General features: G+C 69.4%; 98 protein-coding genes, 1 tRNA gene and 1 pseudogene (1 of these 100 only partly in view). 58 read left to right on the forward strand and 42 right to left on the reverse strand.

The window, feature by feature from the left end; translation table 11 throughout:
- Positions 1 to 420: 420 nt before the first annotated feature.
- The 3 genes and pseudogenes from ABZZ20_RS24250 to ABZZ20_RS24260 form a co-directional block, all read right to left on the reverse strand.
- A complete protein-coding gene (locus tag ABZZ20_RS24250; protein WP_356872843.1) occupies positions 421 to 816 on the reverse strand; it encodes a VOC family protein in 396 nt (131 codons plus the stop codon).
- A 344-nt stretch (positions 817 to 1,160) separates the two neighbouring features.
- Positions 1,161 to 1,244 (reverse strand): annotated as a pseudogene (locus ABZZ20_RS24255) (transposase); the annotation flags it as partial.
- A gap of 33 nt (positions 1,245 to 1,277) precedes the next feature.
- Entirely contained in the window at positions 1,278 to 2,159 is an 882-nt protein-coding gene (locus ABZZ20_RS24260) for a tetratricopeptide repeat protein (protein ID WP_356872845.1), read from the reverse strand.
- 1,110 nt (positions 2,160 to 3,269) lie between these two features.
- On the opposite strand from ABZZ20_RS24260, the gene ABZZ20_RS24265 reads away from it, so the two are divergent.
- Positions 3,270 to 4,256: a DUF5937 family protein gene (locus ABZZ20_RS24265; RefSeq protein ID WP_356872847.1), complete on the forward strand. Its 987-nt coding sequence runs from the start codon at positions 3,270 to 3,272 to the stop codon at positions 4,254 to 4,256.
- A gap of 180 nt (positions 4,257 to 4,436) precedes the next feature.
- On the opposite strand, the gene ABZZ20_RS24270 is transcribed toward ABZZ20_RS24265, so the two are convergent.
- Complete coding sequence (locus tag ABZZ20_RS24270) at positions 4,437 to 4,895, reverse strand: NUDIX domain-containing protein (RefSeq protein ID WP_356872849.1); 459 nt, start codon at positions 4,893 to 4,895, stop codon at positions 4,437 to 4,439.
- Positions 4,896 to 5,273: 378 nt separating this feature from the next.
- On the opposite strand from ABZZ20_RS24270, the gene ABZZ20_RS24275 reads away from it, so the two are divergent.
- The gene (locus ABZZ20_RS24275; RefSeq protein WP_356872851.1) at positions 5,274 to 6,062 is read left to right on the forward strand and encodes a L,D-transpeptidase family protein; all 789 of its coding nucleotides are present in this window, start codon (positions 5,274 to 5,276) and stop codon (positions 6,060 to 6,062) included.
- Positions 6,063 to 6,074: 12 nt separating this feature from the next.
- Here the strand turns inward: ABZZ20_RS24275 and ABZZ20_RS24280 are convergent, their stop codons facing one another.
- A complete protein-coding gene (locus ABZZ20_RS24280; RefSeq protein WP_356873051.1) occupies positions 6,075 to 6,422 on the reverse strand; it encodes a hypothetical protein in 348 nt (115 codons plus the stop codon).
- A 32-nt stretch (positions 6,423 to 6,454) separates the two neighbouring features.
- On the reverse strand, positions 6,455 to 6,712 hold the full coding sequence (locus ABZZ20_RS24285; RefSeq protein ID WP_356872853.1) for a hypothetical protein: 258 nt from the start codon (positions 6,710 to 6,712) through the stop codon (positions 6,455 to 6,457).
- 172 nt (positions 6,713 to 6,884) lie between these two features.
- Here ABZZ20_RS24285 and ABZZ20_RS24290 point away from each other — a divergent pair, with 172 nt between their 5' ends.
- The 5 genes from ABZZ20_RS24290 to ABZZ20_RS24310 all read left to right on the forward strand — a co-directional run bounded on the left by ABZZ20_RS24290 (position 6,885) and on the right by ABZZ20_RS24310 (position 13,309).
- Positions 6,885 to 7,832 carry an LLM class F420-dependent oxidoreductase gene (locus ABZZ20_RS24290; RefSeq protein ID WP_356872855.1) on the forward strand — a complete coding sequence of 316 codons (948 nt, stop codon included), beginning with the start codon at positions 6,885 to 6,887 and terminating at the stop codon, positions 7,830 to 7,832.
- Positions 7,833 to 7,841: 9 nt separating this feature from the next.
- The gene (locus ABZZ20_RS24295; RefSeq protein WP_356872857.1) at positions 7,842 to 8,627 is read left to right on the forward strand and encodes a glucose 1-dehydrogenase; all 786 of its coding nucleotides are present in this window, start codon (positions 7,842 to 7,844) and stop codon (positions 8,625 to 8,627) included.
- 118 nt (positions 8,628 to 8,745) lie between these two features.
- Positions 8,746 to 9,873, forward strand: coding sequence for an LLM class flavin-dependent oxidoreductase (locus ABZZ20_RS24300; RefSeq protein WP_356872859.1), 1,128 nt, complete (start codon positions 8,746 to 8,748; stop codon positions 9,871 to 9,873).
- Between the two features lie 227 nt (positions 9,874 to 10,100).
- The gene (locus tag ABZZ20_RS24305; protein ID WP_356872861.1) at positions 10,101 to 11,840 is read left to right on the forward strand and encodes a D-aminoacylase; all 1,740 of its coding nucleotides are present in this window, start codon (positions 10,101 to 10,103) and stop codon (positions 11,838 to 11,840) included.
- Positions 11,837 to 13,309: an aldehyde dehydrogenase family protein gene (locus ABZZ20_RS24310; protein ID WP_356872863.1), complete on the forward strand. Its 1,473-nt coding sequence runs from the start codon at positions 11,837 to 11,839 to the stop codon at positions 13,307 to 13,309. Before ABZZ20_RS24305 ends, ABZZ20_RS24310 begins: the two co-directional genes overlap by 4 nt.
- A 105-nt stretch (positions 13,310 to 13,414) precedes the next feature.
- Here ABZZ20_RS24310 and ABZZ20_RS24315 read toward each other — a convergent pair whose 3' ends face one another.
- A complete protein-coding gene (locus tag ABZZ20_RS24315; RefSeq protein WP_356872865.1) occupies positions 13,415 to 14,044 on the reverse strand; it encodes a hypothetical protein in 630 nt (209 codons plus the stop codon).
- 291 nt (positions 14,045 to 14,335) lie between these two features.
- Between ABZZ20_RS24315 and ABZZ20_RS24320 the strand changes: the two genes are divergently transcribed.
- The 5 genes from ABZZ20_RS24320 to ABZZ20_RS24340 all read left to right on the forward strand — a co-directional run bounded on the left by ABZZ20_RS24320 (position 14,336) and on the right by ABZZ20_RS24340 (position 18,282).
- Positions 14,336 to 15,907 carry an APC family permease gene (locus ABZZ20_RS24320; RefSeq protein ID WP_356872867.1) on the forward strand — a complete coding sequence of 524 codons (1,572 nt, stop codon included), beginning with the start codon at positions 14,336 to 14,338 and terminating at the stop codon, positions 15,905 to 15,907.
- A 119-nt stretch (positions 15,908 to 16,026) separates the two neighbouring features.
- Complete coding sequence (locus ABZZ20_RS24325; RefSeq protein WP_356872869.1) at positions 16,027 to 16,314, forward strand: hypothetical protein; 288 nt, start codon at positions 16,027 to 16,029, stop codon at positions 16,312 to 16,314.
- Between the two features lie 807 nt (positions 16,315 to 17,121).
- Complete coding sequence (locus ABZZ20_RS24330) at positions 17,122 to 17,559, forward strand: MscL family protein (RefSeq protein ID WP_356872871.1); 438 nt, start codon at positions 17,122 to 17,124, stop codon at positions 17,557 to 17,559.
- Positions 17,560 to 17,638: 79 nt separating this feature from the next.
- On the forward strand, positions 17,639 to 17,881 hold the full coding sequence (locus ABZZ20_RS24335) for a type II toxin-antitoxin system VapB family antitoxin (RefSeq protein WP_356872873.1): 243 nt from the start codon (positions 17,639 to 17,641) through the stop codon (positions 17,879 to 17,881).
- Positions 17,878 to 18,282 carry a PIN domain nuclease gene (locus ABZZ20_RS24340; protein ID WP_356872875.1) on the forward strand — a complete coding sequence of 135 codons (405 nt, stop codon included), beginning with the start codon at positions 17,878 to 17,880 and terminating at the stop codon, positions 18,280 to 18,282. Before ABZZ20_RS24335 ends, ABZZ20_RS24340 begins: the two co-directional genes overlap by 4 nt.
- A gap of 23 nt (positions 18,283 to 18,305) precedes the next feature.
- On the opposite strand, the gene ABZZ20_RS24345 is transcribed toward ABZZ20_RS24340, so the two are convergent.
- From ABZZ20_RS24345 to ABZZ20_RS24355, 3 genes are all read right to left on the reverse strand, one after another.
- Positions 18,306 to 18,554 carry a hypothetical protein gene (locus ABZZ20_RS24345; protein WP_356872877.1) on the reverse strand — a complete coding sequence of 83 codons (249 nt, stop codon included), beginning with the start codon at positions 18,552 to 18,554 and terminating at the stop codon, positions 18,306 to 18,308.
- A 59-nt stretch (positions 18,555 to 18,613) separates the two neighbouring features.
- Positions 18,614 to 19,474, reverse strand: a complete 861-nt coding sequence (locus tag ABZZ20_RS24350) for an LLM class F420-dependent oxidoreductase (RefSeq protein ID WP_356872879.1) — start codon at positions 19,472 to 19,474, stop codon at positions 18,614 to 18,616.
- 130 nt (positions 19,475 to 19,604) lie between these two features.
- Positions 19,605 to 20,882, reverse strand: coding sequence for an ADP-ribosylglycohydrolase family protein (locus tag ABZZ20_RS24355; RefSeq protein ID WP_356872881.1), 1,278 nt, complete (start codon positions 20,880 to 20,882; stop codon positions 19,605 to 19,607).
- Positions 20,883 to 21,170: 288 nt separating this feature from the next.
- Here ABZZ20_RS24355 and ABZZ20_RS24360 point away from each other — a divergent pair, with 288 nt between their 5' ends.
- Positions 21,171 to 22,265 (forward strand): tyrosine-protein phosphatase, encoded by a 1,095-nt coding sequence (locus tag ABZZ20_RS24360; protein ID WP_356872883.1) that lies wholly within the window; start codon positions 21,171 to 21,173, stop codon positions 22,263 to 22,265.
- A gap of 100 nt (positions 22,266 to 22,365) precedes the next feature.
- Here the strand turns inward: ABZZ20_RS24360 and ABZZ20_RS24365 are convergent, their stop codons facing one another.
- Both ABZZ20_RS24365 and ABZZ20_RS24370 read right to left on the reverse strand, forming a co-directional pair.
- The gene (locus ABZZ20_RS24365) at positions 22,366 to 24,942 is read right to left on the reverse strand and encodes a bifunctional FO biosynthesis protein CofGH (RefSeq protein WP_356872885.1); all 2,577 of its coding nucleotides are present in this window, start codon (positions 24,940 to 24,942) and stop codon (positions 22,366 to 22,368) included.
- Between the two features lie 50 nt (positions 24,943 to 24,992).
- A complete protein-coding gene (locus ABZZ20_RS24370; RefSeq protein ID WP_356872887.1) occupies positions 24,993 to 25,778 on the reverse strand; it encodes an SDR family oxidoreductase in 786 nt (261 codons plus the stop codon).
- 314 nt (positions 25,779 to 26,092) lie between these two features.
- On the opposite strand from ABZZ20_RS24370, the gene ABZZ20_RS24375 reads away from it, so the two are divergent.
- Complete coding sequence (locus tag ABZZ20_RS24375) at positions 26,093 to 26,410, forward strand: hypothetical protein (protein ID WP_356872889.1); 318 nt, start codon at positions 26,093 to 26,095, stop codon at positions 26,408 to 26,410.
- A gap of 233 nt (positions 26,411 to 26,643) precedes the next feature.
- Here the strand turns inward: ABZZ20_RS24375 and ABZZ20_RS24380 are convergent, their stop codons facing one another.
- Positions 26,644 to 27,864, reverse strand: a complete 1,221-nt coding sequence (locus ABZZ20_RS24380) for a PLP-dependent aminotransferase family protein (RefSeq protein WP_356872891.1) — start codon at positions 27,862 to 27,864, stop codon at positions 26,644 to 26,646.
- Positions 27,865 to 27,994: 130 nt separating this feature from the next.
- Here ABZZ20_RS24380 and ABZZ20_RS24385 point away from each other — a divergent pair, with 130 nt between their 5' ends.
- Positions 27,995 to 28,861: a hypothetical protein gene (locus ABZZ20_RS24385; protein WP_356872893.1), complete on the forward strand. Its 867-nt coding sequence runs from the start codon at positions 27,995 to 27,997 to the stop codon at positions 28,859 to 28,861.
- A gap of 162 nt (positions 28,862 to 29,023) precedes the next feature.
- On the opposite strand, the gene ABZZ20_RS24390 is transcribed toward ABZZ20_RS24385, so the two are convergent.
- The 3 genes from ABZZ20_RS24390 to ABZZ20_RS24400 form a co-directional block, all read right to left on the reverse strand.
- The gene (locus ABZZ20_RS24390; RefSeq protein WP_356872895.1) at positions 29,024 to 29,236 is read right to left on the reverse strand and encodes a DUF397 domain-containing protein; all 213 of its coding nucleotides are present in this window, start codon (positions 29,234 to 29,236) and stop codon (positions 29,024 to 29,026) included.
- A gap of 210 nt (positions 29,237 to 29,446) precedes the next feature.
- Positions 29,447 to 30,331 (reverse strand): helix-turn-helix transcriptional regulator, encoded by an 885-nt coding sequence (locus ABZZ20_RS24395; protein WP_356872897.1) that lies wholly within the window; start codon positions 30,329 to 30,331, stop codon positions 29,447 to 29,449.
- A gap of 230 nt (positions 30,332 to 30,561) precedes the next feature.
- On the reverse strand, positions 30,562 to 31,302 hold the full coding sequence (locus tag ABZZ20_RS24400; RefSeq protein WP_356872899.1) for a GPP34 family phosphoprotein: 741 nt from the start codon (positions 31,300 to 31,302) through the stop codon (positions 30,562 to 30,564).
- A gap of 163 nt (positions 31,303 to 31,465) precedes the next feature.
- On the opposite strand from ABZZ20_RS24400, the gene ABZZ20_RS24405 reads away from it, so the two are divergent.
- The 4 genes from ABZZ20_RS24405 to ABZZ20_RS24420 all read left to right on the forward strand — a co-directional run bounded on the left by ABZZ20_RS24405 (position 31,466) and on the right by ABZZ20_RS24420 (position 37,838).
- Positions 31,466 to 34,396: a hypothetical protein gene (locus ABZZ20_RS24405; protein WP_356872901.1), complete on the forward strand. Its 2,931-nt coding sequence runs from the start codon at positions 31,466 to 31,468 to the stop codon at positions 34,394 to 34,396.
- Positions 34,397 to 34,630: 234 nt separating this feature from the next.
- Positions 34,631 to 36,439, forward strand: coding sequence for an MFS transporter (locus tag ABZZ20_RS24410; RefSeq protein WP_356873053.1), 1,809 nt, complete (start codon positions 34,631 to 34,633; stop codon positions 36,437 to 36,439).
- A gap of 97 nt (positions 36,440 to 36,536) precedes the next feature.
- Positions 36,537 to 36,740 (forward strand): hypothetical protein, encoded by a 204-nt coding sequence (locus ABZZ20_RS24415; protein WP_356872903.1) that lies wholly within the window; start codon positions 36,537 to 36,539, stop codon positions 36,738 to 36,740.
- Positions 36,741 to 37,139: 399 nt separating this feature from the next.
- A complete protein-coding gene (locus tag ABZZ20_RS24420) occupies positions 37,140 to 37,838 on the forward strand; it encodes a Crp/Fnr family transcriptional regulator (protein ID WP_356872905.1) in 699 nt (232 codons plus the stop codon).
- Between the two features lie 12 nt (positions 37,839 to 37,850).
- On the opposite strand, the gene ABZZ20_RS24425 is transcribed toward ABZZ20_RS24420, so the two are convergent.
- Complete coding sequence (locus ABZZ20_RS24425) at positions 37,851 to 38,567, reverse strand: hypothetical protein (protein ID WP_356872907.1); 717 nt, start codon at positions 38,565 to 38,567, stop codon at positions 37,851 to 37,853.
- A 324-nt stretch (positions 38,568 to 38,891) separates the two neighbouring features.
- Here ABZZ20_RS24425 and ABZZ20_RS24430 point away from each other — a divergent pair, with 324 nt between their 5' ends.
- The 5 genes from ABZZ20_RS24430 to ABZZ20_RS24450 all read left to right on the forward strand — a co-directional run bounded on the left by ABZZ20_RS24430 (position 38,892) and on the right by ABZZ20_RS24450 (position 46,715).
- Positions 38,892 to 39,743, forward strand: coding sequence for a hypothetical protein (locus ABZZ20_RS24430; protein ID WP_356872908.1), 852 nt, complete (start codon positions 38,892 to 38,894; stop codon positions 39,741 to 39,743).
- Positions 39,740 to 42,133 carry a hypothetical protein gene (locus ABZZ20_RS24435; protein WP_356872910.1) on the forward strand — a complete coding sequence of 798 codons (2,394 nt, stop codon included), beginning with the start codon at positions 39,740 to 39,742 and terminating at the stop codon, positions 42,131 to 42,133. The genes ABZZ20_RS24430 and ABZZ20_RS24435 overlap by 4 nt, the downstream gene beginning before the upstream one ends.
- Positions 42,126 to 43,601 carry a hypothetical protein gene (locus tag ABZZ20_RS24440; protein WP_356872912.1) on the forward strand — a complete coding sequence of 492 codons (1,476 nt, stop codon included), beginning with the start codon at positions 42,126 to 42,128 and terminating at the stop codon, positions 43,599 to 43,601. Before ABZZ20_RS24435 ends, ABZZ20_RS24440 begins: the two co-directional genes overlap by 8 nt.
- On the forward strand, positions 43,591 to 44,961 hold the full coding sequence (locus ABZZ20_RS24445; RefSeq protein ID WP_356872914.1) for a DUF4407 domain-containing protein: 1,371 nt from the start codon (positions 43,591 to 43,593) through the stop codon (positions 44,959 to 44,961). The genes ABZZ20_RS24440 and ABZZ20_RS24445 overlap by 11 nt, the downstream gene beginning before the upstream one ends.
- A 1,127-nt stretch (positions 44,962 to 46,088) precedes the next feature.
- Positions 46,089 to 46,715 carry a hypothetical protein gene (locus ABZZ20_RS24450; RefSeq protein ID WP_356872916.1) on the forward strand — a complete coding sequence of 209 codons (627 nt, stop codon included), beginning with the start codon at positions 46,089 to 46,091 and terminating at the stop codon, positions 46,713 to 46,715.
- Between the two features lie 577 nt (positions 46,716 to 47,292).
- On the opposite strand, the gene ABZZ20_RS24455 is transcribed toward ABZZ20_RS24450, so the two are convergent.
- Positions 47,293 to 47,463 (reverse strand): e9imm peptide, encoded by a 171-nt coding sequence (locus tag ABZZ20_RS24455; protein ID WP_356872918.1) that lies wholly within the window; start codon positions 47,461 to 47,463, stop codon positions 47,293 to 47,295.
- A 34-nt stretch (positions 47,464 to 47,497) separates the two neighbouring features.
- Positions 47,498 to 47,962, reverse strand: coding sequence for an NUDIX domain-containing protein (locus ABZZ20_RS24460; RefSeq protein WP_356872920.1), 465 nt, complete (start codon positions 47,960 to 47,962; stop codon positions 47,498 to 47,500).
- A gap of 18 nt (positions 47,963 to 47,980) precedes the next feature.
- Between ABZZ20_RS24460 and ABZZ20_RS24465 the strand changes: the two genes are divergently transcribed.
- From ABZZ20_RS24465 to ABZZ20_RS24525, 13 genes are all read left to right on the forward strand, one after another.
- On the forward strand, positions 47,981 to 48,763 hold the full coding sequence (locus ABZZ20_RS24465) for a GntR family transcriptional regulator (RefSeq protein WP_356872922.1): 783 nt from the start codon (positions 47,981 to 47,983) through the stop codon (positions 48,761 to 48,763).
- 139 nt (positions 48,764 to 48,902) lie between these two features.
- Complete coding sequence (locus ABZZ20_RS24470; protein ID WP_356872924.1) at positions 48,903 to 49,241, forward strand: hypothetical protein; 339 nt, start codon at positions 48,903 to 48,905, stop codon at positions 49,239 to 49,241.
- A 2-nt stretch (positions 49,242 to 49,243) separates the two neighbouring features.
- Positions 49,244 to 50,602 (forward strand): FtsK/SpoIIIE domain-containing protein, encoded by a 1,359-nt coding sequence (locus ABZZ20_RS24475; RefSeq protein WP_356872926.1) that lies wholly within the window; start codon positions 49,244 to 49,246, stop codon positions 50,600 to 50,602.
- A 78-nt stretch (positions 50,603 to 50,680) separates the two neighbouring features.
- On the forward strand, positions 50,681 to 51,352 hold the full coding sequence (locus tag ABZZ20_RS24480) for a DUF2637 domain-containing protein (protein ID WP_356872928.1): 672 nt from the start codon (positions 50,681 to 50,683) through the stop codon (positions 51,350 to 51,352).
- Positions 51,353 to 51,363: 11 nt separating this feature from the next.
- Positions 51,364 to 51,555 (forward strand): mobile element transfer protein, encoded by a 192-nt coding sequence (locus ABZZ20_RS24485; RefSeq protein ID WP_356872930.1) that lies wholly within the window; start codon positions 51,364 to 51,366, stop codon positions 51,553 to 51,555.
- A gap of 17 nt (positions 51,556 to 51,572) precedes the next feature.
- The gene (locus tag ABZZ20_RS24490) at positions 51,573 to 51,731 is read left to right on the forward strand and encodes a hypothetical protein (RefSeq protein ID WP_322870870.1); all 159 of its coding nucleotides are present in this window, start codon (positions 51,573 to 51,575) and stop codon (positions 51,729 to 51,731) included.
- A gap of 23 nt (positions 51,732 to 51,754) precedes the next feature.
- Positions 51,755 to 52,069, forward strand: coding sequence for a SpdD protein (locus ABZZ20_RS24495; RefSeq protein WP_356872932.1), 315 nt, complete (start codon positions 51,755 to 51,757; stop codon positions 52,067 to 52,069).
- A 90-nt stretch (positions 52,070 to 52,159) separates the two neighbouring features.
- Positions 52,160 to 52,717 (forward strand): GGDEF domain-containing protein, encoded by a 558-nt coding sequence (locus ABZZ20_RS24500; protein ID WP_356872934.1) that lies wholly within the window; start codon positions 52,160 to 52,162, stop codon positions 52,715 to 52,717.
- A gap of 89 nt (positions 52,718 to 52,806) precedes the next feature.
- A complete protein-coding gene (locus tag ABZZ20_RS24505; protein WP_356872936.1) occupies positions 52,807 to 52,995 on the forward strand; it encodes a hypothetical protein in 189 nt (62 codons plus the stop codon).
- A 5-nt stretch (positions 52,996 to 53,000) separates the two neighbouring features.
- Positions 53,001 to 53,324, forward strand: coding sequence for a hypothetical protein (locus tag ABZZ20_RS24510; RefSeq protein ID WP_356872938.1), 324 nt, complete (start codon positions 53,001 to 53,003; stop codon positions 53,322 to 53,324).
- Positions 53,321 to 54,721: a replication initiator protein RepSA gene (gene repSA, locus ABZZ20_RS24515; RefSeq protein ID WP_356872940.1), complete on the forward strand. Its 1,401-nt coding sequence runs from the start codon at positions 53,321 to 53,323 to the stop codon at positions 54,719 to 54,721. Before ABZZ20_RS24510 ends, repSA begins: the two co-directional genes overlap by 4 nt.
- A complete protein-coding gene (locus ABZZ20_RS24520) occupies positions 54,718 to 54,906 on the forward strand; it encodes a helix-turn-helix domain-containing protein (protein WP_108148467.1) in 189 nt (62 codons plus the stop codon). Before repSA ends, ABZZ20_RS24520 begins: the two co-directional genes overlap by 4 nt.
- Positions 54,906 to 56,057: a tyrosine-type recombinase/integrase gene (locus ABZZ20_RS24525; RefSeq protein ID WP_356872942.1), complete on the forward strand. Its 1,152-nt coding sequence runs from the start codon at positions 54,906 to 54,908 to the stop codon at positions 56,055 to 56,057. Before ABZZ20_RS24520 ends, ABZZ20_RS24525 begins: the two co-directional genes overlap by 1 nt.
- A gap of 68 nt (positions 56,058 to 56,125) precedes the next feature.
- Here the strand turns inward: ABZZ20_RS24525 and ABZZ20_RS24530 are convergent.
- The 4 genes from ABZZ20_RS24530 to ABZZ20_RS24545 form a co-directional block, all read right to left on the reverse strand.
- A tRNA-Arg gene (locus tag ABZZ20_RS24530) sits at positions 56,126 to 56,201 on the reverse strand.
- 228 nt (positions 56,202 to 56,429) lie between these two features.
- Positions 56,430 to 57,923 carry a hypothetical protein gene (locus ABZZ20_RS24535; protein WP_356872944.1) on the reverse strand — a complete coding sequence of 498 codons (1,494 nt, stop codon included), beginning with the start codon at positions 57,921 to 57,923 and terminating at the stop codon, positions 56,430 to 56,432.
- A 23-nt stretch (positions 57,924 to 57,946) separates the two neighbouring features.
- Complete coding sequence (locus ABZZ20_RS24540) at positions 57,947 to 58,882, reverse strand: hypothetical protein (RefSeq protein WP_356872946.1); 936 nt, start codon at positions 58,880 to 58,882, stop codon at positions 57,947 to 57,949.
- 242 nt (positions 58,883 to 59,124) lie between these two features.
- Positions 59,125 to 60,141, reverse strand: a complete 1,017-nt coding sequence (locus ABZZ20_RS24545) for a hypothetical protein (protein ID WP_356872948.1) — start codon at positions 60,139 to 60,141, stop codon at positions 59,125 to 59,127.
- Positions 60,142 to 60,918: 777 nt separating this feature from the next.
- Between ABZZ20_RS24545 and ABZZ20_RS24550 the strand changes: the two genes are divergently transcribed.
- Positions 60,919 to 61,269, forward strand: coding sequence for a helix-turn-helix transcriptional regulator (locus ABZZ20_RS24550; RefSeq protein WP_356872950.1), 351 nt, complete (start codon positions 60,919 to 60,921; stop codon positions 61,267 to 61,269).
- 273 nt (positions 61,270 to 61,542) lie between these two features.
- Here ABZZ20_RS24550 and haaN read toward each other — a convergent pair whose 3' ends face one another.
- From haaN to haaT, 4 genes are all read right to left on the reverse strand, one after another.
- Positions 61,543 to 62,007 carry a cyclophane-containing RiPP N-acetyltransferase HaaN gene (gene haaN, locus ABZZ20_RS24555; protein WP_356872952.1) on the reverse strand — a complete coding sequence of 155 codons (465 nt, stop codon included), beginning with the start codon at positions 62,005 to 62,007 and terminating at the stop codon, positions 61,543 to 61,545.
- Between the two features lie 78 nt (positions 62,008 to 62,085).
- Positions 62,086 to 63,240, reverse strand: a complete 1,155-nt coding sequence (locus ABZZ20_RS24560; RefSeq protein ID WP_356872954.1) for an FxsB family cyclophane-forming radical SAM/SPASM peptide maturase — start codon at positions 63,238 to 63,240, stop codon at positions 62,086 to 62,088.
- 13 nt (positions 63,241 to 63,253) lie between these two features.
- A complete protein-coding gene (haaA, locus tag ABZZ20_RS24565) occupies positions 63,254 to 63,625 on the reverse strand; it encodes a HaaA family cyclophane-containing RiPP peptide (RefSeq protein ID WP_356872956.1) in 372 nt (123 codons plus the stop codon).
- Positions 63,552 to 66,329 carry a cyclophane-containing RiPP biosynthesis TPR protein HaaT gene (gene haaT, locus ABZZ20_RS24570; RefSeq protein ID WP_356872958.1) on the reverse strand — a complete coding sequence of 926 codons (2,778 nt, stop codon included), beginning with the start codon at positions 66,327 to 66,329 and terminating at the stop codon, positions 63,552 to 63,554. Before haaT ends, haaA begins: the two co-directional genes overlap by 74 nt.
- Positions 66,330 to 66,705: 376 nt before the next feature.
- On the opposite strand from haaT, the gene ABZZ20_RS24575 reads away from it, so the two are divergent.
- The 3 genes from ABZZ20_RS24575 (at position 66,706) to ABZZ20_RS24585 (ending at position 71,702) form a co-directional block, all read left to right on the forward strand.
- Entirely contained in the window at positions 66,706 to 68,316 is a 1,611-nt protein-coding gene (locus tag ABZZ20_RS24575; RefSeq protein WP_356872960.1) for a hypothetical protein, read from the forward strand.
- 423 nt (positions 68,317 to 68,739) lie between these two features.
- Positions 68,740 to 69,966, forward strand: a complete 1,227-nt coding sequence (locus ABZZ20_RS24580; RefSeq protein ID WP_356872962.1) for a hypothetical protein — start codon at positions 68,740 to 68,742, stop codon at positions 69,964 to 69,966.
- Between the two features lie 71 nt (positions 69,967 to 70,037).
- The gene (locus tag ABZZ20_RS24585) at positions 70,038 to 71,702 is read left to right on the forward strand and encodes an Hsp70 family protein (protein ID WP_356872964.1); all 1,665 of its coding nucleotides are present in this window, start codon (positions 70,038 to 70,040) and stop codon (positions 71,700 to 71,702) included.
- 45 nt (positions 71,703 to 71,747) lie between these two features.
- Here the strand turns inward: ABZZ20_RS24585 and ABZZ20_RS24590 are convergent, their stop codons facing one another.
- The 6 genes from ABZZ20_RS24590 to ABZZ20_RS24615 form a co-directional block, all read right to left on the reverse strand.
- Positions 71,748 to 75,317: a helicase-related protein gene (locus ABZZ20_RS24590; RefSeq protein ID WP_356872966.1), complete on the reverse strand. Its 3,570-nt coding sequence runs from the start codon at positions 75,315 to 75,317 to the stop codon at positions 71,748 to 71,750.
- Positions 75,318 to 75,438: 121 nt separating this feature from the next.
- Positions 75,439 to 75,888, reverse strand: a complete 450-nt coding sequence (locus ABZZ20_RS24595; RefSeq protein ID WP_356872968.1) for a hypothetical protein — start codon at positions 75,886 to 75,888, stop codon at positions 75,439 to 75,441.
- Positions 75,889 to 76,063: 175 nt separating this feature from the next.
- Entirely contained in the window at positions 76,064 to 79,324 is a 3,261-nt protein-coding gene (locus ABZZ20_RS24600) for a type I restriction endonuclease subunit R (RefSeq protein WP_356872970.1), read from the reverse strand.
- Complete coding sequence (locus tag ABZZ20_RS24605) at positions 79,321 to 80,481, reverse strand: hypothetical protein (RefSeq protein ID WP_356872972.1); 1,161 nt, start codon at positions 80,479 to 80,481, stop codon at positions 79,321 to 79,323. The genes ABZZ20_RS24600 and ABZZ20_RS24605 overlap by 4 nt, the downstream gene beginning before the upstream one ends.
- Before the next feature lie 19 nt (positions 80,482 to 80,500).
- Positions 80,501 to 82,123, reverse strand: a complete 1,623-nt coding sequence (locus ABZZ20_RS24610) for a class I SAM-dependent DNA methyltransferase (protein ID WP_356872974.1) — start codon at positions 82,121 to 82,123, stop codon at positions 80,501 to 80,503.
- A gap of 17 nt (positions 82,124 to 82,140) precedes the next feature.
- Positions 82,141 to 84,291 (reverse strand): hypothetical protein, encoded by a 2,151-nt coding sequence (locus ABZZ20_RS24615; RefSeq protein ID WP_356872976.1) that lies wholly within the window; start codon positions 84,289 to 84,291, stop codon positions 82,141 to 82,143.
- A gap of 258 nt (positions 84,292 to 84,549) precedes the next feature.
- Between ABZZ20_RS24615 and ABZZ20_RS24620 the strand changes: the two genes are divergently transcribed.
- The 6 genes from ABZZ20_RS24620 (at position 84,550) to ABZZ20_RS24645 (ending at position 90,480) form a co-directional block, all read left to right on the forward strand.
- The gene (locus tag ABZZ20_RS24620; RefSeq protein WP_356872978.1) at positions 84,550 to 85,137 is read left to right on the forward strand and encodes a hypothetical protein; all 588 of its coding nucleotides are present in this window, start codon (positions 84,550 to 84,552) and stop codon (positions 85,135 to 85,137) included.
- A 236-nt stretch (positions 85,138 to 85,373) separates the two neighbouring features.
- The gene (locus tag ABZZ20_RS24625) at positions 85,374 to 85,877 is read left to right on the forward strand and encodes a hypothetical protein (RefSeq protein ID WP_356872980.1); all 504 of its coding nucleotides are present in this window, start codon (positions 85,374 to 85,376) and stop codon (positions 85,875 to 85,877) included.
- A gap of 253 nt (positions 85,878 to 86,130) precedes the next feature.
- Positions 86,131 to 88,560, forward strand: coding sequence for an AAA family ATPase (locus ABZZ20_RS24630; protein ID WP_356872982.1), 2,430 nt, complete (start codon positions 86,131 to 86,133; stop codon positions 88,558 to 88,560).
- Complete coding sequence (locus tag ABZZ20_RS24635; protein WP_356872984.1) at positions 88,557 to 88,931, forward strand: hypothetical protein; 375 nt, start codon at positions 88,557 to 88,559, stop codon at positions 88,929 to 88,931. Before ABZZ20_RS24630 ends, ABZZ20_RS24635 begins: the two co-directional genes overlap by 4 nt.
- A gap of 93 nt (positions 88,932 to 89,024) precedes the next feature.
- Positions 89,025 to 89,315, forward strand: a complete 291-nt coding sequence (locus tag ABZZ20_RS24640) for a hypothetical protein (protein WP_356872986.1) — start codon at positions 89,025 to 89,027, stop codon at positions 89,313 to 89,315.
- Positions 89,316 to 89,466: 151 nt separating this feature from the next.
- Positions 89,467 to 90,480, forward strand: coding sequence for an EcsC family protein (locus ABZZ20_RS24645; RefSeq protein WP_356872988.1), 1,014 nt, complete (start codon positions 89,467 to 89,469; stop codon positions 90,478 to 90,480).
- A gap of 534 nt (positions 90,481 to 91,014) precedes the next feature.
- On the opposite strand, the gene ABZZ20_RS24650 is transcribed toward ABZZ20_RS24645, so the two are convergent.
- From ABZZ20_RS24650 to ABZZ20_RS24660, 3 genes are all read right to left on the reverse strand, one after another.
- Complete coding sequence (locus ABZZ20_RS24650; RefSeq protein WP_356872990.1) at positions 91,015 to 91,485, reverse strand: hypothetical protein; 471 nt, start codon at positions 91,483 to 91,485, stop codon at positions 91,015 to 91,017.
- A 672-nt stretch (positions 91,486 to 92,157) separates the two neighbouring features.
- Positions 92,158 to 92,532: a transposase domain-containing protein gene (locus ABZZ20_RS24655; RefSeq protein WP_356872992.1), complete on the reverse strand. Its 375-nt coding sequence runs from the start codon at positions 92,530 to 92,532 to the stop codon at positions 92,158 to 92,160.
- A 184-nt stretch (positions 92,533 to 92,716) separates the two neighbouring features.
- Positions 92,717 to 93,379 carry a hypothetical protein gene (locus ABZZ20_RS24660; RefSeq protein WP_356872994.1) on the reverse strand — a complete coding sequence of 221 codons (663 nt, stop codon included), beginning with the start codon at positions 93,377 to 93,379 and terminating at the stop codon, positions 92,717 to 92,719.
- A gap of 352 nt (positions 93,380 to 93,731) precedes the next feature.
- Between ABZZ20_RS24660 and ABZZ20_RS24665 the strand changes: the two genes are divergently transcribed.
- Both ABZZ20_RS24665 and ABZZ20_RS24670 read left to right on the forward strand, forming a co-directional pair.
- Positions 93,732 to 95,222, forward strand: coding sequence for an FAD-binding oxidoreductase (locus ABZZ20_RS24665; RefSeq protein WP_356872996.1), 1,491 nt, complete (start codon positions 93,732 to 93,734; stop codon positions 95,220 to 95,222).
- 416 nt (positions 95,223 to 95,638) lie between these two features.
- Positions 95,639 to 97,126 (forward strand): vanadium-dependent haloperoxidase, encoded by a 1,488-nt coding sequence (locus ABZZ20_RS24670; RefSeq protein WP_356872998.1) that lies wholly within the window; start codon positions 95,639 to 95,641, stop codon positions 97,124 to 97,126.
- 209 nt (positions 97,127 to 97,335) lie between these two features.
- Here ABZZ20_RS24670 and ABZZ20_RS24675 read toward each other — a convergent pair whose 3' ends face one another.
- Complete coding sequence (locus ABZZ20_RS24675; protein ID WP_356873000.1) at positions 97,336 to 97,497, reverse strand: hypothetical protein; 162 nt, start codon at positions 97,495 to 97,497, stop codon at positions 97,336 to 97,338.
- 101 nt (positions 97,498 to 97,598) lie between these two features.
- On the opposite strand from ABZZ20_RS24675, the gene ABZZ20_RS24680 reads away from it, so the two are divergent.
- Positions 97,599 to 97,874: a hypothetical protein gene (locus ABZZ20_RS24680; protein ID WP_356873002.1), complete on the forward strand. Its 276-nt coding sequence runs from the start codon at positions 97,599 to 97,601 to the stop codon at positions 97,872 to 97,874.
- Positions 97,875 to 98,707: 833 nt separating this feature from the next.
- Complete coding sequence (locus ABZZ20_RS24685) at positions 98,708 to 99,895, forward strand: acyltransferase (protein WP_356873004.1); 1,188 nt, start codon at positions 98,708 to 98,710, stop codon at positions 99,893 to 99,895.
- Positions 99,896 to 100,028: 133 nt separating this feature from the next.
- Here the strand turns inward: ABZZ20_RS24685 and ABZZ20_RS24690 are convergent, their stop codons facing one another.
- Positions 100,029 to 101,270, reverse strand: a complete 1,242-nt coding sequence (locus tag ABZZ20_RS24690; RefSeq protein WP_356873006.1) for an MFS transporter — start codon at positions 101,268 to 101,270, stop codon at positions 100,029 to 100,031.
- A gap of 31 nt (positions 101,271 to 101,301) precedes the next feature.
- Positions 101,302 to 101,907 (reverse strand): helix-turn-helix domain-containing protein, encoded by a 606-nt coding sequence (locus ABZZ20_RS24695; RefSeq protein ID WP_356873008.1) that lies wholly within the window; start codon positions 101,905 to 101,907, stop codon positions 101,302 to 101,304.
- A 222-nt stretch (positions 101,908 to 102,129) separates the two neighbouring features.
- On the opposite strand from ABZZ20_RS24695, the gene ABZZ20_RS24700 reads away from it, so the two are divergent.
- On the forward strand, positions 102,130 to 103,032 hold the full coding sequence (locus tag ABZZ20_RS24700; protein WP_356873010.1) for an FAD binding domain-containing protein: 903 nt from the start codon (positions 102,130 to 102,132) through the stop codon (positions 103,030 to 103,032).
- Here the strand turns inward: ABZZ20_RS24700 and ABZZ20_RS24705 are convergent.
- Positions 102,998 to 103,477 carry a RidA family protein gene (locus ABZZ20_RS24705; protein ID WP_356873012.1) on the reverse strand — a complete coding sequence of 160 codons (480 nt, stop codon included), beginning with the start codon at positions 103,475 to 103,477 and terminating at the stop codon, positions 102,998 to 103,000. The two genes, ABZZ20_RS24700 and ABZZ20_RS24705, sit on opposite strands and share 35 nt — an antisense overlap.
- A 43-nt stretch (positions 103,478 to 103,520) precedes the next feature.
- Positions 103,521 to 104,798: a M6 family metalloprotease domain-containing protein gene (locus tag ABZZ20_RS24710; RefSeq protein ID WP_356873014.1), complete on the reverse strand. Its 1,278-nt coding sequence runs from the start codon at positions 104,796 to 104,798 to the stop codon at positions 103,521 to 103,523.
- A gap of 245 nt (positions 104,799 to 105,043) precedes the next feature.
- On the opposite strand from ABZZ20_RS24710, the gene ABZZ20_RS24715 reads away from it, so the two are divergent.
- From ABZZ20_RS24715 to ABZZ20_RS24730, 4 genes are all read left to right on the forward strand, one after another.
- Entirely contained in the window at positions 105,044 to 105,751 is a 708-nt protein-coding gene (locus tag ABZZ20_RS24715; RefSeq protein ID WP_356873016.1) for a TetR/AcrR family transcriptional regulator, read from the forward strand.
- Positions 105,752 to 105,878: 127 nt separating this feature from the next.
- Positions 105,879 to 107,426, forward strand: a complete 1,548-nt coding sequence (locus ABZZ20_RS24720) for an MFS transporter (protein WP_356873018.1) — start codon at positions 105,879 to 105,881, stop codon at positions 107,424 to 107,426.
- Between the two features lie 148 nt (positions 107,427 to 107,574).
- Positions 107,575 to 108,342 (forward strand): class III extradiol ring-cleavage dioxygenase, encoded by a 768-nt coding sequence (locus tag ABZZ20_RS24725; RefSeq protein WP_356873055.1) that lies wholly within the window; start codon positions 107,575 to 107,577, stop codon positions 108,340 to 108,342.
- A 523-nt stretch (positions 108,343 to 108,865) separates the two neighbouring features.
- A complete protein-coding gene (locus ABZZ20_RS24730) occupies positions 108,866 to 109,843 on the forward strand; it encodes a sigma-70 family RNA polymerase sigma factor (RefSeq protein WP_356873020.1) in 978 nt (325 codons plus the stop codon).
- Positions 109,844 to 109,993: 150 nt separating this feature from the next.
- Here the strand turns inward: ABZZ20_RS24730 and ABZZ20_RS24735 are convergent, their stop codons facing one another.
- Positions 109,994 to 110,941: a YafY family protein gene (locus ABZZ20_RS24735; RefSeq protein WP_356873022.1), complete on the reverse strand. Its 948-nt coding sequence runs from the start codon at positions 110,939 to 110,941 to the stop codon at positions 109,994 to 109,996.
- Between the two features lie 63 nt (positions 110,942 to 111,004).
- Here ABZZ20_RS24735 and ABZZ20_RS24740 point away from each other — a divergent pair, with 63 nt between their 5' ends.
- On the forward strand, positions 111,005 to 112,573 hold the full coding sequence (locus ABZZ20_RS24740; RefSeq protein WP_356873024.1) for an MFS transporter: 1,569 nt from the start codon (positions 111,005 to 111,007) through the stop codon (positions 112,571 to 112,573).
- 205 nt (positions 112,574 to 112,778) lie between these two features.
- Positions 112,779 to 113,706, forward strand: the 5' portion of a protein-coding gene (gene pfkB, locus ABZZ20_RS24745; protein WP_356873026.1) for a 1-phosphofructokinase. Its footprint extends 53 nt past the window's final position; 928 of the gene's 981 nt are visible here — the first part of the coding sequence; it begins with the start codon at positions 112,779 to 112,781; its stop codon lies off the right edge, out of view.

Below are 113,706 nucleotides of genomic sequence, written 5' to 3' on the forward strand. Positions count from 1 at the left end.
GTACAACGGGTACCGGAGTGGCCGGAGACCCGGGCCCCGCACTGGTGGTGGTGCCGAAGCCTCGTGGAGCCAAGCAGAAGACCCGCACCGCCCGAACCCGCAAGGGGACGGGCACGCGGGCGGCTGGCGCAACACCCCACCAGGGGACGGAAGCGAGAGATCGTCGACAGGACACTAGGCGCGAGCAACTCGCGCTCTGGTGACACCGTCACGAACCTTCCGGGCGGAAACGCCCGGAATACTGAGAGTCGCTGAGACTCGAAGCAACGGCTGCGGGATCGTCCGCGGCGCTGAACCGCTGCTGCGACCCGGGTCACGCAAGGCTCCGGAAACCGTCGGGCGGCGGCACGGAACGGGCCCGGTCGCGTCGCGACGCGCGGACGGGGGCCGAGGGACCGGCGGACCGGGGGGACCCGCACCTCAGGGGCGTTCGCCCAGCACGTCCAGGTAGTGCGCGTTGTACATGAAGCCCAGGACGTTGCCGAAGGGATCGATCACCGAGGCCGTCACGAAACCCGTTCCGTGCTCCGTGGGCGGCTGGTACTGCTTCGCACCCATGGACAGCAACTTCTCCAGCGTCGCGTCCACGTCGTCGACGTGCCAGTACACGACGGCCCCGCCCGGCTCGGCCGGCGCGCCGGCGGGCGCGTAGCGGCTGTCGATGAGCCCCAGTTCGTGCTGGTAGTCGCCGAGCCGGAACTCGGCGTACCCCGGCCGCTCGAAGTACGGCTCGATGCCGAGCACTTCGGTGTACCAGGCCTTGGCCGCGACCAGATCGGCGGCCCAGAAACTGACGGTGGTCAGACCTCGCAACATGGCTGCTCCCTCGCTCGCCGCCGCGGACACCCGTCCGCGTCCCGGTCGTTGCCAGGACTCTAGACACCAAGTAGGTCAGTTCCTGTCCTCATTGGAGTGTTGGCGTGGCGGGGCGTGCTGGCGTGTTGACGTGGCAAACAAACGCAGCCTCCCGGCAAGTAGAAAGGCGCGCACCCGGACAGGACTCGCCAGCGAGACCCGATGATTCTTCCGCCGCCGCCAGCGTCAGCCTCACATCGTCCGCAGCTAACGGGACCCATCGCAGTGGACCGGGCTTCAGGTTTCAGCCCGGTGGTGAAGCGATTCTGAACACTGCTCTGACCGGAAGACTGGAGCGGACGGTTCTGCTGCTCGATGTACTGGCGGACGATCGACAGCGGAGCCCCGCCCACCGACCCGGCGAAGTATGAGCCGGACCATAGGATTCCCGTGACTGGTCAGCTTCCGGCACCGAACGCAGATCAGGTGGAGAGGGTTTGCTCGAGTCCGCGCTGGGCGGCGGCCAGGGTGGGGTGGTCGGGGGTGACACGGGGGGCGAGGATGGCGATGGCCCGGGTGTAGTGCCGGGCCGCCTTGCGGGGGTGGCCGCGTTGGCGGTGGACCGCGGCAAGGTTGACCAGAGTGACGGCCAGGTCGGGGTGGGTGTTGCCGAGAAGACGGGTTTTGAGGGCGAGAGCGTGGGCGTAGCCATCGGTAGCGGCCGTGTGGTCGCCGCGGCGGTGCTGGAGGGCGGCGAGGTTGTGGGTGGTGACGGCCATTTCGTAATGATCCTCTCCATAGGTTTGTCTGAAAATGGTGAGCGCGATGCGGAGTTGGGACTCGGCTTCGGCGAGGCGACCGCATCCGTCCAGCAGGGCGGCCCAGGCGGCTCGGTCGGCTGCGACCAGGAGATGTTCGGGGCCATGCAGGCGAGTGCGGATGTCTACGGAGCGGGCGGCCCAGGGTTCACCCTCGGGGTGGGCACCGCGGGTGTGAGCCAGACCGCCGAGGTTGTGGCAGATGGTGGCAACCGTGTCGTGCTCGCTGCCGTAGGTGCTCTCACAGATGGCCAGAGCCCGCAGGTAGAGACTCTGAGAACGATCGAAGTGACCGGCGTACTTGCCCAGCACCCCCCATTCGTTGCATATTTCCGCTACTTCCGGCGAGTTGGGGCCAAAGGATTGCTCAGCCGCTGACAGGGTCAACGCCAGTAGGATGCCTGCGCGGCGGTAGTCACCGCGCTCGCGCCACAAACGCGCCAGTCGGACCTGGGCTGCCGTTCGCCGGACCGGAACACGGCGGTAGTGAGCGATTGCAGCACGCAGAGCAGGCTCGCTCGGACCGGTAGTCCCCGTCAGGGTCATGACGCTGTGGCTTTCGGTTCGGAAACGGGATGCCAGATATCGCCAATGCGGGCGGGCTGCGTCCGACCGGGGCTTGCAGGATTCGCGCCTGCCGCCCCTGAGGTAGCTCTCGCCCGGGTTGATGGGACCCACCCGCGGCCCGCTTGTTCAGACTCTTGGATCTTGACGATCACTCAGGTGCCACTTGGCGTGACCGCAAGCCGGAGGCACCTCCGCACTGCCGCACCCTGAAGGCTTACGCGAGATCGAACAGGGGTCACGACTTTACGGTGCGATTCGACTTCACTCTGCAATGAGAATCTGATTGTGATTAATGATCGTCATTGGTGGCCGCCGTTCGGAACCGTTATCATTCCAATAGTCATCGCCATCGGGATCCCTGGAGTACCAGACTACTATTCGATACAGGCCTTCGGGGTCACTGTTATCGGTCACAGGGTTCGTGGGCCCTGGGGCTGGGACTGGGGCTGGCGGGGCGGGGTCGGCTTGCGACACCCCAGCCGAGATGGGGATCCCCACAATAGCGGCAAGGACGAGCGCTGCGCCTGCTTTTGCACGTCGATTCTTGGTCTGGCTTGTCACCTTGATCACCTGTTCATCGTCTCGAGTTTCATCATTGTGCCGTATCGCCGATGTGGCAGGTTGGGCGACCGAGACTCCGGTTGCTGAGTTCTGGATTTGAAACGCAGCGCCCCATCCTGTGGCCCCACGGGTGATTTAAGCGACCGCGATCTCATTATGGTTGGAGTGGAGTCGATTTTTGCAGGTGATGAGAATCGCCGCCGGGGCGCAAATATCGAATACGGGGTCAAGGATGACGGCGTCTCTGGGGGGCGCAGGTGCAGGTGCAGGTGCAGGCGTAGGTGCGGGATCAGCGTGTGAGACCCCTGTCAGCAGGGGGGTAGCAGCGATAACAGAAGTTATGAATGCTGCCCCAACTCCGCGGCCGTGAGTCCGAGGCTTTCGACTGTTCAATTTCCCGATCTCCGTTCGGTAAAGAGTGTCGATCTCTGCGGGGTCGGATTCTCCCGTCCCGCGTCATGTCGAAATAATCTCCACGGTGTAGGCTTACGGCCACTGATTCAGGCATAGTCGAATCCTGGAGGGGGCATGCTGGCTGAGCTGACGTTCTCGGCGAGCGATCTGGCGCAGATGCGGTTCGCCATATCGCCGATGTGGCAGGTTGGGCCGAGCTTCCGGTTGCTGAGTTCCGGCTCCGCGCATCCAGTGCACCGGACCTGGGCCGAGCAGGTACGGCCGCGGGTGGCGGCTGCCGGGTTGGACCGGGGCTGGCTCGCCGAGCTGGTCCCGCGCTCGGGCTATGTCCCCGACTTCCTCAACCCGGCGCCGACCGGACCGGCGCCCACCCTCGCAGTAGAGCTGGCCGCGATCCTGGCCAGCTCCGACGACCAGGTTCGCCTGGACCTCGACCGCCTGCAGGGCCAAATGGGTTTCCTCGGACCCCGATTGCGGTCCCTGTACACCGAGCCGCAGGCCCGGCTGGCTCGGATCACGGAAGAAATCCAGACCTACTGGGAGTTGGCGCTCGCCCCGTACTGGGCACGGATACAGACCGTGCTCGACGCCGACATCCAACACCGAACCCGGCAAGTCGCCGAACACGGCGCGGGCTGCCTCCTCAACGATTTGCACACGTCCGTGAGCTGGGACGACAACGCGCTACGGCTGGTCCGCCACCAGCAGACCCTGTCCCGTAGGACGGCCGGTGCCGGGCTACTGCTGGTCCCCTCCGTCTTCACCGGATCGGACCCGTTCACCCGGGTGACGCCGCCGGAGCCGCCGCAGCTCTCCTATCCGGCGCGCGGCGTCGGCTCGCTGTGGCAACCGCGGCCCACAACCGGGACCGCCGCCGTCACTGCCGTACTAGGCCGCTCGCGCACCCTGCTGCTGACCGAACTGGAGTCTCCGGCCTCCACCACCGAGCTGGCCCGCCGTACCGGGCTCTCCGCGTCCGGAGTCTCCCAGTACCTGACCGCACTGCGCGACGCGGGCTTGGTCACCGCTCACCGAGCCGGTCGCTCGGTGCTCTACGCCCGCACCGCCGTCGCTGAATCTCTCCTCGCCGCCGCCATCTGAGTGGTTGGCCCGCAGGCTGATCGTTGGTTCGTTGTAGTGCCCGGGACGGACTCGTCACGGAGGCTGGCGCACCGCTGTATGAGGGTTCCGGTAACCGCCAATCTTTTCGGCGACCACTCCTGTAGTAGCGCACCCCGCCCCTTGTCGTCGGCTCCTGAGCTTGTTCTTCGACGTCTGCCGTCAGGCGTTCCGGCCGGTCGGACCCATCAGCCCCAGGTGGACGGGCTCGGCCGGTGCATCGGCGAGGAGGTCGGCCAGGCGCGGCGGCCACAACGGCTCGCCCAAAGTCGCCAGCGCCTGCGGCGACAGCCAACGCCAGTGCGCGTCGGGCGACTCCGGGACGGGGTCGCGGCGGGGGCCGGTGGTGACGTATATGTGCTCGTGCTGGCGGACCGGGATGCCCTGGTGGGTGAAATCGTGCTCCCAGGTGCACAGCAACCGTTGCGGCACGAGGTCGGTCCACCCCGTCTCCTCGCGCAACTCCCGCCGTACGCACTCCTCCGGGGTCTCGCCGGGATCGATCCCACCGCCGGGCGGCAGCCAGTGGATGCCGACCTCGATGTTGTTCTCGCGGAAGAGGAACACCGAACCGGTGGGGGAGAGTACGACAATGCGGGCTGCCAGCCGGGGAGTTCTCATCCTGCCAGCGTACGGTCAAACGTCCCGTGCCAGCAGTGACGTGCGCCGACTCCCACCCCCGACGCTCCGACGCCCCGGGACCCCGTCCCCCGAGTTCCCGGGGCAGCCCCCCGGGGATTCCCCGGGGGGCTGCCCCGCGCTCCCCACGTCGGCCCCGACCGGGGGACCGGTGCCGACGTCGGCCCGGCATCGGGGCCGGAGCGGGCTTCGGCATCGGTGCCGGGTTCGTCGCGGGCGCCGCGCCGACGCCGCGCCGGTGGCGGAACCGGTGGCGGAACCGGTTCCGGACCCTCGGTCAGGGGAAGGGGATCGCCCAAACGCCCGCGTCGAGCTTGAGCCCTCAAAGGAATCGCAGGTCGGATGTGTACGGTCGGGCGGATGAGCCAGCACGCCCGAGCCCGCTCCCGTTTCGTCCGCCGCCTCGCCCTCGTGGCCACCCTCGGTCTGCTGATCTTCACGGCCATCTGGATCCGCGCCGTCGTGGACGAGCAGGGCGTGCCCGTCGCCGCGCAGGCGAGCGAGTCCGAGAACCGTCCGCCGGTCGAGGACCGCACCGCACGTGCGGCGGAGCGGGACCGCCTCCAGGGCCTGCCCGGCATCAGCGACGAGACCCGGTCCAAGATTCCCGCGGAGTCGCGCCAGCTGATCCTCGTCACCGGCAAGGCGCAGGACTCCTCGCATTCCACCGCGACCCTCTACTCGCGCCCGGCGGCCGGCGCCGACTGGAGGCGGGTGGCCGGCTGGCCCGCCCGCAACGGGGCCAAGGGCTGGTCGACGGAGCGTACGCAAGGCGACCTGACCACCCCCGAGGGCGTGTTCTCGCTGACCGACGCGGGCGGCCTGCTGCCGAAGCCGCCGGGTACGAGGCTCCCGTACAGCCAGAGCCCCTTCTTCGTTCCCGAGGGCCTGGGGGTGAACGGCGAGTCCCTGGCGGGCGCCTTCGACTACGTCGTCGCGATCGACTTCAACCGCCGGCAGGGCTTCTCGCCGCTGGACGACGAGAAGCCGGACGGCGAGGACATGGGCGGCAACATCTGGCTCCACGTGGACCACGACGGCCCCTCACGGGGCTGCATCGGCATCCCGAAGGAGGCCATGGAGAAGATCTTGACCACCCTCGACCCGGCGGCGAAGCCGGTCATCGCGATGGGTCCGGCCGGCTTCTGACCCATCGGTCGGTCAGGGGCTGGGGTTGAGGTCCAGGACTCGGACCGGTTCGTGCTCCCATCGCTCGGGAAGCGTGGTGGCGACGATCGCTCCCTCGGGGCGGTCGGGGCTGGGGCGGGCCGCGTACTCACTGTGGGCTGCGGCCCAGGTTTCCCGTTGTGCGACGGCCAGCGCGGCCGGCAGGTCCAGGTCGAGGAGGATGATGCCCGGGAGTGCGGCCAGGTGCTCCGCCGTACCGGGCCGGGACCGGTCGGCTTCGACGAGTGCGCAGGAGGGGGCGTACAAGAACCAGCCCGCCTCGGCGTGCGCTCGGTGGATGAGCCGGGAAGCCAGGACGTTTCCCTGCCCGGCCGCGACCATCGCCGTCTCGTCCAGCACGATGTGCGTCGCCGTCACCGCCCCCGCGCCTGCGCAAGGCGTCGGTCCAGTTCGCCGTCCAGGTCCTGTTGCTCGGCGGCCGTCGGCGCGTAACCGTTCCACGCCCGCAGTGCTGCGCGGGCCCGCTCGGCCCGCTCAGCCCGCTCGGCGGGGGTCAGCAGCGTTTCGGCGAGACGGGCCAGGTAGGCGCGCAGTGACATGCCTTCGGCGGCCGCTATGGCGGCGAGTCTGTCTTTGGCTTCCTCGGGAATGCGGATGTTGGCGTCGGGCATCGTTGGACTCCTTCCCATCCTCTCATGGTACGGGTACGTACCCGTACCCGCAATTCCATGAACCCGTGAGGTGGGCACCGCCCCCTTGTCTGACGGGCCGTCAGCTACGACGATGGCTCCCGGCGCCGATACGACGAATCGGCCGACGCGGGCGAAGGTGAGGCGGGACGGCATGGCGCGTGTGTTCGCGGAAGGCCGGCTGGCGTACGGGATGCAGCTCCCGATCCAGTCGCAGAGCACCCTCTACGCCGAGCCCTGGGAGGCCTCGGCGACCGCCGTCGATCTCGCCGAGGTGGCGCGGGCGGCCGACCGGGCCGGCTTCGGGTACGTCGCCACCTGTGACCACGTGGCCGTCCCGCGCCGCCTCGCCGGGCCCATGAGCACCGTCTGGTACGACCCGGTGGCCACCCTCGCCTTCCTGGCCGGCGTCACGGAGCGGGTGCGGCTGCTGAGCCACGTCGCGGTCCTGGGCCTGCGCCATCCACTGCTCAGCGCCAAGCAGTACGCGACCGTCGATCACCTCTCGGGCGGTCGGTTGATCCTCGGCGTCGGCGCGGGCCACGTGCAGGAGGAGTTCGAGGTCCTCGGAGTGGACTTCGCCCGCCGCGGGGCCGTGCTCGACGAGACCCTGGACGCGCTGCGGGCCGCCCTCGGGCCCGAGGAGTATCCGGAGTTCGAGGGCGAGCTGTTCTCCTTCAAGGACCTCGGGCAACTGCCCCGCCCCGTGCAGACCCGCATCCCCGTCTGGGTCGGCGGGTCCTCGCCCGCCGCCGTGCGTCGGGCGGCGGTGCGCGGCGACGGCTGGCTGCCGCAGGGCGACCCGCGGGACCGGCTCCCGGCGCAGATCGCCCGGATCAAGGAGCTCCGTGCGGCGGCCGGGATCGCCGAGCCCGTCGAGATCGGTGCGATCACCGAGGCGCTGTACGTCGGCGAGCCCGGCTGGGACACCGGCCGTCGGGCCCTGACCGGGAAGGCGGAGGTACTCGCCGAGTCCTTGCGTGCGTACCGGGCGCTGGGTGTGGACCAGATCCAGGTCCGGTTCCGCAGTCGTGACCGCGCCGAACTGACCGACCAGATCGCCGCTTTCGGGGCCGAGGTGGCTCCGATCCTCAACGATTAGGACTTGATCATGGGCAAGCTGGACGGGCGCGTCGTCGTCATCACGGGTGCGGCGCGCGGGCAGGGCGAGCAGGAGGCCCGGCTGTTCGCCGCCGAGGGCGCCAAGGTGCTCCTCGGTGACGTTCTGGACGAGCAGGGCGCCGCCGTTGCCAAGGAGATAGGCGAGGACCGCGCCCGCTACGTACGGCTGGACGTGAGTCGGGAGGAGGACTGGGCGGCTGCGGTGTCCACCGCGAAGGAGGCCTTCGGCCCGATCGACGGTCTGGTCAACAATGCGGGCATCCTGCGCTTCAACGAGCTGGTTTCGACCCCGCTGGAGGAGTTCCAGCAGGTGGTGCAGGTCAACCAGGTCGGCGCCTTCCTCGGGATCAAGGCCGTGGCCCCCGAGATCGAGGCGGCGGGCGGCGGCACCATCGTCAACACCTCCTCGTACACCGGCCTGACGGGCATGGCGTACGTGGGCTCGTACGCGGCGACCAAGGCGGCGATCGTCGGCCTGACCCGGGTGGCCGCGCTGGAGTTGGCGGCCAAGGGCATCCGGGTCAACGCGATGTGCCCGGGCGCCGTGGACACCCCGATGGCCAATCCGGGCCTGCTGGACCCGGCGAACCTGAGCGACGAGGCCCGGGACGCGATGGCGGAGCTGTACCAGCGGGTCGTGCCGATGGGGCGGGTGGGGCGGCCGGAGGAGATCGCCAAGCTGGCGCTCTTCCTGAGCAGCGAGGACTCCTCGTACATCACCGGTCAGCCGTTCGTCATCGACGGTGGCTGGATGGCGGGCGTCAGCGTCCTCTAGATCCGGCCCCCAATGGATCTGATGGAGCGTCAGGTATTGACGCTCGCGCGTGCGCGGTGGAACAGTCGAACCCATCGAATCTGACGACACGTCAGAAACCAAAGGACGGTGAACCCCCTTGGAATTCGGGCTCTTCGTGCAGGGATACGTGCCTGAGGCGCGGTCCAAGGTCGACCCCGAGGCGGAGCACAAGGCGCTGATCGAGGAGACCGAGTACGTCATCCAGGCCGACCAGTCCGGCTTCAAGTACGCCTGGGCCTCCGAGCACCACTTCCTGGAGGAGTACTCGCACCTGTCGGCGAACGAGGTCTTCCTCGCCTACCTCGCCCACGCCACCGAGCGCATCCACCTCGGCTCCGGCATCTTCAACCCGCTCGCCCCGGTGAACCACCCGGTCAAGGTGGCCGAGAAGGTCACCATGCTCGACCACCTCTCCAAGGGCCGCTTCGAGTTCGGCACCGGGCGCGGCGCGGGCAGCCACGAGATCCTCGGGTTCCTGCCCGGCATCACGGACATGAACCACACCAAGGAGATCTGGGAAGAGACCATCGCCGAGTTCCCCAAGATGTTCCTCCAGGAGGAGTACGAGGGGTTCCAGGGCAAGCACTGGTCCCTGCCACCGCGGAAGATCTTCCCCAAGCCGTACGGCAAGGCCCACCCGGCCATGTGGTACGCCGCGGGCTCCCCCTCCTCGTACGCCATGGCGGCGAAGAAGGGCCTCGGCGTCCTCGGGTTCAGCGTCCAGAAGGTCTCCGACATGGAGTGGGTGCTGGAGCAGTACAAGACGGCCATCCAGGAGGCGAAGGCCATAGGCGCCTTCGTCAACGACAACGTGATGGTCACCTCGACCGCGATCTGTGCCGAGACGCACGACAAGGCGGTGGAGATCGCGGTCAACGCGAACATGAACCGCTTCCAGTCGCTGGTCTTCCGCTACCACGACACCTTCCCGCGGCCCGAGGCCATCCCGCAGTGGCCCGAGACGCTGCCCGAGTACAACGCGGAGATCATCGAGCTGCTGATCGCCGAGGAACTGCTGATCTGCGGCGACCCGTCCGAGGTGCTCGCGCAGTGCAAGCGCTGGGAGCAGGCCGGCGCCGACCAGCTGTCCTTCGGCCTGCCGACCGGCGTCTCGTACGAGGACACGATGACCACCATCAAGCTCATCGGCGAGCACGTGATCCCGAAGATCGACACGGACCCGGTCCACCGCACCACCCGCTTCCGCGAAGCCGCCGGCGCCTGACGGGCGGCACAGAACGGGGACGGCGTCTTCCCGGACCGCCGTCCCGGGGCCCCGGCCCGCTGCGGAGCCGGCCGGGGGTGCGCACGGCAGCGGCCTGCCGCGCACCCCCGGCCGGACCCGTGTCAGGGCCTCCCGGGCAGCGGCTTAGGCCCTGCGGGACGGGCCCCGCGACGGGCCCCGCAGGGCCGAAAGCGGTAGCGGCAACCGTCAACGGAAGAAGGGACGTCATGCTCGACCACCTGATCGAGGGAGCCACCGTCGTGGACGGGACGGGCGCCCCCGCGTACGTCGCCGACGTCGGGCTCCGGGACGGGCGGATCGTCGCCATCGGCGACCCCGGCACCGTCGCGGAAGAGGCCCGCACCAGCGAGGACGCGCGCGGGCTCGTGTTGTGCCCCGGTTTCGTCGACCCGCACACGCACTACGACGCCCAGCTGTTCTGGGACCCGTACGCGACCCCCTCGATGAACCACGGCGTGACCACCGTCGCCGGCGGCAACTGCGGATTCACCCTCGCGCCGCTGCACCCCGACCGCCCGGAGGACGCCGACTACACGCGCCGCATGATGAGCAAGGTCGAGGGCATGGCCCTCAAGGCCCTGGAGGAAGGCGTCGACTGGACCTGGTCCGGATTCGGCGAGTACCTCGACGCCCTCGAAGGGCGGATCGCCGTCAACGCCGGCTTCATGGTCGGGCACTGCGCGCTGCGCCGGCACGTCATGGGCGCGGACGCCGTCGGCGGACAGCCCACGCCCGAGCAGCTGCAGCAGATGATCGACCTCCTCCACGACGCCATGAACGCCGGCGCCTGGGGCCTGTCCACCACCCAGTCCGCCACCCACTCCGACGGCGACGGCGCCCCCGTCGCCTCCCGGCACGCCCGGCCCGCGGAGCTGCTCGCCCTCTCGCGCGCGGTCGCCGAGCACGAGGGCACCCAGCTGGAGGCGATCGTCGCCGGCTGCCTCGACCAGTTCTCCGACGAGGAGATCGACCTCTTCGTCGAGATGAGCGCCGCCGCCGGCCGGCCCCTGAACTGGAACGTCCTCACCATCGACGCCGCCGTCCCCGAACGCGTCCCGCGCCAGCTGGTGCCGAGCGAGCGCGCCCGCAAGGCCGGCGGTCGCATCGTCGCGCTGACCATGCCGATCCTCACCCCCATGAACATGTCCCTCGGTACCTTCTGCGCACTGAACCTGATCCCCGGTTGGGGCGAGGTCCTCGGGCTGCCCGTGCCCGAGCGGATCGCGAAGCTGCGCGACGCCGACGTGCGGGCCGAGATGCTGCGCCGCGCCGACAGCAAGGAGGCCGGGGTCTTCCGCCGGCTCGCCCACTTCGGGCGCTACGTCATCGGGGACACGTACAGCAAGGAGAACGAGGGCCTGTCCGGCCGCGTCGTGAACGACATCGCGGCCGAGCGCGGCCAGGACCCCTTCCAGTGCCTGGTCGAGATCTGCGCCAACGACGACCTGCGTACGGTGCTCTGGCCCATGCCGACCGACAACGACCCGGCGAGCTGGGCGCTGCGCGCCGAGACCTGGCAGCACGAGGACGTCATGCTGGGCGGCTCGGACGCCGGTGCGCACCTGGACCGCATGTGCGGGGCCCCGTACACGACCCGCTTCCTCGGGGACTGCCTGCGCGGCCGCAAACTGGTGCCGCTGGAGCAGGCGGTCAAGATGCTCACCGACGACCCGGCGCAGTTGTTCGGGCTGCGCGAGCGCGGCCGGATAGCCGAGGGCTTCCACGCGGACCTCGTCCTCTTCGACCCGGAACGGATCGAAGCCGGGCCGGCGACGCTCGTGCACGACCTGCCCGGCGACAGCCCGCGACTGGACGCCCGCGCGATCGGCATCGTGTCCGTGCGCGTCAACGGCGTGGAGACGATCCGCGACGACGAGGTGACGGGAGCCGTCCCGGGGATCGTGCTCCGGTCGGGCCGGGACACGAGGACGGTGAGCACGCGTTGAGCGGGCCCCTACGGCAGAAGCTGTACATCGGCGGCGAGTGGGTGGCGCCGGCCGCCGGGCACTACGAGGTGGTCAACCCGGCGGACGAGTCGGTGGTCGGGCTCGCGCCCGAGGCCTCGCGCGGACAGGTCGAGGAGGCGGCGCGAGCGGCGGCGGACGCCTTCGAGAACTGGTCGCGCACCCGGCCCGAGGAGCGGGCGGCGATCCTGGACCGGGCCGCGGACGTCATCCAGCGGGAGTTCGAGCCGTGGTCGGAGCTCGCCCGGGCAGAGACGGGCGCCCCGACCGGGATCGCGCGCGGCATGCAGGTCGGGGTCGGGGCGGCCCGCTTCCGGCGGTACGCCAAGGGCGCCCTGGAACCGGTGGAGCGCGGGCTGCCGCCGCAGGTCACCGAGGCCGGGCCGATGGGGAAGGCGAGCATCCTGGGTGCGCTGGAGGTGCGCCAGCCGGTTGGCGTGGTCACCTGCATCACCTCGTACAACAACCCGTGGGCGAACCCGGCGGGCAAGGTGGCCCCGGCGCTGGCCATGGGCAACACGGTGGTGGTCAAGCCGGCCCCGCAGGACCCGCTGTCGGTGTTCAAGATGGCCGAGGCCCTCGACGAGGCGGGCGTCCCTCCCGGCGTGGTGAACGTGGTGGGCGGGCAGTCGGTCGAGGTGGGTGAGGCGGCGGTCGACTCCCCGTACGTGGACATGGTGTCCTTCACCGGCTCGACCGCGGTCGGGCAGCGCATCGCGGAGGTCTGCGGCCGGTCGATGAAGCGACAGCTGATGGAGCTCGGCGGCAAGGGGGCGGCGGTCGTCTTCGAGGACGCCGACCTGGACGCTGCGGTGATGGGGATCGGCACCACCTTCTCCTTCTACAGCGGCCAGATCTGCACGGCCCCGACCCGGGTGATCGCCCACCGGGCGGTCTACGAGGAGTTGGTCGAGAAGCTGACCGGCTACCTGGCCTTCATGAAGGTCGGTGACCCGGCGGTGGCGGGCACGGTGGTGGGCCCGGTGATCTCCGCGGCGCACCGCGACCGGGTGGAGTCGTACGTCGAGCTCGGGCGGAAGGAGGGCGCGCGCATCGCGTACGGCGGCGGGCGCCCGGTGGTCGGGGACGGCCGCGGCTTCTACGTGGCCCCCACCCTGCTGGTGGACTGCACGAACGACATGCGGGTGGTCCGGGAGGAGATCTTCGGGCCGGTGGTGGTCGTCGTGCCGTTCGAGGGCGGCGAGGACGAGGCCGTGGCCCTGGCCAACGACAGCGACTTCGGCCTGCTGAGCTATGTGTGGTCCGGGAACGCGGCGCGCGCCTTCCGGGTGGCGCGGCGGCTGCGGGCGGGCGGGGTCGGCGTGAACACGATCGGCCGGAACATGGAGGCGCCGTTCGGCGGCTTCAAGCGCTCCGGAGTCGGCCGGGACGTGGGCTCGTACGCGCTGCACGCGTACAGCGAGATGCAGTCGATCGTCTGGACGGGCTGACGGGCTGACGGGCTGACGGGCTGACGGGCTGACGCGCTGACGCGCTGACGGGCTGACGTCTGGGGGCCGGGGGGCGGGCGACGCCCCCCGGGCCCCGCCCCCGGCTCAGCCGTTGGCGCCGCCGTAGTAGTCGGTGAGGACGCAGCCCTTCACCAGGGCGAGCTCCTTGACGTACCCGCTGGGCGCGGCGAACTTCGGGTTGCAGTTCAGGATGAGGAGTCCGCCCGACTTGGTCATGGCGGAGATCGCCGAGTCGCTGGTGGCCAGGACGGCGAAGTCCCGGCCGACGAGGAAGCCGCCGTTCAGGCCGCGGTTCGGGTGCTCGGGCAGCTGCCGGTCGAGGTCGGCCTTGTAGGCGGCCTGGAAGGCCTTGGCGTCCTTGAGCATGAAGATGCGGGTGCCCTTGGAGCAGGCGCCGCGCTCGGTGACCGACCACTTGGCGTCGTACTTCTGGTCCTCGTCGAAGTACTCGTAGCCGTCGGGGCCGACGGAGACGGATGTGCAGCGGGTGCGCCCGTTGACCCACTGGGCGGCCGCCGCCATGTTCCCGGCCTTGGGCAGCCGCTCGGCGCGGGGCCCGTCCTTGGGCGCGATGCCGCTGCCGTCGCTGCCCGCGGCGCCGCCGCTGATACCGCCGATGCCGGCGGCGGCGCCGCTGTCGTCACCCCCGCAGGCGGTGAGGACGAGCAGGGCCGTGACGGCCGAGGCCGTGGTGAGCAGTGCCTTGGTACGCATGGCTGAGGTGTTCCCCCCGGTAAATGACCTTGATCGGCGGCGACTTTATGGCGGAGGGGCCTGAAAGTCACACGGGAAAGTTTTGAAACGCTCAAAACGGACACGGCTGCGGTTTCCGCATTCCGGAAGAGAGGGGGGTGGGGCTGGGGAAGGGTAGGCGGGTGCCCGTGTGAACCTTCTATTGCATGCCGGTAAACTCTTTTCAGTCGAGATTCGAAGGTATTTCGGGCTGCGGAGATCCGGACTCAAGTCCTCTATATGTGGAAACCGCACCCTCTAACGTCCTTTGGCATGACACAGCTGGACGTTCGGCCCGAGGTCGGAGACACGGTAGGAGGCGTCGCCGAGGGCGGCGTTCCCGGCGATGTGCGCGGCAAGGGCCTCGGCAAGGGCTCCGTGGGACTGGTGGGAAGCGCCGTCATCGGCATCTCCACCGTCGCCCCCGTCTACTGCCTGACCTCGACCCTCGGCTCCACCGCCGGCGAGGTCGGCGTCCAGATGCCCGCCGTCTTCCTGGCCGGCTTCCTCCCGATGCTGCTCGTCGCCTTCGCGTACCGCGAGCTCAACAAGGCCGTGCCGGACTGCGGCACCTCCTTCACCTGGACCGTGAAGGCCTTCGGCCCGCGGATCGGCTGGATGTGCGGCTGGGGCCTGGTGATCGCCACGATCATCGTGCTCTCGAACCTGGCCGGCGTCGCCACCTCGTACTTCTGGCTGCTGGCCGGCGAGATCACGGGCAATCCGTCGATCGCCGCCCTGGACGACAACAAGCTCGTCCACATCGCCACCTGCCTCACCCTGATCGCCGTCGCGACCGCCATCAGCTACCGCGGCATGACCGCCACCAAGGGAGTCCAGTACACCCTGGTCGGCCTCCAGCTCGCGGTCCTCGCCCTCTTCGTCACGATGGCCTTCCAGAAGGCCTCGACCGGCACCTTCGACACCGGCCTGGACTTCTCCTGGCAGTGGATGAACCCCTTCGCGGTCGAGTCCATGGCGGCCTTCACCGCCGGCCTCTCCCTCTCGATCTTCATGTACTGGGGCTGGGACACCTGCCTCACCGCCAACGAAGAGACCGTCGGCTCCACCAAGACCCCCGGCCGCGCCTCGCTCATCGCGATGGTCGTCCTGGTCGGCTCGTACCTGGCCACGGGCATCGCCGCCCAGATGGGCGTCGGCTCCGGCGCCACCGGCCTGGGCCTGGGCAACCCGGAGACCTCCGGCAACGTCTTCGCCGCCCTCGCCGGCCCGGTGATGGGGCCGATGCTCGGCATCCTGCTCTTCGTCGCCGTCCTCGCCTCGGCTGCGGCCTCGCTCCAGACCACGTTCATCCCGGTCGCCCGCACGGTCCTCGCCATGTCCACGTACGAGGCCCTGCCCGCCTCCTACGCCAAGGTCCACCCGCGCTTCAAGACCCCGGGCCGGGCCACCGTCATGGCGGGCGTCGCGACCGGCGTCTTCTACACCGTGATGACCCTGGTCAGCGAGAACGTCCTGACCGACACGATCTTCGCCCTCGGTCTGATGATCTGCTTCTACTACTCGCTGACGGCCTTCGCCTGCGCCTGGTACTTCCGCGGTGACCTGCGCCGCTCCACCCGGGAGCTGCTCTTCAAGGGAGTCTTCCCGGTCCTGGGCGGCGTGCTGCTGGCCGCCGTCTTCCTCAAGACCCTGGTCGACATGTGGAACCCGTCGTACGGATCCGGCTCCACCGTCCTCGGCGTCGGCAGCGTCTTCGTCATCGGCGTCGGCCTGCTGGCGCTCGGCCTGGCGATCATGCTGGTCACGGCACGCCGCAGCCCGGCCTTCTTCCGCGGCGAGGTCCTGACGAAGTCCACCCCGGCCCTGGTGGTCGAAGACTGACCGCGCCCACCTGCACCCCGTGCCACCGCGGCCCCGGCTCCGTCCCCCCTTCCATCCCCCGATCCGGGGCCGCGCGCTGCAGGTCGTGACCCGGGCCCCGGCGGGTCGTTCTGCACGGCATGAACGCCATGAAGCGCAGCCTCGCCGCCCTGGTCCTCTCCGGTGGAGCCCTCGCCCTGACCCCCGTCGCCGCCCATGCCGACGGATCCAGCCTCCAGGCGGCCGCCCCGCTCGCCCACCGCGTCGGCGACATCGTCGACCACCCGGGCCATGCCGTACAGGACACCAAGACCGCGGTGGGCGTGACCGCCTCCGCCGCCGGATCCGCCGCCAAGGCCACCGACTCCTCGCTCGGGGGCGCGGGCACCGCCCTGGGAGGGCTCCCGAAGCCCCCTGCGGCTCACTGAGCTCATGGAACCCGCAGCGGGATCGTGCGGGTTCCGGCCCCGCGCACGGGGTCGATCCTGGTCAGCCCCAGGTGCGGGAGCAGAGTACGAGCCGGTAGCCGTCCGGGTCGGTCACGGTGCCCCCTCGTTCCTCGTCGTCGCGTCGCTACGTGATGGCCTGCGGCCACCCTTGACCGCCCGTCCCGCCTAGGAAAGACAGGACTGTCGGGAAGCCCCCAGAAGAACGGGCACCGGGGACCGACCCCTGCCCGACCCATCAGCGATGCAGGGCCGGACCTCCGCTCTTCGAGAGCAGGGTGCGGGCCCGCCTGCCCGTCCCTCCAGGTCGGGGCAGGGTCAGCCGGAGTCAGACAGCGACCAGAGCAGGGCCCGGAGCGGGCAGACGGGCAGGACGCGTCAGATCGCTACGCGCTTCGCCCGGCTCGGCGTCTCCCGGCCGTCTGGGGCCGGACATAGGCCGCGATCGACCACTACCCAGCCTCTCCGCACGCGACCGCACCTCGCTTGCCCCCACTGAGCGGCGAGTTGGCGACCGCTCGTTGGTGGGAGACGTTCAAGGTGGCCACGGACCCTATCGCGGGACGACTTGCCCGGGTCGAACCAAGGCGCCCGACCGGGGGCCCGTGCCACGCGCGGCAGTGGACAACCGGACCCGCGGCCGCGCAACAGCAGGGCTCTCCCCCGCTGATCACCCACGCCCCAGTCACACGCCGCCGTTCGGGTGCCTCCCGCCGTGGCACACCCTCCCCGCGCCGAGTCCGGACCTAGCGTGCTGAGCACTCAGGTCCCCGGAAAGGGAGAAGGAACGTGCTCAAGGGCTTCAAGAGCTTCCTCATGCGCGGCGACGTCATCGTGATCGCCATTGGTCTGGTCACCGCGCTGGCCTTCTCCACCCTAATCAAGGCGTTCACCGACTACATCGTCAACCCGATCGTCGCCCGGTTCCAGGGCGGTAGCTCCGCCGGACTGGGCTGGCAACTCGGGAAAGAGGGCAACGATGCGACGTACCTCGACATCGGGCAGTTCATCTCGGCGCTGATCTACTTCCTCATCTTCATGGCAGTCGTGTACTTCGTGATCGTTGTGCCGTACAAGCACGCCCAGGCGCGCCGAGGCGTCACCGCCTTCGGTGAGCCGGGGCCGGTGAAGACCTGCCCGGCCTGTATGGCCGATGACATCCCCGAGGCGGCGACCAAGTGCCGGTACTGCACCAGCCAGCAGCCGCCTGTGGGTGCGCCCGCCTGAGGTTCACGGATGGCAGCCCTGGGGCGTCCGACGGTGATATCTTCCTTGAGGATCGTATATAAGCCCAGTGGAGGCCGTGATGTCCCGAACGGTGATCGACCTGGACGACGAGGCCCTGGCGGAAGCCGCCCGGCACCTCGGCACCACGACCAAGCGGGACACCGTGAACGCTGCCCTGCGGGAGATCGCCGACCGCCGCCGCAGAGCTGCGGCGGTCGAGCGCATGCGGCAGATGGTTGCCGACGGCGAGATCGACTTCTCGGCGATCGGGAACGGCGGTGTCGGGGGCGTGCAGGAGTCAGGGGGGCGTTCGGCCGCGTGAGCGAGAACTTCCTGATCGACACGAGCGCACTCGTCCGTTTCTACCGGCGGCAGGCCGCTCCCGCATGGGACGAGCTGGTCACCTCCGGAGTCGTGGGGTTGTGCGAACCGGTTCGCCAGGAGTTCCTGCGTGCCGTGGGGGGCCGTCCTGCCTATTACGAGGCCGACGGTCTGCTTCGTGAGACCTTCCCGTACTTCGTGGCGCGTGACTCCGTTTGGGAGGAGACCTCGGCACTCCAGCAGAGGATGGCAGACGAAGGCTGCCACCAGTGCGCGAGCCCGGTGGACCTGCTCGTCGCCGTCACCGCGCAGCATCACAAACTGACCGTCCTCCATCAAGATGCGGACTTCGAGACCATCGCCCGCATCACGGGGCAGCCCGTGCGGCGCATCGCGGACTGATCACGCCGTACCGCGACGCCCGGTCATGACCGGGCGTCGGGGACGAAGATGCTCACCCGGTAGCTCGTCGGGTGGACGAGACGGCCGCAGAACGTGTCGAAGCGCAACTGGCTGGGGTCGGTGACCGTGCCCTCGGCGTGGAGGCGGCGGACGTACTCCTTCATCTCCGCCTGCTCCTGCGTCGAGAACAGCGGTTCCCAGCGGCCGGGTACGTCCTCCGCCCGGCGGTAGGCCCGCTCCCTGCTCCGTTTGCGTTTGCGCTGGCCCGGCATGTGGATCAGTCCCCTCTCGGGGGCATGCTCGGGCCTCGGGACTGGCCGGGGCAACCGATTCAGAGGTACTGCGCGTAGTCGTCCAGGACCCGCAGGATCTCGTCCTCCTTCGCTGACGGGAGCTGGAGGACGACTTCCTCGATGCCCAGCTCGGCGTAGTGGCTGAGTTTGCCGGGGTTGGGCCGGACAGCGTACGGGACCACCTGGAGGGTCTTCGGGTCGCGGCCCGCGGTTTCCCAGACCTGGCGCAGTACCGGCAGGGACTCGCCGAGGCCGCCGCCGCCGATCGGGAGCCAGCCGTCGGCGTGGTCGGCGATGGCCGAGAAGAGCTTCGGGCCGGCCGCGCCGCCGATCAGGGTGCGGGGGCCGTGGAGGGGGTGGCCGGGGCCCAGCTCGCGCGATGGCTGGGCCGGCTTGGGGTGGGCAGCGCTGGCCTGGACGGAGCAGAACTGGCCGACGTAGGCCGTGGGTTCGGGCGCCCACAGAGCGCGCATCAGGGCCATCCGGTCCCGGACCAGTTCGCGGCGGGTGCGCCAGTCGACGCCGTGGTCGGCGGCCTCCTCGACGTTCCAGCCGTAGCCGATCCCGAGGGTGAAGCGGCCTCCGGAGAGGTGGTCCAGGGTGGCGATCTGCTTCGCGAGGTCGATCGGGTCGTGCTGGGCGACCAGGGTGATGCCGGTGCCGACGGTGAGGCGCTCGGTCACGGCGGCGGCCTGGGCGAGGGCGACAAAGGGGTCGAGGGTGCGCCCGTACATCTCCGGGAGCTCGCCGCCCATGGGTGCGGCCGTGTCGCGGCTGACCGGGATGTGGGTGTGCTCGGGCAGGTAGAGCCCTGCGAAGCCGCGCTCCTCAAGTGCGCGGGCGAGGCGGACGGGGGTGACGGTGAGGTCGGTCAGGAAGATGGTCGTGGCGATCCGCATGGCTGAGGGCACCTCCGTGGCTCTCCGGGGCTGTGCTGTCCGCTTCTCCGGGGGCGTTCGGGGTGTCCGTGGTCCCCGGGACCGGCGCAGGCCCACGCTACGGCCTGCGGGTCCGAATGTTGAGGGGACGTCAGCCGCAGGGATAGCGGCCCGGCCAGCCGGAGGCCGGGACGGCCGGGCCGTGCAGGGAGGGGCCCTGGGTCATTTCCAGGGCGAAGTCGTCGGCGAGTTCGAGGAGGGTGGCGCGGCCTTCGAGGTTCGCGAGCCAGCCGCCCGGGAGGGCGGTCTCACCGTGGAGGGCGCCGAGCAGGGCGCCGCAGAGGGCGCCGGTGGCGGTGGTGTCGCCGCCGTGGTCGACGGCGAGGCGCAGGCCGTGCGGGACGTCCTGTGCGACCAGGGCGCAGTAGACGGCGACGGCGAGGGCGTCGGCGGCGTCGAAGCCTTCGCCCGGGCAGAGGGACGCGACCACCTTCGCGGAGGGCGGGCCCTGGGTGACGGCCGAGACGGCGCGCAGGAGGGCGTCGGTGACGCTCTGGTGGCCCTGGCGGGCGCCGAGCAGGCCCAGGGCGCGCTGGATCGCCGCGTCCAGGTCGTCGCCGCGGGTCAGGCCGTGGACGATGGCGGCGAAGGCCCCGGCGGAGAGGTAGGCGGTGGGGTGGCCGTGACTCTGCGCGGCGCACTCGGTGGCGAGTTGGAGGACCAGGGCGGGCTGCCAGCCGACCAGCAGCCCGAAGGGGGCCGAGCGGGTGGTGGCGCCCGCGTCCCGGGCGGTCGGGTTCTTCGGCTGGTCGAGGGTGCCGAGGATGTCGTCGGCGAAGCCGGTCAGGCAGGCGCGGCCCGGGGTGCGGCGGGTGTAGAGCCACTCCTGCCGGGCGAGCCAGCCGTTGTCCTTGCGGCGTTCGTCGGGGCCCCAGTCGTGCTGGGTGGCGGCCCAGCGTAGGTACGCGCGGTGGATGTCGGTGGGCGGGTGCCAGGCGCCGGTGTCCCGGCGCACGTGGGCCCGTATCAGCCCGTCGAGGGTGAACAGGGTGAGCTGCGTGGCGGCGGTGACCGCGCCGCTGCGCCCGGGGGTGTGGCCGGGGGCGGGCGCGGGCGCGGGCTGGGTCGGGCCCTGCGGGCCGTGGGTCTCGCGGGCGCCGCCGGCTGCGGGGGAGCCGAGGGAGTCGCCGATGGCGGAGCCGAGGAGGGTGCCGCGGACCCGGCTGCGGAAGTCCTGCTGTTCGGTGCGGCCCCAGAGGCCGGTGGTGAGCGCGGTGCGCCCGGCGAGGGTGTCGCCGGTCCCGCTGCTGGTTCTGACCCCCGTCCCGGCCCCCGTCCCGGCCCCCGTCCCGGCCCCCGTCCCGCTCCGGATCCCGGGTCCGTCCGGCTCGCCGTGCCCGCCGGCCGCCGCTTGTATCGCCGTGTCCATCGCGATCCCCCTGCCCCGCCCCGCATGTTCTGGCGGGCACTGTAGTGGACAGGACCGGTCGAATCCGGAAAGCGGTGGTCAAGCGGTCCGCGTGCGGGCGGAGAAAGACCGGAACGCGTACGGGAACGGGCGCGCGTGCGGTCCCGTACGGGCACATGCAGTCAACGCACGTGCAGGCTGCGCCGCGTGATCCACTTGTGGCACGTTTTGCCACTTGCCTTCAGGCAGGTCGGTTTCGGCCATGTCTCGTTCATACGGGGTTCTTCGGCGGCCAACAGCCTCAAGGGCATGAAGAAGGCATTCCTCGCCGCGACCCTCGTCGCCTCCGCGCTCACCGCTTCCCTGGTCGCAGCACCCGCCGCAACCGCCGCCTCGGCGTCCACCGGCTGGGACCTCCCGTGGGCCGGCCACCACCACCGCCGGACCGCCGTCCCCTTCACCGAGGCCACCGTCACCGCCGGCGCCGCCGGCGCGTACGCGGTGACCTGGAAGGCCCGGGGCGTCAAGCGGGTGGAGATCAAGGCGAACGGCAAGGTCGTCGCCAAGGGGGGTGCCGAGGGGCGGGCGGTGGTGACGGGGTTGCCCGCCGCCGACCGCCAGTGGTTCGACTTCGCGCCGGACCGCGGCGCCGGCCTGCACCTCGCCGACCGGCTGGTCAAGCTGGAGGGGGCGGTCAACTTCCGCGATGCGGGCGGCTACCGCACCACCACCGGCCAGTGGGTGAAGATGGGCGAGGTCTACCGCTCCGACGCGCTCGACAAGCTCACCGAAGCCGACCTGGCCAAGCTCCGGCGCCTGCGCGTCAGGACCGTCTTCGACCTCCGCACGGCGGACGAACGCACCAAGAACGCCGACCGGGTTCCGGCGGGCGCCACCTACACCGTCGCCGACGTCTTCGCGGGCTCCGGCTCCTTCCAGACCCTGCCCACGTCGCCCGACGCGGCCGTCAGGGCCATGGTCGACGCCGAGAAGGCGATGGTGAGCGGCGAGGGCGGGAAGAAGGCGTACGGCCGGGTCTTCGAGGGCATGGAGCGCGACCGCGACCGTGCGGTCCTCTTCCACTGCACCGCCGGTAAGGACCGCACCGGCTGGGCCAACGCCGCCCTGCTGACCGCGCTCGGCGTGCCGGCCGAGACCGTCATGGCCGACTACCTGGCCAGCAACGACTACCGCAGGGCCGCCAACGACGCGGCGCTGTCCCACCTGCCGGCCCAGCAGGCCGCCGTCTACAAGCCGATGCTCGACGTGCGCCCCGAGTACCTGAACTCCGGCTACGACGAGGTCAAGGCGAAGTACGGCACCTTCGACCACTACCTGAAGGACGGTCTCGGCATCGACGCCCGCGAGCTGAAGCAGCTCAGGAAGGACCTCCTCGTCGGCTGATGCCGGCCGGATCGTTCCCCGGCCGGCGCGCCCTCGCGACCCTCCCAGCGCCTTCCCGGACCCCACACGGCCCCTCCCGGCCGGGGCCCGCCCGATCCGGTTAGTCCAGTACGGGCAGCAGCTCGGGCAGGTGTCCGTCGGAGGCGCGGGCCGCCTGCTGCCGCTCCTGCGGCACCTCCCCGTACAGCGTCGTACGGGCCTTCGCGGGCCGGCCGGCGGCCTCCGCCACGGCGATGAGGTCCCGTACGGACTTGTACGAGCCGTAACTCGATCCGGCCATCCGCGAGATGGTCTCCTCCATCAGCGTCCCACCGAGGTCGTTGGCACCCGACCGCAGCATCTCGGCCGCTCCCTCCGTGCCCAGCTTCACCCAGCTCGTCTGGATGTTGGGGATGTGCGGGTGCAGCAGGATCCGGGCCATCGCCGTGACCGCGCGGTTGTCGCGGACCGTGGGGCCGGGGCGGGCGATGCCCGCCAGGTACACGGGCGCGTTCGTGTGGATGAAGGGCAGCGTCACGAACTCGGTGAAACCGCCCGTCCGCTGCTGGATGCCGGCCAGTGTGCGCAAGTGGCCGAGCCAGTGCCGCGGTTGGTCCACGTGCCCGTACATCATGGTCGACGAGGACCGGATCCCGAGCTCGTGCGCGGTGGTGATCACATCGATCCAGTCCGCCGTCGGCAGCTTGCCCTTGGTCAGGACCCAGCGGACCTCGTCGTCCAGGATCTCCGCCGCCGTGCCCGGGATGGAGTCCAGCCCGGCGGCCTTGGCCTCCGTCAGCCACTCCCGTACGGACATCCCCGTGCGGGTGGCCCCGTTGACGACCTCCATCGGCGAGAAGGCGTGCACGTGCATGCCGGGGACCCGCTGCTTCACGGCCCGCGCGATGTCGAAGTACGCCGTCCCCGGCAGGTCCGGGTGGATGCCGCCCTGCATGCACACCTCGACCGCGCCCACCTCCCAGGCCTGGGCGGCCCGGTCGGCGACCTGGTCCAGCGACAGCGTGTAGGCGTCCGCGTCCGTACGGCGCTGTGCGAAGGCGCAGAAGCGGCAGCCGGTGTAACAGACGTTGGTGAAGTTGATGTTCCGCGTGACGACGTACGTGACGTCGTCGCCCACCACCGACCTGCGCAGGTCGTCCGCGATCCGGCACAGCGCGTCCAGCGCCGGGCCGTCCGCGTGGAGCAGGGCGAGGGCCTGGTCGTCGGTGAGCTTCGTCGGGTCGTCGGCGGCCTGCGCGAGGGCGGCCCGTACGTCCGTGTCGATGCGCTCCGGGACCATGCCGGGTGCGGCGGCCTCGCGCAGGGACTCCCAGTCGCCGTAGACGTGGTCGAAGTCCTCGCGCCGGTCGCCGGTGCGGCCCTCGGTGTCGATGGCGGTGTGCAGATCGGTGCGTCCGGTGGCGGTGAACGCCTCCTCCGGCTCCTGCCACGGACGGCCCGTGACCTCGGCGTCCGGGCGGGCGAGTCCGGTCTGCGGATCGGCGAGCGCCCGTACGTGCGGGAGCAGCCGCGGGTCCAGCCACGGTTCGCCGCGCCGGACGAACTCCGGGTAGACGCAGAGCCGCTCGCGCAGCTCGAAGCCGGCCGCGGCGGACTGCTCGGCCAGCAGGTCGATCTGGGGCCAGGGGCGTTCGGGGTTCACGTGGTCGGGGGTCAGCGGCGAGACGCCGCCCCAGTCGTCGATGCCGGCCCGGATCAGCCTGGCGTACTCCCCGTCGACCAGGTTGGGCGGCGCTTGAAGGCAGCCCGAGGGGCCCATGACGTGCCGGGCGACGGCGACCGTGGCGACGAGATCGTCCAGCTCGGCGTCCGGCATCCCGCGCATCGCAGTGTCCGGCTTGGCGCGGAAGTTCTGGATGATCAGCTCCTGGATGCCGTGGTACGAGCGGGCTATCCGGCGCAGCGCGAACAGTGACTCGGCGCGTTCCTCGTAGGTCTCGCCGATGCCGATGAGCAGGCCGGAGGTGAAGGGGACGGAGGAGCGTCCGGCGTCCTCCAGGACGCGCAGGCGGACGGCCGGCTCCTTGTCGGGGGAGCCGTGGTGCGGGCCGCCGGGCTCGGACCACAGGCGGGTGGCCGTCGTCTCCAGCATCATGCCCATGGACGGGGCGACCGGCTTGAGCCGCTGGAAGTCGGCCCAGGACATGACACCCGGGTTGAGGTGGGGGAGGAGTCCGGTCTCCTCCAGGATCCGGATGGAGATGGCCCGCACGTACGAGATCGTGTCGTTGTAGCCCTCGGCCTCCAGCCACTCGCGCGCCTCGGGCCAACGGTCCTCGGGCTTGTCGCCGAGGGTGATGAGTGCTTCCTTGCAGCCCAGCGCGGCGCCGCGGCGGGCGATGTCGAGCACCTCGTCCGGGGACATGTACATCCCGTGCCCCGCGCGGCGCAGCCTGCCGGGGACGGTGGCGAAGGTGCAGTAGTGGCACTTGTCGCGGCACAGGCGGGTGAGGGGGATGAACACGCTCTTCGAGTACGTGATGACGCCGGGCCGTCCGGCGGCGGTGAGGCCGGCATCGCGGACCCGGGCGGCGGAGGCGGCGAGGTCCTCCAGGTCCTCGCCGCGTGCCTGGAGGAGCACGGCCGCCTCGGTCGCGTCGAGCGCGACGCCGTCGCGGGCCCGCCGGAGCGCGCGGCGCATCGCGTTTTCGGTCGGAGCGTCACTCGGAGTGGTCATGCGGTGAGCATACGATCCGGCGGGCCGGCCGCGGGGTGGCTCCCGGAGGCTCATCGCATCAGCTCACCGGCGTTGACCAGCAGGGACTGGCCGGTTATCGCGCGCGCCCGGTCGGAGGCGAGGAAGACGGCGGCGTCCGCGACGTCGCCGTCGGTGGCGAGGTCGGGCAGCGCCATCCGCTCGGTGAGCCGGGCGTGGACCTCGGCTTCGGGCACGCCCTCAGCGTGCGCGGTGAAGGTGACGAAGGCTTGTACGGGCGGCCCCCACATCCAACCGGGGAGCACGGTGTTGACCCGGATCCGGTGGGGGCCGAGCTCGCGGGCCATGGAGTACATGGCGGAGGTCAGCGCGCCCTTGGAAGCGGCGTAGGCGGCCTGCTGGACCTCGTTCGGCGCGGCCACGGCGGACTGCGTCCCGATGATGACAACGGACCCGCCGCCCGACTTGAGGGCGGGCAGGCAGGCCCGCGTCATGCGGAGGGTCCCGAGCAGGTTCACGTCGATGATCTGCTGCCAGGTGCCGAAGTCCGCGTCCTGGAGCCCGCCGAAGTACGAGTCCCAGGCCGCGACGTGGACGACGGCGTCGATCCCGCCGAAGCGCGTCAGGGCCAGTTCGGCCAGGGCCGCGCACTGGGTTTCGTCGGTGATGTCGGTCGGCAGGTGCGCGGTGTGGAGCCCTTCGGGGTCGATCTCGGCGGCGGATTTGGCGAGATTGGCCTCGGTCCGCGCCCCGAGGACGGCGTTCCCGCCGTCCCGTACGACGGCGGCGGCCACCTGGTGCCCCAGCCCGGCCCCGACGCCGGAGACGATGACGGTCTTCCCTCGCAGCAACAGCATGCGCGTCGCCTCCCAGGCGGCCGAGTACGGCAGGTCTGACGAGCCGTCAGATTAGGCGGTGCGGGCGGGGGAGGGAAGGGGGCGTGAGGCGCCGCCGCCGGCCACCCGCAGCGGCCCGCACCCACGGGTCGCTCACGCCGGTGGCGCGTCGGGGGGCCCGCCGGTGGTCTCCCTGACGGCCATATGGGTGGTCATGTTCATTGCAGGAACGATCAAGCCTCGTGCGGAGGCCGGTCCGAGCCGTCTTCGGGTGGAGGGTGGGCGGCACGAGCCCCGCCGGAAGAGCCGGCGGGGGTTGACGAACGGAGTGAGCCATGGCTCAACTGCCACCCGGCGTGGTCCAGATCCTCCCCGACGGTGCGCCGTGTCCGCCCAAGACCCTGGGCCTGTACCAGCACTACAACTGCCAGGGCACGGGATACGGGATCGGAGCCGGCTTTGACGTGGACCTCAGCCAGCTGCCCATTCCCGGCGGGGGCAGCATGTCCAAGAATGTCTCCTCATGGGTCAACCTGACGGACAGCGACGTGAAGCTGATCGGCAAGGGCGAGCGCATCCTGAAGGCCGGCGAGAAGCTTGAGGAGCCGTCGGGGTACAACGACACGGTCCAACGGGTCGTCTGGGTGAGCTAGTCCCGGCCGACCCCCGTGCGGTGCGGGCGCGAGGCCTCTCGCCCGCACCGCACGGGCCGGTCCGGATGGCGCCGAAGCGGTGCCGAAGCAGGTGCCGGAGCCGGTGCCGGAGCCGGTTCGGGTACCGGCTCCGGTCCCGGGTCTGGTCCCGGGTCCGGTTCGGGTACCTGCTCCGGCTCCGGATCCGCAAGACGCCGCGTCCGTTCGGCAGCGAGCAGCGGACGCGTCGGGGGTCAGCAGGCAGCAGCAGTTGCTGCTGCCTGCTGCAGGCGGTTCAGACCCTCCTCGATCTCCGTCGGCGTGTGCGTCGTGAACGACAGGCGCAGGGTCCGGGGGTCCGGGGTGCCCGTGTGGAACGGGGCTCCCGGGACGAAGGCCACGTCGTGCGCGATCGCCACCTTCAGCAGGGTCGTCGCGTCGTGGCCCTCCGGAAGGCGGGCCCAGACGAACATGCCGCCTTCCGGGCGGTTCCAGGTGGAGCCCGCCGGGAGGGCCGCGCCCAGGCCGGCCAGCAGGGCGTCGCGCCGGGCCCGGTAGGCCGTGCGGACCGTGCCGATGTGCGCGTCGAGGTCCGCCTCGCGCAGGTAGTGGGCCGCCGCCAGCTGGTCCACCGTCGAGGTGTGGAGGTCGGCCGCCTGCTTGGCCACCACCGCCGCCCGACGCAGCGCTACCGGCGCGCGGAGCCAGCCCAGCCGCAGTCCCGGCGCCATGATCTTCGAGAAGCTGCCGAGCAGCGCCGTGCGGTCCCGTGCCCCCGGGTGTGCCGCCAGCCAGGGGATCTCGGCCCCCTCGAACCGGAGGTCTCCGTACGGATCGTCCTCCACCAGCCACAGCCCAAGCCGTGCCGCGATCTCCGCCACTGCTGCCCGCCGCCCGCCCGGCAGGGTGCGTCCGGTGGGGTTCTGGAAGGTGGGGACCGAGTAGAGGAGCTTGGGGCGCTCCTTCGTCACGACCTCCGCCAACGCATCGGGCAGGATGCCCTGCTCATCGCAGGGGACGGGTATCACCCGGGCTCCCGCCATCGCGAAGCACTGGAGCGCCGCCAGGTAGGTGGGGTTCTCGACGAGGACGACGTCGCCCGGTTCGACGAGCGTGGCGGTGATCAGGGCGAGGGCCTGCTGCGAGCCCGTGGTGATCAGTACGTCGTCGGCAGCGGTCTCCAGCCCGCGGGCCGTCGCCCGCGCGGCCACCGCCTCCCGCAACTCCGGCGCGCCCTCGGTGGTCGAGTACTGCAGCGCCCGGCTCGCCGACGTCGCGAACGCGGCCCCGTACGCGGCGCGCAGGCCTTCGGTGTCGAACAGTTCCGGCGCGGGCAGGCCGCCGGCGAAGGAGATGACCCCGGGGCGTGCGGTCAGGGCGAGGATCTCGCGGATCGGCGACCCCCCGACGGCGACGGCGCGGGTGGCGAACGCCGGCGGGGGCTGGAGGGCGGCGGCGGAGGGGGAGGACGGCATGGGGACTCCTTGCGGGGAGGCGGGTGCGCGCATCCTAGCCACGGAAGGATGTATTCAGCACCTATATGTCGAGGGGTGGAACGGGGCGGGACCCCTCCCCATCTGACGGAACATCAGTTAGACCCTTCCCATGACGACAGGAGAGCGCCACCACCAGGACGAGGACGGGGACACCCGCGTCGACGACTACGCCGCGCTCGCGGCCGTCGGGCCGTACGGCGTCCGGCCCGGCCATGCGCTGATCACCATGGTCGAACCGCACCCGGGCCACGAGTACGCGTACAACCGTTGGTACGAGGACGACCACTACTACGCCGGCGCCATGGCCATGCCGTGGATGTACGCGGGCCGTCGCTGGGTGGCCACGCGGGAACTCCAGGAGCTGCGCTACCCCGAAAAGTCGGCAGTCGCCCAGCCGGTCACCGCCGGCTGCTACCTCTCGACGTACTGGGTCACCGAGGGCCGCTACGACGAGCACATGAAGTGGACCGTCGGGATCAACAAGCGCCTGAACCGGGACGGCCGTGTCTACCAGGACCGTACACACGTGTTCACGGCCTTCCAGGACCACGAGGCCACGGTCTACCGCGACGGAGCCGCCGGCCCACGGGACTTCCACGCCCTCGACCACCCGTACGCCGGGCTCGTCATGCAGGTCGTCGATGCCGACGGGCCCGAGCAGCGGGCGGAACTACTGGAGTGGCTGCGCTCGCGCGCCCTGCCGAAGCGGTTGCACGGCTCGTCGGCCGCGATGGTGACGATCTTCCGGCCGACCCCGCTCCCGGGCGACCGGATGACGTACGTCAAGCAGGTCGAGGGGGTCGGTACCCGGCTGACCCTGCTGTGGTTCCTGGAAGCCGATCCGCGCACCTGCTGGGACCGGTTCCGGGGGCTGGACGCCGAGGTCTCCGCGGCCGGGCTGGGGCGGGTGGAGCTGGTGGCGCCGTTCGTCCCGACCGTGCCGGGGACCGACCGGTACGTCGACCAGCTCCGCTAGGCGGCGCCGCCGCTGCGCGCTGCCGGGTCGGGACATGGCCGAGCCCCCTCGGCCGGGACGGCGGGCCAGTCGAGAGGGCTTCAGGCAGTGGTGCATGTGGTGCTGGTGTTGCGGGTCTTGCGTGTGGTGCAGAGCGAACGGTGTGGATGTTCGCCGTGATGTTCAGGCGAGGCGTCCCAGCCGACCCTCGGTGACGTCGGCGACGAACGAGGTCCAGGAACCCGGCGCGAAGGTGAGGGACGGCCCGTCCTGCACCTTCGAGTCGCGGACCGCGATGGCTTCCGTGACGGGGGACTTGACCTCGACGCAAGCGCCGTTTCCGCCGGAGTAGGAGGACTTGATCCAGTTGTCCGTGGCGCCCTGACGAATAGCCATGTTTCTCTCCGGTTCAGCGAGTCGTTGCCAGTGGGGAGTCGGCCATTTTTGGTTTCCCGGCCGACGTGATCGACGCTACCGGCACCTTCGGGCAGGTGAAGGGGTCGTTCACCCGACCGGGTGGCATATTCCATTCAGGACTTCTGTGGCTGGGGATTGACGGTGTACGGTGCCGACCCCTCTCGCTGAACTGCCCGGTTTCCTCCGCGTTTACCGCATCTTGGCCGCATACTCGTCGATGATCTCGGCGATGAACTGTCGTGTCTGTTCGACATTGAGAGCCTGGGCGCGCAGATGCTCGTACATCACGCTGTACTTCTGAACGTCGTTGGCCTTCTCCAGGTACAGATCGCTCGTCACGCCCTCGATGTAGACGACCGTCGAATCGGACGCGTCCGGAAATTCCAGGATGGCGTACTGGCCGTTCACTCCGGGATGGGCCCCCATCGAGAAGGGCATCACCTGCACCGTGATGTACGGCTGCTCGGATTGCTCTATCAGGTACTCGAGCTGCTTGGTCATCAGTTGTGCGTCGCCCACGTGCCGGCGCAGCGCGGCCTCGTCGATGACCGCCCACAAGCGCAGCGGCCCGAGTTCCGGATTGTTGTTGTCCGTCTCGGAGAGCCGCTTCTGCCGGTGCATCCGCACCTGGACGCGCTTCTCCACGTCGGCGGGGGCGGTCTCGGGCAGCGCGCCGCGGATGAGGGCCTGGGCGTAGTCCGGGGTCTGGAGCAGGCCGGGCACCATCTGGGGTTCGTACGTGCGCAGACTCGCGGCGTCCGTCTCCAGCCCGATGTAGACGCTGTACGGGATGTCACCGAAGGCGTGCCACCAGCCCTGTTGGCGGGAGTCCTTGGCCATCTGCATGAGGGAGTCGACGAGCCGGCGGTCCTCGACCTCGTACACGTCGCACAGATCGCGGACGTCGCGCTGACTGATGGAACGGCGCCCGTTCTCCAGCCTGCTGATCTTCGACTGGGAGACGAGGAGGCGCTCGGCGACCTGCTCGGCCGTCATGCCCTTGTCCTCGCGCAGCTTGCGCAACTCCATGCCCAGTCGGCGGCGTCGGACGGTGGGATTGACATTGGACGCCACGTGAACGGCACCTCCGCCTTCTTCTGGTTCGGTCTCGCTGCGTGTCTGATGATGAGCAGACTGCCACCGAAGGGCGGGGTGGCGCCGGAGAACAGCGCGGAAATGCAGACGCGCGGGACGGCGGGGCCGGCGGACCGGCCTCGCCATCCCGCGCGCTGGCGGCTCCCGAACCGGGTCATCGGGGACGCCGGTTGCGGCGATGGCGGTTCGGTGGAGCGTCGAGCGGTGGATCAGTGTGCGGCAGCGCGGGCCATCGCGCCCGTCCGGCGTGCCTGCAGCGGAACGCCGTTCGCCGTGGCCCGGGCGGCCGGCGGGGCCGCCGGTGCGCGGTCACGGCGCGGCTGCGCAGCCACACCGTTCTGGACGTCCATGACGGCGTGCGCCACGAGACCGCCCATCGGGTCGTGCCGTATCAGGTCCCGCAACCGGGACCTGGACGACCGCCCCTCGTTGCCGGGGTACAGGTGCTTGCCGAGTCCGACCGCGTGGGCCAGCGCAGCGAGCGCCGCGGTCCGCGGGTCCGGCGGTACGCCGGTACGGATCGCACTGTCGAGCCGGGCACGGATCTCCCGGCTGATCGCCGTGTCCGTCGCCTGGTAGCGAGTCGTCGGCAACACCCCGCACATCTGTCCCGCAACGGCATGGACCATGCCGCAGCGCTCCAGGTGAGCGAGGTAGATCTGGCGGAGCCCCAACCGGGGTCCACCGATCCAGTGGACGGCCCGTACCGGGCTGCCGCGCCTGCGCAGCAGTTCCAGTGCGGAGTCCAGAGTTGGATCTCCTGTCGGCCGTGGCATCACCACGGCGATACGATCCCCGTCAGGGGCTATCCGTCCTGCCAGAGCCAGCTCCACTAGCTGTGCCCCGGCCAGGCCGAGGTCGAGCGACTGCGGCTGCGCCGTGGTACCCGTGGTCGGGTCCAAGGCGAGCAACAGAAGCTCCTCCGGAATTGTTCTGCGGCTCCTGCCCATCCATGCCTCCCCGCGTGGATGAGTGACAGGGTGACGCCTCTCACATTCATCTGTCGAGAGCGCCTGGTCGCTTTGTGAGGGAACCGGCAGCTATGTCGTTCTCGTCTAGCACGGGGGCGATGCCCCCTAGACGGGACACTGTTAGACATTCGGACAGCCGGACGTGGTGGCGATCGAGGAGGAACTGGTGGCGGGCGAGTCCCCCGACAAGTCGGTTGATGAGGGAGCGCCGGGGGCGGCGAAGTCCTCCGCGGAGCGTGACCCGAGGTTGTCGGTGTTCCGGCCGCGGGAACCCGAGTCCGGGAACGGGAACGGGACCGGGAACGAGTCCGGGAACGAGTCCGGAAAGGCCTCTGGGAAGGCTTCCGGTGAGGACGAGGGTCGCGATCCGCTGCGTGCGGCGGTGGCCGCCTGGGTGGCGAAGGCCGAGACGGAGGGCGACGGCCCTGCCGGGGAGTCGGAGCCGAGCGCCGAGGGCACGTCCTCCGGACGGGTGGACTCCGGGCCGGACGCGGACTCCCCGTCGGACTCCGAGCGGGAGGCCGGCTCGGGTTCCGGCACCGGCGCGGCCGACAGCGAGCGTACGGCGGTCTTCCGTGCGCCGAAGCCGGGGGTTTCCGTGGACGAGCCGGCGAAGGCCGCAGGTGCAGGTTCCGCCTCGGCCGCCGACGGGTCGGCCGACAGCGAGCGTACGGCGGTCTTCCGTGCGGTGAAGCCCGGTTCGGCTCCTGCGAAGGAGACCGCGGATGCGTCCGCGGGTGCGGGTGCGGGTGCGGGTGCGGGTTCCGGTTCCGGCGCCGGCCGCCCCAAGGACTCGGCGTCCACCACAGAGAAGCCGGCCGATGCCGATGCGTCGGCCACCGAGCGGGCCGGCAGTGAGCACGCAGCTTCTGGCGACAGGCCTTCGGTAGCCGCTGGTACGGGTTCCGGTTCGGCTGCCGCTTCGGCGTCCGCAACCGAGAAGCCGGCCGATGCCGATGCCTCGGCCAAGAAGGCGGCTGACGGTGAGCGTACGGCGGTCTTCCGTGCGGTGAAGCCGGGTTCGGCTCCTGCGAAGGGCACCGCCGATGCGTCGGCCTCCGCGGGCGCGGGCGCGGATTCCGGTTCGGGATCCGGCGCGGGTCGTCCAGAGGCCTCGGCGTCTACCGCCGAGAAGTCGGTCGACAGCGAACGCACCGCGGTGTTCCGTGCCGTGAAGCCCTCCTCCGCCGCCCCTCAGAAGCATGTGGGTGCCGTAGGGGTGGGTTCCGGTTCCGCCGCCAAGGACGGCGCCAAGGACGGCGCCAAGGACGGCGCCAAGGACGGCCAGGGCGCCAAGCCTGCCGCCGACGAGCCCGCCGACAGTGAGCGCACGGCCGTGTTCCGGGCTCCCAAGCTGGATTCCGTCGCGGGCGCCGCGAAGGCTTCGGCCGCCGACGGGCCTTCTGCCACGCCGAGGGACAAAGCTTCCGACGGGTCGGGCAGCAAGCCGGACAGCAAGTCGGGCAGCAAGCCGGGCGACAAGGCTTCCGGCGAGCCGGTCGACAGTGAGCGCACGGCCGTGTTCCGCGCCGTGAAGCCGGAGCAGGCCCAGGCGAAGGCCCAGGCCCAGGCGAAGGCGCCGGAGAAGCCGGTGGCCTCCCGGCCCGTGCCGCCGAACGCCGTCGGTGGGGAGCGGGCCAGTACGTTCGTGCCGCTGCGCAAGGACGAGGGCCCCGCGAAGCCCGCGGCAGCCGCCCCGGCCCCGACGCAGTCCCCGGCCGGGGCCAGGCCCTCGGCCGTGGATCCCTTCCCCGAGCGGACCGAGCGGACCACGCAGCAGCCGCTGCCGCCCAAGCCGCCGCTCGACATGCTCGCGGACCTGACGAACAACCCGCCCCCGCCGCCGAGCCCGATGCGCACCTTCGTGCGCCGGTTCAAGATCTACGCCCCGCTCGTCGTCCTCCTCGTGGTCATCCTGGCCGTCGTGCAGCTGGTGCGCCCGCTGCCCGAGCCGCAGCTGAAGATGACCGCGAAGAACTCGTACACCTTCGACGGCGGTGCCCCGACCCTGCCCTGGCCCAAGGAGGGCCAGGCGTTCATGGCGGCGGCCGGCCTCGGCACCGTCGGCACGTTCGGCGAGCAGAAGTCGGTGCCCATCGGCAGCGTCGCCAAGACGATGACGGCCTACGTGATCCTGAAGAACCACCCGATGAAGAAGGGTGAAAAGGGTCAGATGATCGACATCGACAAGGTCGCGGTGGACGACGGCAAGAAGGACTCCGAGAACGAGTCGACCGTCAACACGCTGAAGGAGGGCGACAAGCTCTCCCAGTACGACGCCCTCGCCGCGATCATGATTCCGTCGGCCAACAACGTCGCGCGGCTGCTCGCCCGCTGGGACGCCGGTGGTGACCAGGACGCGTTCGTCAAGAAGATGAACGAGACCGCCAAGGAACTCGGCATGACCAACACGACGTACACGGACCCCTCGGGTCTGGACGCGACGACCGTCAGCACCGCCGAGGACCAGGTCAAGCTCGGCCTGAAGGTCGTGGAGATGCCCGAGCTGGTCGCGATCACCAAGTTGCCGAGCTGGACCGACCCGTACGGCAAGTCCTGGCCGAACTGGAACCACCTGATCCCCGGCAACGGCGCCCTCGGCATCAAGACCGGCTCCACCACCAAGGCGGGCGGCAACCTGCTCTTCGCCGCGGAGAAGAAGGTCGGCAAGACCAACCAGCTGATCGTCGGCGCGGTCCTCGCTCAGCACGGCGTGCCGATCCTCGACACCGCCATCAACTCCAGCAAGAGCATCATGCTGGCCACGCAGAAGATGCTGACGACCGCCGCCGTGGTCAAGAAGGGCGACGTCGTCGGGTACGTGGACGACGGTCTCGGCGGTCGCACCCCGGTCGTCGCGACCAGCGACGTGGAGGCGGTCGGGTGGCCGTCGCTCACCGTCAACGTCAAGCTGGGCAGCGGGGACGGCAAGCTCCCGCAGTCCGCGAAGGCGGGCACCGAGGTCGGCGTGCTGACCATCGGCGAGGGGGCCAGCCAGGTGAAGGTGCCGGTGGCGTTGCAGAGGGACCTCGCCGCGCCGGGCATCGGCAGCAAACTGACCCGTGTCGGCTGATCGCAGGTATCGATGACCGCGTGATTCCGGCGCCCCGGGCAACCCCGGGGCGCCGTCGCGCGTCTAGGGACCCGGGACGGGACGCAGGTGTTCTACCCCCTCGTGCCGGGGAGTCTGGGGAGTACGGCAGTGACCACCGCTGAGCAGCACGGCCGGGGCCGGGGCGCACCGGCCGCCGCCGGCGGGTCCGGCGATCCCGGAGCCGATCCCGGAGTCGCGCCCGGCTCCCAGCGGGTGTCGGGCTCCGACCCGGCGCCCGGCGGCGCCGGAGCCCTCGGGTGGGCCCGGCGGCACCCCGCGGTCGTCGCCACCGTGCTGGCCGCGGTCCTGCACGTCGTCTGGTTCTTCAGCTTCGCCAACAGCGGCGGCGACCTGGCCGCGCAGGACGCCTGGGCCGAGTTCGTCGGCCGCCATCCGGATTCGGCGTACAACCTCGCCTGGTTCGGAGGCATGCACCCCGTCTCGTACAGCGTGGTGTCCCCGTACGTGATGTACATGATCGGCGTGCGGACCACGATGATGATCGCCGGCACGGTCTCGGCCGGGCTGCTCGCGCTGATCCTCACCCGCTGCCGAGGTACCGTCCGCGAGCCCCTGTGGCCGGCCCTGGCCGGGGTGTACGGGCTGCTCTGCAACGCCCTGTCCGGTCGGGTCACCTTCGGGCTCGGCGCGATGTTCGCGCTCGGAGCGGTCGCCGCCGTCTTCTGCTGGCCCCGCAAATGGGCCGAGCGGCGCTGGGCCAAGGCCGCGGTCGCGGCTCCGCTCGCCGCGCTCGCCACCGCGTCCAGCCCGGTCGCGGGGCTGTTCCTCGGGGTGATCGCGGCCGCGCTGTTCCTGTGCGGGCGGCGCCCGGGGGCGTACGCGCTGGGCCTGGCCCCGGTGGCGGTGGTCGGGCTGTCGGCCTGGCTGTTCCCGTTCTCGGGGACGCAGCCGATGAAGCTCGGCTCGGCCGCGCCGCCGTTCGTCTTCGGGCTGGCGATCCTGTTCCTCGTACCGAAGCGGTGGAAGACGGTCCGGGTCGCTTCCGCCGTCTACGCCTTCGGGGTTCTGCTGACCTGGGCGATCGACTCGCAGGTCGGCTCGAACGTCACCCGGCTGGTCATGCTCTTCGGCGGGGCCGTGCTGCTCGCGGCCCTCCCGTACGCGGCCCTGCGCACGCGGCACTGGTACGCGGTGCTGATCGCGTTCGTCGGGATCAACGTCTGGATCACCGCCAACAGCATCACGGACATCGTGCGCACCACCCCGGTGGCCGCGTGGAACCGGGAGCTGGCCCCGCTGGTCGACCAGCTGAAGAAGGCGGGCGCCGAACGCGGCCGGGTCGAGGTGGTCCCGGCCAGCAGCCACCGCGAGTCCTCGGCCTTCCCGTCGTACGTGAACCTCGCGCGCGGCTGGAACCGGCAGGCCGACCTGGAGCGGAACCCGCTCTTCTACGACGACACCCTCACGGCCGAGAGCTACCGCGGCTGGCTGGACCGCTGGGCCGTGCACTACGTGGTGCTGCCCGCCGACACACCGGATTCGGGCGGGGAGGACGAGGCGAAGCTGGTGCGCGGGGGGCTCCCGTACCTCCGGCAGGTGTGGGGCGACGCGAACTGGCAGCTGTTCAAGGTGGACGCTCCGACGGACCTGGTGTCCGGGCAGGCCACGGTGGTGCGGGCGGGCGCCGACCAGCTGGTCATCGACGTGAAGGCGGCCGGCCGGGTGCTGGTGCGCATTCCCCACTCGCCGTGGCTGGGGCTGGTGGACGGCTCCGGCAAGCCGGTGCCGCCGCCGCAGGAGACGTTCGCGTCGAGGGCGCGGAGCGGGGGCGGGGGCGGCGGCTCGGGCGCCCTGCCGAAGGAGTACGCGAACACGGCCGGATGCCTGTTCAAGGCCGCTCCGGACGGCGCGGGCGACGTGTGGACGGAGCTGCTGGCGCCGGGGCCGGGGGAGTACCGGGTGGCCGCGAAGTACCAGCTGCCGCGGGGGACGCCCTGCCCGGAGGAGCTGATCCACTGGGTGGTGGGGCCGCCGGAGCGTTCGGCTCCGCCGCGCCCTTGATCGCGATTCTTTGCCTTCGGCCCAGGTGCATTGCTCCGCATATCTGCATACGATCCCAATAGTCCGATTGGGTGCTTCCCGAGGGAGTGACGACGGGATGAGCAAAGAGCAGCAGAAGCAGGATTTCCGGGCGGCGTTCCAGGCGCAGGAGCCGGATCGGCCGCCAAGCCCTACGGGCCACGGCTTCAGCGGGCCGGTGCGGAGCAAGGTCAAGGGCGGACTGCACACGAAGGCGGACCTCAAGCGGGCCGGCACGCCGCAGGGTGACCGCATCGGCGAACGCAGCAGAGGCCTGAGCTGATCCCCCGCCCCCCGATACCCGCCGCCATCCGCTCTGGCGGCAGCCCTTCCGGTTCCGACCGGGAGGGCTTTTTCGTCTCTGGCCAGGGGATGTGCGTGGTGCAACGGGTCCGCAGGGGACCATCCGGACAATGGCTGCATTATCGATGCATTACCGATGCATTGCCGACGGCCGGCCCTCGTACGAGGACCCCTCGTCACCTCGGGGCCGCTGCAGACCCCCGCAGGCCGCCGGCGACGCCGATTCGTCGAGCCCGGCGACCTCATCGAGGTGCCGCGCGGGCGATCCCGGCCTCGGCCCGGTACACAGGGCTCCCGTTCCACGGAACGGTCGTACGCTGTCGCTGTCCTGGACCGGCCGCGCGGCCGGTCCGCCGACAGAGACCGCGAGGGGGCCGTCGTGCCGCTCCAGCAACGCCTTGAGCAGTGGCCCGCACGCAGCCTGCTGGGCCTGGTGTCACCCGAGGCCCGCACGGAACTGCTCGCGACCGGCACCGAGGTGCGGTACGAGGCCGGTGCGGTGCTCCTGACCGAGGGCGCACTCGACCGACACGTCCTGCTGCTGCTGTCCGGGCTGGCCAAGGTCACCGCCACGGTCGAGAACGGACAGGCCTCCCTGCTGGCCGTCCGCGTCGGCGGGGACACGATCGGCGAAATGGCCGCCCTCGACGGAGCCCCGCGCTCCGCGACCGTGATCGCCTGCGGCCCGCTCGCCGCCCGGGTGATGCAGCCCGCCGTGCTGAACGACCTGCTGGTGCGCCGCCCGGAAGTGGCGATGGCGCTGACCCGGATGGTGGCCGACCGGCTGCGCTGGGCGAACCGGCGGCGGCTGGAGTTCCGCGGCTATCCCGTCAAGGTCCGGATGGCGCGGCTGCTGGTGGAACTCGCCGAGCGGTACGGGCGACAGGGCCGGGACGGGGTGGTCGTGGGCTGCCGGCTCACCCAGCCGGAGATCGCCGCCCTGACCGGGGCCGCGGAGACCACCGTCCACAAGGGCCTGCGGGAACTGCGGGAGGAGGGGCTGCTGGACACCGGGTACCGGACCACCGTGATCCGCGACCTGACCCGGCTGCGCGAACTGGCCGACCTGGCCGGCTGATCCCGGGCGCGCTCAGCCCGCCAGCCACGGGCGCAGCAGCAGGCTCAGTCCGGCACTGACCCCCATCAGGGCCGTACCGGCCACCGAGACGTTCAGCCAGCGGTACTTGGCGACCGCTACACCGGCCAGGAACCGTACGGCCTGGGAAAGTTCTCGACGCTCGGCCTCATGGTCGGCGGTCTGCGGGTCGGCGGCCTGCGGGCCGGCTGCCCCCTCGTGTGCGGGGGGGTCGGCGGCCTGCGGGCCGGCTGCCCCCTCGTGTGCGGCTGCCCCCTCGTGCGCGGCTCCGTGCTCGGTCGCCGCGCCCGCCGGTGGATCCGTCTGTCCGGCTGCTGCTGCCCGGGGCAGGATGTCCGGCCCCGCCGACAGGTGGCGGAAGCTGTACGGATTGGCCCCGTCCGGCTGCCAGACGCGCGGACGCAGGGCCAGCGCCAGGGACCCGGCCGCGCTCAGCAGGCCCGCCGCGAACAGGACCAGCAGGACGCCCGCGAGGGCACCCGGCACCCCGCCCCGCTGCCAGCCGGCAACCGACCGCCCGCTCCAGGCCGTTGCGGTGGTGACCAGCGCGGCCTGCACCGCCGCCAGGATGCCCGCCTTGGAGTCCGCGTGCTGGTGCGTGCTCTGCAGCGTCCCCAGCATCAACTGGGCCGTGCGGAAACGGTCGTGCGGGTCCGGTCCGAGGGGCCCGTCCGGGCCGCCGTGCCCGGACGTCCGGGGCCGGTGCGGCATGAATCCACCTCCTGGGGGAACGAATGCGTTCGTCGCACGTCCCAAGTAGGACTCCGTCCGCCTGCGCGGACCAGCCACTTCTACGGGATTGCCGCTACCGGCCCGGATCCGGCCGAAACCCGTACTTCCACGAGGTGTCGCCGGCGTGCGCCCGGTACCACTGGCCGTGGGCCGGGGGTGCTCCCCCGGGAAACCGGGACAGACTCGGGACGATTCCGTACGCCAGTTGTAACGGCCGCACCAGTTGGGGTGGTTGGCAACTAAAGGCATTCTTTCTCCCCTCGATGTTCTCGCCCCCCGTCAGCAGGCGTAGGAGTGTGTGTGATGACAGTTCGCGGCACCGACGGCGCCGGCGGCACCCTGTCCGGGGTCAGCCGCCGGCTCGTACTGGCCGTCGATGCGAAGGGCTACGGGCGGGCCGCGGCCCCCCTACAGCGCCAGTACCAGGAAGGAATCCCCCTGGTGCTGGGGCGGGCTGCAGAAGCCGCCGGGCTGGACCGGGACCGGTGGATGCGCCAGTTCGCCGGGGACTCCGAATTCGCGGTGCTCCCGGAAGGTGCCTCGGAGCCGGCTCTGGTCGACCGGTTCATGCGGTCACTGGAGGCCGAGTTACGGGCGTTCAACGGCACTCGACTGCGCGGGGCCTGGCTGGAGTTGCGGGCCGCGGTGCACGTCGGCCTGGTCTCGGCGGGGGCCAACGGGGTCATCGGGGAGGTGCCCGTGGAGGTGGGCCGCATCCTCGACAGCGCCCCGCTGCGTGCGGCGCTCGCCGGTGTCGAGGACGCCTGCCTGGCCGTGGCGCTCTCCCCGACCCTCTTCAACGACGTGGTCGCCCAGGAGTACACGACGATCCGGGTGGCCGAGTGCCGCGAGGTGCGGGTCCGGGCCAAGGAGCACGACGGGCGGGCTTGGATCTGGGTTCCGGGCCACGACATCCGTGGACTCGACCTGGACCCCGGTACCGGTGCCGGCCCCACGGAATCCGGGGAGGAGCCGCCCGCCGCGGCCCCGCCCGACGGGCAGGGGCCGGACGGCGGGGCGGGGGAGCGGCCGGGCCCCGTGCGGGGGGAGGGGCCCGGCCGCGAGGGCGACCCGGCACCCGCCCGGGACCAGGTCGTACAGCACTTCCACGGCAGCGTGCACGCGGCCGGCGCGGTCTTCGGGATCTCCAGGTGACCGCACGGCCGAGACACCAGGACGACGAGCGGTCCGGACCCGAGAGGGCCGACTCCTACGGGGCCGAATCCCACGGGGCCGACCTCGACGGGACTGCCGGCGGGCCGGAGTCGGGGCCGGAGTCGGGGTCGGACCGGCCGGGCGGGGAACGGCCCGGCGGCGAACGGCCGGGCGGGGAACCCCCCGGGGCCGCGCAGGCCCCGTCCCAGGGGTCGTTACCACCCAGGGCGCACGAAGACGGCGACCTGCGTCCGGAGTACGCGGCCGTGTTCAACTACGTCAGCCAGTCCTTCAACGGTCCCCTGCACGCCCCGCAGGCCCAGTTCGGTACGGCGTCCGGGAACGGTGGCACCGCCACCGGAGCGCAGCGCCGGGCGACGGGCCGGATCGGCGCCACCGAGGTCGACGCCCTGCTCGCCTCCTACGTACGACCGACCCCGTTCGACGGAGCCGCGGTGGCGCTGGCCGAGGACAAGGTCGTCGTACTGACCGCCCCGCAGGGGTCCGGCAAACGCTCCGGCGCCGTTGCGCTGCTCCGGGAGGTCGCCGGGAACGCGTCCCTGGTCGTACTGTCCCCCGACAACAGCCTGGAGCAACTCGCCGAGCGGCCCTTCGAGCAGGGGACCGGATACGTCCTGCTCGACCGGGTGAACGAGCAGTCGGGCGCGGCCCGTACGGCCGATTTCGACTGGCGCCGGGTCCGTGACCAGGTCCGCGCGCACGGCGCCCACCTGGTCGTCACCACCGCGCACCCTCCGAAGGGCACGGCGCCCGAGTCCGTCCAGCACGTCGCATGGGCCCCGCCGGACTTGGAGTCCGTACTGCGGCTGCGGCTGCGTACCGGTGGCCACGAGGAGGAGGAGGCGCTGGCGCGGGCGGTGCAACTGATGCCTGCGGAGTGCACCGTCGGGGAGGTGGCGGCCGGAGCAGCCCGTATCCTCGCCGGCGCCGCCCCCGAGGCCGTCTGGGCGGATTACGGCAGCCAGGCCGCCCGTCCGGTGCGCGAGTGGTTCGCCGTCGACCGGAGCCGCCGGGAGATCGCCGAGATCACCACCCTGGCGTTCGTACCCGGGGTCGGACGCCGCACGTTCGAGGCCCTTCAGGAGCTGCTGGAGCCCTGCATCGAGGCGGCCTTCCCGCCCGAGCCGGAGCCGCAGCCGCGGTCGCAACCGGTGTCCGCGCCGGGCTCCGACGGGACCCCCGCGGAGGTTGCTCCCGCCTACGACCCCACCGTTGGTCGGCCGTACGCCGACCGCAGGCGCTCGCTGGGCCGCAACGCCCTGGTCACCACGGAGAAGCGAGCCCCCGGCCAGGGCACGCCGGTCCGTACCGTCGTCGTCTTCCCCTCCCCGCAGTACCGGCTGTGGGTCCTGGAGGAGCTGTGGGCGCACCACTCGACGGCGTACTGGGACGGCGTACGGGAGTGGGTGGACCAGATCGTGGCCACGGGTCCCGAAGGGGACATGCAGGCGTCGGTGGCCATGGGCCTGGCGCTCCTCGCGCGCCCCGCGTTCGACGAGGTCGCGATCAGTTACCTACTGCCCTGGGCCGGTGGCACGGCGGGGCGGGCGGGCCGGCTCATGGCGGTGCAGGTACTGGCGTGGATGGTGACCGACTCGACCCTGGCGCCGGTGGTGCTGGCCCTCGTCCGCGGCTGGGCGCAGTCGGGGAACCCGGAGCTGCGAACGACCGCGTCCCTGGCGTTCAGCGTGGTGGGGCTGACCTTCCCGACCGACGCGGTCAAGTGGCTCTGGCACCTGATCAGCCAGGCCGCCGCGCGGGGTGCGTCCGCCGCTGCTGCCGCGTCCACCGGCGGGCCGGGCGTGCGGCCCGCGGACCGGGAGGTGCTGCCGTGGGAGCCCGTGCAGGCCCTGGCGCAGTTGTTCGCCTTCCTCGTCGAGTACGGGGAGGACGTACGGCCCGTACTGGACGTACTGGTCTACCGGCTCGACAAGCAGGCCCGGACCCGGGTCACCGGCCACCTGAAGCTGGTGACCTTCGCGACGGTGCTGAGGGTGCTGGCCGCGAGGGTCCCGCAGAGCGGGACGCCCACGCTCTCCGTGCTGGCGGGGCGTGATTCCCCGGGGACCGCGAGTGCGGCCGAACTCCTGGCGGGCGTGCTGTGCTTCCGGCCGTACCGCGGCACCGCACTGTCCGTCCTGCACTCCGTGCTGCGCGGACTCCCCGCCGCGTGCGAAGACCCCTGTGCTGCGGCCGAACGGCTCGGCCGGCAGACGGCGGCGCACCTCGCGCCGCACGAGCGGACCCTGCTGGCGGAGTCCCTCCGCCGGGTCGCGACACAACCCGGGCTGCGGAGCGCCGACGTGGTCGACGCGTTCCTGGCAGCTGTACGACGTACCGAGGACAAAGGACTGAGACGCGATGGCTGACACATATCCGCTGGTCGAACAGCGCGAGTTCGGCCCGCCCGAGCAACGCGGGGGACTGCTGCCGCGCAAGCCCCGCCGGGAGCAGGCCGATCTACCGAGGATCGCGGCGCACCAGGTGCTGGTCTACCGGGTGGGCGAGGAGTACGTACTGGACCACGGCGCCCGCCGGCCCGATGACGCGGTGGTGGTCTCGGCGAGTTCGGTGAGCGTGGTCGACCGCCGCGTGGGGGTGCCGCTGGTGGTGGAGACCGCCGTACCGTCGGCGGAGACGGACGCCTTCACCCTGCGGGTCACCTTCCACTGCACGGTCACCGATGCGTGCGCCGTCGTCCGCGACGGCGTCGTCGATGCCGAGCCCCTGCTGCTGGGCCGCTTGAGGGAGGTTCCTGGCCTTGCCGAAGAAGGCAGGGACCTGCCGGTGATGCAGACCGCGGAGCTGCGCGACCGGGTGTGGAGCCGGCTGCGGGCGTACGAGGAGATGGTGCCGCACGTCGTGTCCGGTGTGCGGGTCAAGGCGGTGGGGGTGGAGGCGCTCACCGCTGCGGAGGTCGCGGCGTTCCAGCGGGCTCGGGAGGAAGCCGAACGGGCACGCCAGCGCGACCGGTTCGAGGCCGAGCTGGCGGAAGAGCGGGCCAAGGCGGAGCACGAACGCAAGCTGCTGGAACACGATCTGCGGCGGGAGCAGCACTTCATCGAGGAGCGGCACCGCCAGGAGAAGGTCCTCGCGGAGGAGCGGCACCGGCAGGAAATGGCCGACCTGCGCGCCCAGTTCGGGCGCCGCACGGACGACGACCAGGAGGAGCACCGGCTGCGCAAGGAGACGCGGGCCAACGCGCACGACCGCAGGGAGACCGTCGCCGACGTCGACACCTTCGGCTACGACCCGCTCGCCGCCCACCGGTACGCCATGCGGCGGGGCGAGATCAGCGCGGACGAGATGGCGACGCGACTGGATGCCGCCGAGGAGACCCGCTACGGGCGGCGGCTGGCGGCCGACGAAGTGGCCCGGCTCCGGCTTGAGCGGCAGGAGGAATGGGCCCGCGAGGACGACCGGGCGCGGCTGGAACGGGGCGACCGGCTGAGCGAGCTGGAGCGCAAGGACCGCCGCGAGGACGCGCACGCCCTGCGGCACGAGGAGACCCGTCGCTGGGACCTGGAGCGGGAGGACCAACTGCTGCACCGCCGGGAGGAACGCGACTGGCAGGACCGGGTGCTGGATGCCAAGCGGGACCTGACGAAGCAGGTGATCAACCGTGGGCACGGGGACGGTGGGCACGTCGATGTCACGCATCTGATCAACGACGTCGGCTCCCCGCTGACCGCCGCTCCCGGGCCGGCGTACGCACTGGAGGAGGGCCCGAGCGAGGTGCGCGTGGAACGCGCCGACGCGGTGCCGGAAACGCAGGACGCAGCGGTCGCGGAGGACGACGACCGCGGATACGCGGGGAGGGAGGAAGGTGTCGGCTGACGCTCCCACCCGCCCGGCGGACCCGGAGGAACTGACCCCGCCGGCCCCGCCGGCCCCGCCGACTTCGGCCGTGCAGGTCGGGGTGGCGCGCCGCAGGGCCGTCGGACCGGCGGTGCTGCTGCGCCGCCTGATCGGAGTTCGTGAGGAGGTGCTGGCCTGGGTGCCGCAGGAGCGCAGCCGCTACACCTGGTACGGGGCGATCGTCCTCAACACGGCTCTGCTCGGTGGCGCCTCGATGGTGCTCGCGATCACCACCGTTCGCGGGGAACTGCCGCTCGCCGCGGCGCTCGGGATCGGTGCGATCTGGCTCTGGGTGGTGCTGGCGCTGGACTCCTGGCTGGTTTCCAGCACCCACGGGGTCCCTGCCCGGGGGACCGTACGGGCACTGCTGCCGAGGCTCTTCCTGTCGGTTCTGCTGGGGCTCGCCATTGCCGAGCCGCTGCTGTTCCAGATCTTCGACAAGGAGATACGGCAGGAGATCACGGTCGGCAACGAGAAGGACGTCGATGCCCTCCGAAGCAGCCTGGTGTCCTGCAACCCGCCGGACGGCAGCCCGACGGACGGACGTCGGGAGTGCGACGGCCACCGCCTGGGCCTGGCCGGCGCCCCGGCGGAACTGGCCCGGCAGGTCACCCAGAACGCGGAGCGGATCAAGGAGCGCCAGGCCCAGGTAGAAGCCATCAACAAGACCCTGTCCGACAAGATGGCCGCCGAACAGCGGGAATGCGACCGGAAGAAGTGGATCTACCGCAACGGGGTCGCCGATGTCACGGAGACCTGTGAGCGGGCCCGGGAGGACACCAGCGCCTACCGGGCGAGCAGCCAGGTCCAGAAGCACGAGACCGAGCTGACCCAGCTGATCGATGAGGGCCGCGAACTGACCGCCAAGGCGGCCGGGGCGGGCGACATGTACCGTCCGGCGCTGGCGAAGGCCATCGAGGACCGCACCCGGCTCCACGCCGAGTCCTTGGACAGCGACGGCCTGTTGACCCGCGCGCACGCGCTGGCCGCGGTCGCCTGGTCGGACTGGTACGCCGGGTTCGTCGCCGTCCTGCTGCACTTGCTGCTGCTGGTGGTCGACGCGATGCCGGTCCTGGCCAAGCTGATGAGCGGCCCCACCAGCTACGACCGGGTGCTGGCCGGCAGCCTCGAAGCGGACCGCGGCCGGCACGCGGACGAGCTCGCCGTCCTGCGGGCCTGTGCGGCCTTCGACCACGAGGCCCGCCGACACGCAGCGGAACAGGAAGCGTCACACCGCATGGCCGAGGCGGCCCACCACTACGGCCTCCGCCGCTCCGAACGCGCGGCGGCCTTCGAGTCCGAACTGACCGCCCGCGCCAACCGCCTCCGAGCCCACTGACCCGCCGCGCCCCATGGCGGCGCGACGGAGACGCCGAAGACCCCCGGCCGTGCCCGGCCGGGGGTCTTCCGGTTCGAACCGGCACGGGCGCCCTGCACCATCCGGCGCGGAAAAGCCCCCCAACCGATCACGACTGGAGGGCCTCGTACCGCCTGCGAACTGCGGTTACCTTCCGGTGCCCCCGGCAGGATTCGAACCTGCGACACCCGCTTTAGGAGTTCGTCCGGCTGCCGGAGTTCCGTACCGCCGCCCTCATCGCGACGACCGGACAGGGCTGTGCAAGTGCGCCCCCGTCCGGTGTCGTTGATGTCAGCCGTGGATGTCACTGGCCTTCAGGCCGCTCCGCCGACCTTCGCTTGCAGGCGACGCGAGCCTCGGCCCGTCACCCAAATGGCTAGCGCTAACGCGACAGGTTTCATGGAACGAAGAAAATAGAAGATAACAATGCGCTTGCTGTAGTCACTTCATGGAGCTATTGATGTCACTTGACTGGGGAAGTGTTCCTGCATGGTTTAGTGGCGTACTGACGAGCGGGTCATTTGGCTTGGGCTTCTATATCCTCTTGCGGGATCGCAGAAAAGAAGAGCGAGAGCAGGCGTCATTGCTCTCCTGCTGGGAGGAAGCAGCCAGTAATGCGGAGGGGAAGATATGCATCCACAACGCCTCTGAGAGGCCGCTTTCCTATTTTAGGATCGTAGCTCGTGCTGTTACTGATGGGCAAGCTGGTTATGACGACTACCCTGGACCAAGTCTCGTGTCGGCAGGGGAGACGCGCGAGGTTGAGTTCATATATCAAATCGGAGATGCGAGAATAGCGCCATATTGCCTCACTTTCCAAGATGCCAATTATGTTACGTGGGTGCGCGACATTCGGACAGGGCAGCTTGAGCGAATGCACCGCTACAGGGGAGGCCGTACTAACGAGCGACGTTCAGTTACGCATCCGGCGCGATTGCTTCAAGATAGGCGACGCCGAATATTGTTTTGGCGCCTACCTGGGAAAGATTAAAGGCTCCAGGAGGTTAATGTCAGGATTGAAGGGCGGGAGTTTCCCGGCCGGTCGTTCCAGCTGACGAGCATCTGTTCGGGCAGGCCATTTGGCGCTCTGTAGGAGGGAGGGGGTCGACGTGACTACCCACGGCCGGCCTCAGCAAGCAGCAGATTCTCAAGCTTGGCTATCGCAGATGTACGCAATCGCGTGGCAGCAATACATGCACGAGGATTCTCTCGGGCAAATGAGGAATTCGGTATTCCTTGCCGCCAATGCTGCATTGGTAGCGGTGCTTGCGGCGGTTAGCCCGTCTTTGGCCGATATGGATCCTATAGTTATGCGGGGTCGTAAATTCTACATCGGCTTGGCGATCCTGGGCCTACTCGCCATTGTTATAGGAGTCTTCTCGATCGGCATTGCTTCTCATTGGGGCTCCGCCATCAAAGCTGGTCGCGCTTACGTGAACCTCCGGCATGCTGTCGCCAGAGCCATAGAAGAACACGTGAATGTACCTCCTATCGCTCTAGCTCAGGTGGAACATCGATGGAGAGAATTCTCAATGTCTACTGCCACCGGTGAATTTGTGCCCTTCCCTGATATTTTCAGCATGTCGGACGTGAGGGTCCGCCGCCGCCCCAAGGTCAGCGGATGGGAATCCATCCTCCGGACAGCTAAGATCGTTAGCGCGATGGGTTATGTCATGTGTGTGTCCGGCACATGCCTGCTGATTGGCGTTTATATATTGGCTACAAAAAACCCCTAGCGACACGTAATCCGCGAGTTGCTGGTGTGGCGCTGGCGACAGGGCCCGGCCGCCCAATATTTGAGCTCGGCATGGGCTGGGCAGCTTCTGAGGTTCCTGGTCGAGGGGGCCGCGACATGGTCGTGGCGCCAGCCACAGCGCACCCTTGCTGTCATCCCGTCTGCCGTCGACCCACACGGAGTGATAGCAGGGCAGGCTTCTGGGGCCCAGGTGGAGCGCCCTGCTGGACGAACGACCTGGGCCCCAGAAGCCTGGTCTGCTATGGCTTGCCTGGGTCGACGGCAGGCGGGATGACAGCTCCCCACCCGCACCCCGAACCGGCTGGCAGTCGTAAGACAGGCCCCGGTCATCCCGGAGCCTGAGCGCCCCCGCCGGAGGCATCAGTCCTGACGGGCAGCCGACCGATCAGGCTGGGATCTTCCCATCAAGCCCTTAGCCACACTGGCGCGCGGCCGGCGCCCCGGGCTGGAGCGGGGCGCAGACAGGAGCGCAGGCCCGGGGCGACGGGCGCGCGACGCCGCCTTGGCGGCGGAAGCGCCCTTGATGAAGTAGGGAAACTCTTACCGCGCCTCGCGGCTCAGAGCGCGAACGGCTTGTATGCCATGGCTCGGTCCACGACCTTCTCGGCGCTCAGTGCGGGGTCGAAGTCCCAGTAGATGTAGTCGCTGACGTGGGGACATCGCAGTCCCTGCTTCAGGGCGTCCAAGGTCGCGTCGGCTTCGGCCTCATCGGTGATGCTGCCATCCACGAGCCGTTGAACAGTCGGACCGCTTCGTCGCGCGTCACGCCGTGATCAGCTGGCGGCCGTCGTGGCTGCGGACGTGGGGGCCTGCGTCGTCCAGGGCGTCTAGGAGGCGGATGGCGAAGACCTCGGACATCTGCTCGGAGACCTCTTCTGGGGTGAGCCACGCGACCGCGGTCGATTCCTCCGAGGTGCGCTCGGTGCCGCCGGACGGCTTGCAGCGGAAGACCAGGGCGACGATGCCTCGGGCCGTGTTCTTGTAGACCCCGGTGAGCTCCTGGACCTGGACCTCGATCCCGGTCTCCTCTAGGACCTCGCGGCGGACGCCAGCCTCCGGGGACTCGGTGAGTTCGAGGACTCCGCCCGGCAGTTCCCAAGTCCCGTTGTCTGCACGACGGATCGCCAGCAGTCGGCCGTCCTCGCGCAGCACTGCCCCGGCTACGGACACGGAGTGCAGTGGCGTTGACTTGACCTGCGGGGAACCCGTACTCATGTACAGGAGCATAGGAGGAAGAGAAGGACTATGGGAACCGCAGTAGGAGGTGGCCGAGGCGCTGTGCCGCGCTACGTGCAGATCGCCGACGACATCGTTCAACAGATCCGGGCCGGCGCATTGAAGCCGGGCGACATGGTGCCGAGCGAGTCCGAGCTGGTGGAGCGCTACGGCGTCGCCGGTGGGACGATCCGCAAGGCCATGGTGGAAGTGCGGGCCAGTGGGCTCGTGGAGACCCGGCACGGGAAGGGGTCGCTCGTGAAGGCCCGGCCGCCGGTACGGCATCGGTCCTCGGATCGTTTCCGGCGTATGCATCGGCAGGAGGGGCGGGCGGCGTACCTCGCCGAGTCCGCGCAATCTGGGGCCGAGGCCAAGGTGAGCGTGCTGTTCATCGGGCCCATGGAGGCTCCGGAGGAGATCGCGACGCGGCTGGGCGTCACCGCGGGGACTCAGGTCCTGGCCCGGCGACGGCTGTACTTCCGGAACGGGACGCCCGTGGAGACGGCCACTTCGTATCTGCCGTGGGACGTGGTGAAGGACATCCCGGAGCTGTTCGCCGAGAACCCCGGTCCTGGTGGGATCTATGCGCGCCTGGAGGATCACGGGCACATGTTCGCGGAGTTCGTGGAGACGCTCCAGGCCCGGCCAGCCGCCAAGGCTGAAGCGACCGAGCTGTCGCTGAGCCCCGGCGCTCCGGTAGTGCACCTGCTCCGCGACGCAGTCACGGAGGAAGGTCGGGTAGTCGAGGTCTGCGACACCCTGATGGCCGCTGACCAGTTCGTTTTCGAGTACCGGATCCCTGCGCGCGACTGACGTCCGCTCAACTCTCCACAGCCCGCTGCGAGTTTCTCTTCGTAGCGGGTTGACTCATGTATAGGAGTCAGGCACTCTTCTTCATGTCACTCATATACATGAGTGACGGAGTCGGACCTCTATAGAGGAGTGATCTGCTGTGCGTCAGATTCCCGTCGACACCAACGGTGCGACCGTGATGGTTGCCCAGCCTCCGCAGCTGAAGATGCGCGACAAGAAGACCGGCCAAGTCGCCGTCGACAACGACAGCGGCAGCAACCTCATGACCGTCGACGTGCTGTTCGTGATGAACGGCAACGCCGAGGTCGTGTCCGTGACCGTCGCCGAGCCTGACATCTCCGGCGAGCTGGTCATGGGCACCCCCGTCGCGCTCACCGGCCTGGTTGCCCGCCCCTGGGAGAACGAGTTCAACGGTCAGAAGCGCCACGGGATCAGCTTCCGCGCCGTCGCCGTCACCTCGCTTGCCAAGGCGGGCTGAGCATGACCGCCTTATGGGTCACGCTGCTGGTGGTCCTCGTGCTCGCGCTCGTACTGCGCTGGCGGCGGCCCACCTGGTACTGGATGACCTTCGGGGTCACCTTCGCGACGATCCGGGTCCTGATCCGCTACCGCTCGGTGATGGACGCCTGCGGGCTGACCGTCCCGCCCTCCCGCTGGCGACTGGCGCTTGCCCGGGTGGCCAACCGCCCTGTTCCTGAAGCCCGCTCGCCGCGCATCCTGCGGCTGCGGCCCACCTCGACCGGCCTGGTGCTGCGGTTGAAACTCCGGCCCGGTCAGGACGCGTTCGACTTCTCCGCCTCCTCGGACCGGCTACGGCACTCCTTCGCCCTCCACAACGTTGTCTCGCGCGAGATCCGCTCTGGCGTGGTGGAGCTGCGGATGACCGGATACGACGTGCTGAAACGGGTGCGGATGCCCGCGGTACTGCCCACCGAGGTGCTCCGGGTGCCGGTCGCCTTGCGGGAAGACGGCGAAGTGCACCACCGCGACTACCGGCAGGTCCCGCATGCCTTGAACGTCGGTGCGACCAAGTCAGGGAAATCGGTCTATCAGCGCACGCTTGTAGCCGGGCTCGCATCGCAGAACGTTGCGCTCGTCGGTATCGACTGCAAGAACGGCGTGGAACACTCGCCGCTGGCATCGAGGTTCACTGCCCTTGCCGACAACCCGGGCGACGCGGCTCATCTCCTGGCCGCGCTCGTCCAGTACATGGGCAGGGTCTATCCGCTCATCCGCGCTGAGCAGCGCATCAGCGTCGCCCTGCCGGATGCGGAGATCACAGCCGACATCTGGGACCTGCCTGCGCACCTTCGCCCGGTACCCGTCGTGCTGTTTGTGGATGAGGTGGCGGAGCTGGCGCTCGCCGCGAACAAGGTTGAGGAAGTCCGGCGGGACCAGATCGTCACCGACCTGGTCCGACTTGCCCAGCTCGGCCGCGCTGCCGGCATCCACCTGGAGGTCTGCGGCCAGCGCTTCGGCTCCGAGCTCGGCAAGGGGATCACCATGCTCCGCGCCCAGCTCACCGGCCGTACCGCCCACCGCGTCAACGACGAGACCTCGGCGAACATGGCTTTCGGGGACATCTCCCCGGACGCCGTCCTCGCCGCCGTTCAGATCGACAAGGAGCGTCCCGGCACCGCCGTGGCCGGTGACTCCTCCGGCGGCTGGTCCCGCATCCGGGCCCCGCACACCACGCTCCGCCAAGCCGTGGACGTCTGCAACGCCCACGCGCACCGCACCCCGGAGATCCCGGAGCTGGACCCCTTCCGGCCCGTGCTCCCGGCTCGCGTCCACATCGGCAAGGTCCAGCCGAAGACCGCATCGGCACCTGCCTTCTAAGCACTCGTCCCACCCGGTCGGCGCGGCCTCATCGCGCCAGGTCCCTACCCACCCCATGCCTGAAAGGAGGTGAAGACCATGACCCGCCTGGTCCGCCCGGACGCCGTCCTCGTCCAGGCCGTCATCGCCGGAGCCCTCTCCTTCGCCCACCTTCACGACCTTGCCGAAGCCGCCGGACAGGACGGCTGGAAGGCCTGGGCCTACCCGGTCAGTGTGGATCTGCTGCTCGTCGCCGCCTGGCACCGCCTCCGCACCCTGCGATATGCGGGAGAACCCTCGCGCTCGGCTTGGTCCTGGTTCGCGGTCGCCCTCGCGGCCTCGCTCGGCGCGAACGTCGCCACTGCCGGCCTTCTCGACCTGGCCGACGTCCCGGACTGGCTCCGCATCCTCGTCGCCGGATGGCCAGCGCTCGCCTTCCTCGGAGGCACGCTCCTGGTCCACCGGCCTACGTCGCCCAGCGCGCCGGACCCCGAGCCTGAGCCCGTCCCGGTGCCCCCGCCGGTCATCGAGCGGGAACCGCAGGCAGAACCCGAGGCCCCGCCCGAACCTGTCCCCGCCCTGCCTGCCCTGGTCTCTGCACCTGCACCTGCGCCTGCGATCGCGGCACCGCCCGCCCTCGTCGCCCATGCCCAGAAGATCGCCGCCGACCACCGCACTCGTACCGGCTCGGACATCGACACCGAGACCCTGCGCGCCCGGCTCGGCGTACCGCCCTCGATGGCCGAGGCCATCGCCGCCCAGCTCGCCTGAGAGGAGATCCCATGCCCGCCCGGATCAACTTCCGCTCGCTCATGAAGATCGGCCCCGTCCAGATCGGCACCTACCGCGACCGCCACGGCCGCAGCAAGGACGCCGCCGTCTGCACCACCGACGGCTGCGGCTGGTCCTCCGACTACAGCTCCTCGACCGCCGCCCAGCTCGCCGCCCGCTCCCACCGCTGCCGCGTCAGCTGACCCGAAAGGCCAACGCCATGGACGTCCCGCTCTGGCTCGCCCTGCTCGTCGTCGGTGTCCTCGGCTACAAGCTCATCCGCCCGCCGCTGTGGCTCGTCGCCGTGATCCTCCTCGGCGGCTTCCTCCTCGCGGACAGCTTCCTCGCCCCGGCCATCGACACCGCGATCAACAAGTAACCCGCCCCGGAAGGAGAACGGACGTGTTCAAGCCCAAGTACCCCAGCCCCGACGCGTACACCCCGGCGACCATCCGCCCCACCCCGGTGTCCGCCGCGCACTCCGAGTCGGCCCCGGCCCCCGCGAAGACCCCGATCGCGCTCGGCGGCCTGGTCCAGAACTCGCCCGGTACCGCACTCGCCCTCGCCGCCGGCGGCATCGCCGGAGTCCTCGCCCTGGCCTCCGTCGCCGTCTCGCTGCTCCTGGCCGTCGCGGTTACCGCGGTCGCCCTGTCCGTCAGCGCCGTCGTCCTGCTCTTCCTGGTCCGGGCCCTGCGCCAGGAGTTCAAGAGCCACTGACCGTATGGCCTCCGGGCGGCGCCACAAGCCGCCAAGCATCGCCGCCACCCGGATGCCCGCCCATCACTCCCGACCGCACGAAGGAGCATCGTGGACACCCAATCGCTCGCCTTATGCCTGCCCCTCGTCGGCTGGGCCGCGCACGCCGGCCTCCTCACCCGCCGCCTGGCCGATGCTCGCCGCGACCCGCTGACCGGCTTGCGGACCCGCGCCGGATGGACCAACCGAGCCGAACGCTTCATCCGCCGGCACGACTCCGTTGTCCTCCTCCTCGACCTGGACGACTTCAAGCACCTCAACGACACACACGGCCACCCCGCAGGGGACGCCGCCCTCGCCGCCACCGCCGCCCGCCTCACCGCCTGGTGCGGCCGCCACGGCATCGCCGGACGCCTCGGCGGAGACGAATTCGTCGCCGTTCACCGGCACCCGGACTACTCCAGGGCCCTCGACGACCTCACCGCCGCTCTCAACGTCCCGGTGACGTACGACGGCCGCACTCTGCCCGTCTCCGTCTCCGTCGGCTCCTGCCGCGTCGCGGACCTGCCCCTGCGAAGCCTTCGCGACGCGCTCGCCGCCGCCGACGCCGCGATGTACGCAGCCAAGGGCACCACGGGCCGCCGAGGCCAGCGCCACACCTCTCACTGACCGGCCCCCGGGCGGCGCACAAGCCGCCAAGCATCGCCGCCGCCCAAACGGACCGGCCCCTCCCAACCGCAATCGAAAGGACCACCATCATGGCCCCGGCCAACCACATCCCGCCCCAGGTCTGCCCGAACTGCGACGGTTTCCCCGCCGTACACATCACCCTCGGCGGACGCGACCGCACCGGCGCCCTGCGCACGATCACCGCCCACTGCCCGGCCTGCCACGGCACCGGCAAGCGCTTCGCCCGCCGCATCATCGTGACCTCGGCCGGACGGTGACCACCATGCTGACCGACACCGACATGAACAACCCGCTGACCGCACAGACCGCCGTGTTCGCGGCCCTCGCCCAGCTGGCCGAACTCCACCCGGACCTGCCCGGCGCCTACATCACGACCAGCCACATCACGCCTGCCGAGGCGTCCGTCCTCCTCGACAGCCCGGCCGATTTGGAAGCTTGGCGTCAGGCCACGCACAGCGACGCGGGCGACGTGCAGCTCACCGACCTCAAGGGCGACAGGCAGCTCCGCTTCACCGCACCGTTCGGCCGGATCACCCTGAGGGTCTTCACCGTCTTCGCACCCGCGCCCCAGGCGGTGGCTGCGTGACCGACTCCGCGACCTCCGCGGACCTGGACCCCGGCCTCCTCGGCGACATGCTGAAGGTGGCCGGGGCTCCCGGTTACGCCCGCTGGGAGGACCAGATCCGCCGTACAAGCGGCTGCTCCGACCCGATCCACATCACCGGCTGGACCGTCGCCAAGGACAAGACCTCCGGCGAGATCCTGCACCGCTACTCCACCGAGAACGAACCCGGCGCCCGACTCCGGATCGCCTGCGGCAACCGCCGTGCCTCTCGCTGCCCCGCGTGCGCCTGGACCTACGCCGGAGACACGTACCACCTGATCCGGGCCGGGCTCGCCGGAGACGACCGCCGCGACATCCCCGCCACCGTCCGCGAACACCCCCGGGTCTTCGCCACCCTCACGGCCCCCTCTTTCGGCCCGGTCCACAACCGGCCCGCCGGCCGCCCCTGCCGCTGCGGCAAGCACCACCAGGAGGACGCCGCCGAACTCGGCACTCCCCTCGACCCGTACACCTATGACTACGCCGCCGCCGTCCTCTTCAACAACCACGCCGGGCAGCTCTGGCAGCGCTTCACGACCCGCCTGCGCCGCGAGATCGCCGCCTACGCCGGACTGACCCAACGCGAGCTGAAGGAGGAAGCCCGGATCTCCTACGGCAAGGTCGCCGAGTTCCAGAAGCGCGGCGCCATCCACTTCCACGCAGTGATCCGCATCGACGGACCGGACGGCCCGTCCAGTCCTCCGCCGCACTGGGCCAGCACCGAACTCCTCGATCGCTCGATCCGGGCCGCCGTTGCCCACGCGTACACGACGATCAAGGTCCCGCCCAACGAAGAGTGGGGCTTCGCGAACGGCTGGGAGCTGAGGTGGGGCCCCCAGCTCGACATCCGGCCCATCAAGGCCTTCGGAGACGGCTCAGACATCACAGAGCAGGCCGTGGCCTCATACGTCGCCAAGTACGCGACCAAGGCGGCAGAGAACACGGGAACCCTCGACCGTCGCATCGGCAACCGCGAGGCCTTGATCCTCCTCGACGTCCCCGACCACACCGCCCGCCTGATCCGAGCCTGCCTCGATCTCGACCCCGCCTATCCGGAGCGCAAGCTCCTTGCCTGGGCGCACATGCTCGGCTTCCGCGGCCACTTCTCCACCAAGTCCCGCCAGTACTCCACCACCCTCGGCGCCCTCCGCCAGACCCGCGCCGACTACCGCGCCGCCCAGGAACGCGAAGCCCGGGGACTCGACGACCTCGAACCGGACACCGTCCTCGTCCTCGCCTCCTGGCAGTACGCCGGCCACGGTCACACCCCCGGTGAGTCCGTCCTCGCCGCCACCATCGCTCGCGATATCCAGCTCAACCGCCAGACGGCCCGCGAAGCCCTGCGCGACCAACTTGCCTTGGAAGGAGCCGAGTCATGACCACCGCCACCGCCGAGCTGCTGACCGTGCCCGAGGTCATGGAGCGGCTCAAGCTCGGGCGCTCGACCGTCTACGACCTCATCCGGTCCCGGCGGCTCGTGTCCATCACCATCGGCCGGGCTCGGCGCATCCCTGCTGACGCCGTCCGGGAATTCATCGACCACGAGATCGGGGAGGCTGCCTGATGGCCGTACAGCGCAAGCGCAATCCCAACGGCGCCGGCACCATCACCAAGCGCAAGGACGGCCGGTACCAAGCGGCGGTCTACGTCCTCCAGCCCGACGGCACCCGTGCCCGGAAGTTCGCCTATGGCAAGACCTGGGCCGAGTGCGATGCGAAGCGGCGTGACCTGCTCGCCAAGGTGGACCAGGGCGTACCCGTGCCCACGCGGTCCGCCAAGCTTGCCGAGTGGTTGCCGTACTGGCTCGACAACATCGTCAAGCCGCGCCGAAAGCTCAGTACATACGACAAGTACGAGATGCACGTCCGCCTATATCTGCTGCCGATGCTGGGAACCAAGCAGCTCGAGTCGCTGGGCGTCGCGGACGTCCGTCGCTTCCTGCTCCAGCTGGAGAAGAAGACGACCGCTGCCACAGCCAAGGAGTCGCACCGTGTGCTGCGGACTTCCCTGACTGCCGCGTGCCGGGAAGAGCTGATCACCCGAAATGTGGCCACACTGGTGGAGCCCCCGCGCGCCGATTCCCGGGAGTTGAGCCCGTGGTCACTGGACGAGACCCTCGACTTCCTCGCCGCCGCCCGCCGTGACCCGCTCTACGCGGCCTTCGTCCTCGCCATCACCATGGGGCTCCGTCGGGGTGAGCTGGTGGGCCTGCGTTGGCCGGACATCGACCTCGACAAGCGCGTGCTCTACGTCCGGCAGCAGACTCAGCGGCGCCGGGGCGTGCTCTATGACGATGATCCCAAGGGGCGTCGTCGCCGAGCCGTGCCGCTTCCGGCGATGTGCATCGCCCCGCTGCGCTGGCACCGGATGCGGCAGGCAGACGCCCGTGTGCGTGCCGGGGACAAGTGGGAGAGCACCGGTCACGTCTTCGCGACCCGCACCGGCCGCCCGGTCGAGCCGCGCAACGTCTACTGGTCCTTCACCCGCGTCGCCCAGGGCGCCGGCCTCCGCGTGATCCGACTGCACGACGCTCGTCACGGCTGCGCGACCCTGCTGACCGCTGCCGGGGTCGCCCCGCGCGTCGTGATGGAGATCCTCGGGCACAGCCAGATCAGCATCACCATGGACGTGTACACGCACGTCGTCCAGGACACGCAGCGCGAAGCGATCAGCCACATGGACCGGCTGCTCAAGAGGCGTCCCGACCGTCAGTGATCGCTGCCGTTGATGTCAGGCGTAGATGTCAAAGACCCCCAGCCAAGATCGGCTGGGGGTCTTTGCACTGGTGCCCCCGGCAGGATTCGAACCTGCGACACCCGCTTTAGGAGAGCGGTGCTCTATCCCCTGAGCTACGAAGGCGGGGATCTGTCGGAAAACGTGTAGGAAATCGGGGTGAACCCCGCGATGCCAGACACGTCGTCCCAGGATCTTGCGCAGTGCACAGCCAGGGCTGCGCACCGGCGCCAGTGTAGCGGGTGGGGGCCGTAGGTTGCTGTCGGATTAGGGGGATGTGATCTTGCGGCGGCGCGGTGGGGCCCGGGGCCCGCAGCGAGCTCCGCTGGCGGGACCGCGTCGGCCGCAGCGCGGTCAGGCGGATGGGCCCGCAGCCGTGGCGAGGGAGATGGAGTTGATCATCCAGGCGAAGCCGAGGTAGACGAGGAGGGCTGCCTGCGCTCCGTACGCGGGGACGCGATTGTCGCGGTGCGAGTAGTCGAGCGTACAGTTCCCCGATTCGCTGTCCTGACGGAAACCGAGGAGCCTGTCGCCGTAGTCGGTGTTCGGGGGTACTTGGCGCAGATGCTCGGTCCTGTTGAACTTTTTTCGTTTGGTTCTAGGGTCGATCCTCTGGTCTTCCTGTGTTTCGTATACGGGGATGCGCTCGGTGTGCGCTCCTTGGCGGCAGGGGATTTCTACTCTGTGGTAGAAGCGCCAGGTATTTCCCGAGCGCACTTCGAGTTCCCGGACGGGTAGCGGCGAGTACATCGTTTTCCCGTTGACGGTGATCTGCCGCTCGCAGGCACGGCCGGCTGTGGCGTAGATGTCGTGGGTGCAGTCCTGGTAGCGGAATCGGTCGAGTGGGTGCGGCTTGATGCCATCGTGCTGTCTGGTGAAGACGATGATTCCCCGGCGGACGAGTCCGGTCCGGTGGACGCCTCGCCATGCGGTGTCGAAGCTGGCGGCGATGACGCCAGGGGCGCGGTCGATGATCTCGTGGGCGAGACGGAGGGCTACGGAGGCCTCCTCCTCCCTGTCCGGATCTTCTTCGGGAGAACGGTGGCGTGCGCTGTCGACGTTCAGGAACCAGCGGCTGTGGGGCTTCCCGGCGACGCGGGTGGAGAAGGCGACCAGCTTCTTACCGTAGATGCTGTTTCCGTCTCCTTCTGTCTGGATCCCAGCGTCCGGGTCAACGCGATGCCTACGGATTTCTCCGGTCTTTTTGTCGACGCTGAACTCTTCGGTCTGGTCGGAAGGGGGACGGACTACGGTGCCGTCGCCGTTGATGACCTGGCTTCGATCAGGGCGAAGCCAGCTTCCACGGGGTCTCTCCTCAGAAAGGAGTCCCTGTGCGATCGCTTGGCGGATCCACGTGTCCCTTGAGATTTCCCGGAGCCGAGGCAAAGCTCGGATCATCTTCGGCTGGAAGTCCATCCAGTGGTGGCGCTCGGGCCCGGTTTCGGGAAGCAAGTCGGCCTCCTTGTCTCCCAGGCAGTGGCGCACACCTTCGACGACGATTTTCCACACGGAGCCGAGGCGAAAATTCGCCTCGACAGAGCGGGCACTGCTGAAGATCGAGATGGCGGCAACGAAGATGAGGTAGATGTACGGCGGGTAGTGCGCAGGCCGGCCGGCGTTGCCAGAGGTCTTCCGCGGGAAGACCTCCGCGGCCACCTCGTACAGGGCTGGGTTGGCCACGAGGAACGCCAGACGCTCGAGGTCCGGGATGTTGCGGGCCTCGGCTCCTTTGGGCTCGGGCCGGAAACCGACGGGACTGAGTGCATCCTGCGGGACGGCGCCGAGGATCCAGTCCGGTTCCTTCTTCCTCGGCTTGGTCCGGGCGCGCTTGGACGCATTGGCCGGCATGCGCCGACTGGGAGCCGCAGGGTTCACAGGATGCCGTCCTCGGTGGTGAGGGGGCGCCACTGGTAGTCGGCGAGTTGCGCGGCCCGGTCAAGGGACGACAGCCCGAAGCGCAGCGCGACGTCAGCGATCTGGCCGGTAGCGTCGAGGACCTTCCCGGCGAGCCAGCTGGAGACGTCGCGTGGTCTTGCGGATTTGCCATCGGGAGCGGTTCCGCTGCTGCGAACGATCTCACCGAACGCCGTGCAGACGCTGGCCTGCCTGCGGTAAGCGGGGGAATTGGCGATCGTGGCCAGGGAGCGTGGGGCGCCACGGTGCGCGGCCAGGCCGCTGATGAAGTCCGAGCGCAGACGCAGCACTTCGCGAGCCCACTCATCATCGAGAGGGCAGTAGCGGGCGGTGACATGCGTGGCACCCAGCGCCCACACTCGGGTGTGCCCCAAGTCGAGGTCAGTGGTGCTGGTGAAACCGATCTCGCTGGTGTGCAGCCCGGACAGAAGGAGCCCGAGGACGGCGGCGTGCCGTGTATGAGGCATGCCTCGTTCGGAGTGGAAGCGCAGCGCGTCGATGTCGCTGTCGGACAGGACGCCGGTGGGACGTAGTGCGGAACGGGGGATGGGCGGCAGGTCGAGCAGTGGGGCCCGGGTGGTCAGGTCGAGCCGGCGTGCTTCCACGAAGAGGGCGTCGATGCCAGCTTTTCGGACCCGGCGCGTGCTTTCGGCCGGGACGGGAACCATCCGTCCGTGGCGGTCGTGGCCGGGAGCGTCGATGAACCCCTGAGCGACGTTGTCGCTGATGTCGTCCAGGTGGGTGAGTGCAAGGGCCGTGGCGTACAGCAGGAGCCGTTCAGAGGTGGCGATGTAGGACTCGGCGGTCTGGGGGCTGAGGGTGCCGGCCCGTGTTCGCAGGTCCCATTCGTGTACGACTTTACGGAGGGCGGAGCGGAGGGTGGCCCTAGCCATGCGGGCCTCCAGCGGGGTGGCCGGGCCCTGACCACGGCGTACTCATGATCACGGTATTCGCGGAAAAGTATGGGGAGCGCGGTTCAGTCGCGCTACGGTGGTTGATGGCTCTCGCCTTGGGTGAGGGCACGCCAAAGCCCCCTCTCTCGCGGGCGTATGCCTCGCGGGGAAGTGTCGGGTTGCGGTGGGGGTCCGGAGGCGTCTGTACCGGCCAAGGAGCAGGACGCCTCCGGACCCAGTCTTTAGACGTTCGTCGACTGCCTCCTCAGGGGCGCGGCAGTGCTCATCTGGCGGGCCAGATAGTGCGTGTTGAGCCATTCAGCCCGGTCCATGGCGGCGATGTCAGCCAGGTTCCAGGGGGTCAGGAGTGCGGCGTTCAGGACCTCGCCGTGCTTCAGGAAACGGGTCCGCATCGCCGACAGAGTGGTGAGCAGTCCAGTGAGGTGGTCGTGCAGGGCAGCCGCTTCTTCGGGGGTCAGATGACACACGTCACCCAGGTCGAGCTGCCCGGCCAGGAGCTTCCTCGCATCGTGGTCGTGGTACGGCTGCCCTGAGCCGCTATCGGCGGCGCGGCGAGGACCGGGAACGCCGGTGCTCGTCTCCGTGTGTTTGTTTTCCCCATGGCCGGAGCAGCGCTCGTCCTGGCCGGCCCCGGATTCGTACTCCGTGTGGTTCGCCGAGGAATCATCCGCATCCGAGGCGGGTGTCTGCTCGCCCGCCTCGGGAACGTCCTGCCGAGTCTCGGCTTGTTCCGGTTCCAGCTGCGCTTCGGGTTGACCGTCCTCGGCCCTGGAGGCGGGCTCTGCCGCGTCTGCGTGCCACCTGATGTACCCATCGGCTTCCTCCAGGAGAAAGCCGGTTGCGGTCATCAGGTCCAGGAGCCGGTCGACGCCCTGCTCGTGGCCTGCTGTCTTGACCTGCCTGAGGAACTGGAGCCGTAGTCCGGCGCGCAGCCCGGCGCCGTCCGCGAGGCGTTCGCGGGCGGCACGGACGAACCAGAGTCCCTTCCAAGCGTCGTGCAGTGCCCGCTGGCCTTCGTCCGGGCTCACTGACCAGGCGCGCGCGACAGCGACACCCTTCTTCGTGGCACGGTAGGTACCCCGAGGGGGGACGCGCTCGGCCAGTTCGCAATCCAGCAGGAACTTCATCGCGATTCCGACCTGCCACGAGCCGATGTTCGTGCGCTCCTGAATGTCTCTGACATGGCAGGGCTGGGGCATGGACCCGATGGTCTTGATGATCGCGATCTGCCTGTTCACCGGAACCCTGAAGTGAGGCAGTGGTTTGGCTGGTTCGGAAGCTGCCGAACGACTGCTGGCGGTGGGCACGGGTTCCTCCTGGGGCATGCGCGTGGGCGGCGCTTGCGCAGCGTAAGCCACCGCAGTCTTCCTCCGCAGGAAAACTGTCGATCTTGCATGGCGTTGCAAAGCTGCGTGTTTAGGGGCCAGTTGACCAGCACGTCCTCGGCTCCGGCAGCGCAGCCTGGCGAAGGTGGAAGCAAGGGTTCATGCATCAACGGTAGTTAACGACCATGCAGCGATCGTGAATGCTGGCGATCTATGCAGTGGCTCTGAGGGCCGTGCTGTGGTCCGGGTCGGCTGAGGCTTGCCCGGTAGTCGGCCGAGGAGATGCAGGGCGAGAGGGGCACCTGTATCACGCTGGCAGTAGGAGCGTGCTGCCCGTCTTCCAGTGCCAGGATCCCGGGCCGGTTCGGCTGACCCCTGGCAGTGCACCTGCATACTGCGTCCGGGTTGGGGCCATGGCTCCACGCCGCATGGCGTGCGCTGCGCGATGCCCGGCCGGACGCATCCACTGCATGGGCAGCAGGCGGCCTGGGGACTGCTTGCGGCTCGAAGCCTTTCATGGCGGGGAGGGAATCGGTACACGAAATCACGCGCAGTCCTTTCGCTGGTTCCCTTCACCAGGGGGTGCTACATCAGTAGCATGGGTGGGGTGGGTGCGCATTGCGAGCGTGACTCCGCCACACTTGTCAGGTGCCTGGAGGAACGAGACGTGCGAAGAGGCCGAACGAGTTCGTGGGCGGCGGCGAGTGGCCGCATGCCGTGATGCAGGCGCACCGTGGAGCCCTCGTCGCCCAGGCCATCGCCCGCTCGCTTTCCGAGGCCATGGCGGAACGGGGCATCAGCGCCAACGCGCTCGCTCGGAAAAGCGGCGTCAACCGCCAGGTGATCGCGAACGTCCTCAACGGCACGGTCTGGCCGGACATGCTGACCGTGGTCGATCTGGAGGGCGCGCTGGGCGTGATGCTGTGGCCAGTTCACGTGGAGTGGCGCATCTCTGCGCCTGGTGAGGCTCCCGGGGGCTACAACGATGAGGCGGAGGGGGCGTCCTCCGCAGGCTCGAGCGCATCGGACGGCGTTGGGTAAGCAACGGTGCCAGACCGCTGTTGACGGTCGGATGTGGCGGTAGTGGGTGATGAGAGCCCCCGCCCAGACTGCTTGCCTGGCAAGCTCAAGGGGATCAACCGTATCTGCGTCCCGGGCAGCTCACATCACGCCAGCATCGTCTGGCACTCCTCGCACCGCCGCACCGTCTGCCGCACGGTGTTTCCCTCTGTCGCGGTCGCCGGGTAGCTGCTGCTCAAACCGGTCCCAGAGGCCGGTCGGAGGTTCACCTCCCAAGCCCACCCTCACGTCGTATTAGGTGTCCACACGGTAGACGATCTTCCCGTCGAACTCCGCGAACCCCAACGACTTGTAGAAGGCGCGCGCGCCGGGGTTGTCGTGGTCCGTCATCCACTCGACCCGACTGCATCCGGGACGAGCGGAGGCCAGGGCACGGAGCTCGTCCATGAGGCGCGCGCCGATGCCCTGGCGGCGGAGGGTGCCGCGGACATAGAGCTCTTTCAGGAACAGAGAGTGGGAGGAGCCAGCCGCCGGCCAGAGGAACGAGTAGGCGGCGAGCCCGACGAGATCACCAGCCTCGTCCTCGACCAAGAGAGCGGACGCCAATGGCGGGGAGCCGAAGAGGGCCTCCTCCACCTGGGAGCGGCGCTCCTCGAGCGGCTGGATCTCGGTCGATCCGTAGAACTGTTCGATCTCCTCGATCAGATCGGCCACTGCCACGGTGTCGCGCCTTTCGGCGGGGCGGATCGTCACGGTCATCGACATCTCCTGTCGCTCTTTCATCGCTTCACTCGTTCGTTTCAATACGTGATCCTGGCGTGGCGGCACGGCTCGTGGCTACGGGGGCGTCAGCGTCTGAGGAGCCCAGCCGTGCTGGTGCAGGGAGCCCTGAACATGCCGGATGAGGTACTCCAGATCCGCGCAGTAGACCGAGGGGTTTCGGTAGCCGCGGTCGGTGCTGAAGCGGTGCGGTAGATAGCCCCCACCGCACACCTCTACCAGAGGACAGCTCTGGCACTGATCGGCGAGCGCGGCCTTCCCGTTCTGCCGGTGCAGGAGCTTCGGATGGTGAAGGACTTCATCGAAGGACTGGCTGAAGACGTCGCGTCCCAGCCAGGAGGCGCCTTCCTCGACGGACCGCAGGGTGTCCACGCCCTCGATCGTGCCGTCCGACTCGATCACTATGCTCGTCGGCGGGGCCAGGCCGAGGGACTCCACCGAGCTGTGCACCCCGGAGCTCAGCGCCACGATGTCCTCCAGCATCCGCACGCTGTGCCGCTGCTCCGGCCGGGCGAGCCAGGCGTCGTAGACGCGGCTCATCCACAACCCGTACTCGGGCGCACTCGGGTCGTCGCGATGCGGCGGCTCGTCGTGAGTCCCGTGCGGCAGGCCGAAGTCGATCACAGGCGGCTCGAACGACGCCAGGTAGTCGTGGACCTCGACCGGGTCGTTGGCCAGGTCGACGACGGCGAGCAGTCCTGCGAACAGGTGCGGCCGGGACCGCAGGAGTTCGATGCCTCGTACGGCCGAGGCGGCGCTCGATCGCGAGGCGTGTGTCAGCCGGTGGCGGTCATTCGCGGTCGGCGGTCCGTCGAGGCTGACGCCCACGACGACCTCGTACCGCTCGAAGAGGTCCAGCCACGGCTTCGTGAGGAGCGTCCCGTTGGTCTGAAGCTCGAAACGGACCGCCACACCGGCCGGAACACCCTCCTGCACGGCGCCGAGCAGGTCTGCCATGTGCCGGGGGCCGGTGAGCAACGGCTCACCGCCGTGCAGTACGACGTGCACGCTCCGCAGGCCGTGCACCGCTGCGTGCTCACCGATTCGCAGCCCGGCCGCCCGGGCCACGTCCGCACTCATCCGGGCAGGCAGGTGCCGCCACGCCTGGTCTGCGGAGTTGAAGACATAGCAGTAGTCACAGTCGATGTTGCAGCGATTGGCGACCTTGAGGATGAACGACCGGAAGGGGGCGACGTCGGCGCGCGGTGTCATCGAGCGGAACGACTCAAAGAGGCCAGGTCCAGATCAGCGAAGCCTGGTGACCACCCTCGCCTGCGCGGTTTGATGCCGCCTGCTCGGCCGCCAGCCGCTGCCGTACGCGGACGGCGACACGATCCAGGACGGCCGAACCGTTGACGGACTCCGCGACGACGGGCGCCGGAGCATGCGGTGCGGGAACGGGCGTACGTGACGGCATTCGACGCTCCTCGGGACAGTGCAACGGCGATTGAGGCGGCAGACCAGCCCGCAAGGTAGCAGCGCCGCTACCCTCGGCGACATATCGAATCCGGCCACGTGCCCGGCTACTCGGCTCGCGACGCAAGTAGCCGCTCGACGACATCTGCAGCCCCGCCCACGCCCAACCGTCGGTACACATCGAGCGCGTCGCGCAGCGCCCCTTCGCCCCGCGCCCGCTCGCCAGCCGTCCAGTCGCAACGGCCGATCCCCTCCAGGGCCCGTGCCTCCTCAAGCGGGCAGCGGATGTCCCGGGCCAGCCCCAGCGCCTGCTCGAAGAGTCCGCGGGCGGCGGCCCAGTCACCGGAGGAGTGCAGCAGCGTCCCCCGGTGGTTCAGGACCTCCGCCTCACCGCACCGGTCGCCGAGCTCTCGGAGGATGTCCAGACTTCGCAGGAACGACTCGACGGCACCGTCCTGCTCGCCGGCGACCCCGAGTGCCACACCCAGCTCGCCCAGAGCGGCGGCTTCGCCACCACGGCTGCCGAGATCGCGGTACGAGCCCAGGGCGTCATCCAACAGCCGGATCGCCTCCGTGACGTTCCCGTCCAGGCGGTCCAGCACCCCGAGGTAGCGAACGCTGTTCGTGCGGCCGAACCGTTCGCCGAGCTCGGTGAAGTACTCCAGCGCCCGGGTGTGAGCCTCCCGTGCCCCGGTGAGATCGCCGGTCAGGCACCGTACGACTCCGAGCTCGTTGAGGGCGTACGCCTGGTGGACCCGGTCGTCGAGCTCCTGGTAGATGTCGAATGCCTGACGGTGGCGCTGGGCAGCCAGCTGATACTCGCCCAGGAGGCGGTGCACGACGCCAAGGTCCCGCAGTGAGTTGGCCTCCCCGTACCGGTCGCCCAGCTCCTGGTAGATCGACAACGCTTCGGTCTGTGCCGCCACCGCTGTGTCGAACCGGCTGGTCTGCCGGCGCACCATGCCGAGGTCCGCGAGTGCGTTGGCCTGGCCGAGCCGGTCGCCGACTTCCCGATAGAGCGCGAGGGCCTCGGTCTGCGCCTGGGCAGAGGCGTCGTTGTCCGCGGTCATGTACCAGACGATGCCCACCTGGTTCAGGGCGTCAGCCTTGCCTCGCTTCTCGCCGACCGCCTCGTACTCCGTCACCGCCTCGTTCAGTGCCTCGATGGCCTCGGGGTAGGCCGCCATGAAGCGCCGTACGACTCCGAGCTCGGCCAGCGCGTTGGCCAGCGCCCGCCGGTCGCCGGTGTGCCGGGCGGCCTCGGCGGCGGTCCGGTGGAGGCCAACGGCTTGATCCCAGGGCCCGGCCTGCCGCAGGAAGGGCGCCATCGCCGCAGCCATGTGAATCACCAACTCGTGCAGCGCGAGGTCGTTCGCCCTCCGGATGCAGGCCAGGACGTTGGCCCGCTCGTCCTCCAGCCATCCCAGAGCCGCCGTACGCGACTCGATGGGCGGGGTCTCTACCTGGTCGGCGCCGTCCGGAGGATTCGGTGTAGAGGCGCCGTTGCGGGCAATGTGTCTGTTCGCGACAGCGAGGGCGGCCAGGTAGTAGGAGCACACGCGCTGAACGGCATGAACGGGGGTCATGCTGCCTCCCTCGTCGGCGAGACCGCGGGCATAGTCGCGTAGGAGGTCGTGAAGCCGGAACCGGCTTCCGGGGTGTTCCTCGATCAGATGGGCGTCGTAGAGCGTGTCGAGTCCCTCGCGTGCTGCCGCCACCGAGACCGAGCCGAGCGCGGCCCCGGAGAAGGCATCGAGCTCGGTTCCAGGGTAGAGGCCGAGACACCGGAAGAAGTGCTGCCGCTCAGGTGTCAGGTCCTGGTAGGACAGACTGAACGTTGCGGCGACTGCGCGCTCCCCAGCTCGGAGCTCTCCCAGCCGGTCCCCGGCGGTGACCAGACGCGCACGGAGATCCTCGGCGCTCCACGACGGGCGATGGCGCAGCCGCGCGGCGAGCAACGACACCCCGAGTGGCAGGTACCCGCACAGCTCCACCAACTGCCCAAGGACGGCCCGATCGAGCGACTCCGCCGATCGCCCGCTGAGGCGTACGAACAGGTCGACCGCATGCTCCGCCGGCAACGCCTCCACTGGCAGGACCACCTCCTCGTACGCAGCCAGCCGCTTCCGGCTCGTCACCAGCACGAGACAGTCGCTCCCGCCGGGGAGCAAGGGCTCCAGCTGGCGATAGCTGGCTGCGTTGTCGAGGATGAGCAGTGCCTTCTTGTTCGCGAGCTGGCTCCGCCACATGGCCGCCCTCGCCTCGGTGACCGCACCCAGGTCGTCGCCGACAGGGATCCGCTGCGCCGGCACTCCGGTCGCCGCCAGCAACGATGCGAGCGCTTCGGTGGCCTGTACGGGGGGCCTTCCTGTCGTGTGCCCGTTGAGATTCACGAAGAGCTGGCCGTCCGGGAACCGCTCCGACAGCACATGTCCTGCATGTACGGCGAACGTCGTCTTCCCGACTCCTGGCATTCCGTCGATCACATGCACAGGCAGCGCCTCCCCGCTCTCCTGCGAGTTCCGTACGGACCGCACCAGCGCCTCGAGCTCGGCGGTCCGGTCGGTGAACGCGGTGGTGTCGCGCGGCAGGGACCGCAGCACGAGGGCAGCACCCGGAGGCACCGCCCCTTCCTCTGGCTGGGGCGTCGGCGCAGCGCGGCGTTCCGGCGCCCCCGACTCCGACAGCGCGGCAAGCAGCACCGCCAGCCCGACCATGGCCCCGCCGAGCAAAGCGAATGAGAACCAGCCATGCCGCTGCAACCACCCCAGCCACCCGGGCCACTCCGACTCGGACACGGCGTTGGTGACGAGCCCCACGAGCATGGTCGTAACGGCTCCGCCGGCGGCCACGACGGCGACGGAAATCCCCCGCCGGAGCCTCATACGTGGGTCGTCTTGACGGAGCCGGGATTGGTCCGTTCGGGCTGGCCGCCTGTGGCGCGGCACAGCTTTCCAGCTGTAGCTCTGGTCACGAACGCAACCCCCGAATCCGACGCCCTATCGCGCACAAGCGGACCAGCTCTCACGGACCCTGGTCAAGGTCAGCTCCCCGCCACACAGCGGCTCGTATCAGCCAACCTGTGCGTGGCTTCTATGCCGGGCGCACCGACGCCGCCTTCACGTAGCCAGCCAGATGACCAGGTGAATGTGCTGCTGGTCGCCAGCAGAGAGTGATCTTCGGCAATGGGTGTTTAGTCGGCCTTTCCTCCCGGTGCTGCGAAACTTGGATGCTAGTGGCCATCAATCAAGGGGACGCGCCATGGGGGACGTTGAAAGGCCCGAGCTGCTACCGGACTGCGACGTGCCTGCTCGCTTCAGACAGGCTGACGATGTCGTCCAGACCTGTCTCGTCCGGTTGGCTGACGACTCGCTCGGCGAGAACTGGCGGACTTCGAGTCTGCGGGCGTGTGAGATCCGTGGCGGGGCGGCACTGGCGGCAGCGTCGTTCGTGGTCAAGACGCCGGGACCTTGGAACGAGGACTTGCAGCACATCCTGCGCCTGTCCGGGGTTGGTGTCGACCGGCCTTCCTATTCCTCTGCCGAATACGTCGTCGGCCTCTGCTATGTCGCGGGAACCAAGGGTCTGCCGAAGGGCATTCGTCACAGGGCTGCCGATGCCCTGGTGGAGCGTGGGCGTGATGTGGGTTACGGGGAAGCCCGATATCTGCTGCCCCGGAACGGATGGGGCTGGTTGGCGGATGCGGTGCGCCAGGGGTGGGCAGTGTGGACCGCGAACCTCTTCGCCGAAGACGAGACCGCCCCGATGAAGACCCGCATGAGGGTAGGTCTCGCTCTCGCTGAGTATGAGTACCCGGGCTCTTACGTTTCTTCGGCCGTGGAGCAGCTGGTAGCAGACCCGGCCGCCGCGAGTGCGGACCGACTTGCCCTGGCAGTGGCCGTTGCACAACGTGCTCCCAAGGAAGCGGTGAGCCTGCTGTGCTGCCTCGCATCGGACCCGCTCATCCAGGCTGGGCATCGCATGCAGGCCATCCGGGAGTTGGACGAGATCGACATCGTGGCGGCCGAGAAGATGCGTGCCAGTCAGACACGTCTTCCGACAGTCCAGGTGGCGCGGGACCGACAGCGTGAAGCAGCCGAACGGGCTCAGGGGGAAGCAGAGGCCCAGCGAGCCCGGGAGACGCCGGAAGCCGTGGTGGGCCGGCTCGAGTCCGAGGTCGAGGAGATTCTGGGAGGCCTTCGGAGTCGCGGGTCAGCCGATTGGCTGGCTGACGAGCTCGACAATCACCTTGCCGAGAGCGACTGGGAGGGAGTCTCCCAGGACGTGGCGGATATCTGCGGACTGGTTCGTGACGAAGAGGTCGAATCCGCACTCCACCTGCTGGAGGTTCTCACTCGCGTCAGGTACGGCGGCGAGGTGGACCCGGCACCGGACGAAGCTCCCTCGAATGCGGCGGCGGGTCAGGACTTCCCGATGCTTTCCCGGCGGGAGCTGGAAGAGTTTGCGCGGACCGAGGCGGAGCGCTCCTGGTTGGTCTGGAAGGGGCTCGTGGAGAAGCACGGCTGGGACGACGACCCGTCTGATGAACTCGATCACCAATTGCACGAAGTCGACCAGACGGTGGGAGCGGCGCTCTGTCAGAAGGCAGGCGATCATCTGAGGGAACTCTGGAATCACCTGGTGTGGGAACTGTGGCCTGCGTTCGTGGGCGCCGCGGAGGAGAGGGACTACGCCTGTGCCCGGGAGCACCTCGCAACTGCGAGACTTCTCGCGGACGAGGTGCAACACGCCCAGACCCTGTGGCGGGACACGTCGGCCGAGAACTACTCCTTCGACCCGATGACCATGTCGTGGCCCCGTGACTTCTGGCTGGTCATGGAGGACTGGCGCCGGGGCACAGGCAGGCAGTGACGGGCAGGGGTGGTCGGTCGCCTGATAAGTCAAGCGACCGGCCCCCACCGGCGGAGGTTCTCGGGGCCCTGTCGAGACACGTTGGTCAGGGGTTGACAGCCGTACGACCTGCCTCTTTACCCAACTCCGGACCCTGGGGGCGTGTTGGGTTACGAAGGGCGGGCCGTACCGGAAGGCGTGCACCGGCAACCCTCTGAAGCGCGACCCAAAGGCACCTGGCTACCGCCTCCCCTAAAGCAGGCCGCTGGAGGCTGCACCTCTGGGCCCCCGAGCCGTCGGCCCACTCCCGGATGCGCGGCAGGCAGATGAGGAGGGACCTGTAGTGTGCCCGCCGTGAAGAGCGGAGACCTGGTCATAAGCCGACCGAACGACGGTACGAATCAAGCTGGCATCGGAATCGTATGCCTCGTAGGAGACGCACGTGTGGTCGTGGAGTGGTCAGACGGTCAGCGAACAGAGATTCCGCTCCCCGCCTCCTCCGACATCGAGGTGGCGCCTGCCGGCTCCCTACGGCATCGCTCGCTACGAGATGCCGAGGCCCTTCAACGGGAGTTCGCCGAATCTCCGGTCTCCGTCCTGGTGACCCTCCTCGGAGAGCGGGGCGGTACCGCGTCCTTCGGTGACCTGCGCCGGTGGATTGGTGAGTTCGAGCTTGCGGGGGGATACGACAACACTTGGTGGGGCAATGTGCGCAAAGAGCTGGATACGGATCCTCGTGTCACCAAGGTGAGGGGAGGGACGCAGTGGAAACTGCTCCCGGCGGATCGCCTGCCTCAGGAGCACATGCCGTCTATCGCGGTTGCCACGGCTGAGCACGATGACGTCGAGGCAGCGGTGACGACAGAGCCCTGCTCGGGCAGCGCTCCGGAAAGCCCGATGTCCTCGCTTGCGGCGGAACCGGGCGGGACGGAGTGCGCCGTCGGCCTTCTGGACGAACAACCCTCTCAGGCCTGGGTACTTCCGGGTGGCCCGGTGGAGGAGGCCGAGGGCCATCACACGGATATCCATGAGCTGTCCGAGGCTAGCTTGGGCCTATCGTCTGACGAGCGCGATCAGTATGAAGCCGCGCTGAGGCGACAGGAAGCCGCCGCAGAAGAGCTCCGGACGGAACGGGACCGGTTGCGTCTCCGCGTCTCCGATCTGCAGGCCGAGCGCAACCGGTCCGACGAGCAGGCCGGCATTCTGAGGCAGCAGTTCGCGGACGTCTCCTCGACGCTGGTGGAGGCCAATCGGCGAGCTGAGGCCCTTGCCGACAAGGTGCAGCGGAGGGAAGAGGAGCTGCGCCAAGTACGTCAGGCGGGAAGAGCCGTCTCGCAGTCCCAGTTGCGGCAGGCTCGGATGGACGGGCTGCGGGTGCTCGCAGCCGTGTTGGCCGAGGTCGCGGACCATGTGGTTCACGCGGCGGACATGAGCGGATCCGCTGCTGCCGATGCTTTGTACCGCCGGGTCCTGACCCAGGCTGCGGCGGCGAATGTCGCGGATATCGGCGTCGTCGGCGAGGAGAAAGGCTTCGATCCTGTGCGCCATCGGTTCACCACGACCGGATCCGCCGCGCGGGTCGTCGTGGAGCGGCCAGGGTTCGCGTGGCAGCCCGGAACGCCACAGGAGGTCGTCCTGGTGCCGGCGTCGGTTCGAGCCGCCGAGCAGTAGGCATAAGCAAATTCTCGATATTGGCGGAGGGGCGCCGTCTCCTGGGGGCCTCCGCGGGGAGGGGAACATGCGTGGGTGAGGGAAGGCCCCTGGTGGGCATAGATTTCGGTACGGCCACCACACTGGTGACACAGAGGCTGGCGTACGGCTTCGCCGAGACCGTGCCGATCGGAATCAGTACCTCCTGGATCCCCAGCGTGGTCGCCGCCACGACCAGGGGAGAGCTTGTCTTTGGAGAGCCCGCAGAGGCGATCGGTGGTGCCGCCGCCGTGCGGTCCGTCAAGCAGTACATCACCGACGACATGCACGGACCCCTGTCGCTCGGCACGTGGGAGTTCACCCCGGACCGGCTGATCGCTTCCCTGCTCCGGCATGTGCTCCTACTGGCCAAGGCCAACGAGGCCGACACCGACGACGCGGAATTCCGCCTGGCCTGTCCCGCGATCTGGGACGGGCCTCGCCGGAGGCGGCTGGCCCGGCTGGCCACGGAGGCGGGCATCCCCGTGACGGTCGCCGACATCGTCGACGAACCGATCGCGGCAGGTCTGGCCTGGTCGGAGGGGAGCCACGAGCGCGACGGCCGTCCGCCCGAGGGCACCGTTCTGGTCTTCGACTACGGCGGGGGAACGCTGGACATCGCCCTGATGTCCGTGACTGAGGACCTGGACGATCTGGAACCGGAGTTGACGGTCCTCTCGGCACGCGGCGTTCCGGAGGCCGGCGACGCGCTGGACCGACGGATCGCGGCTGACCTGGAGCGAGATCTGGAGGCACTCGGCATGCGCGTCGATCGCCTGCCGGACCCTCGGACCGTACGAGCACTGCTGCTGCTGGCGGCCCGCCGTCTCAAGGTCCTGCTTTCCGACACCCGTTTCGACAGGCAAGGCGTGCCGATTGGCGGTGGTTTCACCTCCTTCCCCATGCTGGAGTACACGCGGCAGCGTCTGGAGAGCGCCTTCCGTCCGCAGCTGAACCGGGCTCTGGAGTTCGTGCGAGCCGCCCTGTGCGAGGCACGGCTGCGTCGTCAGAATGCGCCAGATCTGACCGCTCTCGCCCGGATGCCATTGGAGGAGCTTGCCAGAGACGTCGACTACGTACTCCTGGCCGGCGGGATGTCCCAGATCCCCCTGGTCCGTGAGGAGTTCTTGCGCTTCTTCCCGCAGGCTCAGGTGGAGTACGACCAGTCACTGGAAACTCCGGAGGAGTCGGTGGCGACGGGGCTCGTGGTGCGCTCCGATCGGTATCACCGGCTCAATCTCCCAAGACCAGGGTTCGATCTGGTGCTCGAATGGCAAGGCAGGGACGGCAGGACGTATCGTGAGCTCCTGTATCCGGCGTTCAAGCCGCTCTACTCCGCCGACCAGGTCTTCCGTAGGGAGAGCGACCTAGCCCACCGGTATGACAGCCAGGTACCTGGGCTTACAGGAGACACCACCGCCGCGCTCCGCGCCGTCTCAGTCGACGGCAAGGCCCTCGACTTCGTCGTGGATGGCGTTCCGACACCTCATCTTCCGATCAGTCTCCGACGGTTCGCCAACTTCACGTTCACGCTGAAGGTCTCCGGAGAGATCTACGTCAAGGACTGCGCCTACCGGGAATCGCGCTTCCGGGTGGAGCGGTGGCCGATTCTGCGAGCCGGACAGCGTGATTCCGTGAGCCTGAGTACCGTGCACAACGTGCTCCCGGATCAACGGGCCGTCAAGTTCACCGATCTGTACTCGCACCCTCACCAGTAGGCGTGAGGTGGAGTCCGCTGCCACGCTCGCTCCCCGCCTCCCGGCTCAGCCTTCGACCACCACAAGAGCAACCGTCTCGGTGGACAGGCTGAACCGGGAGTCGCGGTCCATCTGAGCGAGACGGGCGTCTCGCTGACCTTCCAGGAGTCCCACCCGGGCGGCGTGGAGACGGCGGATGGAGGTACTGTCCACCTCCTGCGCGAGCCGGCGAGCCTGCTCGATCTTGTGACGGTAGGTGTCCTCTACAGTCGCACGCCGACCTGCCGCGAGGGCCACGTTCTCCGCCTGGTAGGTCTGTTTGGCAGAGAACTCTCTCTCTGCCGCCAGATCCTGCACAGTGTCGAGTACATCCGGAAGAAGCTTCGAGATCCGGGCAGGAAGCGGCTCCGTCGCCCCTCCGAGCCCGCCATCGGCGAGACAAGTCAGGAGCGCGGTGCCCACCCCTGGCACCTCCTGGAGGGTCGCGGTGTCGACGGCCGTGGTCCAAAGCTCACGTCGAGGCCGGGCACCGTCCACCTGCGCCAGTCTGACTTCGACCAGGTATCGGGACCCCGGCGGGAGACCGGGCACCCTCACCCTTCCGTAACGACTGGTGGACTCGGTTCGTTCGGCGAACCACCAGTGGGCGGTGCGCACCAGCGGATGCCTCACGCTGAGCAGGGGGGCACCAGTCTCCGTGGAGGTCTGGGCGGTGAAGCAGGCGCGCAGCGACCGACGACGATCCGCGAGACTCGCCATCAGATCGCTGCCCCGGGAGAGGGCGAAGACCCCGGCGTCCTGAGCTTCGTACATGATCTGGCGCAGTAGGCCGCTGCCGGTGATGTCCATCAGGTCGTCGGCGGACGGGACCGGATCCATCCGGCCGACGCCGCTCTGGTGGAGGAACGCGTCGAGGAGCCCGCGGATCTCCCGCGGTCCCAGGTATCGGCCCCGCCCGGGGGTGTGTTGGTCGAAGCCCTCCACGAGCAGGTCGTCCAGGCCCGTGAGGTACTCCCGGGCCTTCTCGAGCGACGCGATGTCCTTGTCCCGGTCGACGCGGGCGACATCGATGCGGTCGATCTGGCGCTGGCGCTCCTTCTGGGTTAGATGGGGGTTCAGCACCACGCGATGGAGTTCGCGTAGGTGGCCGTGGAGAATCGGCTCCAGCTCACCGATGGAGTCCTGAAAGACGCCGATGCGCTGATAGAGGCGCTGGAAGATGTCCGTCTCGATGGTGCCGGGCACCTGCATGTTGAAGATGAAGATCTTTTCGTGCTTCTGCCCGAACCGATCGAGCCGACCGATGCGCTGCTCGACGCGCATGGGGTTCCACGGCAGGTCATAGTTGACCAGCACATTGCAGAACTCGAAGTCGAGGCCCTCGCTTCCGACCTCGCTCACCAGGAGAAGGTCGAACTTCCCCGCGCGGAAGTCAGCCATGATGGCAGTACGTTCCTGCGGTGGCACCCCGCCGTGCATCACCCGCACCCGGAATTCGTTACCGAGCCGCTCCTTCAGGTACTCCAGAGTGCGTTTGAAGAAGGAGAACACCATGGCCTGGCGCAGCCCCTTGGCCTGGGCCTCGCGCAGCATGCCGACGAACGCCTCGAACTTGGTGTCCTGGGCCAGCGGTCGCAGCAGCCCCGGCAGGACGGCGAGCTCCTCGCCGTCCTGATCGGCAGCCTGCTTGACCGCCTCGGGCGCGACTTCAGCCTCAGCGTCGTCAAGGAGAGCCGTCTCCTCATCAAGGAATCCGGGGCGGTTCGTGGGAGCCTCGCGTGTGCCTGGACCAGCGGGCGTCCCGGAGAATCGCTCTCTCAGCCTCTGCTGCATGGCGGGGATACAGCTCGCGGCCTGCCGGAGCCACATCTGCGCGGCGAACGCGGACGCCGTCCCGCTGCGGGCGGCACGTCGTAGGCACCAGTCGTGGAGTTGATCGTAGAAATCACGCTCCGCTGCGGTCCAGGTGACCCTCACGTCCTCGGGCACGCGTACGGCCTTGGCGTCGGGCGTGTCAGCCTTGCGCGTGCGGCTGACGATGCCCGCCAGGGCATTCAGCTCCGCAATGTTCCGTCTGGTCTCGGATAGCTGGTGCGCCGAGAGGGGCGTCGAAGTCGTCAGGATCCGGCGCAGACGCGTGAACTCCGGCCGCTTCGCGACCAATCTGCCGAAAGTGGATCCCGACACGCGGTCCAGCGTAGGCAGCAGACCGCTCGCGCCGCCAGGGGTGGAGCCGACCCCACCGGCCAGTCGGGCCGCAACGGTGTTGAGGTGTCGATTCGGCTCCAGCTGCGCTTCGAAGACGCGGGGATCGGGGAAGGAGCCCGGATCGAGTAGGTGGACCAGGTTGTAGAGATCCTGGTTTCCGAGGTTCAGCGGGGTCGCAGATAGGAAGATAAGGGCGTCTGCCCAGTCGGCCAGTCTGCTGACCGCCGCATGGCTGCTGGTCTGCGCATTGCGCACGTAGTGGGCCTCGTCGACGATCACGAGGTCGAAGCGCGGTTGGAGCTCGATGAGCTCGTCCAATTGCCCCACCCTGCGAAGGCGCTCCAAGGAGATCACCCCGGCGAAGGGCTCCTCGTCGTCGCCTCGGCGCAGCGTCTTGAGGAGCTCCTCCATGCCGTTGTTGTCGAGGAGGCGCAGCCGTCGATCGAAGCGCTGTTCCATCTCGTCCTGCCACTTCTGGACGAGCGCGGCCGGACAGATGACCAGTCCTCGGAAGTGTGTGCCGGCGCGACGTGCGGCTCGCCTCGTCAGATGGGTGCGCTGCTCCAGCTCGTTCCAGATCAGTCCTGCCTCGATGGTCTTTCCGAGACCGACCTCGTCCGCGATCAGAAGCCGCTGACGATCCGAGTTCATCAGCTTGAGAACGGGGCGGAACTGGTAGGGGCGGAACACAGTGCGGCTCGACTGGAAGGAGTACACGGTGTCCGTGAGCGGAGTACTGAGCTTGGCCAGGGTCAGCGTCAGCGCGGTCTCAGCCGCCGAGGCAGGTGATCCGAGTATCCACTGTTCGGGGTCGTCACACACTGCGGCGACGGCTTCGAGGTCTTCTTCGAAGACCTTGATCGATCGCCCGTCGACACCCCGCAGGGTGTACTGGACGACTTTCCCACCCACGGCGCGCGCACGGACGACGGTATAGGCGCTGCCCCGGCCCGTGACCCGCACGACGTCACCGACGGCGTGAATGGGCTCGACCGACGACACCTCGGGCTTGGGCATCTCGAGCTGAGTCCGGCACGCGCGGTACAGCAGGAGGGCGCGATGCAGCAGGTGACTGTCCTCGACGTCGCGCAGCCGCTTGCGTTGAGTAGGCACCGGTGCGCTGCCGTCGTACAGGGCAAGGGCCGCGGTACGGCCGCCAGACCGCCGTGACTCGAACAGGTACAGCCCCGCAGGCAGGTCCTGGCCCTGCCGGAAGGCCGCCTCCGAAACCTTGCGCATGTGCGGCAGGCCAAGTCGGTCAGCAGCTTCCGACGTGTCGTAGAAGACCTCGATCGTCTGACTCAGGGTCTCCTTGCAAAGGCTCGACTCTGCCCATGGCCGGTACTGGAGTATCGCCATGTCGTCATCGGCCGGTACCCCGCCCGATGCCCCATCGGACGCGCTGTCCGACGACGCAGGTGTGTTCATTTCCCACCCCTACCGAGCGCTGCTTTCGGCAGTGCCTGTTTACGGTGATCAGAAGGCCTGGGCGATGACCGCCGCTGAGTCCTGCGGGCCGCCTCCCCCGACCAGGCCCCAGCCAGAACCGCTACTTCGCGATGTCCCGCCACCACGCGGCGACGCGACTGTCCATCCAATAGAGCATTTCGGCCTTGCCCGTCGTGCTGTCGGAGCCGCCCTGGCTGTTCTCGATGGGCCATCGCTTTTCTTTGAACAGCTGGGTGGAGATACGGCTGAGGGCCGCGTGTTCGTTGCTCTGCTGGCGTTCCTGGAGTCCGGAGCGCTGGAGGATCTCCGTGAAGGTGATCTTCTCGTCGGGCCGTTCGGCGGTGGCCTCGAAGAGGGCTCGGACGCCTGGAAGGTGGTTCACCCTGTCCCACAGCAGAGTGACCTGCGCTCTCGTCCACAGTCCTTGGCGCCCGAGGTCAACGACGTCCGTTCCGTCGATGCCGGCGAGCAGGCCGTTCAACTTGGCGTGTAGCGATTCGACGTCAGCAAGCGCCGCGACGACCGCCGCGCGCATGGTCGGGTGGTCCATGACCGAGCCTCCAGCTTCGACTTCGTAGACGAATCCGTACATCCTGATGGTATGGATTCGTCTACGAAGTCGCAATGTCCTGGGGGGGTGCCCCGAGGCCACGCACTAAGGACAAGGAAGACCGGTACGCGTGGGCCTATCGCCTCGTACCGGTCCTCCCGGCTCCCGCCATGGGTCAGCTGTCCGGAGTGCCGTTCGTGGACCACTCGTTGGCGAAGTACTCCATCTGCTTCAGGACCAGCTCGATGGCCTCGGGCGCCTGGTCCGGCGGGTAGTTGCGGCGGGCCAGGAGGCGCTTGATGGAGCTTCGGAGGCGGGCTCGGACCGGAGGGCGGGAGAGCCAGTCCGGGGCGAGCTTGCTGCGGACCTCCACGACCAGCTCGCGGGCGATGCCTGCCAGTACTTCGTCACCCATCACCAAGAGGGCCGTGCCGTGGTCGGCGACCGCGTCGTAGAAGGCGAGCTCGCGCCAGTCCAGCGGCGGCTCGAACTTCTCGCCGCGCCGGACGTCCTCCATGACCGCCTTGGCCATCTCCACGAGACCGGCGATGTACTCCGCTCCCGTGCACTGCTGCCGCATGTACCGGACCATGAGGTCCTGCAACCGCTCGGAGAAGGTCGTGCGCCGGACGATGTTGTGCCGGGTCACCTCGCGCATCTTGCGCTCGATGAGCCGCCGCAGGGCCTCTGCCGCCAGGTGTGGGGTCTCGCTGCTCTGCAGTCTTGCGACGAGCGCGTCGTTGAGGTGCGTCAGGTCGACGGTCTCCAGACCGGCCTCGGCCAGCAGGTCGGTCACCCCGCCGGTCTCGACGACCGAGGACGTCAGCTGCGCGAGGTACAGCTCGACGTCACGGGCGACGGGGAGGCCGCGGGCCTCGCGGTTCATTGCGTCGATCTTCGCCATGTAGGCGCGGACCTCGACGAAGAACTGGATATCCCGGCGCCAGGCCGGGTGGTCCGGGAAGCGTTCGCCGATGTCGGCGGAGCTGCCGCAGAGCGCGTAGAAGCGCTCCAAGCAGTGGGCGTGCTCGCGGTAGCGCCGACCGAGCGTCTGTCGTGGGTCGTCGAGCTTCTCCGGGTTGTTGCCGGGGGTGGCCGGGTCCAGGAGGTAACTCGCGGCCCGCCTTGCGGCGTCGATGAACGCTGTCTTGGAGGGGACGTCCAGCCGAGCCCGCCAGTCGAGGCCGCGCAGGATGTCGTTGAGGATCCCGTACTCGTTGCGCAGCTCGTCCAGCGCCCGGCAGAGGTCCTGGCCGAGCGTACGGTCTTCCTGATCCGCATCCGTGTACTCGGCGATCGCCCGCTGGAGGTTCTCGGTGAGCGGCGCGTACCCGACGAGGAGGCCGTCCTCCTTGCCTCGGAAGCGCCGGTTGACGCGGGCCAGGGCCTGCATCAGGCCGGCGCCCTTGAGCGGCCGGTCCAGGTACATGGTGTGGACGGGCGGCGCGTCGAAACCGGTCAGCAGCATGTTGTTGACGATGAGCAGCTGCAGTTCGTCCTCCGGGTCCTTGGCCCGGTTAATGACGGCCTTGCGGCGGCTGTCGCTCAAGGCGTGGGCGAGGAGCCGCTCGGAGTCCTTGCGCGTGTTCGACGAGAACACGATCTTCATCGCGCCCTTCTCGAAATCGTCGCTGTGCCACTCTTTCCGCATCTCGCGCAGGGCGTCGTACACGCTGACGCAGATCTCGCGAGTGGCGCACACGATCATCGCCTTGCCGGGCGCGCCGCCCGTCTCCGAGACGCCGACGAACGGCTGCATTGCCGTACGGCGAGTCTCCCAGTGCTGTACGAGGTCGGCGGCGAGGTCCCGGATGCGGGCGGGCGCGCCGTACATCGCGTTCATCGTGGCGACGGCTTGCTCGACGCGGGTGCGCTCGACGTCGTCGAGGCCGTCGGTGATCCGGTCGGCCTCCTCGTCGATGGTCGTCGGGTCGACGTCCCGGTCCATGACGAGCTGGATGACCCGGCTCTCGTGGAAGACCTTGACCGTCGCACCGTCGTCGGCGGCCCGCTTGAGGTCGTAGACGTCGATGTAGTCGCCGAACACCTCGCGGGTGTTGCGGTCAGCCTCGGAGATCGGCGTGCCGGTGAAGGCGAGGAGCGTGGCGTGGGGGAGCGCGTCGCGCAGATGGCGGGCGTAGCCGTCGAGGTTGTCGTAGTGGCTGCGGTGCGCCTCGTCGACGACGACGATGATGTTCCGGCGGTCGGAGACGAGCGGGTGGTCCGCGCCGGACTCCTTCTCCTCCTTGGTACGCCCGAACTTCTGCAGAGTCGTGAAGAGGATGCCGCCGACTCGCTTCGCCGCCAGCTTCTCGCGCAGCTCGGCGCGGGTGAGGACCTGCTTCGGCGTTTCCGGGAGGATCTCGCTCTCCAGGAACGTCGAGTACAGCTGGTCGTCGAGGTCCGTGCGATCCGTGATGACGACGACGGTCGGGTTCAGCAGCGCCGGGTCCTTCATCACCATGGTCGTGGTGAGGACCATCTCCTCCGACTTGCCGGAGCCCTGCGTGTGCCAGACGACGCCGGCTTTCCCGTTGCTAGAGGCAGCGACTCGTACGGCCTCGGCGGCGCGGGTGACGGCGTGGTACTGGTGCGGCTTCGCGATGCGCTTCATCCGCTTCGACGGGACGAAGTTGACGAAGGACTTGATAAGGGCGAGGAATCGGTCCTGGGCGAACAGGCCGTGCAGTGCCAGGTTCTGGCCCGAGTCCCATATGCCCTCGGTGGAGAGCGGCTCGACGCGCTCGCCGAACTCGTCTGTGTTCCACGGCGCGAAGTGCTCGTACGGGGTGAACGGCGTGCCGTACTTGGCGGTGATACCGTCCGAGACCAGCACGACCGCGTTGTACCGGAACGCGGTCGGAAACTCCTTCACGTAGCGGGAGACCTGGGAGTGCGCGTCCTGGAGGGTCGCGTCCTCGTCGCCGGCGCGCTTCAGCTCCAAGACGGCGAGCGGCAGTCCGTTGACGTACAGCACGATGTCGAAGCGGCGCCGCTTCTCGCCGTCGATGACGGTGACCTGGTTGAGGACTCGGTACACGTTCCCGTCTGGATCGTCGAGGTCGACGAGCCGGATGGTGGGGTTGTGCTCGGCGCCGAAGCCGTCGTTGTACGTGACGGATCGGATGCCGGCGGTCAGGTGACCGTGCGCGGTCCGATTCTCCTCGTACGTGTCCTGGGAGGTCGGCGTCGCGGCGACACCGACCGCGTCCCGGACGGCGTTCGGCGGCAGCTCCGGGTTGAGCCGCTCCACAGCCTCCCGGAGGTCCGGGTACAGAATCAGGTCTTCCCAGGACTTTCGGTGCCCTGAGCCGGGGGCGAACTCGTTGCCAGGGGCAGGCTCCCAGGCGAGCTCGGCCAGCTCGTCGAGGGCGAGTGACTCCCAGTCTGCCTCGTGGGGGCGGTGGTTTGTCGTGGCGTCGGGGGCGTCGGTCATACGTAGTCCTCAACAATCTTCTCGGCGTCACGGACGCGGAGCCGGCCAGACATGAGCTGGGGGAGGAGGGTGTCACGGAGGGCGGCGAGTGTGAGGGATTCCTGCTCTGCAAGCAGTGCTCGATCCCATAGCGGACCGATCTTTCCATTCAGCGAGTGGAGCATCGCAGGCTCTGGGACGCTGACCGGTTCGTCCAGGTGCTTGCGTTGGATGTGTCCCATGGTTGTCGCCTTGGCGGCGGCAATGGTGCGGAATTCGTGGATTTTCCTGTTCAGCAACTGGCTTACGAGCCAGTATGGATAGCCATTTTTCGGTACACACTTGAAGATGTGCTGATTGATGATCGATTCGGGGCGGAACCAGCGTGCCACGGTGAGCGAGCCTGACCAGGCGAACAACACGTCTCCTGGTCGTGCCAGATGCTTCTCAGGCACATCGATGTCGTTATAGACGGTGGAGCCTCCGGGGCCGCTGTTGATCTCTGCGATGCGTACTACCATGCGGCCGGTTCCAGAGGCGCCCTTGGTGAAAGCTTTGCCGTTGATGAACTCTGACGTGTTCGATAGGGCCTGCTCGACAAATTCGAGTGGATTCTCAATGAACGCCTGACGGAAAAGAGATGTCGAAAGCTGATCGGCGGTGGTTGTGATGCGCTCGTTGACGGAGATTTTTTCGTCCAGCGCCCTGAGCACGGCGGCCATGGCCCATTGCTCCGACCTCGACGGACAGTGGAACCGAAAGTCCTCGATCTGTTTCGAGCTGATGTGCGGTACTGCAGTTCCGGTCTGCACGCCCTGCACGTAGTCAGTGAACTGCTTACTGCTGATCAGATAAGGTAGGAAAGACTGTTCCAGCGGCCCCTTGGCGCGCAGTCGCGCTACGCGTTGCACCAGTAGACAAGGGAGGTCGGAAGTACGCGCCTCTGCCCACTTGAGCCCCGATGAGATCCAGGGGCGGTCCATCGCAATGGTGACGTCGCCGGAGACCAAGGAATACCTCTTCAGGTCAAAGGTCTTGTCCTCGGGCCAATACCGGGCGCCGTCCCAGCGTAGAGTGCCGTGCCCGATGTTGTCACCGCGCAGAAGCCGCAGGCTGCTCGACGCCTTCTCCACGAACTCCGCACTTCTGAAGGGAAAACCGGTCAGAAGGTCGACCACATCCCCCAGTCTCGTAAGCTCAGCCACCGACATTCCCCAACTGCTCGCGAACCGTCTTCTCCAACTCTGCTGACCTGTCGAACAACCTGTGCAGCTCTCCCGTCAGGGTGGCGATCTGCGCCGCCACCGCCTCCGCGTCCTCTTCCTCCGCCTCGACCGCACCCACGTACCGCCCCGGCGTCAGCACGTACCCGTGCTCCCGGACCGTCTGCAGATCGGCCGAGAAACAGAACCCCGGCTCGTCCCTATACGCCCGCCCCTCTTCCCGCGCCGAGGGCGTGCCTCGCCAGGCATGGTAGGTGCCAGCGATCTTCGCAAGGTCGGCTTCTGTGAGTACGCGCTCGGTGCGATCGACCATCTCGCCCATATCGCGCACATCGATGAATAGAATCTGCCCCCGCCGGTCTGCGAGTTGCTTCGCATCCTGTGGCGACTTGTCCTTAGCCAGGAACCACAAACACGCCGGAATCTGCGTTGTACGGAACAGCTGGGCCGGCAGCGCGACCATGCAGGCCACCAGGTCGGCTTCCACCATCGCCTGGCGGATCTCACCCTCGCCGTTCTGCTGCGAGCTCACAGAACCGTTCGCCAGGACGATGCCGGCCGTGCCGCGCTCGCCCAGCTTGGAGACCATGTGCTGGAGCCAGGCGTAGTTGGCGTTGTTCCGGGGCGGGACGCCGTACTTCCAGCGGGCGTCGCTCTCGTCCCGGGCCCAGTCCTTGATGTTGAACGGGGGGTTGGCCATCACGAAGTCGGCCTTGAGGTCTGGGTGCTTGTCGTCGGCGAAGGTGTCGCCCCAACGGGCGGCCAGGTTGCCGTCGATGCCGTGGATGGCGAGGTTCATCTTGGCCAGGCGCCAGGTGCGCTCGTTGAGCTCCTGTCCGTAGACCGCGATGTCGGCCTTGTGGCCGCGCCCCCGGTGCGCATAGATGAACTTGCTCGCCTGGACGAACATGCCGCCCGAGCCGCACGCCGGGTCGTAGACACGGCCCTCGTATGGCTCCAGGATTTCCACGATCAGCCGGACCACAGACTGCGGGGTGTAGAACTCGCCGCCCCGCTTGCCCTCCGCGCGCGCGAAGTTGCCGAGGAAGTACTCGTACACCTCGCCCAGCACGTCCTGCGCCGGCTTGTCCTCCGTGCCGCCGAAGCGAGCGTCGCTAATGAGGTCGACGAGTTCGGCCAGACGCTTCTGGTCGACGTTGTCACGGTTGAAGATCTTCGGGAGGACACCGGTCAGGGCGGCGTTTTCCCGCATGACCGCGTCCATCGCGTCGTCGAGGAGCTTGCCGACGCCTTGGCTCTTGGCGTTGGCCGCGATCCAGGACCAGCGGGCGGTCTCCGGAACCCAGAAGACGTGGGCGCCGGTGTACTCGTCGCGGTCCTCCAGAAAGTCGCCGATCTGGTCCTCGGAGATGCCGTCCTCGGCGAGCTCCTTGGCCAGCTCGTTCCTGCGTTCTTCGAAGGCGTCGGAGACGTACTTCAGGAAGATCAGGCCGAGTACGAATTCCTTGTACTGCGCGGCGTCCATGGAGCCGCGCAGCTTGTCGGCGGCCTTCCACAGGATCGCCTGGATCTCCTTGGGCGTGGAGGCACTGAACAGCTCCTCCTGCTCGGTGGGCTTCTTCTTGCGCGGCGGCATGAGGTGGGCCGTCTCCTTCAGTCGTTGGTTCCGGGAAGTTCGGGCAGGTTCTGGATGGTCAAGGTGCCGTCGGCCATGCCGGCGGCCGTGATGAGGGCCAGGTCGTCGAGCGCCTCGGACTGTTGTCGAAGCAGCTCCGCCCGGCGCTCGATCTCTGCGAGCACGGCCTCGTACCGTTCCAGCTCCTTGCGCCCCAGGTCCGGGACGTTCAGGTCTTCGATGCCGCGCGACGCCCGTACGGCCCCGCTGCTGCGGCCGTGGTCGGAGGCGGAAGCCCGCAGCAGTGCCGCCAGGACCCGGGGCCGTACCGGGGGGTCGGCGTCGGGATGGACGCGCAAGATGCGGGCGGGGGCGACGACGACCGACAGGCCCTCGGTGTCGACGTGGACGCCGAAGCGCGGGCTGGTGGTGACGACGAGGTCGCCGGGCTCGGTGAACTGGACGTGTTCGTACGCCGTGAGGACCAGGCCCCGGTCGATGCGGCGGCTGCCGAACCGCGAGGCGCCGAGGATCTCCTCCGGCCCGATCACCGCGTAGTGCCCGTCGGCCGCGAGGTGCTCGGGGGCGATGCGGTGGCCGGGGCGGCGGCGCAGGCGGCGGTCCTTGAGGAGACGGCGGACGGTCGTGCGACGGACCGGCTGGTCTTCGGAGCGGAGTACGGCCCCGGTCTTCAGAGAGCCGTCGATGCTGGCCCGGCGCGTCGCATGCTCGACGAGTTCGGCGAGGTGCTGCTCCACGTCGGAGATGCGGGCGGGGCGTTCTACGACGGCTCTGGTGTACCGGGATTCGGGTGAGCGGTGCTGGGGCGTGAAGGCCGAGCCCGGCCGGTCGTCGAGCTCCTTCGCCGGCACGACGACCGCGTGGCGGAACTCGTGGCGGCGGTCCTCACGCCATCCGGAGGCTCGCCAGATGGCGATGTCCTCGGCGAGCACGTCGAGGACCGGCTCGGTGAGCGGCTGGGCGGAGTAGTCGGCGAGGAGGACACGGCCCGCGCGCTCGTCCTCGGGGGTGCGGGCCAGGATCCAGACGGCGGATCGGTAGCCCGGGCGGTAGGCGAAGGCCCCGTCGGGCAGGCTGATTGCTGCCTTGAGGAGGCCCTTGTCGAGGAAAGACCGGCGCAGCCGGTCCGCGTCGCCGTGCCGGGGCAGTGGGCGGACCAGCGCGTCGGCCGGGCCGAGGACGACGGCTGTCGAACCCTCGGCGAGGTAGTCGGTGAGGTCCTGGATCCGTTCCAGGACCTGGCGGGCACTGCGAGTCTCGCCCGCCTCGTACGGGAGGGCGCAGACCAGCACGTCGGGGTCGCCCCAGTCGTCTGTGGACAGCTCCTCGCCCTCGGTGACGTCGAGCGAGAACTCGAACACGCCCCGGACGAGCATCCGGCGCCGGACGAGACGGGCGAGCGCCGGGTCGGGCTCGGCTGCGAGGTAGGTGTGGCCGGAGTCCTCGGGCGCCGCCGAGTGCAGGGCGGCGAGCAGGTCGCCGCTGCGGGCGTACGGGGTGGCGAGGACGGACTCGTCGGCCAGGGTGTCGACGCCGGCCAGGGCCGCGAGGGCGCGGGCCACCACCGGGGTGGGTTCGTCGGCGACGAGGTCGTGGGAGCCGAGGCGACGGCGGGCATCCAGAACCCAGTCGAAGGCTTCGGCGGGGGTGTAGGCGGCCTCGGTCAGCTCGTCGGCGAGCGCGCCCAAGGCCGGGCCGAGGCGGTCCGGATCGGGGACTGCCCGCAGCTCGGAGAGGAGGAAGGTGTCCTCCGCGTCGAGGTCGGCGGCCTGGGCGAGGAGCTCGCCCCAGGCGTGCTCCCCGACGGGTGCGTCGTACTGCTGGTGCAGGCAGATCAGGGCCGTCAGCGCGCCCACCAGTACGGGGGCGGAGAGGCCGGAGGACCGCCAGGCGGAGAGGGTGTGTAGGGCCGCCTCTGCCCGCAGGCGGCGGGGCTCGGCGTTGCCGCGGCCGGTCCGGACCAGCCAGTCCACGACCTCCCGGGCGTCGAAGAGCGGGCTACCGCTCTCGCGGGTCACCGGTGTGGGGAAGTCGGGGTGGCGCCGGCTCCAGGTGGTGGGGACGGGCCGCTTTACCTGGGCGAGGGCGGCGATCTCGGCGTAACCGATACGCCAGGACAGCGGGCCGGGCAGGATGGGGGAGTCCTCGACAGGCGTCGGGCTGCTCATCGGTCCTCCTCCCGTGCCGTGGGCCTTCGCGGACGTCCACGGAGCTCCGCGGAATCGCGTCCGCCGTGAGGGCTTCGGGAGCCGTCGGCGACAGACGACAGAAAGCCTACCGCCGATCAAGGAATGATCCATCGACTGCCTGGTAACCCCTCTTATCAAAGGGATGGAGTCGATTCCTTCGGGTGGAGTGGCAGGTTCCCCTTATTCACAGGCTGATCGCGACGACCACGCGATCCCCGGAAACCAGGGAGCTCCGTCATGACCGGCATATCCCCCATGCAGCCCGGCCCCCCTCACTCCGGCCCCGTGCCGCCGCCGATGCCGTCGGTCCCCACGCGCAGGCCGTCCCGGGCGAAGACGTGGCTGACCCACGGCGTGACGGCGTTCGTCGCCCTGATCATCGGCGTGGCGATCGGTAGCCCCGACGCCACCGAGGACGAGGCTGGCCGGGAGCGGCCCGCGCCCACGGTCACCACGCCCTCCCTGGCCGCCGAGACCATGCGCGCACACGAGCCCCTGGCCACCGAAACGGCGCCCGCTCGCACGACGGCCCCGAGCACCCCGCTTCCGTCCCCCGAGCCGACCGCGAAGCCCGGCCCGGCAACCTCCTTCAAGGGGGACGGTCAGTACCTGGTCGGCGAGGACATCGAGGCCGCCACGTACATGACCGCCGGTCCGGCGGACGGCCTCTTCCCCAACTGCTACTGGGCCCGGCACAAGGACGCCTCCGGCGAGTTCTCGTCGATCGTCGCCAACGGAAACGTCCAAGGGCAGACCCGTGTGACCGTCCGCAAGGGCGAGTACCTGGAGGTCAAGGGCTGTCTGCCGTGGAAGAAGGCCGGCTGAGCCACTGATCCGGGCTTCTGCCTTCGCTCCGACCCGAAGCGACCGCTTCCCTCGTCCCGAACCGGAGGAACCGTGGGCCGCCGTTCTCCCCTTGCCTGTCCGCGGACCAAGGCCGTGCCCGGGCCCGTGGTCCTTGCTACCGATGCTCCCGCCGCGCCCCCGATGGAAGGACTGTCCGAATGGCCACCCCTCCCGAACAACCGCCGAGTATTCCAACGCTCCCTCCGGAGCCGCCCGTGTCCGGGGGTGAAGGGTCGGCCCCCGCTCGCAACGCCCCGGCGGACGCATTGCGTTGGTCCCGGCTGTCCCGCCCTGCGATCCTCGCCGTCGGCCTGGCCCTCGGCGCCGCGGTCACGGGCGGCTGCTGGCTGATCGTCTTCCTGTCCGGCGGCGCGGCGTCCTCCGCCGAGAAGACCTTCGGGACGAGCGGCACGCTCACCCTCGCCGACTCCTCCCTCTCCTTCCTTGAGGAGGGAGAGCGCTGCACCGGGCTGGACGGCTACTCGGACATCCAGCGCGGTGCGCAGGTCAACGTCACCGGCGCAGACGGCACTCTCGTCGCCACCGGCGAACTGGAAGGCGGGAAGAAGGCCGCGCTGGGATGCGAGTTCCCGTTCACGATCGAGGGGATACCTCAGGGCTCGAAGTTCTACACGGTGGAGGTGTCCCACCGCGGTGGCCTCACCCAGACCGAGGACGAACTGCGTTCCGGAGGGCTCGCGTTCACCCTCGGGCGATGACTGAACGACGGCACGGGCCGGACGACTGCCCTGGCGGCTCCGACCGAGCTTCCCGGCGCCAGGGCCTCGTTACGCCAAGGAGTGTGAAGGAGGCAGCGGCGGAGCTCAACATCGCTTCTGGAGCGGAAAGTTGATAACCCCGATTACCAGCCAGTCGTTGAGGATAAGTCTCGCCATCTCTCTAACGTTCCGTCCTGTCAGCAGGTGGTGCACGACACCGCCCCATCCCGCCACACCGCGCAGGAGGCCCTTCGTGACCGAGACGGAACAGCACCAGCAGAGCGCGCTTTCCCTCGCCGAGACGGTGGCGACGCGCCTGGCCGAGTCGGCTCTCCCCGACCCCGTCAAGGCCCTGCTCCGCGACGCGCTCGGCAGCGGCACCGCCGACGCCGGCACCACCACGTCGTCCGCCGCCTCGGGGCGCGTCTACCTCGACTCCCTCGCCGTCAACGGCTTCCGCGGCATCGGCCCCCGTGCCCGGCTGAGCCTCAGCCCCCGTCCGGGTGTCAACCTCGTCGTGGGCCGCAACGGTTCCGGCAAGTCCAGCCTCGCCGAAGCCATCGAGGTCGGCTTCACCGGCACCCGGGTCCACCGGCCGGGCCAGGACGCCACGCGCGGCGGCCACTGGTACAACCTCCACAACGCCGACAGCCCCAAGATCGAGCTCAAGCTCGCGATCGAGGGCGACAGCGGCAACAGCACCCTCACCCGCACCTGGACGAGCCAGGAGTTCGGCAGCTCCGAAGCGACCTTCAAGCGCCCGGGTCGCGGGACCGTCCCCGTGGCCGAGGCCGGCTGGGACACGGCCCTCGCCGACCACCGGCCGTTCCTCTCGTACACCGACCTCGACCTCATGCTCACCGGCAAGCCGTCCGAGCGGTACGACGCGATCGCCACCATCCTCGGCATGGACCTGCTCTCCACCGCGACCAACAGGCTGAGCGCGCAGGAGAAGGCCCTCGCCACCGTCGCGAAGGAGATGAAGGACGCCCTGCCCGGCCTGAAGGACGCCCTCTACGCCCTGGAGGACGACGACCGCGCCGTACGGGCCCTGCTCGCCGTGGACACCCCGGGCGCCCCGGACCTCGACACCATCGACGCCCTCGTCGCCGGTCTCCCCCCGGCCGACGACAGCCGGCTCGCCGAGCTCCGGAGCGAGGCCGGGGTGCAGGGGCCCAACCTGGCGGAAGTCGAGGAGGCCGTCCGGCGGCTGCGGATCGCCCTCGCCGACGTGGAGGACCTCCACGGCACCGACGCCGAGAACGCCCGGGTGCGCGCCGACCTGCTGGAGAAGGCCCTCGCCCACGCAGACCGGCACCCCGACGACGACTTCTGCCCGACGTGCGGAACGGAACGGGTCCTCGGACGTGAGTGGTACGACCGCGCCTCCCGACAGGTGGCGGAGCTGCGCCGCGAGGCGAAGACCGCCGACGACGCGCACGCCGCCGTCCGGACCGGCAAGCGGAACCTCCACAACCTCATCGAGAACCCCCAGCGGATCCCCGCGGCTCTGGCCGGCCCGTGGAAGGTGTGGACCGACTGCCGGCAGATCACCCACCCCGCCGATCTCGCCAGGAGCGCCGAAGAAGCCGCCACGGTCCTCGTCGACGCCTGCGACACCGTCAGGAGGCACGCGGCCCACGAGCTGGAGGAGCGCGACGAACGGTGGCGCGCGCTCGTCACCCGGCTCGCCGCCTGGGCGGACAAAGCCCGCGAGACCGAACGGGACAAGCCCCTGCTGAGCAACCTCCGCAAGGCGGTGAAGTGGCTCAAGGACCTCTCCACCGAGCTGCGGGAGCAGCGCATGGAGCGCTTCACCGGCGCCACGCAGGGCATCTGGGAGCGCCTGCGGCAGGAGAGCAACGTCGATCTCACTGCCGTGAGCCTGAAGGGCAGCGAGAAGGCGAACGTCCGCAAGCTCGTCATGGCGGCCTCCGTCGACGGCCAGGACGCCCCGGCGCTCGACGTCATGAGCCAGGGGGAGCTGCACTCCCTCGCGCTCTCCCTCTTTCTGCCGAGGGCCACGACCGCGGACAGCCCGTTCGGCTTCCTCGTCATCGACGACCCTGTGCAGTCCATGGACCCGACCAAGGTGCACGGACTCGCCCAGGTGCTGCACGAGATCGGCAGGCACCGGCAGATCGTCGTCTTCACCCACGATCCCCGTCTGCAGAAGGCGTTTACTGACCAGGAGCTGCCGGTCACGGTCTTCCAGGTGACGCGCGGCGAAGGGTCCCGGGTGAAGGTCGACTGCGTCGACGACCCGGTCGCGCAGGCCATCGGCGACGCCCGGGCCATCGCCGCCACCCGGGGCCTTCCCCCCGAGACGTACAGCCACGTGCTGCCCGGCCTGTGCCGTATCGCCCTGGAGAACGCCTTCCTGGAAGCCGCGTGGATCCGACACCACCGCACCGGCGGATCGGAACACGACCTCCAGACCGCGATCGACAGCGCGGAGAGGTTCCTGGAGGTCGCGGCCTTCGCCCTCTTCGGCGACGTGACGCGCGGTGCCGACGTCACGGGAGAGGTGCTCCGCCGCTACGGAAGCCCGGCATGGTCGCTGATCCAGCAGTGCCAGAAGGGGTCCCACTCCAGCGGCGCCTCGATCCCCGACCCGCACCGCTTCGTTTCGGACGTGGAGAACCTGGCGCAGAAGATCCGCAAGCCGGAGGTGACCGCATGACCACCCCTGCCCCTGCTTCCGTCGAAGGCCTGCTGCTGACGGCCGACCGCCTCCTCGACGGCGAACTCGCCGACGCCACCACCGCCGGCCGGCACCGCGGCGCCTGCCTCGCGCTGCGGACCGCGCTGGAGCTCTGCGTCGACCGGGTGCTGGAAGCCGTGACGCCCGGTCTGTCCCGGACCACGGGGCGCGCCAAGCTGCTCCTCCTGCACTCAGTCGCGTCGGCCGAAACGGCCCGACGGGCGAAGGCGCTCTGGTCCCAGCTGAGTCTGGGGTGCCACTACCACCTGTACGAGCTCGGGCCCACGTACGACCAGGTGCGGGCCTGGCGGACCGAGGCCGACGGCCTCGTACGGAAGCTGAGCCACTGACCGTTCGTCACCGTCTGGTTTCTGATAGTTGTTTCAGCGGGGTACGGGCGCATGCCCGTGGCGGTGTCCCCCGGCACCGCAGGGAGGGCGCACGTGAGCACCATCACTCGGGACGAGATCCTCGCCGGCGAGCAGCGGGCGGTGGACCACGCGTACGACTGCTACACCACGAAACTGGCTGAACTGAGCGGAGCCTCGACGGCCACCGCCTCGGCGAGCGGTAAGGACGTCATCGCCAATCAGGCCGAGGCACAGGCCCGCTCCGAGGCGTACGGAGGGCTCGACGACAAGAGCCCTCATCTGCCTTGGTCGACGGTGTACAGACACCTCAACGAGACCCAGGGCCTGTTCTTGCCTCAAGAGGACCAGGATCACCAAGGCTGACCGCTGCCTGGCGGTAGAGGTGAATTACCAACCCGCAGGTGGCCTGTGCAGTCGACGTCGGACACCGGCCCCGCACTGCTGCGGCTTCACCCACGTGTCGGCTGGCAAGACATCGTGGACCCAGCGATCACAGTCGAAATGGAGAACCTCAATGAGCACTTACACCGACCCACTGGTCGACGGTGCAACCCCGATGACTGCGTACGAGGGGCAGGTATGGGACACGCTCAATGAGCACTGGCAGCGCCGTAACAACCGCCGTGGTCTGCCGAACTGGGCAAGCGCCGCGCTCGGTCGTACCGGTGAGGTCGCGGGAAACGCCGTGAGACGGGTCAAGGGCGCTGTGCCGGAGACGGTCACGGAACCGATCCGTCGCGTAGGCGACGCGGTCGCCGACACGGCCCTGCGGCCGGCGCTCGCAGGCGCGGCAGCATTGCTCGAGCTGGTCAACGACTGGGCCATGGATCTCAACAACCCGAAGAACGTTGAGGACCTCGCCCGCAAGCACGGCTTCGAGATCGACAGTTTCTCCGAACTGCGGCAGCAGGACCTCCAGGTCTGCGACCGGCTGCTGACCCGCAACACCCTCAAGTGGCGGACTGCCGGCGCATTCGAAGGCGGAGCCATGGGCCTGCTGGCCATGGTCCCCGTAGCCGGTATCCCCGCCGCGATGACCGCGGACATCCTCGTCATCCAAGTTCTGAGCACGTCGATAGCAGCGCGCATCGCGTACTCCTACGGTTACGACGCCAAGGACCCCAAGGAGCAAGACTTCATTGAACGCCTTGTGCAGCGGTCCTTCATGGCGCAGGCGGCTAAAGCCAAGCCGTTGCGTGACGTCGCACGGGCAGCGGACGCGGTCAAGGGGCGCGTGAACTGGTCACAAAAGCTCCGCCAGGACCACCGTCTCCTGGCCGCCCTTGAGAAGTTGATGCAGCAGTTGGGCCCGGCCGGCTCCAGGGTGCCCGTCAGGAACATTGCCAAGGTCGTGCCGTTCGTGGGCATTCTCGTCGGTGCCGGCATGAATTCGGCGGTCCTCGGAAGCGTGGCTGCCGACGCCCAGCGGTACTGCCAGACCCGGTTCCTGTGCGACAAGTACGGGCTGCCGCTGCCGGCGGCACTGGCGACCGACCGGGACGACGACCCCCAGACCAGCACCATGTAAGTGATGGCCGCCGGCCCATGCCCCCCGGCGTGGTGTCTGCGGAGTCGGCTGCGCCCCCTCGCCTCCGCCGCCGGTGTGCATGATGGAGCTGTCCTCCAAGGCCGCCGCGTCCTGCCGCCATCGGCAGGGGGCGACGGGCAGCTCGGCGCGGTGGTGGTCGGGCATCGCTCAGCAGCATCCCAGGGAGGGCGCGGTGAATCGCCGGCCAGTCAGGTCGGCGGTGAGCACTGCCTTCCACTGATTGATCCACTGACTGATCGTCACTATCTGGTTTCTGATAGTTGTTTCAGCAGGGTACGGGCGCATGCCCGTGGCGGTGTCCCCCGGCACCGCAGGGAGGACGCACATGAGCACCACCTGCGGGAGCTCCAGCGGTCGCGCGGTGGTCGGATGAGGGACATTCTCGAGACCATTTGGCGTGACCAGATGGAGCTGGTCACCGGCTCGCCCTCGGACATCCTCTTCGTGCAGGGCGGGTTCTGACACCCCGATGAAGTGCTGCCCCCGGCAACCAGGGGTACAACTCGCAGGAGCTCAACAAAGAGAGATAGGGCCGCCGGGAATCCACCCCTCGACGTATCCGGTGGTCAGCAGGACGATGCCCTCAGGGTGGATCTCCCGCCTCCGCCTTCGTAGGTCCGAGACACCCCATCGAGCGTGTGCGGGCGATCTCTGCACGATTGCCGCCCCCTCGGCGTCGCTGATGCGGACGATGAAGACGCGTGCCGCCGTCACGCGATCGAACTCCCAGTTGTCGCCGGCGCGCGACTGTCGGACTCCGTAGACGGAGCCGAAGCGTGGATTCGTCAATCCGAATTGCTCGTCCAGGAATCGGACAGCCGACTCCACGAACTGTGTTCCGCTCGTCATGCGGACCTGCGGGACGGTCCAGCCGCCGCAGCATCCACCGCACAGCAGGAGCCTGCGCTGGTCGTCCAGCAGGAGGAGATATGCGCGGCGATCGAAGCGGGGCCAGGGCACCCAAGGGGCGGCGTGTGGTGTCACGTCCCAAGCCTCACGTACTGCTATTTGAGTAGCAATCCCTGCGGTGCCAGATGGGTGAGCTGACGTGTCCAGGGGGTCGGGCTGAGGTGCTCCAGCCAGCGCTCCAAGTGGCAGCCCGTGGAGGACGTGGGGCCTGGCGTGACCTGCGCGAACCCGGAAGATCGTTGGGAAAAATGCCCTGGCGCGTTTGGTGGCCTGCTAGCGCATTCACCCTGATCTGCGGCGATCTGATTTCCCACAGATCCCACGAAGGCGGGGCTTGTCGCGAACCTTGTCGGAAACCCCGCTGGGGCCGCCCGACTCGGACGGACAAACGTCCTGGTCAGCTTGCGTGCGTATGCGGATCGGGCAGTGTCCTCGCGGACACTTTCCCGGGCACACGCCTGGTAGCCGACTGACCGCTGACAGCCTAGCGGATCAGGCTGGCCGAGGTCGCCTCGATTGCCGTGTGCCTCGGGCACGTCCATCTCGGGGCCTGTGACCTGCGCGTTTCGGTGATGTCGGGTGCGCGGCGCCTCTGTCGGGGCGGTGGGGGCGTTGGCCGAGGCGCTTCTGGATGTCCGTCTCGCGTCCGGGGTGGCTCTGGTCGTCCGTGAGTCCGGGCCACGAAAGACGGCCGTGCCCCCTGTGGGCACGGCCGTCACGCTGTCCGTCGGGTCTGTGGATCTCGGTCTATGGGGCCTTGCTGAGATGGAGCTGGTGGCTGGTGGCGTTCTGGGAGAGGGCGTAGCCCAGGACGAACGCCTTCTGACGTTCGACGCCGTAGGCGATCATGCGGCGGTTCCAGAGGCTGAGGTCGAACTGGCTGTGGACCGACTCGGAGTCGGCCCGGTACGGATAGGCGAGTTGGTGAGCCAGGGTGTCTTGCGGCAGGTACACCGTGACCCGCGCCGGCACCAGCCGGACCCTGCGCTGCACCGCACCGGTCTCCGCCAGCACCGCGTCGACCATCTCGAACGGCACGATCCGGGTCAGCTCGCCGATATGACTTGGCGCGAACCCCCCGGCCGCTACCCCGCCCGGCCTTGGTATGACAGCCTGTTCCAACAGCGGAGCTCCTGTAGTGAGGATGTCTGGGAGGACAACCCTCTTCTACAGCAACTCCGCTGCCTCGTTCACCGGCCTTGACGAACAACCCCCACGCCTAACGGAACGGCGTTGGAACTAGACCTCGGATGTCACACGACCGGCAACGACGGGGCGGTCGGCGACGGAACGGAAGGTGCCTTCGTCAGTTCCCCAGCGGTATCCGTGGAAGTTTCCACTCGTGTCGGCATACAGCACCATGAACCTGTGCCCGGCGCCGCTGTACTCCGTGGAACCCACACTGCGCGAGTCGTCGCGATCGAACCACGGCGGTGTGCCCGGTCCCGCCGCTCGCGCCCGCCTCGTACTTGATCGCGAGGATGTCTCCGGCCGCGAGCCCGGTCACCTTGGAGATCTTGCCCATGTGGTCCGCTGTGTCGGCGTTGATGCGGTCGTAGTACCGAGCACTGTTGGGACTCGTGCTCCCGCACTCGCTCCTGAAGTACGAGCTCGTCGCCCAGGTGTAGGTGTGCACGAGCAGTTGGGGGACGAAGGGCGCGCACTGGCTTTCGTTGGAGTAGCTCGTGGGAGTTCCTGGCGTGCCCCAGGTGACAGTGGCTCCGGTACATCCGGAGCCGCAGTACCTGTTTCGCGACGCCTCGGTCGGCCAGCCGATGGAGTCCAACGCGGCGACCAACTCCTGCGCTTCCACGAGGTGATCGGTCACCGGAAGGGCGAACTCGGGATGCGGCGCGAGTGTGACGGCACCGATGAGGGACGCACTGATGAGGGTTCCCAGCCTCCGGAGTCCCACTGCATCTCCAATGGCAGTCGATCCTGCATTCGACCGAAACGCTATGTCCTTCACGACACGTCAAGAATGAGTAGCTGATACTCAAATCACCTACGTGTGGCCCACTGCAGCCGCCCTCGTCGTCATGGGCAGCGGTCGGAGATCAGGGCCGCCGCAGCGAGGTTCGCCCTGCCCTCGGGGGTTCCGGAGGAACTGCAGCCCATCCACGGCCCCGGTATTGCAGCCGTATCACCAGCCAAGCACATCGGGTTCGCTCTGCGGAGCTACGGCGTCAGCCCCTACGGCCGAGATCGCGAGTGTGTCGGCGCAGTCCACCGCAGACGTCCTTGCTACTGTCCACTTCACCTAAATCGCCCGTAAGGGAATTATTCGCGCCTACCGGTGGCCGAGAGGAAAAAGGCGGACTATGAACGACTTTTCCCGTCGCAAACTACTCAAGGCGACCGCGGTCGCCGGTGCCGGCGCGGTCGTCGCGCAAGGCGTCACGACCGCGGAGGCCCACGGTGCGAGCGCCGTGAACGAGGCCCCCAAGCACACGAAGTGCCCGCCGGCGAAGCTGACCGGCCGCATCGTCCGCCCCGACGACGCCGGGTACACGAACGCCCGCCTCGGCTGGGACCAGCTCTTCTCCCACTACCCGCTGGTCATCGTCTTCGCCCAGAACACCCAGGACGTGGTCAACGCCCTGACGTGGGCCCGGCAGAACGACGTCGCGGTACGGGTCCGGAGCGGCCGCCACAGCCTTGAGGGCTGGTCGAACGTCGACAACGGTCTCGTGATCGACATCAGCGAGCTGAAGTCGGTCCACATCGACAGCGCCGCCCGTATCGCGACGGTCGGCGCCGGACTCAGCCAGCTGGAAGCCGTGACCACGCTCGCGGAGCAGAACCTCGCGGTGACGACGGGGACCGAAGGCACCGTGGGCCTGTCCGGGGCGACACTCGGCGGCGGTTTCGGCTTCCTCACCCGCTGGCTCGGCATGGCCTGCGACAGCCTGATCGGTGCTGAGATCGTGGTTGCGGAAGGCGCCGAGTGCGCCAAGGTGGTCAAGGTCGACCTGCATAACCGGGACCTGCTCTGGGCGCTGCGCGGAGCCGGCAACGGCAACTTCGGGATCGTCACCTCACTCACCTACAAAGTGGCCCCGCTGAAGAGCGTTACGTACGTACAGGCCACTTGGGACGGAATCGGCGACCTGCGCAGGATCTTCGACACCTATCAGCGCACTGCGCCGTACACCGACGACCGCCTCGGCACCCAGCTCGAAATCCACCGGAACCAGATTCTCCTGTTTGCGGTCCTCGCGGAAGGAACGCCCGCGGAGGCGAAGAAGCTGCTGGACCCGCTCCTGTCGATCGACAGCCCGCAAGTGGCGGTGCAGGTGGGGAACTGGGGCGACGTGTATGCCGGCTTCCAGATCCCGACCGCGGACGAACCCGCGAACTGGAAGTTCTACTCCCAGTTCACCAGAAAGCCGTTCCCGAGCAAGGCGATCGATGTGATCGTCTCGTTCATGCAGGACGCGCCCACGGACGACAGCAACTTCTTCACGCAGGCGTTCGGCGGGGCGGTCAGGAAGAGCCCCCGTGGCGGCACCGCGTTCCCGCACCGCGACGCGCTCTTCTACTCCGAGCCCGGTGCCGGCTGGGGCACCCGCTCCGAAGAGCCGGGCGTCTGCGACCCGCTCACCCCGCAGGCCCAGGCCTGGATCGCCGAATTCAGCCTGGCCCTGCGCCCCTACGTGGACGGCGCCTACGTCAACGTGCCGAACGTGGGCATGCAGGACTGGGAGACCGCCTACTGGGGATCCAACTTCGACCGACTGCGCACGATCAAGGCGGAGTACGACCCGCGCAACGTCTTCAAGTACGAGCAGAGCATTCCGCCCGCGTCCTGATGAACGAGTAGGGCCTGCGCCCCCTCCCCCGACCGGTGAGGGGGCGCAGCCGCGTCGACGGCCTCCGCCGGGTGGTGAACGGGTCCCGCACGGCTCGGCTTGGACGGGCGGGCCCCGTTGCCCGAGTTGTTTGCCAAGGCGTGCGGCTGGTCCGCAGCGGGGAGGGGCCGAAGGCCTGAGCGGGCGGCACAGGTCTTCCAACGGCGGCAGCGGGATGCGCTTGGGAAGTTGCGGCCGTTCGTCGCGAGTTGGTGCACTGCCCACCGATCGTGATCGCGATCGGATGAGCATTTCCATGCATATACCGATGAACACAAGAGCGTCGCCATATCGGCGCGGTTCACCCAAATCTTGACATTTCCGACATTACCCTTTCAACGTTGATCAGCGACGTCGAAAGGAACGCTGTGCCCCTCATGCCCAACCACGGCCGTCAGTCGGCCGCGAAGTCCGCGCTCCCGCGCTCGAAGTCCCGCGCCGGCAGGCGCCTGGGACGGCTCCGGGCCGTCGTTGTGGCCGGTGCCCTGCTTGCCGGGCTGAGTCCGGTGGCGGCCGCTGCGCCGCAGGCCGCCGCCGGGCCGGAGCACAAGGGTGATCCGACGCAGTACTGGAACAAGGTCCTGCTTCAGACCTTCCGCAATGCGCGGGGCTGGGACGCCTCGCCCGGCAAACTCTCCCGATCCGGGGCCATGGTCTTCGCGGCGATCTACAACGCCGAGAGCGCCTACCAGAACACGTACGGAACCATGAAGTACGAGCCGTACCTCAACCGGCCGCTCAAGTACGCCACCGACTCGTCGAAGCCGCGCGCGGATGAGGAGGAGCGGCTGATCGACCGCACGGCGTACCGGATGCTCTCCGAGCTGTACCCGGGCGACCGGGCCTTCATCGACGCCCGGTACGAGGCCCGGACCGGCCGCTCCCCCCGCGCCCACGACCCCCTCGACCGCCTCGTGGTCGACCGCGTGGTGAGGCAGATCAACAAGGCCCGGGCGAACGACGGTTCGGACAACCCGGAGCTCTACGACGGCGACACCACCACACCCGGAGCCTGGCGGCCGACGGGCGAAGAGGCGACGGCTGACGAAGGGGCCTGCCAGGAGCCTGGCGACGCGGTGACCCCGAACTGGGGCAAGGTGAAGCCGTTCGTGCTCCGTTCCGGTTCGCAGTTCCGGCCTCCCAGCCTGCGCGGCTTCACTTCCTACGACAAGATGGTGAACAGCCCGGAGTACGCGCGCCAGGTCGACGAGGTGCGACGCGTGGGTGCCGTCGACTCCACCGAGCGCACCCGCGAACAGACCGTCATCGGCTGGTTCTGGGACCACGACCTGAACGGCACCTACCACCCCCCGGGGCAGCTGCTCCAGCTGACCGGGACGGTCGCCAAGAAGTTCAAGCTCGACACGTACGAGACGACCCGCTTGTTCGCACTGTCGGCGCTAACCCTCGCGGATGCCGGGATCACGGCCTGGGACAGCAAGTTCGACGGGCCAATCAACGAATGGCGTCCGGTGTCCGCGATCCAGGCACTGGGCGGAGAGAACGCGAACTGGCAACCCCTCAGCGCGGACCGGGCGGGAAGGCCGTGGACCCCGTGCTTCATCGCCTGGACCTCCGGGCACGCCAACTTCACCGGTGCGTGGGCAGCCGCGATGCAGAACTTCTTCGGCCGTGACGACGCCTCGTTCACCGCGCAGTCCGAGGACCCGCACACCCTCGAGCGGTTCCGCCGGATGAACAGCTTCAGCCAGGTCGCCGAGGAGGGCGAGTTCAGCCGAATGTGGCTGGGCGTGCACTTCCGCTGGGACGCCGAGGACGGGAGGGAGATCGGCACCAACGTCGGCGACTACGTGTTCGCCAACGCGCTCCAGCCGACGCGATCGAGCCGTCCGCATCAGCAGTGAACCGACGCCCCGGCCCGCGCCAGCGGAGAGGCTGCTAGTACCAACGCCGTTCAGTTGAGGCGGGACTGGGTTAGTCAAGAGTCGGTTGTGAACATGTTGGTGGCGGCCTTGTAGGTGGTCCGGTCGATGGCGGGTCCACGTGCGTTGTACTTGGAGATCGCTCGTTTGACGATGCGGTCTTTGGTGCGGACCCGCCGTTCCGGCAGGAGTTAGGCCAGCACGCTGCGGCCGATGGCCCCGACCAGGTCGATGACGGTGTCGGCGATGATGCCCGCGGCGAGAACGAGCTGGTCACGGGCGGCGGCGAGGGTGGCTGTGAAGCCGGCCCGGTCCGGGTCGGTGCCCGGGACGCTGTCGGTGGCTTCGGTCATCGCGGTCAGCAGTGTCTGGTAGGCGGTCAGCAGTGCCCAGACCTCGGAACGAAGTTGGAGTACCTACACCCGGCTCTGTATGCCGGCGAGGCGGCGCGGCGATGGCCACTTCCCATCACCCGGCCGAGCTGAGCCAGCGGGGCTATCGCAAGGCGGAGCCCGAAGGCATGAAGAAGCGGGAGACATCCCAGGTGCTCACCAAGGTCTTCCAGAGCCTGCGGTCCACGGGGATGAAGCCGGCGGCGGTGGCTGCCGAGCTGGGCCTCACCCCGGACGAGAGGAACAAGATGTTCTTCGGCCTGACCATGACGATGGTCGACGGAGGTGGCCAGCGGCCCGCATCGGAGCCTCGGCGCGCCCTGTCCCTGGTGCCCTGAATGGCCGATGCCCGAGACGGGCTGACAGCGCTGTCTCGGGCATCCGGTGAGCTGGATGTCGACGGTGTCGACGAGAGGGCTCTGAGCTGCAGCGATGTGCTGAGCGTTCCGAGAAGGGGAGCGGAGCGTTTTCGTCAGCTTCCGCGGTAGGCCTCTGACCTGGGCTTCTAGGGTTTCCCGCAAGCCCCACGAAGGCACGAAGGCGACGAAGGCGCTGGTGTGTGCAGGTGTCGGATGGGATGTCCGGGTGGACACTTTCGCCAACACGCGCGCAGTAGCCGACTGACCACCGACAGCCTAGCGGATCGTGCTGGGACTGGTCGCATGGATTGCCGTGGGCGTGGGGCTGTGGTGACGGCATGGCCGTGACCTGGGGGGTCTGGCGTCTGGGGGTGGGTCTACCCGGCAAATGCACGGGATACCTTCCTGCAGGCCAACAACGACGCCAACGCCGCCCGGGAGTCCGACGTCGTCTACGCCAACTACGTACGGATCGCTGAGGAGAAGGCGGAGAGGGACCGCACGAACGCACCCGGCCGCGAGGCCAGCCGTCCATACCGCTGCGGTATAGACGGTTCGGTCTCCTTCCTCAAGAGCCTTACGAAAACATGTTCTCGCTGCTTCCTCGCAGGGACGAAGATTCTCATGGCGGGAGGCGCCCGACGGGCCCGCGTAGCGGGACGGACGGCTCGACGGATCCAGCCGAATGACCTGCCTGCTGGGCGGGAGCCGGATGCCCATGGTTGCGCACCGCACCGATACGATCACGGGGCTCCGTCCCCCCCCCTGAAACGTACCGGTGTCGCGGACACTGCAAGAATTCCAGAGGTGTCATGTCCGACAGGTTCGTCCTCGCCGGGGACCGCGTTCCCGCGCCCGCCGAGGCTGCGCAGTCAGCTCCCGACCCCGTCCGGCGTGGGCGCCGGTCGGGGTGGCGGAGGGACGGTGGGGCCGGGCGGGCTGCCGGTGAGGCCGGGGTCGCGCGGGCGCCGCGAATAGCGGTGCTGGACGGCTTGCGGCTGCTCGCGGCGCTGTCGGTGGTCCTATTTCACTACCTGGCCGGCTATGGGGCGATCCCCTGGCAGCGGACGGCGGCCGAGTTGTTTCCCACGCTGCACCGGATCGCCCAGTTCGGCTGGTTGGGCGTGGTCCTCTTCTTCATGATCAGCGGGTTCGTCATCTGCATGTCCGGCTGGGGCAAGTCGCTCCAGCAGTTCTGGCAGGGCCGGGTCCTGCGGCTGTTCCCGCTCTATTGGGTGGCGGTCGTACTCTCCTCGGCGGCCGCCCGCCTGGGCCCGCAGATTCCGGGCGAGCCGAGGGTGACCGTCGGCCAGATGCTCACCAACCTGACGATGCTGCAGCAGCCCCTTGGCGTGGGCAGCGTGGACAACGTCTACTGGACGCTCTGGGTCGAGTTGCGTTTCTACCTGGCCTTCTCGCTGGTCGTCATGCTGGGCACCAGCTACCGCCGGGTCGCGAACTTCTGCTGGGTCTGGGCGCTCGGCTCGGTCCTGGCGCCGGGCTCGGGTATCCCGCTGCTGGACCAGCTCCTGGTGCCCCAATCGGCGCCCTTCTTCATCGCCGGAATCGCCTTCTACCTGGTCCGCCGGGCGGGCCGGATCGAGGGCGAGACCCTGGGCATCCTGGTGCTGTCCTGGCTGCTGATGCAACACCGCCTCCCGGCGGTCATGGCGGACGAGGGCCACGGCATCAACTGGAAGGTCTGCCTGACCGCGATCACCGCGATGTACCTGCTGATGGGTCTGATCGCGCTCGGAAAGCTGGACCGGATCCAGTGGCGCTGGCTGCCGGTCGCTGGCGCGATCTCATACCCCCTCTACCTCGTCCACCAGTCGCTGGGCGTACGGACGATCGGGCGATGGAACGAGCAGTGGGGTGCATGGCCGACCCTGCTCGGCGTGATCGCAGGCGCGGTACTGATCGCCTGGCTGCTGCACCGCCTGGTGGAGAGGCCGCTCACCCGCGTGCTGCGCCGCCTGATGGCCCCGCGGCCGACATAGGCGGCGGGTCAGTCCGGGAGCAGGTTGTGGCCCACCTCCGACGACACCACCCCGGGCTCTGGCCCGAATCGTTGGACACGTGTCTGTGCGTCGATGTTCGGCGTGCACCATTTCGTGGGAGTTCGTGATCGCGTCACGCGCTCATGAGGACCCGGCGGCTCAGGACCGTGGCCGTCAGGGCGAGCGAGAGGGCGGCGATGGCGGTGCCCATCGCTGCTGTCCCGCCCAGCTGCTCGACGACGAACCCCACCATGATCGGCGCCGTCGAGGCGGCGGCCGTGGCCGACAGGGCCACCACGCTGATGACCCGCCCCTGGATGCGGGTCGGGGTGGTCGAGGCGATCCTTCCGAACAGCGCCGAGTTCAGGGCGGGCGCGAGGAAGAGGCCCAGGGCGAGCGGCGCCACCATCGCGAGCCGTCCGGCCAGGGCAGCGCTCGCCGCGACCAGTACCAGCAGCAGGGAGAGGGCGACCGCCAACAGCCGGTGGAACGGGAGGGACTTCTGGATGCGGGCGGCGCCGAGTGCGCCCACGAGTCCGCCGATCGCGATGCAGCCCTGGGAGACCCCCAAGGCCCGTGAGCCGTGCCCGGCTTCGGCGAGGATCAGGACGGTGGAGAACTGTGCGCCCGTGAGGGCGAAGTTGACGGGCGCCGCCGCGAGGATCACGGCGCGCAGGAACGGACTGCCGGCCACGTGTCGAAGCCCCTCGACCATGTCCTGGCGGAGCGACGTCTTGCCGACCTCCTCGCTCGTGGGGTGCGACGGCCTGCGGACGAAGGAAAGGGCGAGACCGGAAAGCACGTAGCTCACCGCGTCGAACACGAACGGAACGGAGCGGCCCAAGGCGTAGAGGAATCCGCCCAGGGGCGGGCCGGCCAGGGTTGCCCCGTACGAACGTGCCTCGTTCCTGGCGAAGGCCTCCGAGACCTGCGACCGCGGTACGAGCTGACTGACGATCGACGTCTCGGCGGCGCTGAAGAGGACGTCGAGGATCGCGGCGGCGCCCGCGATCGCGAAGACCGCCGGGAGCGACGCGTGATCGAGGAGGACGACTGCGGCGAGGACCGCGAAGAGACCGGCGCGGCCAGCATCGCAGAGCTGCATGAGGCGCTTCCGGTTCCACCGGTCGGCGAAGGCACCGGCCGGCAACTGGAAGGTCACCCGGATCACTGCTTGGAGCGTACCGAGCGCACCGGCCTGGACGGCGGAACCGTCCAGGGACAGGACGAGGAGGGGAAACGCCAGAAGGGATACGGAAGAGCCGAGCTGGGAGACGCTCTGGCTGCCCCACAGCAAGGAGAAGTCCCTGTTCTTGCGTAACGGGGGCGGATCTTCGAGCGCGCGCCCCGGCCCCGTCACTACCTCGGTAGCCATGCCCATGCCTGCTCCTCTGGTCATCGGTCGGTCAGTAGAACGGGTGGGTGAGGACCACCACTTCGATCGGCACGGCGCCCGCGGGGCGGGTCGCGGGGTCCTGGAGCCGGTCGCGGTACCGCTGGAGCAGGTCGTCGATCTGTCCCTGGAGCTCCGCGGCCTCGTCCGGGGTGACCCACCACACGGTCTGCGCGTGCCCTCGGGTCGCCCGGGGCCGTGGCCCCTCGGGTGCGGGTGCGGGTGCGGGTGCGGGTGTGGCGTCACCGCCGTGTGCCCGGTGCCGCTGCAGCTGGCGTTCCAGGGTCATCCCGTCGAGGTGGCGCGCCGCGACGGCGTGTTCCTCGTCGTCGCGGGCGTCGGACGTGATCCAGCCCAGACGGGTGATGCGCCAGGGGCGCGAGCGGCCCGGCATCGGGCCCGCTTCCTCCACGAACCCGTACTTCGCCAGTTGGCGGAGGTGGAAGGAACAGGTCGTCGGGGACTCGTCGATCAGTCTTCCGGCCTGAGTCGCCGTCAAGGCGCCTTGGAGGGTGAGGACTTCGATGAGCGCGAGCCGGACGGGGTGGGAGAGGGCCCGCATAGAGGCGGGGTCGGTCAGGCGGCGTGGTGCGTGGTGCGGGGCATCGCTGGACGGCATGCGATGAGAGTGTCCTGTCGAGAGAAGTGTGTCAATGGCTTTGGTGGTCCGCCCACTTGGCCGTACCGAGGGTCCGTACGGCGGCCGGCGTCGCAGCGCTCCCCGGGGGCGCGGGTGCCAGCGGCCACCTCGCACCGGGGGGAATCGCAGGGGAATCGGTTTGAGGGCGGGCCGGCCGGTCCATGGGACCGGTGACCGCCGAACGACGAATGAGAGCCGCTCATGGACTTCCTTCGCCCCGCCAGCTGGGAGGAGGCGCTCGCCGCCAAGGCCGAGCACCCCACGGCCGTGCCGATCGCGGGCGGTACCGATGTGATGGTCGAGATCAACTTCGACCACCGTCGGCCGGAGTACCTCCTGGACCTGAACCGCATCGCGCCGCTGCAGGAGTGGGAGGTCGGCGAGGACGCGGTCCGGCTCGGGGCCTGCGTGTCGTACACGCAGATCATCGAGAACCTCCGCACGGAGCTCCCGGGCCTCGCGCTCGCCTCGCACACGGTCGCGTCCCCGCAGATCCGCAACCGCGGCAGCGTCGGCGGCAACCTCGGGACCGCCTCCCCGGCCGGGGACGCCCATCCTGCGCTGCTCGCGGCGGGCGCCGAGGTCGAGGTGGAGTCCGTACGCGGCTCGCGGCTGATCCCGATCGACGCGTTCTTCACCGGCGTCAAACGCAACGCGCTCGGCGCCGACGAGCTCATCAAGGCCGTCCACGTCGCCAGGGCGGACGGCCCCCAGCAGTTCTCCAAGGTCGGCACGCGCAATGCGATGGTCATCGCCGTCTGCGCCTTCGGGCTCGCCCTGCACCCCGCGACCCGGAGCGTCCGTACGGGCATCGGCTCGGCGGCGCCGACCCCGGTGCGCGCGAAGGTCGCCGAGGAGTTCCTCGCCGCAGCCCTGGAAGAGGGCGGCTTCTGGGAGTCGGGGGAGGTCGTCACTCCTTCCGTCGTCAAGCAGTTCGGCGACCTCGCGGCGGCCGCGTGCAATCCGATCGACGACGTCCGCGGCACGGCGAAGTACCGCCGCCACGCGGTCGGGATCCTCGCCCGCCGCCAGCTCGTCTGGACCTGGGACGAGTACCGGGGCCGTGGAGCTACACCCCCATCGGGGCGTGCAGCTCCACGGTGACCTCCACCTCCACGGGCGCGTCCAGGGGCAGGACCGCCACGCCCACCGCGCTGCGCGCGTGGATGCCCGCGTCGCCGAAGGCGGTGCCGAACAGCTCGCTGGCTCCGTTGACCACCCCCGGCTGACCGGTGAACCGCGGATCGCTGGCCACGAAGCCGACCACCTTGACCACGCGTTTGACCGCGGACAGGTCCCCGGCGACCGAGGCGATCGCGGCCAGCGCGTTCAGTGCGCACTGCCGGGCCAGTCCCTTGGCCTGCTCCTCGGTGACCTCGGAGCCGACCTTGCCGGTCAGTGGGAGGGCGCCGTCGATCATCGGGAGCTGTCCGGAGGTGTACACGTAGTGCCCGTTGACCACGGCGGGCACGTACACGGCCACGGGCGCGGGGGGCGGCGGGAGCGTGAACCCGGCTTCGGCGAGGCGCTCTTCGGGGGTGCTGGTCATCGGGATCTCCTCGGTGTCGGGTCCGGGACGGGTCCGGGGTTTCTCAGGGGCGGGTGATCCGGACCTGGAAGCTGCCGTTGCGTAGTTCGCCCACCACCGAGATGCTGACGTCGGCCTTCTCGTCGGTGAAGGTTTCGCCCGGCCGGAACGGTGCGTCCGACAGCTCTCCGTGGATGTTGGGCCGCCGGGTGCAGCCGCCGCTGCCGATCGCGCTGTCGGAGACGGTGACGGGCCCGCGCCCGGTGTCCACCTGGGAGTCCACCTTGTAGATGAGGACGCCTGGTTTGCAGATGGCCTCGTCGTTACCGGCGCGGGTCCGCACTTCCACCGCGTACCCGGCGCTTTCGGACAGTGGTACGAAGGCCAGCTTCGTGCCGCCCTCCCCCGCCAGCGGCGTCAGGACGTGGTCGCTGACGCCCGCCTTCGAGGCGCAGCTGATCTGTGAGCTGTCCAGCCAGCCCAGCTTCCATTTGTGCCAGCCCAGCAGGTCGTTGTTGGCGCCCCAGTCCTCGCTCATGATGTCCCAGTGGCCGACCGCGCCCCCGCCGTCGAAGGTGTACAGGTCGGGCAGTCCGAAGACGTGCCCGTTCTCGTGGGGGAGTACCCGGTAGCCGGTCTCCCGGTAGGAGCCCGAGCCGTCGTCCTGGCGGCTGTAGATGAAGGACGCGTTGGCGAGCGGCACGCCGTCGGCCATCGGGGCCTCGGCGTTGCCGGAGAAGGTCACTGAGAGCACGGTGTCCAGGGCGGACGGGCCGGCGTTCGGCGTGACCAGGATGTTGACCAGGTCGTAGCGGCTGAAGTCCACTTCGGAGTCGGCGGCCTTCACGATGTGCTCGACGAGTTGCTTGTAGCCCGGTTCGTACGCGGATCCGCGCTCGATCCCGTACGCGGCGAAGGGCATGGGCATCCGCAGCCAGGTCCTTATCGGCGCCTCGGCCTGGTAGCGCAGCCGGCCGTACGAGCTGGTGCGGAACCAGTCGGAGGTCTGGGGGAAGAACTCCGCGAGCCGGTCCAGCGCGGTGCCCTCGCCCTTGGCGTCCGGGAAGTCGATCATCAGGTTCAGTGCCCGGACCTCGCCGGTCGAGCGGGAGTACCCGGTAGGCGTGGGCAGGCCCTCGGACATCTGTACGCCCATCGTGCTGGTGATGCGGCAGGGCGCCAGTGCCAATTCGGCGCTCCTGGCCACGGACCCGGCCGCGGAGTGGTTGCGGGTGGACATCCCGGTGCTCGCGGTGGCCGTGACGCCGAGGGCCAGCGCAGTGAGTCCGATGTACGCGCCGGCGCGGTGTGTTCTGCGTATCCGGTGGCGGGTCTGCGGCATGGAGATCGCCTTCGGGTCCGCGGCAGCCGGCCGGGCCCGGACTGCACTCTGTGCGATCACCCTCTGTCGGCTGCGGCGCGCCCGCGCGCCGGGTACGGCCGAACGGGAACGGTGGTGTGACCCGGGTCACGCATGGGGGTGAAATAACCGGGGATGCAATCCCCGTTTGTACCGGAGTCCCGCAAAGCGGGGACCGGCTCCCCGTTTGAAGGGGTCGGACGAGCCCAGCCCCAGGGAGACCCCGCATGAAGCGCCCCACCACCGCCGCGCCGACGGCGACCGCCCCCGATGCGGTCGCGGAGCCGGCGGTCGGGGCGTCCGTGCCCGCACGGCTCCCGCGTCCGCGCGCGGACGCCGCCCGCAACCGGGAGCGGATCCTGACGGCGGCGCGCGAGGTGCTCGTGGAGCACGGCTCGGGCGCACCGTTCGACGAGGTCGCCCGCCGGGCCGGCATCGGCAACGCCACCCTCTACCGGCACTTCCCCGACCGGGCCGCACTGGTCCACCACGTCGTGCTCTTCGTCATGGACCGGGTCACGGCCCAGGCCGAGGACGCGCTATCGGGAGAGCCGGACGCCTTCGTCGCGCTGTGCCGCTTCACGCACGCCGCAGCGGACGAGCGGATCGGCGCCCTGTGTCCCATGCTCGCCGGCGACTTCGACCGCGACCACCCCGAACTCCTGGCCGCCAGTGAGGCCTTGACGCGTGCCGTCGAAACGCTGGTGACCGCGGGCCAGGGTGCCGGCCTGATCCGTACCGACATCGGCGTCGGCGATCTGATGGTCGCCCTGTCCCAGCTCAGCCGTCCCCTGCCGGGCGTGACGTGCGGCGACGTGGACCGCTTCGTCCACCGCCACCTCCAGCTGTTCCTGGACGGGTTGCGGGCCCCGGCCCGCTCCGAGCTGCCGGGCGAGCCGGCCACCTTCGACGACCTCAGGCAGAAGACCATGTGACGCACCGGGCCGCGCTCCTCGGCGCCGTAAGACCCTCACGCGCTTGCCTCGCACGCTTGCCGCACACGCTTCGGTTTTTTCGTTCCATACCTTTTCAGTCGTTCCGCACCGTGAAGTGGGTACCCCCATGCCAAAAACAGCCGCGACGCTCCCCCCGGCTGCTGACCCCAGTCGATGGAAGGCGCTCGTCTTCATCGCCCTGGCGCAGCTGATGGTCGTCCTCGACGCGACGATCGTGAACATCGCCCTCCCGTCCGCCCAGACCGACCTCGGCATCTCCGACGGCAATCGCCAGTGGGTCATCACCGCCTACGCGCTGGCCTTCGGCGGACTGCTCCTCTTCGGCGGCCGGATCGCCGACAAGTGGGGCCGCAAGAAGGCCTTCGTCACCGGTCTGATCGGCTTCGCCCTGGCCTCCGCGCTCGGCGGCGCCGCCTCCGACGAGGCGATGATGCTGGGCGCCCGCGCCCTCCAAGGCGCCTTCGGTGCACTGCTCGCGCCTGCGGCCCTGTCCTTGCTGGCCGTCATGTTCACCGACGCCAGGGAGCGCGCCAAGGCCTTCGGGATCTACGGTGCGATCGCGGGCGGGGGCGGCGCCGTCGGCCTCATCCTCGGCGGCTTCCTCACCGAGTACCTCAACTGGCGCTGGACCTTCTTCGTCAACATCCCGTTCGCGATCGTCGCGGCGACGGGTGCCTGGCTGGTCGTCCGCGAGCCCGCCGGCGGTCGCAACCGCGCCCCGCTCGACGTCCCGGGCGTGCTCCTGTCCACCCTCGGTCTCGTCGCGCTCGTGTACGGATTCACCCGCGCCGAGTCGGCCGGCTGGTCGGACGGCCTGACCGTCACCATGTTCGTCGCCTCGGTGGCGCTGCTCCTCGCGTTCGTCGCCGTCGAGTCGCGAGTGAAGTCCCCGCTGCTGCCGCTGCGCGTCCTGCTGGAGCGCAACCGCGGCGGTGTCTACCTCTCCCTGGGCCTCGCCGTGATCGCGATGTTCGGCCTGTTCCTCTTCCTCACCTACTACCTCCAGGTCGTGAAGGGCTTCTCGCCGGTCAAGACCGGCTTCGCCTTCCTGCCGATGATCGCGGGCATGATCACGGGCTCCACGCAGATCGGTGCCCGCCTGATGACCCGGGTCGCCCCCCGGCTGCTGATGGGGCCGGGCTTCCTGCTCGCCGCCACCGGCATGCTGTTGCTGACGCAGCTGGAGGTCGGGTCCTCGTACCCGGCGCTGATCCTTCCGGCGCAGCTGCTGCTCGGCCTGGGCATGGGTACGGCGTTCATGCCCGCCATGTCGCTGGCCACGTACGGGGTGAACCCGGCTGACGCCGGTGTCGCCTCCGCCATGGTCAACACCTCGCAGCAGGTGGGCGGCGCGATCGGCACCGCGCTGCTGAACACGATCGCCGCCTCGGCGACGACCGCGTACCTGACCGAGCACGCTGCCGCGGCAGCGGCGGGCGGTCCGACGGCGAAGCTGGTCCAGGCCCAGGCGATGGTGGAGGGCTACTCCACCGCCATCTGGTGGGCGGTCGGCATCCTCGCCACCAGCGCGACCCTCGCCCTGACGCTGATCACCACGGGTCGTCCGCGGGTGGGTGGTCCGGTCGCCGCCGGCGCGGGCGCGGGCGCGACGGGCGCGGACGCCGAGGTGAAGGTTCCGGTGATCGTCCACTGACGCGACTCTGGGGACCCCGGGAATGACTGACGCCCCCATGTCGTTCAAATTTGAACGACATGGGGTTAGTCTTGCACCAGGCCCCGTGCTGACGAACGAGGAGCGCCCCGTGACCACGATCCCGACCCCTGCGCAGGACCCGGCCCGCATGCCGGCGCTCTACCTGAGCCACGGCGCTCCGCCGCTCGCCGACGACCCCGTCTGGCCGGGAGAGCTGGCTGCGTGGTCCGCCGCCCTGCCCCGCCCCCGGGCGGTCCTGATGGTCTCCGCGCACTGGGAGGAGGCCCCGCTCGCCCTCGGTGCCACCGAGCGGGCCCCCCTCGTGTACGACTTCTGGGGCTTCCCGGAGCACTACTACCAGGTGCGTTACGACGCCCCGGGCGCCCCCGCGCTCGCCGCCTCGGTGCGCGCGCTCCTCCAGGCTCCCGGCACTCCCGTCCAGGACGTCCCGGACCGCGGCCTCGACCACGGTGCGTACGTCCCGCTGGTGGAGATGTTCCCGGAGGCCGACATACCGGTCCTCCAGATCTCCCTGCCGACGCTGGACCCGCGCCGCCTGATGGGCATCGGTCGCAAGCTGGCGCCCCTGCGCGACGAAGGCGTGCTGATCGTCGGCAGCGGCTTCTTCACTCACAACTTGGCCGCGCTGCGCCACGCCGGCAAGGGGGTCCCGTCCTGGTCGGCGGAGTTCGACGCGTGGGGTCACGAGGCACTGACCGCGTCCGACGTCGATGCCCTGCTGGACTTCGAGGCCAAGGCTCCGGCCGGCCGCCTGGCCCACCCGCGTACGGAACACTTCGCGCCGCTCTTCGTCACCCTCGGTGCCGCGGACGCCTTCGGAGACCTCGCCCGCCGCTCCGATGCGGTCGAGGGCTTCTGGATGGGTCTTTCCAAGCGATCGGTCCAGTTCGGCTAGGCGACCGCCGGGTGCGGACGGTCGTTGCGCACCCGGCGTGGACGGGTCGTGGCGTACCCGGCGATTCCGACCTTGCGGGCCGTTCCAGCTATTTACGCCATTCGGGTCGTTCGCTCGTCAGTACAGGCAACCAGACGCGGGTGGGGGCCGTCTTCAGGGTGGGAGTGCAGCAGTAGGCGGCACTGTCCCGGGGTGGGGGGCGACCGTGCCGCACGGCCGTGCCGCATGTGACGGCGGTCTCATCGGCGTGGCGGTGGCGCCGGTCGGCGAAGGCGTGCGGACCGCGCGTGACCTCGGGCCTGACCTGCACCTCTTCGAGGTCTGGCGGCGTCCCGTCCCGCTGAGGGCGAGGGCGGCGGGGCAGGATACTGCAAGATCTCGAAAGAGAGGGACCGGCGCGGGAATTCTGTCCCGATTCCAGTCGTTGTTTCCTTCGAAAGCGGGCACTCGGGAGAGTGTCCAGGGACGCGGAGCCGCGTTCCAGCAGCCGCACCGCGACCTAACTCATTGCAAGGGAGCACGCATGGCAACCCGCGCCGTCGCCCGTCGTCAGTCCAGGGGCAGCGCTCGCGCTGTGGGCGGGGAGATCGCCGACCGCGACCTGGTGGGCATGTACCTGGACGAGATCGCGCGTACCCCGCTGCTCGACGCGGCCAAAGAAGTGGAACTCTCGCAGATCATCGAGGCGGGCGTGTACGCCCAGCAGATCCTCGACGGCGAGATAGAGCGCGAGGGCGAGACGCCCGCGCGAGAGGAGCTGGAAGCGCTGGCCGCCGAGGGGGAGCGCGCCAAGGAGATCTTCATCCGCTCCAACCTCCGCCTCGTCGTGGCGGTCGCCCGCCGCTACCCGCGCAGCGGCCTGCCGCTGCTCGACCTGATCCAGGAGGGCAACGCGGGCCTGGTGCGCGCCGTCGAGAAGTTCGACTACGCCAAGGGCTTCAAGTTCTCCACGTACGCCACGTGGTGGATCCGTCAGGCCATCACCCGCTCCATCGCCGACCAGTCCCGCACCATCCGCCTCCCCGTCCACCTGGTCGAGGAGCTCGGCCGGATCCGCCGGATCCAGCGCGAGTTCAACCGGGAGAACGGCCGGGACCCGGACCACGCGGAGATCGCCGCCGAGCTGGACTCGACGGAGAAGCGCGTGGGTGACGTACTGGACTGGGCGCGCGACCCGGTCAGCCTGAACATGGCGGTGGACGACGACGGGGACACGCAGTTCGGTGACCTCCTGGAGGACACCTCGGCGATCTCCCCCGAGCAGTCCGTGCTCTCCCTGCTGCGCAGCGAGGAACTGGAGGACCTGCTGGGCAAGTTGGACCAGCGCACGGCGTCGATCATCAAGATGCGGTACGGCATCGACGACGGCCGCGAGCGGACCCTGACGGAGGTCGGCAAGCAGCACGGCCTGACGCGCGAGCGCATCCGCCAGATCGAGAAGCACGCGTTGCTGGAACTGAAGCGGATGGCGCGCGACACGGGCTTCGACGCCGTGGCCTGACGGCCCGCGGCGAAGCCCCCCGAACGAGCCCCCGGTGCCTATCCCCCCCAGGCGCCGGGGGCTCCCCTGCGCCCTGCCCGAGATCCGCCCCGGCCCCAGCTCCAAGCCCCAGCTTCCGGCCCCAGCTTCCGGCCCCGCCCCGGCAGCGGGCTACGGGGCCGCCGCCGACGAAAGTCGCGCGGCCAGCGCCAGCGCCGCGGATGCCACGAAGTCCGGGGAGTGGACCGTGAACGGGAAGCCCGTAAGGGCCAGCCGGGCCGCCAACCACTCGGGCGAGTCCCCGCTGAGGAGGTGCACCCGCGTCCCGTCCCCGGCGGAGGGAACCGCGTCCACCCGCAGCCACTCCGGCAAGGCATCGGCCGGCGCCGCGAACGACACGTCCACCGGGTACGTCTCCCCGCCGCGCAGTCCGCGACGTACGAACTCCACCGCCTCCATCGGCAGCTCCCGCGGCGTGAACCGCGCGCCCGTCGCGAAGGGTTCCGCCACCCGGTCCACCCGGAACGTCCGCCAGCCCTCGCGGTCCAGGTCGTACGCGACCAGGTACCAGCGGCTCCCCGTGCTGACCAGCCGGTACGGTTCCACCAGTCGCCGCGATCCCACCCCGTCCCGCGCCCGGTACGCGAACCGCAGCCGCTCCGGCCCCGCCACCGCCGACGCCATCGTCGTCAGCGTCCGTGGATCCACACTGGCCCCGTCCCCGCGCGTCACCGCGGTCGTGGCCGACTGCAGCGCCCCCACCCGGTGCCGCAGCCGCCCCGGCAGGACCTGTTCCAGCTTGGCGAGGGCCCGTACGGAAGCCTCCTCCACCCCCTCGATCGCGTGCCCGGCGCCCGCCCGCAGCCCCACGGCGATTGCCACCGCCTCCTCGTCGTCCAGTAGCAGCGGCGGCATCGCGGCCCCCGCCACCAGCCGGTACCCGCCGTCCGCACCCAGCGTGGCCTCCACCGGATACCCGAGCTCGCGCAGCCGCTCGATGTCGCGCCGAATCGTCCGGGCACTCACCCGCAGCCGCTCCGCGAGCTCGCTCCCTGGCCACTCGCGCGGGGTCTGGAGCAGGGAGAGCAGGGTGAGCAGCCGTGCCGGGGTGTCGGTCATGGAATCCAGGTTGCCAGCGAAATAGGACACCACCTGACCTATATGCCGTCTAGGTTTCTCTGCATGACCACCGAGACGTCCAAGACATCGCCCGAAAGAGAGAACGGGCCGGTACGAGAAGAGCGGAACCCCACCGTCCCTGACGAAGCAGCATCCAGCTCGCCCGCCGACCGCCGCCGCTGGCTGGCGCTCGCCATCGTGATGACCGCGGCCTTCATGGACCTGGTCGACGTCACGATCGTCAACATCGCGATACCCCGCATGCGCGAGGACTTCGGAGCCTCCACGAGCGCGATCCAGTGGATCACCGCCGGCTATGCGCTCGCCTTCGCCGCCGGCCTGATCACCGGCGGCCGTCTCGGTGACATCTACGGCCGCAAGCGCCTCTTCCTCATCGGCATGGGCGGCTTCACCGCCGCCTCGCTGCTCTGCGGCATCGCCGCGACCCCCGACGTGCTCGTCGCCTCCCGCATCCTCCAGGGCAGCATGGCGGCCCTGATGGTCCCGCAGGTGCTGGCGATCATCCACGTCACCTTCCCGCCCCACGAGCGCGGCAAGGTCTTCGGCATGTTCGGTGCGATCATCGGCCTCGGCGCCGTCTCCGGCCCGATGCTCGGGGCCCTGCTCACGCAGTGGAACATCTTCGACCTCGAATGGCGTCCGATCTTCCTGATCAACCTGCCCGTCGGCATCGCCGGCGTGATCATGGGCCGCGCGTTCATCACCGAGTCCAAGGCCCCCAAGGCGCTGCGCCTCGACCTGATCGGCGTGCTGCTCGCCACGCTCGGCCTGGTCATGCTGATCTTCCCGCTCACCCACGGTCGGGAGAACGGCTGGCCGCTGTGGGGCTATGCCTGCATGATCGCCGCGCCGGGGGTCTTCTACGCCTTCATCGCGTACGAGAAGTACAAGATCCGCAAGGACGGCTCCCCGCTGGTCGAGCTCTCGCTCTTCAAGGTCAAGAGCTTCGCGGGCGGTATCGCCGTCCAGCTGACCTTCGGCATCGCGACCGGCATCTTCTTCCTGGTCTGGACGCTGTACATGCAGATGGGCCTCGGCTGGAGCGCCCTGCGGGCCGGCACCACCGGCATCCCGTTCTCCCTGGCCGTCTCGGCCGCCGCCGGCCTCTCCGTGCAGAAGCTCGTGCCCCGATTCGGCCGCAAGGTGCTCCAGGCCGGGGCGCTGACCATGGCCGCGGGCATCCTCCTGTACATCTGGGAGGCACAGCACTTCGGCATGGAGATCGCCTCCTGGCAGATGGCCGCGCCGCTGGTCGTCATGGGCCTCGGCATGGGTCTGATCGTCGCTCCGCTCACCGACACCGTGCTGTCCGAGGTGCCGCGCGAACACGCCGGCTCCGCGTCCGGGCTGATCAACACCACCGGCCAGATGGGCAACGCGCTGGGCCTCGGACTCACCTCCGTCGTCTACTTCGGACTGATCGACGATGACCGGGTCCTCGGTGCGCCGTACGTCGACGCCTTCCACGGCGCACTGTGGTGGATCGTGGCCGTGCTGGTCGTGATCTTCGCGGTGATGTTCATGCTGCCGCCGAAGTCGATCCCGACGGAGCAGCGCGAGGGTGGTTCGCAAGCCGGGGAAACGACCCCGGAGGCGGTGCCCGTCGGGTAGTCGTACCCACCCGCGAAAGGGCGTGTCCGCCTCTGTTGGCGGACATGCCCTTTTGTTTTGGTTCGGGGTGGGAGCGGGCGTACGGTGAGGCGTGATCCGCGGAGTCGGACACCGGACGTACGCGAACCCACCGGTGCGTACCGGCGCAGGCAGGCGGTGGTGCTGCTCGCCGCCTCCTCGAAAGCGGGGCAGGAGCCGTGCTCGTATGATCCTCACCGTCACCCCGAACCCCTCCCTCGACCGGACGTACGCGGTCGCCTCGCTGGACCGCGGCGCCGTGCTGCGCGCCACCGGCGACCGGATCGACCCCGGGGGCAAGGGGGTCAACGTCTCGCGCGCGGTGGCCGCCGCCGGAGTCCGTACGACGGCGGTCCTCCCGCTCGATGGTGCCTCGGGTGTGCTGATCGCCGAACTGCTGGGCGTACAGGGCGTGGACGTCACCGCGGTCTCCATCGCCGGGCAGACCTGCTCGAACGTCTCGCTGGCCGAACCGGACGGCACCCTCACCAAGATCAACGCGCCGGGGCCCGAACTCACCGCCGAAGAATCCGACCTCCTGCTGGAGACCGTCCGCACCTGCGCGGGCCACCCGACCTGGATCGCGGCCTGCGGCAGCCTCCCGCGCGGCCTGCAGCCCGAGTGGTACGCCGACCTGGTCGCCCGCGCCCGCGAGACCGGCGCCCGGGTCGCGCTGGACACCTCGGGCCCGGCGCTGACGTGCGCGCTGGGGGCCCGCCCGGACCTGGTCAAGCCGAACGCACCCGAGCTCGCCCAGGCGGTGGGCCGCCCGCTGGACACCCTGGGCGATGCCGTCCGGGCGGCCCGGGAACTTTGCTCCCGGGGCGCGGGTGCGGTGCTGGCCTCCCTCGGCGCGGACGGTCAACTCCTGGTCTGCGCCGAGGGCGTCTTCCACGGCACGGCCCCCGCGGTCGCCGTCCGCAGCGACGTCGGCGCGGGCGACGCCGCGCTGGCCGGATTCCTGATCGCCGGAGGTCCCTCCGCGGCCGCGGGCTCCGGGGGTGGAACCAGCCCCGCGGCCCTCGTCTCCGCCCTGGCCTACGGCGCGGCAGCGGTCCAACTCCCCGGCAGCGTCATGCCGACCCCCGTGGACCTCCACCCCGAGGCGGTCACCG

The sequence above is a fragment of the Streptomyces sp. NPDC006430 genome, from assembly GCF_040612395.1.
Taxonomy (GTDB): domain Bacteria; phylum Actinomycetota; class Actinomycetes; order Streptomycetales; family Streptomycetaceae; genus Streptomyces.

Coding starts and splice junctions, on each gene's coding strand:
- ABZZ20_RS24490 (WP_322870870.1), top strand. CDS start 51,573: ATGGACGTCCCGCTCTGGCTCGCCCTGCTCGTCGTCGGTGTCCTCGGC.
- haaA (WP_356872956.1), bottom strand. CDS start 63,625: ATGTGTACCGACGGTTGGGCGTGGGCGGGGCTGCAGATGTCGTCGAGC.
- ABZZ20_RS24415 (WP_356872903.1), top strand. CDS start 36,537: ATGAGCAAAGAGCAGCAGAAGCAGGATTTCCGGGCGGCGTTCCAGGCG.
- ABZZ20_RS24510 (WP_356872938.1), top strand. CDS start 53,001: ATGCTGACCGACACCGACATGAACAACCCGCTGACCGCACAGACCGCC.
- ABZZ20_RS24285 (WP_356872853.1), bottom strand. CDS start 6,712: ATGCCCGACGCCAACATCCGCATTCCCGAGGAAGCCAAAGACAGACTC.
- ABZZ20_RS24720 (WP_356873018.1), top strand. CDS start 105,879: ATGCCAAAAACAGCCGCGACGCTCCCCCCGGCTGCTGACCCCAGTCGA.
- ABZZ20_RS24505 (WP_356872936.1), top strand. CDS start 52,807: ATGGCCCCGGCCAACCACATCCCGCCCCAGGTCTGCCCGAACTGCGAC.
- ABZZ20_RS24685 (WP_356873004.1), top strand. CDS start 98,708: ATGTCCGACAGGTTCGTCCTCGCCGGGGACCGCGTTCCCGCGCCCGCC.
- ABZZ20_RS24610 (WP_356872974.1), bottom strand. CDS start 82,123: ATGCCGCCGCGCAAGAAGAAGCCCACCGAGCAGGAGGAGCTGTTCAGT.
- ABZZ20_RS24670 (WP_356872998.1), top strand. CDS start 95,639: ATGCCCAACCACGGCCGTCAGTCGGCCGCGAAGTCCGCGCTCCCGCGC.
- ABZZ20_RS24615 (WP_356872976.1), bottom strand. CDS start 84,291: ATGAGCAGCCCGACGCCTGTCGAGGACTCCCCCATCCTGCCCGGCCCG.
- ABZZ20_RS24700 (WP_356873010.1), top strand. CDS start 102,130: ATGGACTTCCTTCGCCCCGCCAGCTGGGAGGAGGCGCTCGCCGCCAAG.
- haaT (WP_356872958.1), bottom strand. CDS start 66,329: ATGAGGCTCCGGCGGGGGATTTCCGTCGCCGTCGTGGCCGCCGGCGGA.
- ABZZ20_RS24325 (WP_356872869.1), top strand. CDS start 16,027: ATGAACGCCATGAAGCGCAGCCTCGCCGCCCTGGTCCTCTCCGGTGGA.
- ABZZ20_RS24355 (WP_356872881.1), bottom strand. CDS start 20,882: ATGGACACGGCGATACAAGCGGCGGCCGGCGGGCACGGCGAGCCGGAC.
- ABZZ20_RS24460 (WP_356872920.1), bottom strand. CDS start 47,962: ATGCTCCTGTACATGAGTACGGGTTCCCCGCAGGTCAAGTCAACGCCA.
- ABZZ20_RS24315 (WP_356872865.1), bottom strand. CDS start 14,044: ATGCGTACCAAGGCACTGCTCACCACGGCCTCGGCCGTCACGGCCCTG.
- ABZZ20_RS24475 (WP_356872926.1), top strand. CDS start 49,244: ATGACCGCCTTATGGGTCACGCTGCTGGTGGTCCTCGTGCTCGCGCTC.
- ABZZ20_RS24665 (WP_356872996.1), top strand. CDS start 93,732: ATGAACGACTTTTCCCGTCGCAAACTACTCAAGGCGACCGCGGTCGCC.
- ABZZ20_RS24730 (WP_356873020.1), top strand. CDS start 108,866: ATGGCAACCCGCGCCGTCGCCCGTCGTCAGTCCAGGGGCAGCGCTCGC.
- ABZZ20_RS24690 (WP_356873006.1), bottom strand. CDS start 101,270: ATGGCTACCGAGGTAGTGACGGGGCCGGGGCGCGCGCTCGAAGATCCG.
- ABZZ20_RS24740 (WP_356873024.1), top strand. CDS start 111,005: ATGACCACCGAGACGTCCAAGACATCGCCCGAAAGAGAGAACGGGCCG.
- ABZZ20_RS24535 (WP_356872944.1), bottom strand. CDS start 57,923: ATGCCGGCCAATGCGTCCAAGCGCGCCCGGACCAAGCCGAGGAAGAAG.
- ABZZ20_RS24735 (WP_356873022.1), bottom strand. CDS start 110,941: ATGACCGACACCCCGGCACGGCTGCTCACCCTGCTCTCCCTGCTCCAG.
- ABZZ20_RS24560 (WP_356872954.1), bottom strand. CDS start 63,240: ATGACACCGCGCGCCGACGTCGCCCCCTTCCGGTCGTTCATCCTCAAG.
- ABZZ20_RS24390 (WP_356872895.1), bottom strand. CDS start 29,236: ATGGCTATTCGTCAGGGCGCCACGGACAACTGGATCAAGTCCTCCTAC.
- ABZZ20_RS24525 (WP_356872942.1), top strand. CDS start 54,906: ATGGCCGTACAGCGCAAGCGCAATCCCAACGGCGCCGGCACCATCACC.
- ABZZ20_RS24680 (WP_356873002.1), top strand. CDS start 97,599: ATGGCCACTTCCCATCACCCGGCCGAGCTGAGCCAGCGGGGCTATCGC.
- ABZZ20_RS24380 (WP_356872891.1), bottom strand. CDS start 27,864: ATGCCGTCCTCCCCCTCCGCCGCCGCCCTCCAGCCCCCGCCGGCGTTC.
- ABZZ20_RS24485 (WP_356872930.1), top strand. CDS start 51,364: ATGCCCGCCCGGATCAACTTCCGCTCGCTCATGAAGATCGGCCCCGTC.
- ABZZ20_RS24440 (WP_356872912.1), top strand. CDS start 42,126: ATGGCTGACACATATCCGCTGGTCGAACAGCGCGAGTTCGGCCCGCCC.
- ABZZ20_RS24715 (WP_356873016.1), top strand. CDS start 105,044: ATGAAGCGCCCCACCACCGCCGCGCCGACGGCGACCGCCCCCGATGCG.
- haaN (WP_356872952.1), bottom strand. CDS start 62,007: ATGACCGTGACGATCCGCCCCGCCGAAAGGCGCGACACCGTGGCAGTG.
- ABZZ20_RS24705 (WP_356873012.1), bottom strand. CDS start 103,477: ATGACCAGCACCCCCGAAGAGCGCCTCGCCGAAGCCGGGTTCACGCTC.
- ABZZ20_RS24270 (WP_356872849.1), bottom strand. CDS start 4,895: ATGAGAACTCCCCGGCTGGCAGCCCGCATTGTCGTACTCTCCCCCACC.
- ABZZ20_RS24645 (WP_356872988.1), top strand. CDS start 89,467: ATGAGCACTTACACCGACCCACTGGTCGACGGTGCAACCCCGATGACT.
- ABZZ20_RS24635 (WP_356872984.1), top strand. CDS start 88,557: ATGACCACCCCTGCCCCTGCTTCCGTCGAAGGCCTGCTGCTGACGGCC.
- ABZZ20_RS24370 (WP_356872887.1), bottom strand. CDS start 25,778: ATGCTGTTGCTGCGAGGGAAGACCGTCATCGTCTCCGGCGTCGGGGCC.
- ABZZ20_RS24400 (WP_356872899.1), bottom strand. CDS start 31,302: ATGGGCAGGAGCCGCAGAACAATTCCGGAGGAGCTTCTGTTGCTCGCC.
- ABZZ20_RS24350 (WP_356872879.1), bottom strand. CDS start 19,474: ATGCGGATCGCCACGACCATCTTCCTGACCGACCTCACCGTCACCCCC.
- ABZZ20_RS24335 (WP_356872873.1), top strand. CDS start 17,639: ATGTCCCGAACGGTGATCGACCTGGACGACGAGGCCCTGGCGGAAGCC.
- ABZZ20_RS24430 (WP_356872908.1), top strand. CDS start 38,892: ATGACAGTTCGCGGCACCGACGGCGCCGGCGGCACCCTGTCCGGGGTC.
- ABZZ20_RS24375 (WP_356872889.1), top strand. CDS start 26,093: ATGGCTCAACTGCCACCCGGCGTGGTCCAGATCCTCCCCGACGGTGCG.
- ABZZ20_RS24480 (WP_356872928.1), top strand. CDS start 50,681: ATGACCCGCCTGGTCCGCCCGGACGCCGTCCTCGTCCAGGCCGTCATC.
- ABZZ20_RS24540 (WP_356872946.1), bottom strand. CDS start 58,882: ATGGCTAGGGCCACCCTCCGCTCCGCCCTCCGTAAAGTCGTACACGAA.
- ABZZ20_RS24695 (WP_356873008.1), bottom strand. CDS start 101,907: ATGCCGTCCAGCGATGCCCCGCACCACGCACCACGCCGCCTGACCGAC.
- ABZZ20_RS24710 (WP_356873014.1), bottom strand. CDS start 104,798: ATGCCGCAGACCCGCCACCGGATACGCAGAACACACCGCGCCGGCGCG.
- ABZZ20_RS24260 (WP_356872845.1), bottom strand. CDS start 2,159: ATGACCCTGACGGGGACTACCGGTCCGAGCGAGCCTGCTCTGCGTGCT.
- ABZZ20_RS24320 (WP_356872867.1), top strand. CDS start 14,336: ATGACACAGCTGGACGTTCGGCCCGAGGTCGGAGACACGGTAGGAGGC.
- ABZZ20_RS24295 (WP_356872857.1), top strand. CDS start 7,842: ATGGGCAAGCTGGACGGGCGCGTCGTCGTCATCACGGGTGCGGCGCGC.
- ABZZ20_RS24425 (WP_356872907.1), bottom strand. CDS start 38,567: ATGCCGCACCGGCCCCGGACGTCCGGGCACGGCGGCCCGGACGGGCCC.
- ABZZ20_RS24590 (WP_356872966.1), bottom strand. CDS start 75,317: ATGAACACACCTGCGTCGTCGGACAGCGCGTCCGATGGGGCATCGGGC.
- ABZZ20_RS24275 (WP_356872851.1), top strand. CDS start 5,274: ATGAGCCAGCACGCCCGAGCCCGCTCCCGTTTCGTCCGCCGCCTCGCC.
- ABZZ20_RS24360 (WP_356872883.1), top strand. CDS start 21,171: ATGAAGAAGGCATTCCTCGCCGCGACCCTCGTCGCCTCCGCGCTCACC.
- ABZZ20_RS24725 (WP_356873055.1), top strand. CDS start 107,575: ATGCCGGCGCTCTACCTGAGCCACGGCGCTCCGCCGCTCGCCGACGAC.
- ABZZ20_RS24595 (WP_356872968.1), bottom strand. CDS start 75,888: ATGGACCACCCGACCATGCGCGCGGCGGTCGTCGCGGCGCTTGCTGAC.
- ABZZ20_RS24250 (WP_356872843.1), bottom strand. CDS start 816: ATGTTGCGAGGTCTGACCACCGTCAGTTTCTGGGCCGCCGATCTGGTC.
- ABZZ20_RS24305 (WP_356872861.1), top strand. CDS start 10,101: ATGCTCGACCACCTGATCGAGGGAGCCACCGTCGTGGACGGGACGGGC.
- ABZZ20_RS24385 (WP_356872893.1), top strand. CDS start 27,995: ATGACGACAGGAGAGCGCCACCACCAGGACGAGGACGGGGACACCCGC.
- ABZZ20_RS24620 (WP_356872978.1), top strand. CDS start 84,550: ATGACCGGCATATCCCCCATGCAGCCCGGCCCCCCTCACTCCGGCCCC.
- ABZZ20_RS24600 (WP_356872970.1), bottom strand. CDS start 79,324: ATGACCGACGCCCCCGACGCCACGACAAACCACCGCCCCCACGAGGCA.
- ABZZ20_RS24345 (WP_356872877.1), bottom strand. CDS start 18,554: ATGCCGGGCCAGCGCAAACGCAAACGGAGCAGGGAGCGGGCCTACCGC.
- ABZZ20_RS24290 (WP_356872855.1), top strand. CDS start 6,885: ATGGCGCGTGTGTTCGCGGAAGGCCGGCTGGCGTACGGGATGCAGCTC.
- ABZZ20_RS24675 (WP_356873000.1), bottom strand. CDS start 97,497: ATGACCGAAGCCACCGACAGCGTCCCGGGCACCGACCCGGACCGGGCC.
- ABZZ20_RS24575 (WP_356872960.1), top strand. CDS start 66,706: ATGGGGGACGTTGAAAGGCCCGAGCTGCTACCGGACTGCGACGTGCCT.
- ABZZ20_RS24265 (WP_356872847.1), top strand. CDS start 3,270: ATGCTGGCTGAGCTGACGTTCTCGGCGAGCGATCTGGCGCAGATGCGG.
- ABZZ20_RS24465 (WP_356872922.1), top strand. CDS start 47,981: ATGGGAACCGCAGTAGGAGGTGGCCGAGGCGCTGTGCCGCGCTACGTG.
- ABZZ20_RS24520 (WP_108148467.1), top strand. CDS start 54,718: ATGACCACCGCCACCGCCGAGCTGCTGACCGTGCCCGAGGTCATGGAG.
- ABZZ20_RS24365 (WP_356872885.1), bottom strand. CDS start 24,942: ATGACCACTCCGAGTGACGCTCCGACCGAAAACGCGATGCGCCGCGCG.
- ABZZ20_RS24280 (WP_356873051.1), bottom strand. CDS start 6,422: ATGGTCGCGGCCGGGCAGGGAAACGTCCTGGCTTCCCGGCTCATCCAC.